The organism is Aeromonas sp. 602396 (genome assembly GCF_049173735.1).
In the GTDB taxonomy this organism is placed as follows: Bacteria; Pseudomonadota; Gammaproteobacteria; order Enterobacterales; family Aeromonadaceae; genus Aeromonas; species Aeromonas veronii_A.
On sequence record NZ_JAAKSD010000005.1, the window covers coordinates 115,344 to 228,787 of the forward strand.

The 113,444-nt window shown below is 59.8% G+C and carries 115 protein-coding genes (2 of these 115 cut by a window edge); 42 read left to right on the top strand and 73 right to left on the bottom strand.

From position 1 onward, the window contains the following. The 3 genes in view from G5229_RS08630 to G5229_RS08640 are tightly spaced (at most 20 nt apart) and all read right to left on the bottom strand, a layout consistent with a single transcriptional unit that may run on beyond the window. Positions 1–206, bottom strand: the start of a protein-coding gene (locus G5229_RS08630; RefSeq protein WP_421208960.1) for a PilX N-terminal domain-containing pilus assembly protein. It extends 901 nt beyond the left edge of the window; only the first 206 of its 1,107 coding nucleotides appear in the window; its start codon is at positions 204–206; its stop codon lies beyond the left edge, outside the window. 4 nt (positions 207–210) lie between these two features. Continuing rightward, complete coding sequence (locus G5229_RS08635) at positions 211–798, bottom strand: PilW family protein (RefSeq protein WP_216954532.1); 588 nt, start codon at positions 796–798, stop codon at positions 211–213. A 20-nt stretch (positions 799–818) separates the two neighbouring features. Beyond that, the gene (locus G5229_RS08640) at positions 819–1,370 is read right to left on the bottom strand and encodes a GspH/FimT family pseudopilin (protein ID WP_421208961.1); all 552 of its coding nucleotides are present in this window, start codon (positions 1,368–1,370) and stop codon (positions 819–821) included. A gap of 95 nt (positions 1,371–1,465) precedes the next feature. Here G5229_RS08640 and G5229_RS08645 point away from each other — a divergent pair, with 95 nt between their 5' ends. Next, complete coding sequence (locus G5229_RS08645) at positions 1,466–1,855, top strand: type IV pilin protein (protein WP_100654566.1); 390 nt, start codon at positions 1,466–1,468, stop codon at positions 1,853–1,855. A gap of 3 nt (positions 1,856–1,858) precedes the next feature. Here the strand turns inward: G5229_RS08645 and tppA are convergent, their stop codons facing one another. From tppA to murJ, 12 genes are all read right to left on the bottom strand, one after another. Continuing rightward, positions 1,859–2,260 carry a type IVa pilus pseudopilin TppA gene (gene tppA, locus G5229_RS08650; protein WP_100654567.1) on the bottom strand — a complete coding sequence of 134 codons (402 nt, stop codon included), beginning with the start codon at positions 2,258–2,260 and terminating at the stop codon, positions 1,859–1,861. An 8-nt stretch (positions 2,261–2,268) separates the two neighbouring features. Beyond that, complete coding sequence (locus G5229_RS08655; protein ID WP_421208962.1) at positions 2,269–5,589, bottom strand: pilus assembly protein; 3,321 nt, start codon at positions 5,587–5,589, stop codon at positions 2,269–2,271. A gap of 10 nt (positions 5,590–5,599) precedes the next feature. Next, positions 5,600–6,076 carry a pilus assembly PilX family protein gene (locus tag G5229_RS08660; RefSeq protein WP_123173790.1) on the bottom strand — a complete coding sequence of 159 codons (477 nt, stop codon included), beginning with the start codon at positions 6,074–6,076 and terminating at the stop codon, positions 5,600–5,602. A gap of 11 nt (positions 6,077–6,087) precedes the next feature. Next, entirely contained in the window at positions 6,088–7,188 is a 1,101-nt protein-coding gene (locus tag G5229_RS08665; protein ID WP_421208963.1) for a PilW family protein, read from the bottom strand. Then, positions 7,185–7,580, bottom strand: a complete 396-nt coding sequence (gene pilV, locus G5229_RS08670; protein ID WP_272950156.1) for a type IV pilus modification protein PilV — start codon at positions 7,578–7,580, stop codon at positions 7,185–7,187. The genes G5229_RS08665 and pilV overlap by 4 nt, the downstream gene beginning before the upstream one ends. Before the next feature lie 14 nt (positions 7,581–7,594). Further along, complete coding sequence (gene tppE, locus G5229_RS08675) at positions 7,595–8,098, bottom strand: type IVa pilus pseudopilin TppE (protein ID WP_100646794.1); 504 nt, start codon at positions 8,096–8,098, stop codon at positions 7,595–7,597. 255 nt (positions 8,099–8,353) lie between these two features. Further along, a complete protein-coding gene (ispH, locus tag G5229_RS08680; RefSeq protein ID WP_227341909.1) occupies positions 8,354–9,289 on the bottom strand; it encodes a 4-hydroxy-3-methylbut-2-enyl diphosphate reductase in 936 nt (311 codons plus the stop codon). Continuing rightward, positions 9,289–9,741, bottom strand: coding sequence for an FKBP-type peptidyl-prolyl cis-trans isomerase (gene fkpB, locus G5229_RS08685; protein ID WP_005340448.1), 453 nt, complete (start codon positions 9,739–9,741; stop codon positions 9,289–9,291). The genes ispH and fkpB overlap by 1 nt, the downstream gene beginning before the upstream one ends. Beyond that, positions 9,738–10,235, bottom strand: a complete 498-nt coding sequence (gene lspA / locus G5229_RS08690) for a signal peptidase II (protein WP_005340447.1) — start codon at positions 10,233–10,235, stop codon at positions 9,738–9,740. Before lspA ends, fkpB begins: the two co-directional genes overlap by 4 nt. Beyond that, a complete protein-coding gene (ileS, locus tag G5229_RS08695; protein ID WP_421208964.1) occupies positions 10,235–13,096 on the bottom strand; it encodes an isoleucine--tRNA ligase in 2,862 nt (953 codons plus the stop codon). Before ileS ends, lspA begins: the two co-directional genes overlap by 1 nt. Continuing rightward, positions 13,096–14,070 carry a bifunctional riboflavin kinase/FAD synthetase gene (gene ribF, locus G5229_RS08700; RefSeq protein WP_111901026.1) on the bottom strand — a complete coding sequence of 325 codons (975 nt, stop codon included), beginning with the start codon at positions 14,068–14,070 and terminating at the stop codon, positions 13,096–13,098. Before ribF ends, ileS begins: the two co-directional genes overlap by 1 nt. A 154-nt stretch (positions 14,071–14,224) precedes the next feature. Beyond that, positions 14,225–15,787 carry a murein biosynthesis integral membrane protein MurJ gene (murJ, locus tag G5229_RS08705; RefSeq protein WP_421208965.1) on the bottom strand — a complete coding sequence of 521 codons (1,563 nt, stop codon included), beginning with the start codon at positions 15,785–15,787 and terminating at the stop codon, positions 14,225–14,227. A gap of 191 nt (positions 15,788–15,978) precedes the next feature. Between murJ and rpsT the strand changes: the two genes are divergently transcribed. After that, a complete protein-coding gene (rpsT, locus tag G5229_RS08710) occupies positions 15,979–16,242 on the top strand; it encodes a 30S ribosomal protein S20 (RefSeq protein WP_005308808.1) in 264 nt (87 codons plus the stop codon). Between the two features lie 49 nt (positions 16,243–16,291). Here rpsT and G5229_RS08715 read toward each other — a convergent pair whose 3' ends face one another. The 8 genes from G5229_RS08715 to rppH all read right to left on the bottom strand — a co-directional run bounded on the left by G5229_RS08715 (position 16,292) and on the right by rppH (position 23,890). Further along, positions 16,292–16,594, bottom strand: a complete 303-nt coding sequence (locus G5229_RS08715) for an ArsR/SmtB family transcription factor (protein ID WP_421208966.1) — start codon at positions 16,592–16,594, stop codon at positions 16,292–16,294. A gap of 51 nt (positions 16,595–16,645) precedes the next feature. Beyond that, positions 16,646–17,578, bottom strand: a complete 933-nt coding sequence (nhaR, locus tag G5229_RS08720; protein ID WP_005340434.1) for a transcriptional activator NhaR — start codon at positions 17,576–17,578, stop codon at positions 16,646–16,648. Further along, the gene (locus G5229_RS08725; RefSeq protein WP_216954529.1) at positions 17,565–17,930 is read right to left on the bottom strand and encodes a hypothetical protein; all 366 of its coding nucleotides are present in this window, start codon (positions 17,928–17,930) and stop codon (positions 17,565–17,567) included. The genes nhaR and G5229_RS08725 overlap by 14 nt, the downstream gene beginning before the upstream one ends. 38 nt (positions 17,931–17,968) lie before the next feature. Beyond that, complete coding sequence (gene nhaA / locus G5229_RS08730) at positions 17,969–19,159, bottom strand: Na+/H+ antiporter NhaA (RefSeq protein ID WP_421208967.1); 1,191 nt, start codon at positions 19,157–19,159, stop codon at positions 17,969–17,971. Between the two features lie 223 nt (positions 19,160–19,382). Further along, positions 19,383–20,177, bottom strand: coding sequence for a thymidylate synthase (gene thyA, locus G5229_RS08735; RefSeq protein ID WP_005340427.1), 795 nt, complete (start codon positions 20,175–20,177; stop codon positions 19,383–19,385). Further along, entirely contained in the window at positions 20,177–21,001 is an 825-nt protein-coding gene (lgt, locus tag G5229_RS08740) for a prolipoprotein diacylglyceryl transferase (RefSeq protein WP_031227775.1), read from the bottom strand. The genes thyA and lgt overlap by 1 nt, the downstream gene beginning before the upstream one ends. A gap of 67 nt (positions 21,002–21,068) precedes the next feature. Beyond that, complete coding sequence (gene ptsP / locus G5229_RS08745) at positions 21,069–23,348, bottom strand: phosphoenolpyruvate--protein phosphotransferase (protein WP_005340422.1); 2,280 nt, start codon at positions 23,346–23,348, stop codon at positions 21,069–21,071. Positions 23,349–23,362: 14 nt separating this feature from the next. After that, positions 23,363–23,890 carry an RNA pyrophosphohydrolase gene (gene rppH / locus G5229_RS08750; protein WP_005340421.1) on the bottom strand — a complete coding sequence of 176 codons (528 nt, stop codon included), beginning with the start codon at positions 23,888–23,890 and terminating at the stop codon, positions 23,363–23,365. A gap of 733 nt (positions 23,891–24,623) precedes the next feature. Between rppH and mutH the strand changes: the two genes are divergently transcribed. Then, entirely contained in the window at positions 24,624–25,298 is a 675-nt protein-coding gene (gene mutH / locus G5229_RS08755) for a DNA mismatch repair endonuclease MutH (protein ID WP_042053335.1), read from the top strand. 80 nt (positions 25,299–25,378) lie between these two features. Further along, a complete protein-coding gene (locus G5229_RS08760; RefSeq protein WP_227341903.1) occupies positions 25,379–25,702 on the top strand; it encodes an isoamylase early set domain-containing protein in 324 nt (107 codons plus the stop codon). A gap of 101 nt (positions 25,703–25,803) precedes the next feature. Here the strand turns inward: G5229_RS08760 and rplS are convergent, their stop codons facing one another. The 5 genes from rplS to ffh all read right to left on the bottom strand — a co-directional run bounded on the left by rplS (position 25,804) and on the right by ffh (position 29,321). Further along, positions 25,804–26,151 carry a 50S ribosomal protein L19 gene (gene rplS / locus G5229_RS08765; protein ID WP_005308701.1) on the bottom strand — a complete coding sequence of 116 codons (348 nt, stop codon included), beginning with the start codon at positions 26,149–26,151 and terminating at the stop codon, positions 25,804–25,806. Positions 26,152–26,183: 32 nt separating this feature from the next. Next, positions 26,184–26,933: a tRNA (guanosine(37)-N1)-methyltransferase TrmD gene (gene trmD, locus G5229_RS08770; RefSeq protein ID WP_005308699.1), complete on the bottom strand. Its 750-nt coding sequence runs from the start codon at positions 26,931–26,933 to the stop codon at positions 26,184–26,186. Between the two features lie 34 nt (positions 26,934–26,967). Beyond that, the gene (rimM, locus tag G5229_RS08775) at positions 26,968–27,489 is read right to left on the bottom strand and encodes a ribosome maturation factor RimM (protein ID WP_005340394.1); all 522 of its coding nucleotides are present in this window, start codon (positions 27,487–27,489) and stop codon (positions 26,968–26,970) included. A gap of 24 nt (positions 27,490–27,513) precedes the next feature. After that, on the bottom strand, positions 27,514–27,762 hold the full coding sequence (gene rpsP, locus G5229_RS08780; RefSeq protein WP_216952849.1) for a 30S ribosomal protein S16: 249 nt from the start codon (positions 27,760–27,762) through the stop codon (positions 27,514–27,516). Between the two features lie 182 nt (positions 27,763–27,944). Then, positions 27,945–29,321, bottom strand: a complete 1,377-nt coding sequence (gene ffh, locus G5229_RS08785) for a signal recognition particle protein (protein ID WP_005341384.1) — start codon at positions 29,319–29,321, stop codon at positions 27,945–27,947. Positions 29,322–29,526: 205 nt separating this feature from the next. Here ffh and G5229_RS08790 point away from each other — a divergent pair, with 205 nt between their 5' ends. After that, positions 29,527–30,318: a cytochrome C assembly family protein gene (locus G5229_RS08790; RefSeq protein WP_227341902.1), complete on the top strand. Its 792-nt coding sequence runs from the start codon at positions 29,527–29,529 to the stop codon at positions 30,316–30,318. 42 nt (positions 30,319–30,360) lie between these two features. Further along, complete coding sequence (locus tag G5229_RS08795) at positions 30,361–31,641, top strand: HlyC/CorC family transporter (RefSeq protein WP_005348906.1); 1,281 nt, start codon at positions 30,361–30,363, stop codon at positions 31,639–31,641. Positions 31,642–31,681: 40 nt separating this feature from the next. Here G5229_RS08795 and G5229_RS08800 read toward each other — a convergent pair whose 3' ends face one another. Continuing rightward, entirely contained in the window at positions 31,682–32,152 is a 471-nt protein-coding gene (locus G5229_RS08800; RefSeq protein WP_005340388.1) for an Rrf2 family transcriptional regulator, read from the bottom strand. Positions 32,153–32,263: 111 nt separating this feature from the next. Here G5229_RS08800 and hmpA point away from each other — a divergent pair, with 111 nt between their 5' ends. Continuing rightward, positions 32,264–33,457 (top strand): NO-inducible flavohemoprotein, encoded by a 1,194-nt coding sequence (hmpA, locus tag G5229_RS08805; protein WP_201990764.1) that lies wholly within the window; start codon positions 32,264–32,266, stop codon positions 33,455–33,457. A gap of 99 nt (positions 33,458–33,556) precedes the next feature. On the opposite strand, the gene G5229_RS08810 is transcribed toward hmpA, so the two are convergent. From G5229_RS08810 to G5229_RS08835, 6 genes are all read right to left on the bottom strand, one after another. After that, positions 33,557–34,141 (bottom strand): tetratricopeptide repeat protein, encoded by a 585-nt coding sequence (locus G5229_RS08810; RefSeq protein WP_103251390.1) that lies wholly within the window; start codon positions 34,139–34,141, stop codon positions 33,557–33,559. Positions 34,142–34,536: 395 nt separating this feature from the next. Then, the gene (mdh, locus tag G5229_RS08815) at positions 34,537–35,472 is read right to left on the bottom strand and encodes a malate dehydrogenase (RefSeq protein ID WP_005340384.1); all 936 of its coding nucleotides are present in this window, start codon (positions 35,470–35,472) and stop codon (positions 34,537–34,539) included. Between the two features lie 221 nt (positions 35,473–35,693). Then, positions 35,694–36,356: an arginine ABC transporter permease ArtM gene (artM, locus tag G5229_RS08820; protein WP_216952846.1), complete on the bottom strand. Its 663-nt coding sequence runs from the start codon at positions 36,354–36,356 to the stop codon at positions 35,694–35,696. A 3-nt stretch (positions 36,357–36,359) separates the two neighbouring features. Further along, a complete protein-coding gene (gene artQ / locus G5229_RS08825) occupies positions 36,360–37,010 on the bottom strand; it encodes an arginine ABC transporter permease ArtQ (RefSeq protein WP_043826111.1) in 651 nt (216 codons plus the stop codon). A 3-nt stretch (positions 37,011–37,013) separates the two neighbouring features. After that, a complete protein-coding gene (locus G5229_RS08830; RefSeq protein ID WP_005340381.1) occupies positions 37,014–37,751 on the bottom strand; it encodes a transporter substrate-binding domain-containing protein in 738 nt (245 codons plus the stop codon). 24 nt (positions 37,752–37,775) lie between these two features. Beyond that, positions 37,776–38,516 carry an ATP-binding cassette domain-containing protein gene (locus tag G5229_RS08835; RefSeq protein WP_005357971.1) on the bottom strand — a complete coding sequence of 247 codons (741 nt, stop codon included), beginning with the start codon at positions 38,514–38,516 and terminating at the stop codon, positions 37,776–37,778. Between the two features lie 201 nt (positions 38,517–38,717). Between G5229_RS08835 and argR the strand changes: the two genes are divergently transcribed. After that, positions 38,718–39,188: a transcriptional regulator ArgR gene (argR, locus tag G5229_RS08840; protein ID WP_005340378.1), complete on the top strand. Its 471-nt coding sequence runs from the start codon at positions 38,718–38,720 to the stop codon at positions 39,186–39,188. Between the two features lie 90 nt (positions 39,189–39,278). Here argR and G5229_RS08845 read toward each other — a convergent pair whose 3' ends face one another. The 5 genes from G5229_RS08845 to glnK all read right to left on the bottom strand — a co-directional run bounded on the left by G5229_RS08845 (position 39,279) and on the right by glnK (position 44,674). After that, complete coding sequence (locus G5229_RS08845) at positions 39,279–40,184, bottom strand: Dyp-type peroxidase (protein ID WP_236376002.1); 906 nt, start codon at positions 40,182–40,184, stop codon at positions 39,279–39,281. Positions 40,185–40,287: 103 nt separating this feature from the next. Then, positions 40,288–41,322 carry an ABC transporter ATP-binding protein gene (locus tag G5229_RS08850; RefSeq protein ID WP_111901082.1) on the bottom strand — a complete coding sequence of 345 codons (1,035 nt, stop codon included), beginning with the start codon at positions 41,320–41,322 and terminating at the stop codon, positions 40,288–40,290. Between the two features lie 82 nt (positions 41,323–41,404). Further along, on the bottom strand, positions 41,405–43,030 hold the full coding sequence (locus G5229_RS08855; protein ID WP_421208968.1) for an ABC transporter permease: 1,626 nt from the start codon (positions 43,028–43,030) through the stop codon (positions 41,405–41,407). A 39-nt stretch (positions 43,031–43,069) separates the two neighbouring features. Then, positions 43,070–44,077 (bottom strand): Fe(3+) ABC transporter substrate-binding protein, encoded by a 1,008-nt coding sequence (locus G5229_RS08860; protein WP_005340374.1) that lies wholly within the window; start codon positions 44,075–44,077, stop codon positions 43,070–43,072. Positions 44,078–44,335: 258 nt separating this feature from the next. Then, positions 44,336–44,674, bottom strand: a complete 339-nt coding sequence (gene glnK, locus G5229_RS08865) for a P-II family nitrogen regulator (RefSeq protein WP_005341406.1) — start codon at positions 44,672–44,674, stop codon at positions 44,336–44,338. A gap of 201 nt (positions 44,675–44,875) precedes the next feature. Here glnK and arfB point away from each other — a divergent pair, with 201 nt between their 5' ends. The 3 genes from arfB to G5229_RS08880 all read left to right on the top strand — a co-directional run bounded on the left by arfB (position 44,876) and on the right by G5229_RS08880 (position 47,340). Next, on the top strand, positions 44,876–45,292 hold the full coding sequence (gene arfB, locus G5229_RS08870; RefSeq protein WP_021230947.1) for an alternative ribosome rescue aminoacyl-tRNA hydrolase ArfB: 417 nt from the start codon (positions 44,876–44,878) through the stop codon (positions 45,290–45,292). A 30-nt stretch (positions 45,293–45,322) separates the two neighbouring features. Then, positions 45,323–45,814 (top strand): methylated-DNA--[protein]-cysteine S-methyltransferase, encoded by a 492-nt coding sequence (locus tag G5229_RS08875; RefSeq protein WP_421208969.1) that lies wholly within the window; start codon positions 45,323–45,325, stop codon positions 45,812–45,814. A 306-nt stretch (positions 45,815–46,120) separates the two neighbouring features. Then, positions 46,121–47,340, top strand: a protein-coding gene (locus G5229_RS08880) for an IS3 family transposase (protein WP_421208970.1) whose coding sequence is annotated in 2 segments (ribosomal slippage) — positions 46,121–46,469 and positions 46,469–47,340 — 1,221 coding nt in all. Because the reading frame shifts where the segments join, the coding sequence is not laid out codon by codon here. Between the two features lie 157 nt (positions 47,341–47,497). Here G5229_RS08880 and G5229_RS08885 read toward each other — a convergent pair. From G5229_RS08885 to tapT, 4 genes are all read right to left on the bottom strand, one after another. Further along, on the bottom strand, positions 47,498–47,923 hold the full coding sequence (locus G5229_RS08885) for a hypothetical protein (protein ID WP_005340360.1): 426 nt from the start codon (positions 47,921–47,923) through the stop codon (positions 47,498–47,500). Between the two features lie 194 nt (positions 47,924–48,117). Then, a complete protein-coding gene (yaaA, locus tag G5229_RS08890) occupies positions 48,118–48,891 on the bottom strand; it encodes a peroxide stress protein YaaA (protein WP_266134742.1) in 774 nt (257 codons plus the stop codon). Positions 48,892–48,938: 47 nt separating this feature from the next. After that, positions 48,939–50,048, bottom strand: coding sequence for a type IVa pilus ATPase TapU (gene tapU / locus G5229_RS08895; protein WP_266134784.1), 1,110 nt, complete (start codon positions 50,046–50,048; stop codon positions 48,939–48,941). 28 nt (positions 50,049–50,076) lie between these two features. Next, complete coding sequence (gene tapT, locus G5229_RS08900; protein WP_005340354.1) at positions 50,077–51,111, bottom strand: type IVa pilus ATPase TapT; 1,035 nt, start codon at positions 51,109–51,111, stop codon at positions 50,077–50,079. Between the two features lie 39 nt (positions 51,112–51,150). On the opposite strand from tapT, the gene G5229_RS08905 reads away from it, so the two are divergent. The 5 genes from G5229_RS08905 to G5229_RS08925 all read left to right on the top strand — a co-directional run bounded on the left by G5229_RS08905 (position 51,151) and on the right by G5229_RS08925 (position 54,147). Next, on the top strand, positions 51,151–51,852 hold the full coding sequence (locus tag G5229_RS08905) for a YggS family pyridoxal phosphate-dependent enzyme (protein WP_421208971.1): 702 nt from the start codon (positions 51,151–51,153) through the stop codon (positions 51,850–51,852). A gap of 142 nt (positions 51,853–51,994) precedes the next feature. Continuing rightward, positions 51,995–52,819 carry a pyrroline-5-carboxylate reductase gene (gene proC, locus G5229_RS08910; protein WP_167558194.1) on the top strand — a complete coding sequence of 275 codons (825 nt, stop codon included), beginning with the start codon at positions 51,995–51,997 and terminating at the stop codon, positions 52,817–52,819. Positions 52,820–52,830: 11 nt separating this feature from the next. Next, positions 52,831–53,382: a YggT family protein gene (locus tag G5229_RS08915; RefSeq protein ID WP_005341416.1), complete on the top strand. Its 552-nt coding sequence runs from the start codon at positions 52,831–52,833 to the stop codon at positions 53,380–53,382. Next, positions 53,382–53,684, top strand: a complete 303-nt coding sequence (yggU, locus tag G5229_RS08920; protein ID WP_323969997.1) for a DUF167 family protein YggU — start codon at positions 53,382–53,384, stop codon at positions 53,682–53,684. Before G5229_RS08915 ends, yggU begins: the two co-directional genes overlap by 1 nt. A 43-nt stretch (positions 53,685–53,727) precedes the next feature. After that, positions 53,728–54,147 (top strand): DUF4426 domain-containing protein, encoded by a 420-nt coding sequence (locus G5229_RS08925; protein ID WP_005340339.1) that lies wholly within the window; start codon positions 53,728–53,730, stop codon positions 54,145–54,147. A 101-nt stretch (positions 54,148–54,248) separates the two neighbouring features. On the opposite strand, the gene G5229_RS08930 is transcribed toward G5229_RS08925, so the two are convergent. From G5229_RS08930 to G5229_RS08960, 7 genes are all read right to left on the bottom strand, one after another. Continuing rightward, positions 54,249–55,445, bottom strand: a complete 1,197-nt coding sequence (locus G5229_RS08930; RefSeq protein WP_005348874.1) for a NupC/NupG family nucleoside CNT transporter — start codon at positions 55,443–55,445, stop codon at positions 54,249–54,251. A 182-nt stretch (positions 55,446–55,627) separates the two neighbouring features. Continuing rightward, complete coding sequence (locus G5229_RS08935) at positions 55,628–56,563, bottom strand: LysR family transcriptional regulator (RefSeq protein ID WP_162511760.1); 936 nt, start codon at positions 56,561–56,563, stop codon at positions 55,628–55,630. A gap of 82 nt (positions 56,564–56,645) precedes the next feature. Beyond that, positions 56,646–57,182, bottom strand: a complete 537-nt coding sequence (locus G5229_RS08940; RefSeq protein WP_005340333.1) for a glutathione peroxidase — start codon at positions 57,180–57,182, stop codon at positions 56,646–56,648. Positions 57,183–57,240: 58 nt separating this feature from the next. Further along, complete coding sequence (locus G5229_RS08945; protein ID WP_421208972.1) at positions 57,241–57,804, bottom strand: NnrU family protein; 564 nt, start codon at positions 57,802–57,804, stop codon at positions 57,241–57,243. Positions 57,805–58,036: 232 nt separating this feature from the next. Further along, positions 58,037–59,170 (bottom strand): glycerate kinase, encoded by a 1,134-nt coding sequence (locus G5229_RS08950; RefSeq protein WP_421208973.1) that lies wholly within the window; start codon positions 59,168–59,170, stop codon positions 58,037–58,039. A gap of 9 nt (positions 59,171–59,179) precedes the next feature. Further along, positions 59,180–60,442, bottom strand: a complete 1,263-nt coding sequence (locus tag G5229_RS08955) for a GntP family permease (RefSeq protein WP_108613298.1) — start codon at positions 60,440–60,442, stop codon at positions 59,180–59,182. Positions 60,443–60,560: 118 nt separating this feature from the next. After that, entirely contained in the window at positions 60,561–61,676 is a 1,116-nt protein-coding gene (locus G5229_RS08960) for a sugar diacid recognition domain-containing protein (RefSeq protein ID WP_139442973.1), read from the bottom strand. Positions 61,677–61,885: 209 nt separating this feature from the next. On the opposite strand from G5229_RS08960, the gene G5229_RS08965 reads away from it, so the two are divergent. Together G5229_RS08965 and G5229_RS08970 are read left to right on the top strand one after the other, a co-directional pair. Next, a complete protein-coding gene (locus G5229_RS08965) occupies positions 61,886–62,260 on the top strand; it encodes a YacL family protein (RefSeq protein ID WP_031227767.1) in 375 nt (124 codons plus the stop codon). Between the two features lie 66 nt (positions 62,261–62,326). Beyond that, complete coding sequence (locus G5229_RS08970; RefSeq protein ID WP_005348860.1) at positions 62,327–62,623, top strand: hypothetical protein; 297 nt, start codon at positions 62,327–62,329, stop codon at positions 62,621–62,623. Between the two features lie 71 nt (positions 62,624–62,694). Here G5229_RS08970 and G5229_RS08975 read toward each other — a convergent pair whose 3' ends face one another. Beyond that, positions 62,695–63,399, bottom strand: coding sequence for a substrate-binding periplasmic protein (locus G5229_RS08975; protein WP_254204244.1), 705 nt, complete (start codon positions 63,397–63,399; stop codon positions 62,695–62,697). Positions 63,400–63,561: 162 nt separating this feature from the next. Here G5229_RS08975 and G5229_RS08980 point away from each other — a divergent pair, with 162 nt between their 5' ends. Further along, complete coding sequence (locus G5229_RS08980; protein WP_227341890.1) at positions 63,562–64,392, top strand: CPBP family intramembrane glutamic endopeptidase; 831 nt, start codon at positions 63,562–63,564, stop codon at positions 64,390–64,392. A 3-nt stretch (positions 64,393–64,395) separates the two neighbouring features. Here G5229_RS08980 and G5229_RS08985 read toward each other — a convergent pair whose 3' ends face one another. Then, a complete protein-coding gene (locus G5229_RS08985) occupies positions 64,396–65,625 on the bottom strand; it encodes a DEAD/DEAH box helicase (protein WP_216952834.1) in 1,230 nt (409 codons plus the stop codon). Between the two features lie 145 nt (positions 65,626–65,770). Here G5229_RS08985 and G5229_RS08990 point away from each other — a divergent pair, with 145 nt between their 5' ends. Continuing rightward, on the top strand, positions 65,771–66,598 hold the full coding sequence (locus G5229_RS08990) for a transporter substrate-binding domain-containing protein (RefSeq protein ID WP_100646827.1): 828 nt from the start codon (positions 65,771–65,773) through the stop codon (positions 66,596–66,598). Positions 66,599–66,656: 58 nt separating this feature from the next. Here G5229_RS08990 and tpx read toward each other — a convergent pair whose 3' ends face one another. Then, entirely contained in the window at positions 66,657–67,157 is a 501-nt protein-coding gene (gene tpx / locus G5229_RS08995; RefSeq protein ID WP_021230929.1) for a thiol peroxidase, read from the bottom strand. Between the two features lie 184 nt (positions 67,158–67,341). On the opposite strand from tpx, the gene G5229_RS09000 reads away from it, so the two are divergent. Continuing rightward, positions 67,342–69,789 (top strand): zinc/cadmium/mercury/lead-transporting ATPase, encoded by a 2,448-nt coding sequence (locus G5229_RS09000; protein ID WP_421208974.1) that lies wholly within the window; start codon positions 67,342–67,344, stop codon positions 69,787–69,789. 210 nt (positions 69,790–69,999) lie between these two features. Here G5229_RS09000 and pulA read toward each other — a convergent pair whose 3' ends face one another. After that, complete coding sequence (gene pulA / locus G5229_RS09005) at positions 70,000–74,064, bottom strand: pullulanase-type alpha-1,6-glucosidase (protein WP_421208975.1); 4,065 nt, start codon at positions 74,062–74,064, stop codon at positions 70,000–70,002. 262 nt (positions 74,065–74,326) lie between these two features. On the opposite strand from pulA, the gene G5229_RS09010 reads away from it, so the two are divergent. Continuing rightward, a complete protein-coding gene (locus tag G5229_RS09010; protein ID WP_216952830.1) occupies positions 74,327–74,740 on the top strand; it encodes a hypothetical protein in 414 nt (137 codons plus the stop codon). Positions 74,741–74,882: 142 nt separating this feature from the next. On the opposite strand, the gene G5229_RS09015 is transcribed toward G5229_RS09010, so the two are convergent. Further along, on the bottom strand, positions 74,883–75,395 hold the full coding sequence (locus G5229_RS09015; protein ID WP_005354921.1) for a mechanosensitive ion channel domain-containing protein: 513 nt from the start codon (positions 75,393–75,395) through the stop codon (positions 74,883–74,885). A gap of 13 nt (positions 75,396–75,408) precedes the next feature. After that, complete coding sequence (gene zntB, locus G5229_RS09020; RefSeq protein WP_162506411.1) at positions 75,409–76,374, bottom strand: zinc transporter ZntB; 966 nt, start codon at positions 76,372–76,374, stop codon at positions 75,409–75,411. Between the two features lie 140 nt (positions 76,375–76,514). Between zntB and G5229_RS09025 the strand changes: the two genes are divergently transcribed. Together G5229_RS09025 and G5229_RS09030 are read left to right on the top strand one after the other, a co-directional pair. Beyond that, a complete protein-coding gene (locus tag G5229_RS09025; protein WP_124928468.1) occupies positions 76,515–76,964 on the top strand; it encodes a YaiI/YqxD family protein in 450 nt (149 codons plus the stop codon). Between the two features lie 125 nt (positions 76,965–77,089). Beyond that, positions 77,090–77,590, top strand: a complete 501-nt coding sequence (locus G5229_RS09030; RefSeq protein WP_041234360.1) for a metal-dependent hydrolase — start codon at positions 77,090–77,092, stop codon at positions 77,588–77,590. Between the two features lie 64 nt (positions 77,591–77,654). On the opposite strand, the gene G5229_RS09035 is transcribed toward G5229_RS09030, so the two are convergent. Next, on the bottom strand, positions 77,655–78,860 hold the full coding sequence (locus G5229_RS09035) for a NupC/NupG family nucleoside CNT transporter (protein WP_005363118.1): 1,206 nt from the start codon (positions 78,858–78,860) through the stop codon (positions 77,655–77,657). 544 nt (positions 78,861–79,404) lie between these two features. On the opposite strand from G5229_RS09035, the gene dbpA reads away from it, so the two are divergent. Both dbpA and G5229_RS09045 read left to right on the top strand, forming a co-directional pair. After that, positions 79,405–80,784, top strand: a complete 1,380-nt coding sequence (gene dbpA / locus G5229_RS09040) for an ATP-dependent RNA helicase DbpA (protein ID WP_005335919.1) — start codon at positions 79,405–79,407, stop codon at positions 80,782–80,784. 89 nt (positions 80,785–80,873) lie between these two features. Beyond that, positions 80,874–81,164 carry a YkgJ family cysteine cluster protein gene (locus tag G5229_RS09045; RefSeq protein ID WP_005341481.1) on the top strand — a complete coding sequence of 97 codons (291 nt, stop codon included), beginning with the start codon at positions 80,874–80,876 and terminating at the stop codon, positions 81,162–81,164. 26 nt (positions 81,165–81,190) lie between these two features. Here G5229_RS09045 and G5229_RS09050 read toward each other — a convergent pair whose 3' ends face one another. After that, a complete protein-coding gene (locus G5229_RS09050; protein ID WP_005335923.1) occupies positions 81,191–81,598 on the bottom strand; it encodes a hypothetical protein in 408 nt (135 codons plus the stop codon). Between the two features lie 268 nt (positions 81,599–81,866). Between G5229_RS09050 and G5229_RS09055 the strand changes: the two genes are divergently transcribed. Continuing rightward, positions 81,867–83,261, top strand: a complete 1,395-nt coding sequence (locus G5229_RS09055; RefSeq protein WP_421208976.1) for a PepSY-associated TM helix domain-containing protein — start codon at positions 81,867–81,869, stop codon at positions 83,259–83,261. 75 nt (positions 83,262–83,336) lie between these two features. Here G5229_RS09055 and G5229_RS09060 read toward each other — a convergent pair whose 3' ends face one another. Continuing rightward, complete coding sequence (locus tag G5229_RS09060; protein ID WP_236358162.1) at positions 83,337–84,242, bottom strand: 1,4-dihydroxy-2-naphthoate polyprenyltransferase; 906 nt, start codon at positions 84,240–84,242, stop codon at positions 83,337–83,339. 208 nt (positions 84,243–84,450) lie between these two features. On the opposite strand from G5229_RS09060, the gene G5229_RS09065 reads away from it, so the two are divergent. The 9 genes from G5229_RS09065 to G5229_RS09105 all read left to right on the top strand — a co-directional run bounded on the left by G5229_RS09065 (position 84,451) and on the right by G5229_RS09105 (position 95,753). Beyond that, on the top strand, positions 84,451–85,773 hold the full coding sequence (locus G5229_RS09065; RefSeq protein WP_421208977.1) for an isochorismate synthase: 1,323 nt from the start codon (positions 84,451–84,453) through the stop codon (positions 85,771–85,773). Between the two features lie 32 nt (positions 85,774–85,805). After that, positions 85,806–87,563, top strand: coding sequence for a 2-succinyl-5-enolpyruvyl-6-hydroxy-3-cyclohexene-1-carboxylic-acid synthase (menD, locus tag G5229_RS09070; RefSeq protein ID WP_421208978.1), 1,758 nt, complete (start codon positions 85,806–85,808; stop codon positions 87,561–87,563). Then, positions 87,523–88,320, top strand: coding sequence for a 2-succinyl-6-hydroxy-2,4-cyclohexadiene-1-carboxylate synthase (gene menH / locus G5229_RS09075; RefSeq protein WP_421208979.1), 798 nt, complete (start codon positions 87,523–87,525; stop codon positions 88,318–88,320). Before menD ends, menH begins: the two co-directional genes overlap by 41 nt. After that, the gene (locus G5229_RS09080; protein ID WP_258224330.1) at positions 88,313–88,438 is read left to right on the top strand and encodes a hypothetical protein; all 126 of its coding nucleotides are present in this window, start codon (positions 88,313–88,315) and stop codon (positions 88,436–88,438) included. Before menH ends, G5229_RS09080 begins: the two co-directional genes overlap by 8 nt. Next, entirely contained in the window at positions 88,431–89,291 is an 861-nt protein-coding gene (menB, locus tag G5229_RS09085) for a 1,4-dihydroxy-2-naphthoyl-CoA synthase (protein WP_164537779.1), read from the top strand. The genes G5229_RS09080 and menB overlap by 8 nt, the downstream gene beginning before the upstream one ends. Next, positions 89,291–90,220: an o-succinylbenzoate synthase gene (gene menC / locus G5229_RS09090; protein WP_335865351.1), complete on the top strand. Its 930-nt coding sequence runs from the start codon at positions 89,291–89,293 to the stop codon at positions 90,218–90,220. The genes menB and menC overlap by 1 nt, the downstream gene beginning before the upstream one ends. Continuing rightward, the gene (gene menE, locus G5229_RS09095; RefSeq protein WP_421208980.1) at positions 90,213–91,640 is read left to right on the top strand and encodes an o-succinylbenzoate--CoA ligase; all 1,428 of its coding nucleotides are present in this window, start codon (positions 90,213–90,215) and stop codon (positions 91,638–91,640) included. Before menC ends, menE begins: the two co-directional genes overlap by 8 nt. Before the next feature lie 218 nt (positions 91,641–91,858). Further along, positions 91,859–94,618: a collagenase gene (locus tag G5229_RS09100; RefSeq protein WP_421208981.1), complete on the top strand. Its 2,760-nt coding sequence runs from the start codon at positions 91,859–91,861 to the stop codon at positions 94,616–94,618. Between the two features lie 187 nt (positions 94,619–94,805). Beyond that, positions 94,806–95,753: a SanA/YdcF family protein gene (locus G5229_RS09105; RefSeq protein WP_263084830.1), complete on the top strand. Its 948-nt coding sequence runs from the start codon at positions 94,806–94,808 to the stop codon at positions 95,751–95,753. An 84-nt stretch (positions 95,754–95,837) separates the two neighbouring features. Here G5229_RS09105 and G5229_RS09110 read toward each other — a convergent pair whose 3' ends face one another. From G5229_RS09110 to G5229_RS09120, 3 genes are all read right to left on the bottom strand, one after another. Then, on the bottom strand, positions 95,838–96,452 hold the full coding sequence (locus G5229_RS09110; protein ID WP_421208982.1) for a superoxide dismutase: 615 nt from the start codon (positions 96,450–96,452) through the stop codon (positions 95,838–95,840). Between the two features lie 17 nt (positions 96,453–96,469). Next, the gene (locus G5229_RS09115) at positions 96,470–96,949 is read right to left on the bottom strand and encodes a hypothetical protein (protein WP_005354955.1); all 480 of its coding nucleotides are present in this window, start codon (positions 96,947–96,949) and stop codon (positions 96,470–96,472) included. A 174-nt stretch (positions 96,950–97,123) separates the two neighbouring features. After that, entirely contained in the window at positions 97,124–98,140 is a 1,017-nt protein-coding gene (locus tag G5229_RS09120) for a chemotaxis protein (protein ID WP_005335957.1), read from the bottom strand. Positions 98,141–98,341: 201 nt separating this feature from the next. On the opposite strand from G5229_RS09120, the gene G5229_RS09125 reads away from it, so the two are divergent. Then, positions 98,342–99,061 (top strand): SDR family NAD(P)-dependent oxidoreductase, encoded by a 720-nt coding sequence (locus tag G5229_RS09125; RefSeq protein WP_421208983.1) that lies wholly within the window; start codon positions 98,342–98,344, stop codon positions 99,059–99,061. On the opposite strand, the gene G5229_RS09130 is transcribed toward G5229_RS09125, so the two are convergent. Beyond that, entirely contained in the window at positions 99,048–101,114 is a 2,067-nt protein-coding gene (locus G5229_RS09130) for a tRNA(Met) cytidine acetyltransferase TmcA (protein ID WP_421208984.1), read from the bottom strand. The two genes, G5229_RS09125 and G5229_RS09130, sit on opposite strands and share 14 nt — an antisense overlap. Beyond that, entirely contained in the window at positions 101,111–101,422 is a 312-nt protein-coding gene (locus tag G5229_RS09135; RefSeq protein WP_100652668.1) for an HlyU family transcriptional regulator, read from the bottom strand. The genes G5229_RS09130 and G5229_RS09135 overlap by 4 nt, the downstream gene beginning before the upstream one ends. Positions 101,423–101,559: 137 nt before the next feature. Here G5229_RS09135 and G5229_RS09140 point away from each other — a divergent pair, with 137 nt between their 5' ends. The 3 genes from G5229_RS09140 (at position 101,560) to G5229_RS09150 (ending at position 103,017) form a co-directional block, all read left to right on the top strand. Continuing rightward, positions 101,560–101,766, top strand: coding sequence for a bacterioferritin-associated ferredoxin (locus G5229_RS09140; RefSeq protein ID WP_111901511.1), 207 nt, complete (start codon positions 101,560–101,562; stop codon positions 101,764–101,766). A gap of 144 nt (positions 101,767–101,910) precedes the next feature. Further along, complete coding sequence (gene bfr / locus G5229_RS09145) at positions 101,911–102,387, top strand: bacterioferritin (protein ID WP_005354959.1); 477 nt, start codon at positions 101,911–101,913, stop codon at positions 102,385–102,387. A gap of 171 nt (positions 102,388–102,558) precedes the next feature. Then, entirely contained in the window at positions 102,559–103,017 is a 459-nt protein-coding gene (locus G5229_RS09150) for a methylglyoxal synthase (RefSeq protein ID WP_005354960.1), read from the top strand. An 89-nt stretch (positions 103,018–103,106) separates the two neighbouring features. Here G5229_RS09150 and G5229_RS09155 read toward each other — a convergent pair whose 3' ends face one another. The 3 genes from G5229_RS09155 to G5229_RS09165 all read right to left on the bottom strand — a co-directional run bounded on the left by G5229_RS09155 (position 103,107) and on the right by G5229_RS09165 (position 105,240). Then, on the bottom strand, positions 103,107–104,258 hold the full coding sequence (locus G5229_RS09155) for an iron-containing alcohol dehydrogenase (RefSeq protein WP_421208985.1): 1,152 nt from the start codon (positions 104,256–104,258) through the stop codon (positions 103,107–103,109). A 143-nt stretch (positions 104,259–104,401) separates the two neighbouring features. Continuing rightward, entirely contained in the window at positions 104,402–104,857 is a 456-nt protein-coding gene (locus G5229_RS09160) for a hypothetical protein (RefSeq protein ID WP_019446593.1), read from the bottom strand. Positions 104,858–105,057: 200 nt separating this feature from the next. Continuing rightward, positions 105,058–105,240 (bottom strand): hypothetical protein, encoded by a 183-nt coding sequence (locus G5229_RS09165; RefSeq protein ID WP_421208986.1) that lies wholly within the window; start codon positions 105,238–105,240, stop codon positions 105,058–105,060. Between the two features lie 90 nt (positions 105,241–105,330). Here G5229_RS09165 and G5229_RS09170 point away from each other — a divergent pair, with 90 nt between their 5' ends. Further along, the gene (locus G5229_RS09170; RefSeq protein ID WP_421208987.1) at positions 105,331–106,803 is read left to right on the top strand and encodes a C69 family dipeptidase; all 1,473 of its coding nucleotides are present in this window, start codon (positions 105,331–105,333) and stop codon (positions 106,801–106,803) included. A 60-nt stretch (positions 106,804–106,863) separates the two neighbouring features. On the opposite strand, the gene G5229_RS09175 is transcribed toward G5229_RS09170, so the two are convergent. The 3 genes from G5229_RS09175 to G5229_RS09185 are packed head-to-tail and all read right to left on the bottom strand — an operon-like array spanning position 106,864 to position 108,466. Next, complete coding sequence (locus G5229_RS09175) at positions 106,864–107,610, bottom strand: SDR family oxidoreductase (protein ID WP_216980039.1); 747 nt, start codon at positions 107,608–107,610, stop codon at positions 106,864–106,866. 57 nt (positions 107,611–107,667) lie between these two features. Continuing rightward, entirely contained in the window at positions 107,668–107,913 is a 246-nt protein-coding gene (locus tag G5229_RS09180; RefSeq protein ID WP_040067114.1) for a DUF3624 family protein, read from the bottom strand. A gap of 31 nt (positions 107,914–107,944) precedes the next feature. Next, entirely contained in the window at positions 107,945–108,466 is a 522-nt protein-coding gene (locus G5229_RS09185; protein ID WP_021231662.1) for a GNAT family N-acetyltransferase, read from the bottom strand. A 186-nt stretch (positions 108,467–108,652) separates the two neighbouring features. Here G5229_RS09185 and G5229_RS09190 point away from each other — a divergent pair, with 186 nt between their 5' ends. After that, complete coding sequence (locus tag G5229_RS09190) at positions 108,653–110,092, top strand: RimK family protein (protein WP_421208988.1); 1,440 nt, start codon at positions 108,653–108,655, stop codon at positions 110,090–110,092. Positions 110,093–110,175: 83 nt separating this feature from the next. Here G5229_RS09190 and G5229_RS09195 read toward each other — a convergent pair whose 3' ends face one another. Further along, positions 110,176–111,804 (bottom strand): alpha-amylase family glycosyl hydrolase, encoded by a 1,629-nt coding sequence (locus G5229_RS09195; protein ID WP_421208989.1) that lies wholly within the window; start codon positions 111,802–111,804, stop codon positions 110,176–110,178. 109 nt (positions 111,805–111,913) lie between these two features. After that, positions 111,914–113,444: the 3' portion of a TonB-dependent copper receptor gene (locus G5229_RS09200; RefSeq protein WP_421208990.1), read on the bottom strand. It continues 437 nt past the right edge of the window; the window shows 1,531 of its 1,968 coding nt (coding positions 438–1,968); its start codon lies off the right edge, out of view — the gene reads right to left on this strand; the stop codon is at positions 111,914–111,916.

Consider the following 113,444-nt stretch of genomic DNA (forward strand, 5'->3'; position numbering starts at 1 on the left):
CGCCAAGCTGCATCCTGCGCAAGCCGTCCGACCCCATCCGAGAGACCCAGCTCGGCCAGTGCCAACGCCTGCCGGTACTGTACTTCATTAAGACTGACACGACGGTCAGCAACCATCAGCTTGCCCACCAGCAAAGAGATGCCAAGCAGGATCACAATAAGCAGCAGCGTAATAGTGAATGTGGTAAAGCCAAGATAACGTTTCATGGCATCAATACCCGTCGTTACGCAGCTTGATATCACGCTGCAAGGTGAGTTTAAGTGCACTATTTGCCTTTAACTGACCCGATATGGCCAAGCGCACCGTTCTCGCGCCAGCCGACGCACTGCTTCCAAGCAGCGAAAAAGTGAGGTCAGTCACCTCAATGGTGTCATCGGTACTGAGTAAATTCCCCGTGCTGCAACTGGTACCGAGCTGCACCCCTTTGTCGGTACTGTCGTAGCTGTAAATAAAGATCTCATTGGCACCGAGGGTTCCATTGTTATCATCATCGTATTTCAGCCGGATACAGCGATAAATCTTGGAACCAGTGATCGTCTCATTCATCAGGTCGCTGCCAGTATCAAAATAGAAGGGGGATCTGGAGCCTGATGCAGCATTGAGAAACACAGTAGCTCCCTGATCGTAACCAGTTCGCTGTACATCACGGGCAATCATGTCCGTGATACTTTGCAGCTCCTGATTTAGACGACTTACCTGCATCGATGTTTGATTGGCCTTGAGAATAGTGGCGAACAAGGATGTTACGGCTGCGACCAAAAACAGACCTGCGACCATGGCCACCATTAACTCGACGATGTTAAAGCCTCGTGCCAGACCTAATCGCATGGAGAGCTCCCCGTGACTGGCTCGGTTCTCACTCGCCCATTTGTGGCAATAATAACCCTGTGCTCAGAGGTCCCGTTCTTCAGACAAATAGAACCATTGCCCAAACCGCCACTGCCGTGAAGATCTTTGAATGAGCCTCTACGGTTATTGATTTCAAGAGCATTTTCAGAACCGGATAATTCATAGTTTGTCGTCAGAGTAATGCCGTTAAACTCGCTGGCATCAACGCCCTTGCGACCTTCAATAACAGAACATGAATCCGAGCAGCTATTACATGCCGAATCAAGAACGATGCGATAGCACCAATTGGCCTGCCCCGCATTGAATATCTTGAAGATTATCGGCTTATTACGTTTGATAGCCTCAGACTTGAGCAGCATGATATCCGTGTAAACGGCTTGGGTAGCCGCCTTGACCATCTGCTCCTGGCGCAATGACTGATAACTGGGGATGGCTACGGTTAGCAGCAGGGCGACCAGAGCCATGGCGATCATCAATTCAATCATGGTAAAACCGGCTGAGCGCCCCTCTGCGAATTCCATTGGCTAAAGACTCCTTTCTTTTCGCACATGCCAGTAGAGTATGATGTCAGTACTATCCTATAGTATCTATCTGTTTAACGAACCCTGCCGCGCCCATGAGAATCAAACAATCCGGAATCACCCTGCTGGAATTGATGGTGGTCGTTGCCATCGTTGCCATCATTGCCGCTGTCGCCTACCCGAGCTTTACTGACGGTCTGCGTAAATCTCGTCGAGCCGATGCCATCAAGGGCTTGCTGACCATGCAGCTCAAACAAGAAGAATTTCGCATCTCCAATGCCAGTTACAGCAGTGCGATAGCCAGTGTGGGCAACCCAACCAGCGATTACTACACCTTTAGCATTTCTGGCGCCAGCGCCACCGCCTACACACTAGTGGCCACCAGCAAGGGGGCCCAGGTCGGCGACAAGGCCGGCAATACGGCCTGTGATACCCTGACTATCAACAAGGCCGACATCAAGACGCCTGCCGAGTGCTGGAACTGAACGCTACCAGCATTCGGTGGCTGTCATGGTGGCTCGTGATACCCCCTGCAGTCCGCTCTGATCGAGAGTCAACAATCCACAGGGATCGCCATTCATCACACCTGTCGGAATGGCGGTCAGGGTATAACGGGCCCCACTGGCATTGAGCGCTACATTGTAATACGCAGCCCCCCCATCCCTCGGCAGGGTCGCCAAGCCGGCAGAGGCTAGGTTACCGGCGTCGTAATTGCCATTGGCAGTAAACTCCCGCTCCAGATATTGCGCCGCTTCCAGCAACACTGCCTTGGCTTCGGCCCGCTTGGCAGCCGCCATGTAGTTGTTGTAACTGGGATACGCGATCGCGGCCAGAATGGCGACCACTGCGACCACTATCATCAACTCAATCAGGGTAAAACCACGTTCCATGCCAACCTCTACTCCAGTTGCAACCAGGACTGGCGGCCACCCAGATCGCCTGCCCCCTCTTCCAGCGTGACCGAGATATTTCCGCTGGAGCCGCTGATATATTTGCGCTCCATCTCGGCATCTTCCACTACGCTTGGCGTCGTGGTGAGCTCATCAAATTGCTTGCCGCTGACCGGCACCTTGATGTCATTACCAGAATCATCCTTGATCGCGACGTAGTCATCATCGTTGACAGCCCCGTCGCCGTTAACGTCGAACACCGAGTAGGTGAGTCTGGCCCCCGAGATGGGATCCAGCTCCATCAACCAAGAGCGGCCACCAAAGTCACAGGCATCCGCCGACGGGATCAAGGTATTGAAGATCAGTCGCTTATGCCGATAGAGCATCTCGGAGACGGCCCGCTCACCGACCCCCTTGCTCAAGCTTGGCGATTTCAATAGCAGATACCAACCCTTTTGGCTGGTGTAATTGACATTCCGGTTGGAGACAACCCTCACGTTGAACTTGATAGTGGTGCCGTTGGCCACAAACTCATGGGTGATGATCTGCTGCAACAGCTGGCTACTGAGCACGGTAGCCCCCGTATCCCAGATACCGTACACCGCTTCCAGCCTCGGCGTGGCGGGAACCAGTTTGTCATCATTGGTAAAATAACTGCCAGTCCCCATCATCACCATAACCCCCCCTTTAGGGTGCCGAATAGCCAAAGGACGCATGGTGATCGGCTGACGCGTACCGGCACTGCAGCTGCCATTACAGGCCTGGAACAGCGGCTTGGGCTTGTTGCCCGTTTTCAAAGCACTTCCCCACTGGGCACTGTTTCTGTCAGTCAGATCGAATTTCCACAGATTGCCGTGCAGGTCACCGGCATAGACATAGTCGACAACCCTGTCCCCGTCTTGATCTACCGGCAAGGGGGAAGATAGACCGTTGGGCTCGCTGGAAGACCCTACCTCGGTATCAATCTCTTTGATGATGGCGCCAGTCGCCAGATCCAGCACAAAAAGCCTCGCAGTCTGACTGGTGCTGTTGTAACCATTCGCAACCAGAGCAACCCATTTGTTGTCGGCTTTGACACGTACCAGAGTGGGTGCCGCCAGTGCAACCCCCATTTCGCTATCGGTGAACTCCCACAGCATCTTGTCGGCGGTGAAGTTATCCGGGGCCGTCACATCGATGGCAAATACCGCCTTGCCACCGGCACCGGTGGATCCCAGCAAGATGCTCTTCCAGCGACTGCCCAGATAGGCATCGCCCACCTTGGGCGTCCCATCCACATAGTAGCGATGGCTGTAATTCGGTCTGGTCAACTGATTCAGCTCGCCCAGCAGGCTGGACGGGATATAGGCCAGTCGCTCGACACCGTCGGCGACTCGAAATCCGTGCAGCATACCGTCATTGGCACCGACATAGAGCATGGGTGGGCGCCGTGTAATCGCCGTCGAGCTTAGAAAAGCTTGGTAACCCTCCCGCTCGGTCTGGGTCAGACCGGCTGCACTGCTGTAACCGTAATCACGCTTGCCCACGTAGACGGGATCAGAATTGATGATGTCGCCGAGCAGATCACTACGATTACGAAACGCACCACCATTGCGCTGCTCACCACTGCGATCACCGCGCAGATAGGCGACACGGCTTTCTCCCTGGTTGTCACCAGCGACATTGAATAGAGCCCGGTTGGTCACATTCAGCGTATCCCAACGAAAGGGGATGCCGACACCATCTTGCCGGGTGAAGATATTGCGTGCCGAAGGCTCGGGGATCAAGGTAGCGGCATCCCAAGCGATCTCCCCAAGGGTGCCATCGCTGTTCAGCGGGATCGAGACCAGTTGCCCCGACCAGTCGCCGCTGTTGTAGCGGGCCTGGTAGATGTGGGTATTGCTGTCCAGCCGGGTTGCGTTGGCGGTCACTGAACTGGCTGAGCTGTTACGGGCGGCAATCTGTGCCAGCGTACTGCTCAGGGCTGCGGCGAAGGTATCCGGATCCGCCGCGCTGAAAAAGCTCCCCTTGCTGTTGACAGCCGCATGCCACAGATCGTCGATCTTGAACTCATCGGAATCATAAGGATTCGGCCAACTGCCCGGGATACCGTTGGCAGGATTGAGCGACCCGTTGACCCCGAGTCCGACGGTAAAGTTGACCAGATGCTGCCAGTTGGCAGGATCCGCCGTGCTGGCCGGCACCTTGTCGGCCAAATCGGCACGCAGGTCGGTTTTCCAGTATTTGAAGGCCACGTCCGCCAAGGTGTTCTTGATGCCATCCAGGTCCTGATCGCCGACCGAGGGCGAATCCCCGTTCCAGTAACCATCAGTCATCAGGATGTTGTAGCTCTGGCGGCAAGTCAGATGAGGAAGCGTGCTGCCGGCACGGGCAGACCAAGGGCCATTATTGTCACTGCGGGAAAAATACTCCCCAACCTCTTTCAGACCGGTACGCAGCGGTGTCCCCTTCGCCAAAATATCGCGGCCATACAGTTCATTGAAAAATGCGCTTCTGTCGGTACCCGAAAAAGGGGTGACACCACGAATAACACTATCCTTGGCATTGATGGTGGCAAAGCCGACCCGAATTCCCTCTCCCTGACTGGCAAAAGCTCGTCCCACGCCTGCCCGAGCAGCCAAAATCCGCGAGCGGTAATAGGTATACCAGTTGGCAAAATTCTGGATCTCTTCGTCATAGCTACAAACGGGAGCGTTTTTGCAGTCACTGCGATTGGAACGGTCACCATATGTTTTGCCAGACTGAATTTCCACTCGGGTATAGCTGTTTGCCAGCTTCACATTACCGCTACCCTTATAGTCGAAATAGACAGCCGGCCAGAAACTCTCGTCACGGTTGAAATAATAAGGAGAAAAATCAGTGTAATAGATGGCCCACCAAGCCCGATTAGTTTCAGTCAGGTTGCGACAACCGGCCGCCGTCTTCATAGGGTTGTGAGGGGCACAGGTCACTTTGGCATTGGCCATCAAGGAGCCATCCGCATTGGCCCAGGGACGATAGGTCAGCTGCGGGTTGTAATAGAGCTTGTTGTTATGGCTGGAGCGCACGTAGGCATTGCGGGCGTTGTCGCTGGCAAAGGTGATCGTATAGTTGTCGTAATCATCACTCCCGTAGACTTGGCTAGCGCGTGGATAGACATAACGCGCATCGTTCTCGATCAAGGACTCGGGCATGATCTCGAAATGCATCGAGCCTGAATCATCCAGGGTAAACATGATATTGGGATCGGCCCGGGTGCCGAGATAGAGGGGAACCTGGGCAATATCGAGCGCCGCCTGTGCCGAAGCACAGCAGAGCATCACTGAAAGGCCAAAACCAAGTTTGCCCATACACCGCCTCCTAGCGACTATAGGTCGATTGCAACAGCACCCGGCTCTCGTCAGAGAGACCAAATCCCCTTGCAGTAATACGATATAGACGACGCTCACTGATGGGCTCATCGACTGCCAGATCCTCGCTCCCCCCCTGGGTATAGGGCAACCGTTCGATAAAGTATTCGGGAGCGCGCCCCGCCAGACCACTGTTGGTATAGGTACGCCAGGCGGTCGAAGGGGAGGCAGGATCCACCGCGGTGTCGATAAATTCATACAGGCCCGCGCTGTTGTCATAGGGACCCGAGTTGCCAGCCTCGATATAGCGCTCGGCAGCGCGCAGGCCCGCTTCTGCCGCCTGCAATGCCTGCAGTGCCTCTTTCTGGTTACCCGCCATCTTCTCTTGCAACTGCGCCCCACGCATGCTGGCCATACCCAGCAGGCTCACCATGACCAGAAAAATCAGGCTGATCACCAGCGCCATCCCCTGCTGTCGATCCATCATGACTGGGCTCCTCAAGGTAGCCGATTGCGCAGCGCAACTGTGGTTTCGGCGACCCAGTACCAGTTGCGATCGGTCGCCCGGAAGGTGGTTCCGGCAAAGCTAAGGGCCTGCGGAGACGACACCACATTGCCTTGGTTACTGCGCATAAGAAGCTGTACTCCAATCCCCAGTACATTGTTCCAGTTTGGATTGCTGGCGGCGCTCACATAGCGATCTGCCGCCCGATCCCGGTTCTGATCCTCGCCGAATGTAAGTTGCATATTGGCCACCCCTTCGATAAGGGGCATACCTGCAGCCACCCCGTTCTTGCGATAAAGCGCATAGGGGCTGCTGGCTGAGGGGCGGGCGATATAGTAGAGACGGGTTTCCACCCTGTTCACGACCGAGCCAAGACCAAACCGCTCCTCGGGTGGGCTGCTGGCCCCCCCCCAGGAACTGCTGGCATTGCCTGGCGTATATTTGTTGTCATTGGAGTGGACGATATTGACCTCACGCCCCCCTGCCACGCCCTGTACTTTGGTGACCTGAAATATTCTGGCCTTCTGACAGTCGGAGACCATGACGATATCTCCCTCGCACAGATCGCTATAACCCTGTGCGCCGGAACCACAATAGTCGGCCTTGCTGGATAGCTGCTGCACAAACAGCTGGGCGGCACTGTTATGATTATCACGACTGAGCGGAACCCCAACCCCAACCGGCCCCTGAACCAACAGGATATCGCTACCCGGCATGGGTCTGGGCTCGGAACCGCTGAACAGAGCAGACAGCTCGGCTGGCAAAGTGGACGTCACATTGTCGTAACCACGCAAAAAGGTGGTGAAGTTGTAGGGCAGTGCCGTACTGTTATTGAGGGTATTGGTGATATTGGCCCCCTGTTTGCTGAGACACCCCTGATAGCCCACCATACGCAGCTCTTTTTGCAGCAGATTGGTGGCAAATCCGCTATCTTCCCGCACCCGGGCAATGGCCTCGCCAGTGAGATAGGTTTTGTGATTGCCGAGAAACACCTGAATCATGACCCCCACCGTTATCAGCGAGAGCACCAGGGCGATCATCACCTCGACCAAGCCGATCCCGTGCTGGTGTAGCGGCAAACCGCTCCTGCTCATAGGTCCGTCCTCAGGATCATGCTGCGCGACGCTGGATCAGTCGACAGCCGACTGCTATCCCACTGAATAGTGATGGTGGCCCTTCCGGCACTGACCGATACGGCGCCATCGCCACCTGGTAGCTCGGCTACGACCCGCTTCCAGTGTTGCAGATCCTGAACCGCCATAGAGCTACCCGAGACAGTTTCGCCCAAGTCGATATTGTATTGCCCGTTCAGAGCCGCACTGCGATTGGCCCGCATCATGTCGTTGATCATGTATGCATACTGGGTCGCCTCGGTACGCGTCAGCGCCGACTGGTTACTCTTGAGAGCCTGCAGTTGCAGAGTCGCCATGCCCAGAATACCGATGGAGAGCACCAGTACCGAGATCATGATTTCAAGCAGTGACAAACCCCGTTCTCGCATCATGGGCAGCTAGCCTCGGTAATGGAAGGGCGACCAGCCACTGTGATGTTGATATCACGGGAGGGCTCATTTCGACACTCATCAGGACGCAGGGAAAATACCCGTGCCAACGGAGTGCGGCCATCAAGAAAACCCTCGCTATTAAAACGCAGCAGGGAGGTATTGCTGCTCAATACCCCGCCCCCCATGTCGGGAAAGCCTCGCAACAACTCACCATTATCCAGTATGCCGTTACCGTTGCCATCGACCCAGATCTGCCAGCCAGCCTCCCAGTGATGCTGGGTCAGGTTATCGGCAGAGGCGGAGAGGGTCACTACCGTGTTGCGGCGAATGGCTTCTGAGCGGGCAAGGTTGATGGCCGCAACAAAGTTGTTAGCCTGAGTATTGAGAGAAATAGTGCGCAGCAAAGCGTTGAAGGAAGGAACCCCCAACGTGAGTAACAAAGAAACGAGCGCTATGGTGACCATAAGCTCGATAAGGCTAAAACCTGAACGCAAAAACATCCTGTTTCGCTCTGATTTGTTCCAGGAGGACAGACACACTCCATGTGTGCTAAGCCAGAGTAAGGGCTTGCTGGCAGTCTATGCCGGGCACTTGGTGTTTCAATCCCGGCAATGCAAAAGTTCGAGCTGCATCATCAATTTTCGCTGCAATCTGGTTGCGAACATGAAAATAGGACTCGTTAGAGCCAAAAAAAACAAAGCCACCTCAACGAGGTGGCTCTGGCAATAAACCGACATCCAGCGAGATGAGAGGGATCAGAGGATCCGCAGCTCTGGCGGCACTTCAAACACCACGTTCTCTTCACGGCCAGGATGCTCGGCGACCACCTTGCCTCCCAGCTCCCGCAAGCGGGCAATCACGGACTGCACCAGCACCTCGGGGGCGGATGCGCCGGCAGTGACGCCTATCGCCTTCACCCCTTCCAGCCAGCTCGCCTCAATCATCGACGCATCGTCGATAAGATAGGCTCTGGCGCCCACCTTTTCGGCCAGCTCGCGCAGACGGTTGGAATTGGAGGAGTTACGAGACCCCACCACCAGCATGGCGTCCACCAGCCCTGCCATCTCCCGCACCGCATCCTGACGGTTCTGGGTGGCGTAGCAGATATCGTCCTTGCGCGGCCCCTGGATCTTGGGGAAGTGCTTGCGCAACGCATCGATGACGTCAGAGGTCTCATCCACGCTCAGGGTGGTCTGGGTGACAAAGCAGAGGTCATCCGGGTTCTTCACCTTGAGCTTGGCCACATCTTCAGGCGTCTCCACCAGATACATGCCGCCTTCGCGATTCTCGTACTGCCCCATGGTCCCGATCACCTCGGGGTGACCGGCGTGGCCGATGAGCACAGCCTCGGAGCCCTTGCGGCTGGCGCGATGAACCTCCATGTGCACCTTGGTCACCAGCGGACAGGTGGCATCGAATACCTTGAGGGCGCGGGATTTGGCCATCTCGCGCACTGTCTTGGCCACGCCATGGGCAGAGAAGATGACGATGCTGTCATCCGGCACCTCGTCCAGCTCCTCGACGAAGACTGCGCCCGCCTCTTTCAGCTTGTTCACCACATACCGGTTATGCACCACTTCGTGGCGGACATAGATGGGGGCCCCGAACTTCTCCAGCGCGCTCTCGACAATGCTGATGGCGCGATCGACACCGGCGCAAAAACCGCGAGGGTTAGCGAGCAGAATATCCATTAATGCACCTTCTCCTCATCATCAACGCCCAGGATCTCCACCTCGAAGGTAACGGTATGACCAGCCAGCGGATGGTTGAAATCGACCGTCACCGACATTCCTGCTACCGCCCGGATGATGCCCGGCAGCTCGCTGCCATTGGGCTGATCGAACAGGATGATGGTGCCGACTTTTGGCTCCACTTCGGCGCCAAACTTGGCACGGTCGAGATGGTAGATATTGTCGGGATTGGAGAGACCAAAGGCCTCTTCCGGCGCCAGAGTAAAACTCTTGCTCTCCCCTTCGCACAGGCCCAGCAGACACTGCTCGAAGGTGGGGGTCAGGCTGCCATCGCCCATCCGCAGGCGGGCAGGTTTGCCGTGCAGCGCCGTGCTGTCGGCAACCGAGCCATCTTCCAGCTTGATGGAGAAGTGGAACAGCACGCTGCTGTTAGCGGTGATCTGCTGGCTCATGCCTGCTCCTTTTTCTCACCACGGAAACCGTCCAGCACGATCATGGCGGCCCCGATAAAGATAAAGCTGTCGGCCAGATTGAATGCCGGCCAGTGCGCACGCTGCCAGTAGAAGTCGAGAAAATCGACCACATGGCCCAGCACCAGTCGATCAAAGACGTTGCCGAGGGCGCCGCCGATGATGAGTGAATAGGCGATACCGCTCCAACGCTGGGTCACCGACTGCTTGCGCAGCCAGTGGATCAGCAATCCACAGATGGCAAAAGCCAGCACCGCGAAGAACCAGCGCTGCCAGCCCCCCTGATCAGCCAGAAAGCTGAATGCGGCGCCCTTGTTGTAGACGTGAACCAGATTGAAGAAGGGGGTGATCTCCACCCCCGGGTAACCAAATGGCAGCAACTTGACCACGGCGAGCTTGCTCGCCTGGTCCAGTACAAAGGCCAGCACTGCCAGCCACAGCCAACGCAGGCCGCTTTTATGTTGAGTCATGTTCATCAGGCAAATTGACGAGTTTCGCCGTCACCCTCAACGTTGGTCACACAGCGACCACAGATCTCTTCGTGACCCGCGATGGCGCCCACATCTTCGACATGGTGCCAGCAGCGGTCGCACTTGGCGGCGGCAGACTGGGCCACGCTCAGCCACAGGTCATCACGCTCGGTCGCCACAGAGCCTTCCGGCGCAGTGTCAGCCACGACCACCTTGGCTTTGGAGGTGAGCAGCACGAAGCGCAGCTCATCGGCCAGGTCATTCAGGCGTGCAGCCAGCTCCGGCTTGGCGAACAGGGTCAGTTCGGCCTGCAGGGAGCCGCCGATACGCTTCTCGCCACGGGCCACTTCCAGCGCCTTGTTCACTTCACCACGCACGGTGAGGATCTCGGCCCAGAAATCGTCGTTGAGGGTTTCACCCGCTTCCAGCCCGAACAGGCCGTCGTACCACTCTTCGGTGAAGACGAACTCGCCGCGCTCACCCGGCAGCAGGGCCCAGATTTCATCAGCGGTGAAGCTCATGATCGGCGCCATCCAGCGCACCATGGCCTCGGCGATGTGATAGAGGGCGGTCTGGCAGGAGCGACGGGCCAGGCTGTCGGCCTTGGCGGTGTACTGGCGATCCTTGATGACATCCAGATAGAAGGAGCCCATCTCGATGGAGCAGAACTGCATCAGCTTCTGGGTTACACCGTGGAAGTTGTACTCGTCGAATGCAGCCATGATCTCGGCCTGTACCGCTTTGGCACGACCCACAGCCCAGCGATCCACCACTACCATGTCGGCAGGTGCCACCATGTCGGTCGCCGGATTGAAGCCGTTCAGGTTGGCCAGCAGGAAGCGGGCAGTGTTGCGAATACGACGATAAGCATCGGCAGAGCGCTTGAGGATCTCGTCGGAGACAGTCATCTCGCCGGTGTAGTCAGTGCTCGCTACCCACAGACGCAGGATGTCGGCACCCAGCTTGTTCATCACGTCCTGCGGGCTGACCACGTTGCCGATGGATTTGGACATCTTGCGACCCTGACCATCCACAGTGAAACCGTGAGTCAGCACCTGGTTGTACGGGGCCTTGTCTTTCATCGCCACACCGATCATCAGGGAGGACATGAACCAGCCACGGTGCTGGTCAGAACCTTCCAGATACATGTCGGCCGGCTTGCCGTTGAACTCGGGACGGGCATCAACCACGGAAGCGTGGGTAGAACCGGAGTCAAACCAGACATCCAGAGTGTCAGGCACCTTGTCGTACATGTCGGCATCGGCACCCAGCAGCTCGGCCTTGTCCAGATCCCACCATGCCTGAATGCCGGACTGCTCGACCCGCTTGGCTACTTCGTGCATCAGGCGCACGGATTCCGGGTGCAATTCCTGGGTCTCTTTGTGGACGAACAGGGAGATGGGCACACCCCAGGTGCGCTGACGGGAGATACACCAGTCAGGACGGTTCTCGACCATCGCCTGAATGCGGTTTTTACCCCAGGCCGGTACCCAGCCGCTCTGGCCTTGCTGGGCAATACCGTCCTTCTCGATGCGCTCGATCTCTTCCAGCGCGCGCTTGCGCAGACCCTTCTGCTCCATGCTGATGAACCACTGCGGGGTGGCACGGAAGATGATCGGGGTCTTGTGACGCCAGCAGTGCGGATAGGAGTGGTTGAACACTTTGTGGTGCAGCAGGGCGCCGCGTTCGGTCAGCACCTCGATCACGGAGGCATTGGCCTTAAACACATGCTGACCGGCAAACAGTTCGGTATCGGGCAGGTAAACACCGTTGCTGCCAACCGGGTTGGCCACTTCCAGACCGTACTTCTGACCGACCACGAAGTCTTCCTGACCGTGGCCAGGGGCGGTGTGTACGGCACCGGTACCGGCATCCAGGGTGACGTGGTCACCCAGTACCACCGGCACGTCGAAGCTGTAGAAGGGGTGGTTGAAGCGCAGCAACTCGAGCGCGGCACCCTTGGCGTAGCCCAGATTGTGGAACTTCTCGATACCGGCGCGATCCATCACATCCTTGACCAGCTCGGCGGCCAGGATCAGACGCTCGGGATGCTCACCTTCAACCTGCACCAGTGCGTAGTCCAGATCGGCGTGCATGGCGATGGCGCGGTTGGCTGGCAGGGTCCACGGAGTAGTGGTCCAGATCACCGCAGAGATCGGGCCCTTGCCGGTGTGGCCTTCGGCGCAATCAAACTTGGCGGCAACGCCCGCCTCATCAACGGCCTTGAAGCGCACATCGATGGAGGGGGAGTTCTTGTCGTAGTACTCCACTTCGGCTTCAGCCAGCGCTGAGCCACAATCAGTACACCAGTGCACCGGCTTGGAGCCTTTGTGCAGGTGGCCGTTTTCAACGATCTTGGCCATGGAGCGGATGATGTTGGCTTCGGTGCCAAAATCCATGGTCAGGTAGGGGTGTTCCCAGTCACCCAGCACACCCAGACGGATGAAGTCGGTCTTCTGCGCTTCGATCTGGGTCTTGGCATATTTGCGGCACTCGGCACGGAATTCGGCAGCGGAAACCTTCTCGCCCGGCTTGCCGACCATGCCTTCTACTTTCAGTTCGATAGGCAGACCGTGGCAATCCCAACCCGGCACATAGGGGGAATCGAAACCGGAGAGGCCCTTGGACTTGATGATGATGTCTTTGAGGATCTTGTTGACCGAGTGACCGATGTGAATGTTGCCGTTCGCATAGGGGGGGCCATCGTGCAGAATGAAAGAAGGCTTGCCCGCTTTGGCGCGGCGAATAGCGCCGTAGAGATCCTGATCGTACCAACGTTTCAGCATGTTGGGTTCGCGCTTGGCCAGATCGCCACGCATCGGAAACTCGGTTTCCGGAAGATTCAGGGTGTGTTTATAGTCGCTCATCAGTCCTGGGTTCCCTTCTTTTCTAAAAGAGTGCTGGGTAAATTGAATTGTGGCAGCCCGAACCAGGCTCGGGCCGCCAGGGCATCTCGTTCGATCTGCTCTTTCAAGGCAGTGAAAGAGGCAAACTTCTGCTCTTCGCGCAGCTTGTGGCGAAGCAGCACCTTGACCTGCTGACCATATAGATCACCAGAAAAATCAAATAGATGTACTTCCAATCTGGCTTGTGTACCGCTCAAGGTCGGCCGTACACCCACATTGGCTACACCGGGGAAGGTCTTGCCGGAACATATCACTTCCACCGCAAACACGCCACCGACCGGGATCACCTGACGCTTGAGGGCCAGATTGGCAGTGGGAAAACCTATGGTGCGCCCTAGCTTGTCGCCGTGGGCCACCCGGCCGCTGATGGTGTAGGGGCGGCCAAGCATCAGCTCCACCTCCGCCATCCGGCCCGCCTTAAGGGCTTCACGCACCAGGGTGCTGCTGACCCGCTGCCGTTCGAGCTGGAAGCTCTGGGTGCTGATCACCTCGAAACCGAAGCGATGGCCCGCCTCCTCCAGCAGGTGGAAATCCCCTTCCCGCCCCTTGCCGAAGCGAAAATCATCGCCGACCACCAGATAGCGCACCCCGAGCTTCTCCACCAGCAACTGCTCGATGAAGGTCGAAGCCGCCTGCTCGGCGAAGCGGTGGCTGAAGCGCACGCAGAGCATGCGATCGATATCCAGCCCCTGCAGCGCTTCGTACTTTTCCCGCAACCGGCTCAGCCGGGCGGGCGCCGCCGTGCCGGCAAACAGCTCCAGCGGCTGCGGTTCAAACAGCATGACGCAGGCGGGCAATCCCAGCTGGGCCGCTTTCTCCTTGAGACGTGCCAATACCGCATGGTGACCCTGATGAACCCCATCAAAGTTGCCAATGGTTAATACACATCCCCGGTGACGGGGCTTGAGATTGTGAATGCCGCGAATAAGCTCCATCAGTGCCTTGTGCGTTGCTGCCATGGAAATCGGCGGATTATATATCAGGCAGCAGGCAGGGTCAGCCCTCATAGCCTGATTTCAACTATCCGGGCCCAATCCCGAGCCTCGTGGTCCCATGAGGCACTATCCCCATGGCGCCGCAGGATCACGACTACTGCTGCCCCGATTTAAGATGACGCGGCCGAATGCCCAGCAGTAGCAACACCACCGCGTAGACCCCGGCCCCCAGCGACAGCAGCATGGTCAGCTGCAAACTGGCCTTGCCCATGCTCCATGTGCCCCACTGGGCCAGATCCGGCGACAGGTAGGCGAGCACGCCTCCCATCAGCACGCTGGCGACCAGCAGCTTGAGGCAGAACACGCCGGTATGGCGGGAGGGGCGATAGACGCTCTGCTGGTACAACCCCTTGAACAGCAAGGCCGCATTCAGAGTGCCCGAGCAAGCGGTCGAGAGCGCCAGGCCAACATAACCGAGCGGATAGATGAAGAGGAGGTTGCAGACCATGTTGGCAATCATCGACATCACCCCAATCCGCACCGGCGTCTTGGTGTCCTGACGGGCGTAGTAACCGGGTGCCAACACCTTGATCAGCATCAGGGAAAGCAGACCGGTGGTGGAGGCCAGCAGGCTGGCGCTCGACATGCTCACTTCATGCAGGCCAAACTCGCCGCGCATAAATAGCACCCGCAGAATCGGCTCGCGCATCACCGCAATGCCTATCATTGCGGGCAGGCCGAGCAGCATCACCATCCGCACCCCCCAATCCATGGTGCGGGAGAAGTCGGCCGGATCGGCATCCACATGCTTTTTCGCCAGCGCAGGCAGGATCACCGTACTGATGGCCACCGCAAACAGACCGAGGGGGAACTCCAGCAGGCGATCCGAGTAGTAGAGGTAACTGATGGCACCGGTCGCCAGGAAGGAGGCGAGCATGGTGTTGACCAGCAGGTTGATCTGACTGACCGATACCCCGAACAGGGCCGGGATCATCAGGGTGCGGATCTTCACCACCCCGGGGTGATGCCATCCCCACTTGGGCCACACCAACATGTTGATTTGGCGCAAAAAGGGGTACTGGAACAGAAACTGCACCAAACCGCCCAAAAAGACACCAATCGCCAGCGAGATCTCAGGTTTGTCCATCAGCGGCGCAATCCACCAGGCCGCCGCAATCATGGTGATGTTGAGAAACACTGGCGTAAACGACGAGACCGCAAAGCGGCCGAAGGTGTTGAGGATGGCCCCCGCCATGGCGGTAAAGGTGATAAACCAGAGGTAAGGGAAGGTGATTTTGAGCATCAGACTGGCGAGCTCGAACTTCTCGGCCGCAGGGCCGCCATGCAGCCAGTCCCAGAACCAGCCCCAGCCAAACAGCGCGGTCAGTACACCCGAACCGAGCACACCGAGCAGGGTGACCACAGTCACTATGCCCCCCAGCGTGCCCGCAACCGCCGCCAGCAATTCACGCACTTCCCTCTCGTCGCCATTTTTCTTGTACTCCGTCATCACGGGAACAAAGGCCTGGTTGAAGGCACCTTCGGCGAACAGGCGACGCAGAAAGTTGGGAATGCGATTGGCAAAAAAGAAGACGTCGGCGGCCACCCCGGCACCGAGCAGATTTGCGATGACCACATCGCGAACCAAGCCCATTACACGGGATGCCAGCGTCATTCCGGACACTATCATGCCGGATTTGATCAATTTCTTACTCAAGACGAGGCCTCTGGAACTGTCAGAATGAAAAGAATGCTGCTAGAATCGGCCGACAGTTTAACCGTCTCCCTACTGACACACCACCGGGAGGCGGTGTTTATTTGCACAAATCATTTGACAATATGTGGTTGGAAGGGCATATTTCCGGGCCTTTTCAATACACTCGCTAAGACAGTTTTAGGAGTTTTACCTTGGCTAACATCAAATCTGCTAAGAAGCGCGCTCTTCAGTCAGAAAAACGCCGTCAGCACAACGCCAGCCGTCGTTCCATGACCCGTACCTACCTGAAGAAAGTCATTGCTGCTATCGCCTCTGGCGACAAAGCTGCTGCGACTGCCGCTTTCGCTGTTGCTCAGCCGATCATGGATCGTATGGCGACCAAAGGCCTGATCCACAAGAACAAAGCTGCTCGTCACAAGAGCCGCCTGTCTGCCCAGATCAAAGCTATGGCTTAATCAGCTTCTGCTGATCAAAGCTGAAAAAACCGGCCTTAGTGCCGGTTTTTTATTTATCTGCGCTGCAATAAAGTCGATGCAGCAAGCTGATCATTTCACGCACTTCATGGCTGCGCAGCGAATAGTAGACCGTCTGGGCCTCTTTGCGCGTCGTCACCAGCTCATCCCGCCGCAGCAGCGCCAGATGCTGTGACAAGGCCGACTGACTCAATCCCAATCGCTCGTTGAGCTCCCCCACCGACAGTTCGCGCTCCAGCAACCGGCACAGAATAAACAGTCGCCGTTCGTTAGCCAGCGCCTTGAGCAAGGCCACTGCTTTACTCGCATTGGCTTCCATCTCTTCAAGTTGCATCACATCTCTCCTCTACCACTGATCGCCGATGATACGTGGTGACGGGCCGTTTTAAAACGACAGGGTGGCCGGCTGGATGGCGGAGAAGTTCTCCTGGCCGGAAAAGAGAAAGGTAAAATCGCTCTCGCAGACCCGCTTCACCGCCGGATGCTGGATCATTCGCTCGGCGAAGATGACGTAATACTCCTCCATCAGATCCTGAGTTTCCCCGATCAGCATCACCCCCTCCCCCTCAAGGATCTCCTCCCGATAGATGGTGGGAGCCATGAAGATGCCCTGATTGAAGAAGCCAAACGCCTTCATCAAGGCGGCATCATCAAACTCGCCAAGAATGCTGGGAGAAACCCCCTGCTGCTCGAACCACTGGGTCAGCTGACGCCCCATGGCAGTACGGCGACCGGGGATCAGTAGCTTGCGCTCTTCCAGACAGGCGGGAAAGGGCTTTTCAGGCAACGGCGCCTTGCAGAAGAAGCTGACGCCACAGCCGCCCAACCGTTTGGAGAGCAGGCCCGCATGCTGGCTGGAGTCCACCGGACAGTCGGAGAGGATCATATCGAGCTTGTGCTCGCTCAGCTGCTCCAGCAGCAGTTCGTGGGTCGATTCGAAACAGCGCAGATGGATGGAACCATCATTGGGGATGACAGAGAGCAGCACGCGGCTGGCAAGGCGCTTGGAGAGGGCATCGGCGATGCCGACGTCGAACAGGATCTGGCTCTCCTTGCGGTAGTTGACGATATCGAGCATCTCGTAGGAGAGGCTGAACATCTTGTCGGCATAGCGAAACACCAGCTGGCCCAGCTCGGTCGCCTCAAGAGAGCGCCCCTTGCGTTTGAGTAGCTTGCCCCCGAGGCGCTGCTCCAGCAGCTTGATCTGACCGGTGACGGTTTGCGGGGTCAAAAAAAGGGCTTCCGCAGCCTGGGTAACGGAGCCCTTCTTCTGAGTCATCCAGAAATAGTAGAGATGGTTGTAATTAAGGTGTGACATCCGATGGGGTTCCCGCTTGACGCGGACTCCGGTAGCAGCTGAGTTCAACCGCCAGAATGTCATACATGTCGCTAACCGAGTCAACCTTGTTCGCGCCAAACTGCTCCATCAGACTGGCCTTGAGGCGTGCTTTGTCCGGCATTCGGTCAGCGCAATAACGCTTGTTGGAACGCTTGACCATCTCCCCTGCCCGACTGCTCAACGCCCGCTCGGAGAAGGTCTCGCCGAAACGAGCCTTAGCCTGCTTGTCCCCCAACATCAGAGCACTCTCCACCACCCCGTTGAGATAGGCCGAACAGCTGGCCGAACCAGCCTCCTGTCGACACTCTTCAAACCCGCCAGCTAATCCCATAGGACTGACCAAGAAGAGCAGTAACCATGCCTGTTTTCTCATAAACCCTCCGCATTCTGGTCCCCATCACTCTTGGGGAGTGACAATCGCAAGGCCAGATAGCCAACCAGCGCTGCAATGCTGGATCCAACGAGGATCCCGAGGCGCGAGTAGCTGCCGTAATCTAGCCCACCATGCTCAAAGGCCAGTGACGCGATAAACATCGACATGGTGAACCCGATGCCACAGAGGATGCTGACCGCAAAAATCTGCTTGAAGTTGACCCCGGGCGGCAACTGGGCGATGCCCAGCTTGACCGACAGCCAGCTGATGGTGAACACCCCGAGCGGCTTGCCGATAAACAGTCCCAGCATGATCCCCATAGGTACCGGACTCAGCAGGGAGGAGAAACCAATCCCCTCCAGCGATACCCCTGCGTTGGCAAAGGCAAACAGCGGCAGGATCAGATAGGCACTCCAGGGGTGCAGCTGATGCTCCAGATACTTGAGCGGCGAGGCGTAACGCTTGCCGTTAAGCGGAACCATAAAGCCCACCACCACACCCGCCAAGGTCGCATGGACACCAGACTTGAGCACCGCAACCCAGAGCACCAGACCGACCAGCATGTAGAGGCTGATCCTGTCCTCACCACGGCGATTCATCCAAAGCAGGGTGAGGGTTGCCAGAATACCGATGGCCAGCGCCTCCAGCGACAGCTGCTGGGTATAGAAAAGCGCGATGATGATGATAACACCCAAGTCATCCATGATGGCCAGCGCCAACAGGAATACCTTGAGGCTCACCGGCACCCGCTTGCCGAGCAGCGCCATCACCCCGAGGGCAAAGGCGATGTCGGTCGCAGCCGGAATCGCCCAGCCAGCGCGCGCCACTTCGTCCGAGTAGTTGAAAAAGGCATAGATCAATGCCGGAGCCAGCATGCCGCCCACCGCCGCAATAGCCGGAAAAGTCGCTTGCACCCGGGAGGAGAGCGCCCCCTCCAGCATTTCACGCTTCACTTCCAGACCAACCAGCAGGAAGAAGATCGCCATAAAGCCATCGTTGATCCAGAGCAGCAGCGGCTTGTTGATGTCGAGGGCCGCGATGCGCACCTGCACCGGCGTGTCGAGAAACGCCTGATACCCGCCAGCCAGCGCGGTATTGGCTAAAATCATTGCCAGCATGGCAGCCATGATCAGAATAATTCCGGAGGCGGCCTCCAGCTTCAGGAACTTTTTGATTACGTCACTCATGGTTAAATTTTCCACCGTATTGCTTTGGTTTGAGTCTATCCCTTGCAACAACCAATGGAAAATCGTTTCTTGCTGCTCAATACAACGAAAAAACCGAAAGCAAAATAGAACATACCTGCTATAAGCAGGTTTTTCCTCGTCTCTGGCTACCGTCTTATTAATCAATAAAATGAATTTTCAATTATTTAACTGCATAAAAAAGGCGCCCTGAGGCGCCTTGCTATCAGATGGCGACGGGCGCCTTGATGCCGGGGTGGGGATCATAACCCTCGATCTCGAAATCCTCGAACTTGTAATCGAAGATGGAGTCGGGTTTGCGCTTGATCACCAGGGTCGGCAGCGGACGCGGCTCGCGGGAGAGCTGCAGAGCTGTCTGCTCCATGTGGTTGGAGTAGAGGTGCACATCACCGCCAGTCCAGACAAAGTCACCCACTTCCAGATTGCACTGCTGGGCCATCATGTGGGTCAGCAGGGCGTAGCTGGCAATATTGAACGGCAGGCCGAGGAACACATCGCAACTGCGCTGGTAGAGCTGGCAGGAGAGCTTGCCGTCCGCCACATAGAACTGGAAGAAGGCGTGGCAGGGAGCCAGCGCCATCTTGTCCAGCTCGCCCACGTTCCAGGCGGAGACGATGATGCGGCGCGAATCCGGGTTGTGCTTGATGTCATCCACCGCCTTCTGGATCTGGTCGATGACAGACCCGTCGGCCGCAGGCCAGGAGCGCCACTGCGCGCCGTAAACCGGCCCCAGATCGCCATTCTCGTCGGCCCACTCATCCCAGATGCTGACGCCATTTTCCTTCAGATAGGCGGTATTGGTATCGCCATTGAGGAACCAGAGCAGCTCGTGAATGATGGAGCGCAGGTGGCACTTCTTGGTGGTCACCAGCGGGAAACCTTCCGCCAGATTGAAGCGCATCTGATGGCCGAACAGGGAGACAGTTCCGGTGCCGGTACGGTCAGACTTGACGGTGCCCTCATCGAGGATTTTCTGCATCAGGTCCAGATAAGCTCGCATTATTTCGCCTCCTTCACGGCATTACCGAACAACTGCGGACGCTTGTAGGCGGCCCAGATCATCAGGGCACCGGCGATAATCATCGGGGTGGAGAGGATCTGGCCCATGCTGATCTCCTGGAAGTAGAGACCAAGCTGGCTGTCCGGCTGGCGCACAAACTCCACCAGGAAGCGGAACAGGCCGTAGAACAACAGGAACATGCCGGAGATGGCACCACGGGGCGGATTCTTGCGCCAGAACAGGTTGAGGATGATGAACAGCACCACCCCTTCCAGTGCGAACTGGTAAAGCTGGGAGGGATGACGCGGCTCGGGGCCGGCCTCCGGGAAGATGATGGCCCAGGGCACATCGGTGACCCGGCCCCACAGCTCGCCGTTGAGGAAGTTGCCGATCCGGCCGACGCCGAGACCAAACGGAATGAGCGGTGCCACAAAGTCGGCCACGGTGAAGAAGTGGCGCTTGGTCTTGTGGGCAAACCAGATCATCGCGGTGATTACCCCGATCAGACCACCGTGGAACGACATACCGCCGGTCCAGATCTTGAACAGGTAGGTGGGATCCGCGAGGAAGAGATCGAAGTTGTAGAACAGCACGTAACCGACACGGCCACCGAGGATCACCCCGAGGAAACCGTAGAACAGCAGATCCGACACCTCGTTGCGGGTCCAGCCGCTGTTCGGCGCATCGGCGCGACGGCCGGCAAGCCACATGGCAAACGCGAAACCGAACAGGTACATGAGACCATACCAGCGTACCGATAGTGGTCCCAAACTGAATGCTACGGGATCAATCTGCGAGAAAACCCAATATCCATCGTGCTGCATATGCGGCCCCAGTCAAAATAAAAGCCGCATTTTCCGATCATTCGTCAGCAGGGACAAGGCATGATTATCAATCACTCTGTTTCGATTTATGACCGGCTCGCAGCAAACCGCCCAAACCATGCTCCTCCAGATAGCGGGCAAACAGGCCGCGCAGTACGTGGGGGTTGTCATGTTTGAGGCCATCGGCCATCAGTTCGGTCAACTCGCTCAGGGTGGATTGACGCAGCACGTACTTGATCCGGGCGATGTTGTGGGTATTCATACTGAAGCGGCGATAACCCATGGCCAGCAGCAGCAATACACCGACCGGATCACCGGCCAGCTCGCCACACACCGACACCGGCTTCTGGTAGCGATGGGAAGCATCAACCAGCTGTTGCAGGGCGCGGATCACCGCAGGATGGAAGGCATCGTAGATGTTGGCAACGCGGGAGTTGTTGCGATCCACCGCCAGCAGGTACTGGGTAAGGTCGTTACTGCCCACAGACCAGAAGTCGATGAGCGGCGCCATCTCCGGCAAAATAAAGAGGGCTGAGGGCACCTCGATCATCACCCCGAGGCTGGGATAGCGGATCACCGCATCGCGACTCGCCGCCTCTTCCGACACCTCTCGCCACGCCTGATCCAGCAGACGACGGGAGGCCTTGATTTCGCTGACGCTGCTGATCATCGGCAGCATGATGGCCAGATTGTCCAGCCCTTCACTGGCCCGCAGCATCGCCTTGAGCTGCACCAGAAACAGTTCGGGGTGATCCAGGGTGATCCGGATCCCCCGCCAGCCAAGGAAGGGGTTTTCCTCGACGATGGGGAAATAGGGTAACGGCTTGTCGCCGCCCACATCCAGCGTCCGCATGCAGACCGGCCGGTTGCGGTAGGTCTCCAGAATGCCGCGATAGCGGGCAGTCTGTTCCCACTCGGAGGGGAAGCTCTCCTGCAGCATGAAGGGGATCTCGGTGCGATAGAGACCCACCCCGTCCGCCAGCTGGTTGAGGGAGATCTCGGTATCGGCACTGAGGCCGGCGTTGAGCAACAGGGAGACCTTGGTGCCATCGGCCGTCTCGGATGGCAGGTTATCGACGCTGCGCACCAGGGTATCGAGCGCCCGCTCTTCGCTCAGCAGCTGACGATACTCGGTCAGGATCACCTGATTGGGCTCGATGAAGAGATCGCCGCTGTAGCCATCGACGACCAGCATGCGACCACCGATGTCACCAAGAGGCAGATCGACCCCCATGATGGCGGCCACCCCCATGGCGCGGGCCAGAATGGCCGCATGGGAGTTGGTTCCCCCCTTGAGCGAGACTACCCCAGTCAGATACTCGCGGGGCACTTCCGCCAAAATGGTGGCGGTCACCTCGTCAGCAACCAGCACTACCGGCTCACCGATGGAGATATGTTCCGGTTCATTCTGCACCAGTCGGCTGATCAACCGCTGGGCAATATCCTTCACGTCGGTGGAGCGCTCCTGCAGGTAGGGATCCTTCATCCCCTTGAATTGCTCGATCAAGCGATCGCTGATCAGCTTGACCGCAGATACCGCAGTCCAGTGCTCCTTGCTCACCTTGTTGCGGATCGGCTTGATATAACCGGGATCGTTCAGCAGATGGAGGTAGATATCGAAGATCGCCACCGAATCCTGGCTGTAGCTCTCGCGAAAACGCAGCGCCAGACTCTCCAAGTCGTGACGCACCTCCTCCACGGCCAGCTCCAGCCGCGCCAGCTGGCTGGCATGGTCTTCATCCTTGCGCGGGGTAATGGACGAGAGCGCCTTGCGGGGCCGCCACACCCAGGCCTTGGCCATGGCGATGCCGCTGGCACCCGCAATACCACGCAGTGGCTTGCTCCAGTCGGTCTTCTGCAACCACCCCTTGGCCTGCGCCTGGGCAATCCGCGCCGCCAGCTGGGCCGCCAGGGTGACCATGAAGGACTCTTCCCCCTCATCGAAGCGGCGACTCTCTTTCTGCTGCACCACCAGAATGCCGACCACCTGACGCTGATGCATGATGGGAGCGCCGAGGAAGGAGCGGAACGCCTCTTCGGCAACATCGGGCAGGAATTTGAAACTGGGGTGCGCGGGGGCATCAGCCAGGTTGATCAGCTCTTCCCGCTGACCCACCAGACCAACGATACCCTGCTCGTAGGGCAGGGTCACCTTGCCGACAGCGGACGGTGCCAAGCCGTCGGTAGCCGCCAGGCGATAGCGGCGCACCTCGGGTTCCGAGACATACACGGAGCAGCAGTCCACTGCCATGGCGTGCCGGGTCTGGCTCACCAATGCCTGCAAGGCCTGCTCGAGGGTATTGGCCTCGGCCATGCTCTCGACGATACGTCTCAGTTCCGTTAACAACTAATCTGTGCTCCTTAACGGGCGCGGTTGCGCCGCCCATCCTTCTTGTTGACCTGCACTGCCGGCACTGGCATCGCCAGCGGGGCAAACTCTTTCATGACCCGGCGGTAAACCTCCCGCTTGAACGAGACGACCTGACGCACCGGATACCAGAAGCTGACCCAACGCCAGTCGTCAAATTCGGGATGGCCATGACAGCCGAACTGGATCCTCGACTCCTTGCCCGAATTCAGCTGTAACAGGAACCATTTTTGTTTTTGGCCAATACAGACCGGTGAACTGTCCCAGCGGACAAGACGTTTGGGTAAACGGTACTTTAGCCAGTTACGACTGGTGGCCATGATGGTCACATCTTCGGGCTTGAGGCCAATCTCCTCATACAGCTCTCGATACATGGCCTGCTCTGGCGTTTCACCATCATCAACCCCCCCCTGCGGAAACTGCCAGGAGTGCTGCCCATAGCGTTTAGCCCACAACACTTGTCCTTCACGGTTACAGATCACGATACCGACATTGGGACGAAATCCGTCGCCATCAATCACGTGATCACCTTATAAAGGCTGAATCTATAAGGAGATTGTTCCACATTCACTCCGTGGCAGCAAACAAGGAGTGAATCCCCTGTTTCATGAATAACTTTCAATTTCAAACATACTTATAAACAAATCCAAGGATCCGCGCCCCCAAGTTGCCCACCCAGGCTGTGCATAAAGCTGTTAGCAAACGGGTATATACAGTACTTTTTAACTGTACGCGAAAAGTAACTCTTCGTATTACCACGCGACATTAAATATAAAAAATCATTATTTTTTATGAACTTGAGATAAAATAACTGGATCTAGATCCATGTTACCCCAAGAGCCTGATCCATGATCCGGATTGTGAACAAGTTCAACTGCTCAAAGATCCACCGCGGCGAAATTATCCACAGGAGTGGCACAATATCTACCCCATTTACCCTGTAAAAATGGGGTGGCATTCACAATTTTTTGTAACATATCAGCGACTCCAACCACTTTCATCCACTTATCCAAGATTTCTGTGGATAACTGTGTGTAACATCATGCACAAACCCTTGGACAACTATTTAGAGGTCAAACCAGACCAGGATCACTACTCGATAAAATAGACAAAATCCTTTAAAATCATGATGATGAGATGATAGCCCCCAAACTCTCTGCATTTGATCTTATCCACTCAGGATCGGTTATAAAAACAGCGATCCTTCTCGGGATCCTCCCCTGTTAGAATATGGCGAGCAAGATGGAGCCAACTATGCCAAGCAATCCCCAATCCGAGCAGGAGTTATTGAGCCGCGCCTATGCCATGGCCGGATTCACCCTGGCGCAGCTGGCCGCCGAGGCTGGTGTCGCGGTGCCCAAAGACCTGCGCCGTGACAAGGGGTGGGTCGGTCAGTTGATCGAGCTGCAACTGGGAGCCAGCGCAGGGAGCAAGCCGGAGCAGGACTTCCCGGAGCTGGGGATCGAACTCAAGACGATCCCCGTGGATCCTCAGGGCAAACCGCTGGAGACCACCTTCGTCTGCGTCGCCCCGCTGATCGGTGTCAGCGGCCAGCGCTGGGAGGAGTCCAACGTGCGCAACAAGCTATCCCGGGTGCTCTGGATCCCGGTGGAAGGCAATCGGGAGATCCCGGTTGGCGAGCGGCGGGTCGGCATGCCGCTGATGTGGAGCCCGAATGAAGAGGAAGATCGGCTACTGCGTCAGGACTGGGAGGAGCTGATGGACATGATAGTGCTGGGAGAAGTGGAGCAGATCAGCGCGCGCCACGGCCAGGTGATGCAACTGCGGCCCAAGGCGGCCAACAACAAGGCGCTGACTCGCGCCATCGGCCGCGATGGTCAACCCATCATGACCCTGCCCCGCGGCTTCTATCTCAAGATCGACTTCACCCACAGTCTACTGCAACGCTATTTTGCCTTGCCGACTTGATCTGCCTTATCAACATCTTTGTCATATGGTGGTATAAAAATAGACAGGAGCCATTTTTAACTCACAGACAAGGAGGCGTCATGCCACTTACCAAGCAGTTTCTCAAGTCCAAACCCGAGGTCAAGGTGACCTTCGCCGTAGAGAAGGAGGCCGCAGCAGGGGCAGAACAGGTGATGCTGATCGGCGAGTTCACCCAGTGGCAACCGGTCGAGCTGAAACGCATGAAGAGCGGTGAGTTCAAGGCCACCCTCAATCTGCCGACCGACGGGCCGGAGAGTTTCGAGTATTGCTACCAGTTCATCACTCCTGAGGGAGAGACCCTCTACGAGAATGACTGGCAAGCCGATGCCTACGTACCCAGCCCCTACGGCCGCGACAACTCGGTGGTACGAGTCAGCCAGTAAGCAGTGACCGAATTCCGGATACAAAAAAGGCTCGCCATTGGCGAGCCTTTTCACTACCTGTCGAGCTTTTAGCCGACATACCGACACCAATTCGAATCGAATTAGTTGAGCTTCTCTTTGATACGAGCAGCTTTACCGGACAGGTTGCGCAGGTAGTACAGTTTGGCACGGCGAACATCACCACGACGCTTCAGTTCTACACTGTGGATCAGCGGAGAGTGAGTCTGGAATACACGCTCAACACCTTCGCCGTTGGAGATCTTGCGAACGGTGAAAGCAGAGTGCAGACCGCGGTTACGCTTGGCAATAACGATGCCTTCGAAAGCCTGCAGACGCTCTTTACCACCTTCTTTAACACGAACTTGAACACGTACGGTGTCGCCCTGGGCAAAAGCCGGGATGTCGGTACGCATTTGCTCTTGTTCAAGCTGCTGAATAATCTTGCTCATTGTCTTTCCTTACCTAGGATAAACTGAAAACTCTACTTAACGCTGTCACGCACTTCGCGGACATACTCGGCAAGAAGTGATTCTTGCTCGTCAGTCAGAGCTAGGTTGTTAATAAGTTCCGGCCTTCTTTGCCAGGTTCGTCCGAGAGATTGCTTGAGACGCCAGCGCCGAATCACTTCGTGATTGCCGCTTGTCAGCGCCTCGGGCACCGCCAATCCATCCAACACCTCCGGCCGAGTGTAGTGGGGATGATCCAGCAAGCCATCCGTAAAGGAGTCCTGCTCAGCACTGGCCTGATCACCCAAGACTCCTGGAACCAGACGCGAAACCGCATCGATCAGGGTCATGGCAGGCAACTCGCCACCACTTAACACGTAATCCCCGATAGACCACTCTTCGTCGACTTCGGTTTGTATCACGCGTTCATCGATACCTTCGTATCGACCGGCTACCAGAATCAGTTTCTGATTCGTCGCCAACTCGGTTACGCCAGCTTGAGTCAGCTTGCGTCCCTGAGGGGAGAGATAGATGACTTTCGCCCCGTCTCCCGCCGCTTGCTTGGCTGCATGAATCGCGTCACGCAGCGGCTGAACCATCATTAACATGCCGGGCCCACCACCATAAGGACGATCATCGACCGTACGGTGTTTGTCGTGGGTAAAGTCCCGGGGGTTCCAGCACTCAATCTGCAGCAGGCCACTCTTGACGGCCCGACCCGTTACCCCGTGCTCGGTAATGGCTCGGAACATTTCAGGGAAGAGGCTAATCACCCCAATCCACATAAGAAACCTCCGGCACCCGTGTTAGCGCGGGAAACTAGAAACCAGGATCCCAATCAACTTCGATTGTTCGAGCAGTCAGATCAATGTTCTTGATCACCTGCTCTTCCAGGAACGGAATCAACCGCTCCTTTGCACCAAAGGCATCTTTTACATTGGCCTCAACCACCAACACATCGTTGGAGCCGGTTTCCATCAATTCGGTCACCTTGCCCAGGTCGTATCCCTTGGTGGTCACCACGGAGCAACCAATCAGGTCACGCCAGTAGAACTCACCTTCAGGCAACGCAGGCAACAGATCGGCGGGTACGCCAATCTCGACATTGGTCAATGCCAGGGCATCTTCGCGCACATCGATACCATCGAGTTTGCAGATCAGACCCTTGTTGTGACGTTTCCAGGATGAAACCCGAATTTCACGCCACGCCCCGTTCTGATTAATCAGCCAGGGGTTGTAATCGAAAATCGCTTCGGCAACATCGGTGAAGGAGTTCACTTTAAGCCAGCCCTTGATGCCGTAAACGGTCCCCAGGGTGCCCAGAACTACAGGTTTTTCCACCTTAACTCCTTACCGTTTGGCTGATTAAGCAGCTTTGGCAGCGTCTTTGATCAGCTTGGCAACGCGCTCAGAAACAGCGGCACCAGTAGCAACCCAATGCTCGATACGAGCCAGGTCCAGGTTCAGCTTTTCAGCCTGACCAGAAGCAACCGGGTTGAAGAAACCAACGCGCTCGATGAAACGACCGTCGCGGGCGTTACGGCTGTCAGCAACTACTACCTGGTAGAACGGACGCTTTTTCGCGCCACCACGTTGTAAACGAATGGTTACCATATCGTCCTCATTAACATCTAATGAACAAGGCCCGCAAACACGCGGACCCTAGCTTAAAATAAGCCGCATAATTCTACTTGGATTCGTAATAATTGCAACCAAGCCAGCCATTTTTTGCGCAGGGCTGCAATGAAAAGGGCCTGCAACTCGCAGACCCTCGCTCAATACCTAACTCCGGATAATCAGAACGGGCCGCGACCGCCACCAAATCCCGGTGGCAGCATGTTCTTCATCTGGCTCATCATTTTGCGCATGCCGCCCTTGCCGGACATCTTCTTCATCATACGCTGCATCTCGGTGAACTGCTTGAGCAGCTTGTTCACGTCCTGCACCTGCATGCCGGAACCTGCAGCGATGCGACGCTTGCGAGAGCCCTTGATGAGGTCGGGATGGGCACGCTCTTTCGGCGTCATGGAGCTGATGATGGCCTCCATCCGCACGGTGAGTTTGTCATCCATCTGATCCTTGATGTTGTCCGGCAGGCCGGACATGCCCGGCAGCTTGTCGAGCATGCCCATCATGCCGCCCATGTTGCGCATCTGGGCCAACTGCTCGCGGAAGTCCTCGAGATCGAAGCCTTTACCGCTCTTGACCTTGCTGGCCAGCTTGGCCGCTTTCTCTTTATCGACGTTACGCTCCACCTCTTCGATCAGAGAGAGCACATCGCCCATGCCGAGGATGCGAGAGGCGAGGCGATCAGGGTGGAACGGCTCCAGCGCATCGGTCTTCTCGCCCATACCGATGAACTTGACCGGTTTACCGGTGATGTGGCGCACCGACAGGGCGGCACCACCGCGGGCATCGCCGTCCGCCTTGGTAAGGATGACACCGGTGAGCGGCAGCGCTTCGTTGAACGCCTTGGCGGTGTTGGCGGCATCCTGACCGGTCATGGCATCCACCACGAACAGGGTCTCGACCGGCTTGATGGTGGCATGCAGATCCTGGATCTCGGCCATCATTTCGCTATCAACATGCAGACGGCCGGCGGTATCGACGATCACCACGTCATAGAATTTCTTGCGCGCCTGATCGATAGCGGCAGTCGCGATGGCAACCGGCTTCTGGCTTGCATCGCTCGGGAAGAAGTCGACGCCGATGTCACCCGCCAGGGTCTCCAGCTGTTTGATCGCCGCAGGGCGATAGACGTCGGCACTGACCACCAACACCTTCTTCTTGTTGCGCTCTTTGAGCAGTTTGGCCAGTTTGCCGACCGTGGTGGTCTTACCGGCCCCCTGCAAACCGGCCATCAGGATAATGGCGGGCGGCTGGGCAGCCAGATTGAGCTGTTCATTGGCCTCCCCCATCACGGTGACCAGCTCGCCGTGCACTATCTTGATGAATGCCTGACCCGGGCTCAGGGATTTGGCCACTTCCTGCCCGACGGCACGCTCCTTGACGCGCGCCACGAAATCACGCACGACCGGCAGGGCGACGTCCGCCTCAAGCAGCGCCATGCGGACTTCGCGCAGGGTCTCTTTGATGTTCTCTTCGGTCAGCCGACCACGGCCACTGACATTGCGCAAGGTGCGCGAGAGTCTTTCAGTCAAATTCTCAAACATGACGCATTCCGGTTCTTGGCGTAATAAATAGGGGGCATTATAACCCAGAGCAGCCGCGAGGACGATTATTCACCGCACCGTCGCTCATCTATGCTTCGTCCCTATATATGGGCGGATCGGCCATTGCACAACTGGCGAGCACATCTTGTGCAAGGTATACTGCTCCTCTTATATCCCTAAATGCTTGTGTAACAACGACCTGGTTATGATCGTGATCTCTGTTCTGGCCCTGGCGTTTTATCTGCTGGCCATCATCGCCTCACTGCACCTGCTGCTCAATGCCAAACAAGTCGGGTACACCCCCCTGTTCGCTTGCGTGGGACTGGCACTGGTAGCCCATGGTGCATCTGTTGCCAGCGAAGTAATGGTGACCCATTCCGGTCAAAACCTGAGCATGCTCAACGTCGCCTCGCTGGTGAGCCTGATCATCAGTTGCTTCATGACCTGCGTCACCCGTCGCTTCAACGGCTGGATCCTGCTGCCGGTAGTCTATAGCTTCTCGGCCCTGTTGCTGGCTGCCAGCGCCTTGATCCCGGGTCGCTACATCACCCATCTGGAGGCCCATCCCCAGCTGTTGCTGCACATCGGCCTAGCCCTGATGGCCTATGCGGTATTGATGATCGCCTGCCTGTTTGCGTTGCAGCTTGCCTGTCTGGACAAGCAGCTTAAATCTCGAAAAATCAGCAACCTGCCAGCCATGCCGCCACTGATGACGGTGGAGAAGCGGCTGTTCCAGCTCATCTCGGCGGGTCTGTTCCTGCTGACACTCTCCATTGCCTCCGGCCTGTTCTTCCTCGAAGACATGTTCGCCCAGGGCAAATCACACAAGGCGGTACTCTCCATTCTGGCCTGGTGTGTCTATGTGCTGCTGTTGTGGGGCCATCACACCTATGGTTGGCGCGGCCGTAAAGTCATCACTCTCAGTCTGATCGGCAGCTTCATCCTGACTCTTGCCTATTTTGGCAGTCGCTTCGTCAAAGAAGTGCTGTTGAGCTGACACCTATACTCTTTTAGCCATACCATCCAACAGGAGCCCTTTTTGGACAGCATCTCAACGAGTACATTACTGATTGTTCTCGTTATCTTGATCCTTCTTTCCGCCTTTTTCTCCAGTGCCGAAACCGGCCTGATGTCCATCAACCGCTACAAACTTCGGCATCTGGCACAGACCAAACACAAAGCCGCACGTCGCGTCGAGCAACTGCTCGCCCGCCCCGATCGCCTGCTGGGACTGATCCTGATCGGCAATAATCTGGTCAATATCCTCGCCTCCGCCATCGCCACCATCGTCTGTATCCGGCTGTTTGGTGATCTCGGGGTCGCCATCGCCACCTTCGGGCTGACCCTGGTGGTACTGGTATTCGGTGAAGTGACCCCCAAGACCCTGGCCGCCATGTTTCCGGAGAAGATCGCCTATCCCGCCTCCTGGATCCTCAAGGGGCTGATGGTGCCGCTCTCACCGCTGGTCTGGCTGATCAACGGCATCACCAGCGGCCTGCTCAAGATGCTGAAGATCAATCCCAACAAGGATGACTCCCTCAACACCGAGGAGCTGCGCACCATAGTCAATGAGGCGGGTAACCTGATCCCCCAGCGTCATCAGGAGATGCTGTTGAGCATTCTGGATCTCGACAAGATGCTGGTCGAGGACATCATGGTGCCACGCAGCGATATCTACGCCATCGACATCAACGATGACTGGAAGAGCATCCAGCGCCAGCTGGCCCACTGCGCTCACACCAAGATCCTGCTCTATCGCGACAATATCGACGACGTTGTCGGCTTTTTGCACGCGCGCGATGCCCTGCGACTGGTAGCCAGGGATCAGTTCAACAAATCGAGCCTGTTGCGGGAAGTGGACGAGATCTACTTCATTCCGGAAGGAACGCCGCTCAACGTGCAACTGGCCAAATTCCAACGCAACAAGGAGCGAATTGGCCTGATCGTCGACGAATACGGCGATATTCAGGGGCTAATCACTCTGGACGACATTCTGGAAGAGATCGTGGGCGACTTTACCACCTCCATGACGCCAGCGCCGAGCGACGAGATCCATCCCCAGTCAGATGGTTCTTATCTGGTCGAAGGCTCAGCCAATATTCGTGAGCTGAACAAGGAGATGAACTGGCATCTGCCCATCGATGGCCCGCGTACCCTCAACGGCCTGATCCTCGAATATCTGGAGGAGATCCCCCAGCCCAACATCGGGATCCGGCTGGCCGGTTATCCTATCGAGATCCTCGATGTGGAGAACAACATGGTCAAGATGGCGCGGATTATGCCGGCATCGTACCGGGCGGAATCGGATTCGCAAGATTGAAAAAGGGCTGCCAGTGGCAGCCCTTTTCTATTGCTCATAGTCATTGCTCATCTTCATCATCCGGCTCCAGCACCAGCGTCGGGATCAACTCGCCGAAGACCCGTTGCAGCTCGTCACGGTTGGCCAGCAGGTCTTGCAGCGTATAGCTGTCCATCACCGCCAGAAACGCATCCATCGCCTCTTTCAGCGCACTCTTGAGCAGACAGACAGAGACGATGTGGCAAGCGGGCGAGCCGCAGTCAATGCCGTCCAGATTGCCTTCCAGCGCCCTTATCACCTGCCCGATATTGATGGTAGCGGGATCGCAAGCCATGCGAATACCGCCATTCTTGCCCCGCTGGGATTGCAGATAGCCCAGCTTCACCAGCTGATTGACCACCTTCACCATGTGGTTGCGGGAAACACCATACAGGGCTGATACCTTGGCAACGCTCGACAACTCCCCTTCCGGCAGGGTGGCAAGATAGAGCAGGGCTCTCAATCCGAAATCTGTATAACTGGTTAGTCTCATAAAACCTGATTAGCGCGATGCGAAAAGTGGAGTATTGATTCAAATCAAATAAACATCTAGGATGCCACTTATTAAATGACATTTTATATGTTCAATTAGAACGAGGCCCCTATGCTAGATCAAACCACCGTTGCCGTCATCAAAAGCACCATTCCGCTGCTCGAATCGGCAGGTCCTGCCCTCACCCAGCACTTCTACCAACGGATGTTCAGCCATAACCCGGAGCTGAAAGATATCTTCAACCTGGCCCACCAACGCAGTGGCGGCCAGCCGCTGGCCCTGTTCAATGCAGTCGCCGCGTATGCAAAGAATATCGACAATCTGGGAGCGCTCGCCGGTGCGGTCGAGCGGATTGCGCACAAACATACCGGATTCCTGATCCAGCCAGAACAATATCACATTGTAGGTAGTCATCTCTTGGCCACGCTCAAAGAATTGGGCGGAAGTGCGGTCACCGACGAGGTGCTGGAGGCATGGGGCAAGGCGTATGGCGTGCTGGCAGACATCTTCATCGGCCGCGAGCGGGAGATCTATCAGGAGAAGGCAAGTCAGGATGGCGGCTGGCAAGGTACCCGCACCTTCATCATCAAGGAGAAGCGAGCCGAGAGCGACCTCATCACCTCCTTCCTGCTGGCACCGGAAGATGGCAAGCCGGTACTGACCTTCAAACCGGGCCAATACCTCAGCATCAAGCTGGTTCACCCCGAGCTGGAATATCAGGAGATCCGCCAGTACTCCCTCTCCGATGCCCCCAACGGGCAGGATTACCGCATCAGCGTCAAGCGTGAGCCGCAGGGTCAGGTCTCCAACCTGCTGCACGATCACCTGCAGGCGGGTGACAAGATCGAGGTGATGCCTCCTACCGGCGATTTCTACCTGAAAGCCGACAGCCAGACCCCGGTGGTACTGCTCTCAGCCGGTGTCGGCGTGACGCCGATGATGAGCATGCTCAACCAGCTGCTGGAAAGTGCTCATCAGGCCGAGATCACCTGGCTGCACGCCTGCGAACAGGGCGCTGTACACGCCTTCCGGGAGGATATTCAGCAAAAATCCCGCCAGCATCCCAACTTGCTGAGCCGGGTCTGGTATCGGGAGCCGGAGGCCAGCGATGTACAGGGTGAAGATTATGACCTGGCCGGCACCATGGATCTGACTGCCGTGAAAGAGCGCATCACGCCGCAGGCCCACTACTACTTCTGTGGCCCTGTCGGCTTCATGCAAGAGATCAAGCGGCAGCTGCTGGCGGCTGGGGTGTCAGCCGGGCAGCTCCATTACGAAGTTTTTGGCCCCCACCAAGATCTCTAAGGCGCAGGCAGCCATATAACAGAGGGAGGTTCCGGCTTGTCATGGCACGGCGGCTGGAACCGGACCCACAGGTGCAGATCTGTGGGTCATTTTTTTGGATCAGTGCATCGCCTTGGCGCGGGCCACCACGTTGGCCGGCATCCGGTTGCCAAGACGGCTGAGCAGACTCGCCGCCTTCTGGTGCAGCGCCTTGTCACCTATGACGGAGCCATGGAGCCAGCGATAGGCGTCCTCATAATCAAGCGGACTGCCCATCCCCTGCAACAGCATCTCGACCCACTCGATGCGAGCCCGCAGAAAACCGAGGCTGGCCGCCTCGCGCATCAGAGTTTCGGCTCGCACCAAATCCTTCTGCACCAAAGTTCCTTTCCAGTAGTAGCGCCCCAGCTGCTCCAGCGCTGGCGCCAACCCCTGATTGGCCGCCTCCCACATATATTGCACCCCGAGTTCGGCATTGGATTTGGTACAGACACCCCACGCCAGCATATCCCCCCAGAGGAATTGATAGGCCGGGATCTTCATCACCGAGGCGCGCGCTTCGATATCCTGAGTCAGCTGACAGCGATCCTGCTTCACCTGAGTGAGGTGACGCCCCTGCTCAATCCAGTTGAGCAACTCGTCCTGACGATAGAGTGGCACCGCCTGCAACTCGCCAGCGGCCAGAGGTGCGGGAGGCGCCACCACAGCAGCAGGTTCCACCGGTTTTGGCAGCGGCGCGGCCCCCTCGCCACTGCTGGCAACGGGGGTGACCGGCTCGGCCGGGAGCAAGACGGGGACAGCCTCAGAGGGCGCTGGCGTAGCAGCAGAGACAGGGGCCGTTGACACCGCAGCACTGCTTGCGGTCGGTGCCGATGCACTTGCTGCAGGCACATCGCTCGATACGGCAGCCGATACCGCCTCGGCACCATAGAGGGGCGCGGTGAATGTACCGACAAGAATGAGAAGGGTAAGGGGTTTCATCATAAGGATCTCCTGCTGCACTCTGTTATCGGCACCAAGCCCCATCCCCTTAGCCTGCCGGGCGGATCTCATCAATACAAAAGGGAGCCGAAGCTCCCTTGTTGGCACGGTTGACCCGCTTACTTGACGAAATCGACACCCAGCTGGATATCGGCTTTCAGGGTAGCCAGCATGCCTTCCATCGCTTCCTGCTCGAACGCGCTCAGCTTGCCGTAATCCAGTACGGTTTCGACGCCATTCTTGCCCAGCAGTACCGGCTGTGCGAAGAAGGTGGCGTGCTCGCCGTTGCCTTCAACGTAGGCGCACTCAACAACGTTGGCTTCGCCCTGCAGACCCTTGATGAGGGAGAGACCGAAACGGCAAGCCGCCTGACCCATGGAGAGGGTCGCAGAACCGCCACCGGCTTTGGCTTCCACCACTTCGGTACCGGCATTCTGGATGCGCTTGGTCATGGCTGCCACTTCTTCAGCGGTGAAGGAAGCGCCTTCAATCTGGGAGAGCAGCGGCAGGATGGTGACGCCACTGTGACCACCGATCACGTTGACGCGTACCTTGTCGATGTTCAACCCTTTGGCAGCGGCCACGAAGGTCTCGGCGCGGATCACGTCCAGGGTGGTGACACCGAACAGGCGACGCTTGTCATAGACACCGGCTTTCTTCAGCACTTCGGCGGCGATAGCCACAGTGGTGTTGACCGGGTTGGTGATGATGCCGATCAGTGCTTTCGGGCAAGTGGCCGCGCACTTCTCGACCAGATTCTTGACGATACCGGCGTTGATATTGAACAGGTCGGAGCGATCCATCCCCGGCTTGCGTGCCACACCGGCGGAGATCAGCACCACATCGGCCCCAACCAGCGCAGGAGTCGGATCTTCACCGCAGAAGCCCTTGATGGCGACGTCGGTAGGAATATGACTGAGGTCAACGGCCACACCCGGGGTAACCGGGGCGATGTCATACAGGCTCAGCTCGGAGCCAGCCGGCAGACGGTTTTTCAACAGCAGAGCGAGGGCTTGACCGATGCCACCAGCGGCACCCAGAACGGCAACTTTCATGATCAACTCCATGTTTAAGCGTAGGTTTAAGGTTGTTTGTTGTTGTGCGCCCAACCTTAATGGATCCCCCCATAAAAAACAATCTGATAACAGTTGCAGTCACGGGTTCTGTGAGCCACGAAACATGCGGGAGCAAAAATTGGAGGGAAATACAAAAAGTTGGAGGAGAAGCACAGTTTTTCTGCACTTCTCCTTACCATAAAGAGGTAGATCTGAGGGTCTCAGGATTGGAATGCCAGCGCCCGTTTTTCACACCAGCGAAAACCAATTGTTAACAATCCGTTCATCGCCAGATAAAGCCCACCAGCCACCCCGAACACAGCCAGGGTATCGTAGGTCTGGGCGTTCAACCCCTGCGCCAGCCCCATGATGTCCATGATGGTGATAGTACTGGCGAGGGAGCTCCCCTTGAGCACCAGGATCACCTCGTTGGAGTAGGCAGGCACCAGATGACGGGCGGCGTGGCGCACCTTCATCCACAAGGTCTGGCGGCCATTAAAACCAAGCGCCCGGCACGCCTCCACCTCACCAGCCGGGATGGCATCGAGCGCCCCCTTGAACAACCGGGTGGAGTAGGCCGCCGTGTTGAGACCCAGCGCCAGCACGGCGCAGAACCAGGGCTGCTTGAGCAGCGGCCAGAGCGGGCCGGCTTTCAGCCACTCGAACTGGCCCGGCCCGTAGTAAATCAGGAAGATCTGAATGAGCAGCGGCGTGCCGGTAAAGAGCAGCACCCACAGCTGCACCAGCTGGGTCGCCACCGGCAGGCGCAGCTCCAACACCCAGGTCATCAGGGCTGCCAACACAATCCCCAGCAGCAGGCTGAACAGGGTCAGCTCCAGCGTGGTGACCAGACCGCCCAGCAACGTAACGAGATACTCTTGCATCAGTTAGCCTCCGTAGCGGCGGGTGTAGCGGGCAGCCAGCCCGAGGCCATATTCACTCACCAGACTGATGGCCAGATAGATGAGGGCGGCGGCGGCATACCAGGTGAAAGGCTCATAGGTACTGGCCGAGGCCATCTGCGCCTGACGCATCATCTCGTTGACCCCGATAAGCGACACCAGCGCGGTATCTTTCAGCAACACCAGCCACTGGTTGCCGAGGCCCGGCAGGGCATGACGCCACGCCTGCGGCAACACGATGCGAAAGAAGATGTGGCTCTTGCTCAACCCCAACGCCAGCGCCGCCAACCGTTGACCTGAAGGCACCGCATTGAGCGCCGCCCGCAGGGTCTGGGTCGCATAGCTGGCAAACAGCAGGGAGAGCGCCAGCACGCCACAGGCGAACGGGCTGAACTCCACATACTCGCCAGTGATGAGGAACAGCACCTGGGTCGAGCCGAAGTAGATGAACAGCACCACCAGCAACTCGGGCAGACCACGGATCAGCGTGGTCAGGGTGGCCACCGGCCACACCAATGCACGCTGCTTGCTGAGCTCGGCGGCACTGAACGCCAGCGCCAATACCATGCCCCCGACCAGTGATGCCAAGGCCAGCCCGAGGGTCATCCAGGCTGCATCCAACAACAGGCTCAACATGGCTTACTGCGCGAAGTATTTGTCGAAGATTTTCTGATAGGTGCCGTTGGCCTTGATCTCGGCCAGCCCCTTGTTCAGCTGGGTCAGCAGCTCCTGATTGCCCTTGGCGACCGCGATGCCAAAGCCGGTACCGAAGTACTTGGCATCCGTCACCGGCGCACCCACCACCGCATACTCCTTGTGCTGCTTCAGCCAGTCGGCAGCAACGGCGGTATCGGCAAAGACACCGTCGGTACGGCCATTCATCATGTCGAGGAAGGCGCTCTGGTAGCTGGCGTACGGCACGGTCAGCAGACCCTTGCTCACCCAGTTATCAACCAGATAGGACTGGTGAGAGGTACCGTTCTGCACGCCGACTGTCTTGTCGACCATCTCTTCCGGCCCCTTGAAGGCCCCTTTCTTGGCGACGAATACGGCCGAGTTCTCGTAGTAGATGTCAGAGAAATCGACCTGAGCGGCCCGCTCAGGGGTCACGTCCATGGCGGCGATGGCGGCATCGTAGCGACGGAATTTGAGGCTGGGGATCAGGCTGTCAAAGGCCTGGTTGTGGAAGCTGCACTCCAGCTTGGCCTGCTCGCAGATGGCGCGCGCCAGATCGATGTCAAAACCCTGAAACTCGTTCTTGTCATCCAGGTATTCGAACGGTGCGTAGGTGGCCTCGGTGGCGAACTTGATCTCTTTGGCCATGACGGAGGTACTCAACAGGCCCATGGCAGCAACCAACAACAGACTCTTTTTCATGACAGCTTCCTTATCGATTCAATATCAATGCATCAAGAATTCGGCAAACCGGCTGGTTTGCGGGGATTGGAAAATGGCGGCGGTGCCGGATTCGATGATCCGCCCCTTCTCCAGATAAATCACCTGGCTGGCCACCTTGCGGGCAAAGTCGACCTCGTGGGTCACCACCACCTGGGTAATGCCGGTCTGGCTCAGGTTGCGGATGATCTCGGCCACCTCTTTGGTGATCTCGGGATCGAGGGCAGCTGTCGGCTCGTCAAACAGCAGCACTTCCGGGTCCATCATCAGGGTACGGGCAATAGCCACCCGCTGCTGCTGACCGCCAGAGAGACGGGCAGGCCAGGCATCGCGCTTGTCGGCCAGTTGCAGCTGGGCCAGCAGGTAGGCCCCCTTCTCGATGGCGGCCTCCTTGCTCATGCCGAGCACCTTGACCGGCGCTTCAATCAGATTCTCCATCACAGTGAGATGTGGCCAGAGATTGTACTGCTGGAACACCATGCCCACCTTGCGGCGCAGCAGTTGGGACTGGCGGTTGAATTCGGCAGCAGAGAGGGAGTTCGGGAAAGAAAATTCACTTTCGCCAATCCGCAGAACACCCGCATCCGGGGTATCCAGCAGATTCATCATCCGTAGCAGGGAACTCTTGCCAGCACCGCTCGGGCCCAGCAACACCAAGGTTTCACCGGGGGATGTCCGAAAGCTGACCTGTTGCAGAACCGGCACCTTGTGCCAAGACTTCTCGATACCTATTAATTCAATACCCATACAGCCCAATTGAATAAGTTTTCAAAATTTCATCCCGATTCTATCCCTAATAAAGGTTGATGCAAGCCATTTTTGAATCAATATGCAGAACAAGCGCCGCTTCCTTGCAAAAAACGGCATATGAATGCAAAATGGCCCCGCTGTTCGTATCTGCCGCCTGTATCGCACAGGCCGCCACACCTCCTCATTCGTGAGACCAAGATGAAACACAACGACAAGCAAGAAAAACTGGCCAAGGCCTTTAAAGCCTTGCTGAAAGAAGAGCGCTTTGGCTCCCAGGCAGAGATCGTCACCGCCCTGCAAGAGCTGGGCTTCGAGAACATCAACCAGTCCAAGGTATCGCGCATGCTGAGCCGCTTCGGCGCCGTTCGCACTCGCAACGCCAAGATGGAGATGGTCTACTGCCTGCCGGTGGAACTGGGCGTGCCCACTACCTCCAGCCCGCTCAAGAATCTGGTACTGGACGTCGATCACAACGGCGCACTGGTGGTGATCCACACCAGCCCGGGCGCAGCCCAGCTGATCGCCCGCCTGCTCGACTCCCTCGGCAAGGCAGAGGGGATCCTCGGCACCATCGCCGGTGATGACACTATCTTCATCACCCCGACCAGCGACACCGATATCGAAGAGCTCTACCTCTCCGCCCTCGAGTTGTTCGAACAGACGCCGTAATGGCAACCACCGCGTCATAGCGGTCACGCCAGAACGAAAAATCCCGGCCAAGGCCGGGATTTTTGTTTTCTGAGTCTTCGTCAGGCGGGCTTATTTGCCCTGCGCCATCAAAAAACCTTCCGATGGTGCGAAGAAAGCCGCGCCGGTCACTGCCCTGGTGAAGCGCAGCAGGTGGTCGAAGTGGCTGCCCTCACCTTTGTACATGCTGGCCAGCATGGCGTTGAAGTGCTGCGGTGTGCGGCAGCAGGAGATGAAGTAGAGCCCCTGCTCGGTCATGGTGCCCCAGGGCATGCTCTGGCGCAGGATCTCCATGGACTCTCCCTTCGGGGTTTTGAGGTTGACCCGCTTGATGTGGGCGGTCAGCGGCTTGGCGGCAGATTCATACTCGATATTGTCGGGCTTGGTGCGACCGATAATGTCTTCCTGCTCTTTCTGCGCCAGCTTCTCCCAGTCGCTCATGGCGTGGACCCAGCGTTGGACGTGAATGTAGGAGCCACCGGCAAACTCGCCATCGGCCAGCAGCGCCACTTCGGCACGGTGCTCATCCTGCGGGTTCTCGGTGCCGTCAACGAAACCGGTCAGGTCACGGCAATCCAGGTTGCGGAAACCGCGCACCTCTTCGGCCAGCTCGACCAGTCCGGCCAGCAGCGCCATCACACGGTGACCGGCGTGGTGCAGCACATCCACCCGATCGGCGCGCAGCTGAATAAAGAGATCAAACGGGGTGTTGGGGGCTTCCTGACCGTTGGCGGATTGCGCCATAAAACTGCGGAACTGGGGCGGACGGGCGGCAGGATAGAGACCATCCCAGGCATCGGCGCCAACGGCAACCAGACCGCTGAACCCGGCATCAGGGAAATCGGCAGCAACCGCCTGCCACAGGGCGGGCAGTTTGGCCAGACGGCCGACCAGTTCGGCGGCGTCGCCGGTGCGATTGAACATCAGATAGAGGGCGTGCAGATTCGGCTCTGCGCAGATCCCGGCTTGGGCTTTCATATATCTCTCCCCTGAGTAGGCGTTAGCGTTACGGGCTATTTGCGTTGCGCGATTATAAACCAGAGTGGATCCAGTTCTTTGATTTCACGACGATATCACGCGTTCAGGGCAAAGGGTCAAACAACACCAGCCCATGGGGTGCGACCTTGATCCGTGCCCGCATCCCATCAAGGGGCTCGCCAATGCTCGCCTCCAGCTGCAGATCGCCACACTCGAACAGCACCCGACAGTGGTGGCCGAGGAACTGCTGCTCCACCACCTTGAGCTCGCCATCTGCGGCGCTCTCCAGCAGCAGTTGCTGGGGTCGAAGCATCAGCTGCAACTGCTCACCCACTGCGCGGCCATGGGGCTCGCTGCCACAAATGACCCCGAGCGCCGTCTGTACGCAGTGGCTGTCCACCACCTCGGCAGCCAGATAGTTGACCCCACCGAGAAACTCCGCCACGAAGCGGTTTTGCGGACGGCGATAGAGCTGCTCAGGCTGGCCCACCTGCTCGATATGACCGGCGCGAAACAGCGCCAGCCGATCGGCGAAGGCGAACGCCTCCTCCTTGCTGTGGCTGACGAAGATGGCGCCGATCCCCTGCTGCTTGAGCAGGGCGCGGATCTCAAGGATCAACTTCATCCGCACCTGGGTATCGATGTTGGAGAAGGGCTCATCCAGCAGCATCAGCCGCGGCTTGCACACCAGCGCCCGGGCGATGGCTACCCGCTGCTGCTGACCACCGGAGAGCTGATGCGGATAGCGATCCCCCAGCCCCTGCAGATTGACCAGCGCCAGCGCCTCGTCCACCTGCTGCTGGCGGGCACTGCGGTCGAGTTTGGTCAGGCCAAAGCCAACATTGTCGGCCACCGTCAGGTGGGGGAAGAGGGCGTAATCCTGAAAGATCATGCCGATGTTGCGCGCCTCGGGCGGCACGCTGGCTCCCGGCCCGTCGAGCAGGGTATCGCCGAGGCAAATCGTGCCCTCTGCCAGCGGCAGCAGCCCGGCGATGGCCTTGAGCAGCGTGGTTTTGCCGCAGCCACTGGCCCCCAGCAGGCAGACGATCTCGTTGTCTGCCACCGTCAGGGAGAGCTGCTCCAGCACATTGCGGCCGTTGTAACGGCAGCTGACATTTTCAACCTGCAAACAGGACAAGGCTGACTTCCTCTCGTTTCTGGCGGCGCGCGGCCTTTTGGTTCAGCGCACCGCATGCAATTTCATTGGCCGACGCGGCGACTCAGTGGCCCGGACTGTCCAGACTGCGGTTGACCCATATCAGCGGCAACAGCCCCACCAGCACGATGACGATGGCCCCGAGCGCGCCGCGCTCCAGCATCTCGTCCGAGACAAACTGATAGACGTGAGTCGCCAGGGTATCGAAGTTGAACGGCCGCAGCAGCAGAGCGGCGGGCAGCTCCTTCATGGATTCGATGAATACCAGCATGGCACCGGCAAACAGACCACGGCGCACCAGCGGCAGATGGACCCGGCGCAGCATGCCGCCATCCCCCTGCCCCAGGGAGAGGGCAGCCATGTCGAGGCTGGGGGAGATCTTGCCCATGCTGCTCTCCACCGAGCCGATAGCGATGGCCACGAAGCGCACCAGATAGCCGAACACGATGGCGGTAATGGTGCCGGTCAGCAGCAAGCCCGGCCCCTGACGCCCGAGCCACTCGGCCAGATCGTTGATGGCAAAGTCGAGGGCGGTGAGCGGCACCAGCACCCCGATGGCGAGCACGGTACCCGGCATGGCGTAACCCATGGCGGCGATGCGCAGGGGCAACAGACTCTTTATCCCGCCATCGAGGCGGCGGAAGAAACCGAGCAGCAGGGCGATGCCCATCGCCAGCAGAGCGGTCAGCGCCGAGATAAGCAAACTGTTGCCAGCGAAGCGAACAAACTCCGGCGTCCACGACAACTCGAAGTAACGCACGCCGTAATCGAGCAGGATGACAAACGGCAGGCCGAAACCGGCCAGCACCAGCCCCCAGCACCAGAGACCGGCTAACCAGCGACTCATCCCCTTGAGCGGATAGCGCAGCGGCTGCTCATGGCCCATGGACTTCTGGAACACCTGCTGCCTGCTGCGCGAGCGGCGCTCCAGCGCGATCAGCAGCACCACCGCCAGCAGCATCAGGCAGGAGAGCTTGGCCGCGGTGGCCAGACTGCCATAGCCGAGCCAGGTGTCGTAGACCGCCGTGGTCAGGGTGTTGATGGCAAAGAAGTGGACGGTGGCGAAATCGGCCAGCGTCTCCATGGCCACCAGCGATACCGCCACCATGATGGCGGGGCGTGCCAGCGGCAGACTGAGGCGGCGAAAACTCTGCCACGGGGTACAGCCGAGCAGGCGGCTGGAGTGGATCAGGCTGACTGACTGCTCGAGAAAAGAGGCGCGGGTCAGCAAATAGACATAGGGGAACAGCACCAGCGCCAGCACCCAGGAGGCGCCGCCAAGGGAGCGAATGGCCGGAAACCAGTAATCGGCTGGACTGTTCCAGCTAAAGAGCGCTCGCAACTCGGCTTGTAGCGGGCCCGAGTAATCGAGCAGGTCGGTATAGACGTAGGCGACGATATAGGAGGGCATGGCCATTGGCAGCATCAAGGCCCACTGCAGGGCTCGGCGCCCCGGCACCTGACACATGGCCACCAGCCAGGCGGTGGGCACGCCAAATAGCAGGCTTAGCAATACTACGCCGACCACCAGCCCCAGGGTATTGCCCAGATAATCGAGCAGCACGGTATTGGCGAGGTGGCGAAACAGCTCTCCCTCAGCCGAGAAGGCAGAGAAAAGCAGGGCTATAACCGGTAAACCCAGCAGCAGGGCGATGGCCCAGCTGCCGGTAATCCATCCAAAATTTTTCATGAGACCACAGATGTTGATGGGGCCGTTGGCCCCATCTGATTACAAGTCGAACTTCACTTCATCCAGCAACTGCAAGGCGTCCTTGCGGTGCTTGGCGTAATCGCTGACCGGTAGTGCGTCAGACTTGAAACTGCCCCAGGACTTGACCATGGCGGAAGGCTCGACTCCGGCCTTGACCGGATATTCGGCGTTCACGTCCGCATACATGTGCTGGGCGGTGTCGCCAGCCAGAAACTCCATCAGCTTCTGGGCCTCGGCCTTGTTCTTGGCATACTTGGTCATGGCCACGCCACTCACGTTGACGTGTGCACCGCGGTCAGCCTGGTTCGGGAAGTTGATATAGACCGCATCCGCCCAGGACTTCTGCGCAGGATCTTTCAACATGGCGCCCAGATAGTAGCTGTTGCCGAGTGACACGTCACAGATACCATCCTTGATCGCCTTGACCTGATCCCGGTCGTTGCCCTGCGGCTTGCGCGCCAAGTTGGCCTTGACCCCTTCCAGCCAGGTTTTGGTCTCAGCCATGCCGTGATGGGCAATCATGGAGGAGACCAGCGCCACATTGTACTCATGCTTGCCGCTGCGGGTGCAGATTTTCCCTTTGAATTCCGGTTTGGCCAGATCTTCGTAGCTGATGGTATCGAGCTTGCCGAGGCGATCCTTGCTGGAGTAGATGGCGCGAACCCGGGTGGTCAGGGCGAACCAGCGATTCTCCGGATCACGATAGATGGCGGGGATGTTCTCCTGCAGGATCTTGCTGTCCACCGGCTGCACCAACCCCTTGTCCACCAGATCGGTCAGACGGCTGATATCGACGGTCAGCATCAGGTCGGCCGGAGAGAGCTTGCCTTCCCGCTCCAGACGCTCGTTCAACCCCTCTTTGGCGAACACCACGTTCACCTTGATGCCAGATTCCTTCTCGAACTGCTGGATGATGGGCTTGATCAGCTCATCCTGCCGGTTGGAGTAGACATTCACTTCCCCGGCCGCCAATGCCGACTGAGCTGCCAACGCAGAGAAAGCCAGTGCCAACATCTTCATTTTCATCATCCATTCCTTGATTAGCCATACAGAGTGATAACGATTGCCGTTTGCATTCTGCATACATCTTATAAGCGGATCAAGAAAGCTCGCCGTCGCCACATCACATATTTAATCGCCCATAAATGAAAAGGGCCGGATGGAATCCCATTCGGCCTCTTCTGAGCAAAACGTTATGTTGATCAGGCTTCAATAAGCGCTCACGCCATCGGGATTCCCCGAGGTCGGGAGGTCAACAGATCTGTACGTCACGGATGCGGTTCATCACAGCGCCTCGTCGTCACTCTCGCCGGTGCGGATGCGCACCGCTTGCAGCAAGTCGTAGACAAAAATCTTGCCGTCGCCGATCTTGCCGGTATAGGCAGCCTTGCAGATCGCCTCGATCACCCCTTCCACGTTATCATCGGCGGTAGCAATCTCCAGCTTCACCTTGGGCAGGAAGTCGACCTGATACTCGGCTCCCCGGTATAATTCGGTGTGTCCCTTCTGGCGGCCAAATCCCTTGACCTCGGACACGGTCAGCCCTTCCACCCCCAGGTTGGCAATAGCCTCGCGGACATCGTCCAACTTGAACGGTTTGATAATCGCACTAATCAGCTTCATCTGGTTGCTCCCAATCCATGGTGTGTCATGAATCGGGTTTCAATTCTTATGCCAAGTATTTTTATTGTTTTATTTCATATAGATAGAGTTTAATACCGGCGCCATTCGCCAGGCACATCCCCATAACCGGCCAGCACGCCCCATAATGAGGCACCATGCTGCAGCGGTCAGCGGGTATGCACCAAACAAGAGCAAAACAGCATGTTAGTTATCTCCAACAGCGTCACGATTCCCTGGCATGAGCTGCAATTTCAGACCATGCGGGCACAGGGCAACGGTGGACAGCACGTCAACAAGACCGACTCCGCCGTCTGGTTGCGCTTCGATTACCGCAACTCTCCCAGCCTGACGCCCCTCTACAAGGAGGGTCTCGACAAGCTGAGCGATAGCCGGGTACACGATGGCTTTATCCTGATCCGGGTCGAGAGCCATCGCAGCCAGGACATGAACCGCAAGGAGGCGATGAGTCGTCTGGTGGAGTTGCTGAAGAAAGCAGCCTGGCGCCCCAAGGCTCGCCATGCCACCAAGCCGACCCGCAGCTCCCAGCGCAAACGGGTCGATGCCAAGAAACGCAAGGGGGATATCAAGTCCGCCCGCGGCAAACCGGTTCTGGACTGAGCCCCCCCAGCCCCCAAAGGATGTCAGCCGATGAGATACAGTTTTTGCGACAGCGCCCGCGGCCCCCTGCTGGTCGCCATCGATCAGGATGGCCTGCGCCACGTGGAGTTCATGCACGGGGAGCGCCCCGTCATGCCACAGGCTGACTGGCAACGGGATGACAAGGCACTGGCCCCCTATCTTGCCCAGTTCAACGCCTATTTCGCCGGAAAATTGCAGCAGTTCGATCTGCCCATGGCAGCGATGGGCACCCCGTTCCAGCAAACGGTGTGGAATGCTTTGTGCGATATCCCCTATGGCGAGACCGTGAGCTATCTCGAGATTGCCCAGGCGATAGGCAATCCCAAGGCAGTGCGGGCGGTGGGCGCTGCCAATGGCCGCAATCCGCTGAGCATCATAGTACCCTGCCATCGAGTGATCGGACGCAGCGGCGAGCTGACCGGCTATGCTGGCGGCATTCCCATCAAGCGCTGGTTGCTGGCACTGGAACAGGTAGGCACAGCATTCGAGCTGGCCCCATGAGACGATGACCGCCCCGGAGAGGGACGGGGCAATATCGCAACCAGAATGAAAAGGCTTTCAGCCAGTGCCACGCTTTGCTGACAAGATGAACAGAAAATGAAGAATCGCCTCAGAACTACTTCAGATTGAGCTTGGCATGATAGCTCCATACTTGAATGGCACGGCTCATTCGCTGATTCAAGTAGCACCCATGTGACGCTTCCAATCTGTCTTTTTCCCCGCGCCTCCTCTGAGGCGCTTTTTTTGTGGCAACTGTCCCGTCCTGAATATGGTTTACACCTTTCCCCCCAATAAATGGAGAACCAGATGGGACAAGGTGTGAAACGGACACAGCGCGATTACTCGCTGACTTTTAAACTGGCACTGGTCGAGCAGATTGAAAAAGGCGAGCTCAGTTGCCAGCAAGCACAAGCCCGATATGGCATTCAGGGCCGCTCCACCGTTCTGGTATGGTTGCGTAAACATGGTCGGCAAGATTGGAGCCAGGGGGCTTCTGTGCGCGCCGGCAGGAGCATCACCATGCCTGACCCCGACAACCAGACGCCAGAACAGCGCATCAAGGAACTTGAGCAACAGCTGGCGCTGATGAGCCAGAAGGCCCAGTTCTTTGAGGCCGTCGTCGATGTACTGAAGAATGACTACGGCGTCTCCATCGTAAAAAAGCGACCCGGCAAGTCCTCTCGCAGCGGCAAGTCGAGAAGCTGACCATCGTCAGGGCTTGCCTGTTTCTGGGGATAAGCCGGCAGGCTTACTACAAGCGCAATCGGGTCGCCGACGAGCGCCATGCTCAAGGGCTGCAGGTGGTGCGCTTTGTGCGTCAGGTTCGACTGCGACAACCTCGGGTGGGTACTCGCAAGCTGCATTATCTGCTCCAGGGTCAGGATGATGGCGGGCTCAAGGTCGGGCGGGACAGGCTGTTTCGGATATTGGCCGAGCACAGCCTGCTAGTGCAGCCTAAGCGGGCGTATCACAAGACCACCCACAGTTTTCACCGTTTCTACCGTCATCCCAACTTGCTCAAGGCGGGGCCAGAGCAGGTCACACCGGTGGCCCCGGAGCAGGTCTGGGTCGCTGATATCACCTATCTGCCAGCCAGGAGCGGACCGCTGTACCTGAGCCTGGTGACGGATGCCTACTCACGCAAGATAGTGGGCAATCACGTACACGAAGGAATGCATGCCGAATCGGTGGCGATGGCGTTCAGGAAAGCACTGAAGCAACGGCGTGGCGACGGTGAACTCATCCATCACTCAGACCGCGGCGTGCAGTATTGCTCGGGACTGTATCAGTCATTACATGAACGGTACGGGGTGAAATGCTCGATGACGGATGGGTATGACTGCTACCAGAATGCGTTGGCGGAGCGGGTGAACGGGATTTTGAAAGGAGAGTTATTGTTGCAAAGCCCGCAGGATTTGACGCAAGCGCGGGAAATGGTGCGTGAAGCAGTGGATATTTACAACGCGGAGCGGCCGCATCATGCGTTGAAATACAGAACCCCCGATGCGGTACATAGAGGGTTCTGAGTAGAAAAATGCTAGTTGAAAATGTGTAAACCTATTTCAGGACTAGACAAACACAACAGGCCACCACCCAGGCTGAATGGCCTGAATGCCACAAAATCAGCCCCGTCCAAAAACCAAGAGGCGAAGGATCACCCTTCGCCTCTGACGTAACAGCTGGCTACTCGCTCTGGGGCAGGAACTGCAGCTCCGGCGCCGAGGAGGTCAGCACATCGGCGCAATAATCCCAGGTCGAGATGCGATAGTGCTGCAGATCTTCATCCAGATGCAGGCCGTCCGACTCCTGATGGAACCAGCTGGCAAAACGGGATGGAGTGATGAGCTGGATCTGCTCTTCGATGGCGTGGCTATCCTTCCCCTCGGCCAGATCGCAATCCTCGATGACCCGCAGGGCATAAATATGGCGAAAATAGACCCGGCAGAGGATTTGCGGGGGTAGATCGATGCTGCGCGCCCGCCCCAGCATGATGGTCAGGGAGTCGCTCCAGAGATCCTGATGCAACTCGGCCACAACCAGACCGGGCGGTAGCTGGCGGGACGGAGCCCAAGGGACGGCAACCTGCCGAATGGCATTTTTCTGTTCCATATTCACCTCACGACAACTCGCTCCCTGTCTTGAGTCTATCTGAACCACATAGTCCCGGCGAAGGCAATCGATGGACAATAAAAACGGCAATAAAAAAGCCGACGTATCAAACGTCGGCGAATAAAAAGTGCTTACAACAGAGGATTCACATATTCAGACCCTCGGGTCGAAAGATTGGTTCCCTCTTTTTGTAATTAATTTTCGGCGCGTTTAAACATCAGGGTATTGGCGTCCGACTCTTCCGGCACGAAGTAGTAGCCCTCGGCGTTGAAGCCGGTCAGCTGCTCCACCTCGGTCAGACGGTGCTTGATGATGTGGCGGGCCATCATGCCGCGAGCCTTCTTGGCGTAGAAGCTGATGATCTTGAACTGACCGTTCTTCTCATCCTTGAACACCGGCGTGACGATCCGCCCTTTCAGGCTCTTGGGTCGTACCGACTTGAAATACTCGTCGGAGGCCAGATTGATCAGCACCTCATCCCCCTGGGCTGCCAGCGCGTCGTTGAGGTGATGAGTGATCACCTCCCCCCAGAACTGGTAGAGATCCTTGCCGCGACTATTGTCGAGTTTGGTCCCCATCTCCAGTCGATAGGGCATCATCAGGTCGAGGGGGCGAAGCACGCCGTAGAGGCCGGAGAGCATCCGCAGGTGTGCCTGAGCGAAGTCAAAATCGGCCTCGCTGAAATCCTCCACCGCCAAACCGGTGTAGACATCCCCCTTGAAAGCCAGCAGCGCCTGACGGGCATTGGCGGGGGTGAAATCTGGCTGCCACTCGGCAAAACGGGCGGCATTGAGACCGGCCAGCTTGTCGCTGATCTTCATCAGAGTGGCGATCTGGTCAGGGCTCAGTTGGCGGGCCCGGCGAATCAGTTCGGCGGAGTGATCCAGCAGCTCGGGTTGGGTGAAACGGGGGGTCACCAGCGGTGACTCGTAATCCAGCGTCTTGGCCGGGGAAACCACAATCAGCATAACGTTCCTTTCTGGCGAGGGGCCGAACAGCGGATCGGCCCCATGTTTCATTCATCCAGCGTCACATTTTCCAGTGTGCCGGACCCCAGCTGCTCGCGACCGGAGAGCTTGATCAGCAGCCGCAGGTCGTTGGCCGAGTCGGCATGGGCGAGGGCCTCACTGTAGCCAATCTGGCCGGCGCAGAACAGGCTGAAAAGCGCCTGATCGAAGGTCTGCATGCCCAGTTCGGCAGATTTGGTCATCACCTCCTTGAGACGGTGCATCTCTCCCTTGCGGATGATGTCGGTGATGAGCGGGGTATTGAGCAGGATCTCGAATGCCGCACTGCGCCGCAAACCATCGACACTCGGCACCAGTTGCTGGGCGACAATGGCTCTGAGGTTGAAGGAGAGATCGAACAGAAACTGGCGATGTTTCTCCTGCGGCACCAGATGGAGGATGCGATCCAGCGCCTGGTTGGCGTTGTTGGCATGCAAAGTGGCGAGACAGAGATGGCCAGTCTCGGCGAACTGAAGGGCAAACTCCATGGTCTCCTGACTTCGGATCTCGCCGATCAGGATCACGTCCGGTGCCTGACGCAGCGAGCTTTTCAGTGCTACATCGAACGACTCGGTGTCGATCCCCACCTCCCGCTGGGTCACCAGGCTACGGCCATGCTGATGGACGAACTCCACCGGGTCTTCCACCGTCAGGATATGACCATCGGCATGCTGGTTGCGATAGCCGATCATCGCCGCCTGAGTGGTCGATTTACCCGCCCCGGTGGCACCGACAAACAGCACCAGCCCGCGCTTGGCCATCGCCACCTCCTGCAGGATCCTGGGGAGCTGCAGATCTTCAAAGGTGGGAATGCGGGTCTCGATACGACGAATCACCATACCGGGCAGCTCCTGCTGCCAGAAGGCGCTGACCCGAAAGCGACCCAGCGCCTCGCGGTAAATCGCGTAGTTGGCCTCCTTGGTGCGGACATAGCGCTCGAAGTGATCGCTGCTGAGGGTATCCCTGACCAGCGTCAGCGCCCCTTTCTTGTCGAGCGCGTCTCCCCCCAGCGACACCAGATGGCCATTTACCTTGAGAATGGGCGGCGATCCCACCGTCACAAACAGATCCGATCCCTTTCGCTCGACCAGCTCGCTCAGCAGATCATCCAGATTCATCATTTATCCCTCCCTGGGTACAAGTCGCTTAAATGCTGTTGGGATCAACGGCCTTGGCCTTGGCATCGAGGGATGCCACCACGCCACGACTCACCAGCTGCTTGAGGCTCTGATCCATGGTCTGCATGCCGTGGGTCATCCCGGTCTGGATCACCGAGTAAAGCTGGGCAATCTTGTCCTCCCGAATGAGGTTACGCACCGCCGGAATGCCCATCATGATCTCGTGCGCTGCCACCCGACCGCCACCAATGCGCTTGAGCAGGGTCTGGGAGATGACCGCCCGCAGGGATTCGGAGAGCATGGAGCGTACCATGTCCTTCTCCGCGCCTGGGAAGACGTCGATGATACGGTCGATGGTCTTGGCCGCCGACGAGGTGTGCAGGGTGCCAAACACCAAGTGGCCGGTTTCGGCGGCAGTCATGGCCAGACGAATGGTCTCAAGGTCGCGCATCTCGCCCACCAGAATGATGTCCGGGTCTTCCCGCAGGGCCGAGCGCAGGGCGTTGCTGAAGCTCTTGGTATCACGGTGTACTTCCCGCTGGTTCACCAGGCAGCGCTTGTTCTCGTGGACGAATTCGATGGGGTCCTCGATGGTGAGGATGTGGTGATGGAAGTTCTCGTTGATGTAGTTGACCATGGCCGCCAGGGTGGTCGACTTACCGGAACCGGTCGGGCCGGTCACCAACACCAGACCCCGCGGGAACTCGGCAATCTTGCGGAAGATCTCCGGCGCATCGAGATCTTCGAGGCTCAGCACAGTGCTGGGGATGGTACGAAATACCGCGCCCGAACCGCGCGCCTGCTGGAAGGCGTTGACCCGGAAACGGGCCAGATTGGGCACCTCGAACGAGAAATCGACCTCGAAGTTCTCCTCCAGCTCCTTGCGCTGATGGTCGTTCATGATGTCGTAAATGAGGGCATGCACTTCCCGGTGTTCCAGGGCGGGCAAATTGATCTTGCGAACCTCACCATCAACCCTGATCATCGGGGGAACCCCGGCCGAGAGGTGTAGATCCGAGGCTTTATGCTTTACACTGAAAGCCAATAACTCTGTGATATCCATAGACTTGTCATTCTCCCATCACAAGATCACTAACGAAATATGAACCAGATTGCCCAGCACCTGTTTCAGGTAAAGGAACGTATTGCCCAGGCCGCCGAACGGGCTAGCCGCAACCTGCAGCAGATCCGCCTGCTGGCCGTGAGCAAGACCAAGCCGGTCGAGGCCATCATGGCCGCCCATGCCGCAGGTCAGCGCTGCTTTGGCGAATCCTACGCTCAGGAAGCAGCGGCCAAGATCGATACCTTGCGCCAGCAGCCGGAATATAGCGACATAGAGTGGCACTTTATCGGCCCTTTGCAATCGAACAAATCCAAACTGGTCGCCGAACGGTTTGACTGGGTGCTGAGCGTGGATCGGGACAAGCTGATCGACCGCCTCAACAACCAGCGTCCCGCCAGCATGGCACCGCTAAATGTTTGTCTGCAAATCAATATTAGCGGAGAGAGCAGCAAATCCGGAACGTCGGAACAAGAGATTTTCCGCCTTGCCGAGCTGGTCTCCCACAGTGAGCGACTGGTGCTGCGGGGACTGATGGCCATTCCCGAGCACACCAGTGACGAGCGCGTGCTGGCCGCCCAAATGACCCGTATGCAGACTCTGTTCACCGAGCTTGCGCGACAATACCCCACTGTGGATACCCTCTCGATGGGCATGACCGAGGATCTTGAACTGGCGATAGCCCACGGCAGCACCATGGTGCGGGTCGGCACCGCCATCTTCGGCGCCCGTGACTACTCATAGGCAAGGCCAGCGGATAACCCATACGTCCGCCTCTTGCCGCGACTTCATCAACAGGAGCGTTTGATGGAACACCGAATTCTGGCGTCAGGTGGTGCAGGCAGCGCCAACCCCGCCGCGACCCCATGTGCAACAGGAGCATCTGATGCAGCATAGAACGCTGGCCTTTATCGGCGCGGGCAACATGAGCCGCAGCATCATCGCCGGACTGGTCAAGGCGGGTTATCCCGCCGGGCAGATCACGGCCGCCAACCCCAGTCTGCCCAAGCTGGAGACGCTGGCGAGCGAACATGGCATTCGCATCACCCAGAGTAATGCCGAGGCGGCCCGAGACGCCGAAGTGATCGTGCTGGCAGTCAAGCCGCAGCTGATGGCAGGCATGCTGGCCGCTCTGGTTGCCGAGCTGGGCTCCCTAGAGGGCAAGCTGCTCATCTCCATCGCGGCTGGCATCAAGGTGGCGCGCCTTGGCGAGATGGCCGGTGGCCATGACCGCATCATCCGCACCATGCCCAATACCCCTGCCCTGCTGGGTTTGGGCATGACCGGTCTCTATGCACCCGAACATATTGCCGCCGTGGATCGTGACTTTGCCGAGCAGATGATGCAGGCGGTCGGCAAGACCCTCTGGGTAGAGCAGGAGTCTGGCATCAACGGCGTCATCGCCGCGGCGGGCAGTGCTCCGGCCTACTTCTTCCTCTTTATGCAGGCGATCGCCGAAGAGGCGGAGGCGATGGGTTTCTCGCCCGATCAGGCACGCCTGCTGGTGCAGCAGACCGCGCTGGGCGCAGCCGCCATGGTGGAGCAGAACCCTGAGCTGGCGCTGCAAACCCTGCGTGAGCAGGTCACCAGCAAGGGCGGCACCACAGCCGAAGCCATCAAGACATTCCAGCAGCAGGGGCTGATGCCGCTGACTGCGCAAGCCATGCAGGCGGCCGTTGCTCGCGCCACCGAAATGGAAACCCTCTTCTAACAGGAGCCCAGATGAACACTGCTTACTTTCTGATTAACACCGTTTTCGATCTCTACCTGATGGTGATCCTGCTGCGCGTCTGGCTGCAGTGGGCCCGCGCCGACTTCTACAACCCGATGAGCCAGATGGTGGTCAAGCTGACCAATCCGCTGGTGATCCCGCTGCGCCGTGTGATCCCGGGCTTTGGCGGCATCGATCTTGCTTCCGTGGTGCTGGCGCTGGCCATCGCCTTCGCCAAGCTGGCCCTGCTCAAGAGCATGAACGTACTGCTGGCGGACTGGCTCAGCATCAGCCTTTTCGCGGCACTGACTGTGCTGAAAAAAGCGGGCTCGATGATCTTCTGGGTACTGCTGATCCGCGCCATCCTGAGCTGGGTCAGCCAGGGCCGCAACCCCATCGAATACGTGATGCATCAGCTGACCGAGCCCTTCCTCGCCCCTATCCGCCGCGTACTGCCGGCACTGGGCGGGCTGGATCTCTCGGTGCTGGTCGCCTTTATCGGCCTGCAAGCCATCAACTACCTGCTGGGTGACCTGTTCGGCCAGCTGTGGTGGATGATTTGATGCCAGCCGTCCTGCAACAAGGGGATGAACTGGTACTGCATCTGGTGATCCAGCCCAAGGCGAGTCGGGATCAGATCATCGGATTGCATGGCGAAGAGCTGAAAGTGGCCATCACGGCGCCGCCGGTTGATGGCCAGGCCAACAGCCATCTGATCAAGTTTCTGGCCAAGCAGTTCAAGGTGGCCAAGGGACAGATCACCATAGTGCGGGGCGAGCTGGGGCGATACAAAACCGTCGCCATCGACAGCCCCAAACAGTTGCCGCAAGAAGTGAGTGCACTGCTGAATGACACGCAAGGCTGAATGAATCGGCCTGCGCCAACCGTAGATATGAGAGGGATGACAGATGAAAACAGCCTGGATGAGTGGCCTGCTGGCACTGCTGATGACCCTGCCGCTCAAGGCAGAACAGATGAAGGAGCTGGGGCCCTGGCTGGTGCACTACAACGCCTTCAACTCCAGCTTCCTCACCCCCGAGGTCGCCAAGGCGTATGGACTGGAGCGCAGCCGCTACAACGCCATCATCAATATCGCGGTACAGGACAAGCAGAAAGTGGCGCAAGCCGTGGGGATCACCGGTGAGGCCAAGAACCTGACCGGCACCATCCGCACCCTGAACTTTCAGGAGGTAAAAGAGGGCGATGCCATCTACTATCTGGCGACCCTCCCCTACCGCAACGAAGATACCTACCAGTTCACCCTGAAGATCATGGGCGGTGGGCAGCAACAGAACCTCAGCTTCCAGCAGACCTTCTACGTCGACTAAGTACCAACAAGAAGCCCCGACCAAGGTCGGGGCTTCATTTTATCCATATGACAAGGGCGCCATCGCAGCGCCCTTGTTACATCTATTCCGTACCGCAGCGATTAAAGGGCGAGGAACAGACCGGCCAGACAGGCGCTCATCAGGTTCGCCAGCACGCCGGAGAGAATGGCGCGCATGCCGTAACGGGCGATGAAGGATTTGCGCTCCGGCACCATGGAACCCAGACCGCCGATCAGGATCGCCATGGAGGAGATGTTGGCAAAGCCGCACAGGGCGAAGGTCACGATGGCCTTGCTCGACTCGCTCAGGGTCTGATCCTGCACCAGGCCGATAAAGGCGACGAACTCGTTGACCACGATCTTGGTACCGATCAGGGCGCCAGCGGCTTGTGCCTGATCCCAGGGCACACCGATCAGCCAGGAGACGGGGGCAAACAGCCAGCCCAGAATGATCTGGAAGCTCAGATCCAGCCCCACCAGACCACCAGCCCAGCCGAGCAGGCCATTGAGCATGGCGATCACGCCAACGAAAGCCAGCAGGGTGGCACCGACCGCCACCGCGATATTGAGGCCGGACATGGCGCCATCGGCAGCCGCTTCGATCACGTTGGTGGCGCGGGGGATCTCGACATCCTGATGGTGATCGACCTCTTCAGCTCCCGGCGGCACCAGGATTTTGGCCATCGCCAGACCGGCAGGGGCCGACATGAAGGCGGCAGCGATCAGGTATTTCAGTTCAACCCCGAGGCTGGCATAACCCACCAGGGTGCCACCGGCGACGGAGGCGAGGCCGCAGCTCATCACGGCGAAGAACTGGGAGTCGGACATCTTGGAAAGGTAGGGTTTGACCACCAGCGGCGCTTCCACCATGCCAACGAAGATGTTGGCTGTCGCGGAGAGGCTCTCGGCACGACCGGTGCCCAGCAGCTTCTGCAAGCCACCACCCAGCAGGGCGATCACCCGAGGCATGATGCCGATGTGGTAGAGGATGGCGATCACCGCGGAGAAGAAGATTATGACCGGCAATACGTTGAAGGCAAAGATGAAGCCCAGCTTGAACTTGGCCAGATCACCGAACAGGAAGGCGATCCCCTCCTGACCATAACCGATCACGCTACTTACGCTCTCGCTGACCCCGTTCAGCACATGCTGACCGGCAGGCAGCCAGAGCACCAGACCGGCAAACATGATTTGCAGGCAGAGGGCAAGGCCAACTGTTCGCAGCGGGATACGACGACGATTATCAGAGCAGATGACGGCAAGCGCCAGGATACTCAAGATGCCGAGCAGGGCAATCATAGGGACTCCATCAGGTGGGGCAAAAGATGGGCGCGGATTCTGCGCCTCTCACCCCGTCACTGCAAGTCCGCTTGGTTACAGCTCTGTTAGAAAAAACGTTTGCACGATATCGGTTGCGCCAACTGGCTGATTTGGTTCGATTTTAGTATCAAAAGAAATCAAGAGTTCTTGTATGGAAACAATCATTCCTCACCGCCGGACAATTTACCCCCGAGCCAGGGGACCAGTCGCTGCTCCCAATAGGGTTCGGGGCCAAAGCGGGCCTTGAGGAAATCGATGAAGAGACGGATCTTGGGATCCAGATGTTCACGCCGGGCATAAACGGCGTGTACCGCCATCTGCTGGTTCGGTCGCCACCCGGGCAACACAGGGATCAGCTTGCCGCTCTGTAACTCCTTGTCCAGCAAGTAGTTGGCGATATAGGCGATGCCGAGCCCGGCCAGTGCAGCATCCCGCACCGCCTCCGCCATATCCACCCGATAGTTGCCCGCTACCTGCACCGTCTGGCGCTCCTTGCCCTGGCGAAACGACCACTGGTGATAGCGCCGCTCCCGACTCTGGTAAGTGATGCAGTTGTGCTGGGCCAGATCCTTGGGATGGAGCGGCGTACCGTGGCTCAGCAGGTAATCCGGCGAAGCCGCAACTACGAAGCCGATGTCGGCCAGCCGCTGTCCCACCAGCCCTTCCGGCTTGTCCTCATAGGTGGTGAGCCAGAGATCCAGCCCCTCATCCACCAGATTGGTTCTGTGGTCGAACAGCGAGACTTCCAGCTCCAGCTCGGGATAGCGATCCTGAAACGCCTTGAGATGAGGAATGACGTGCAAGCGGCCAAAAGATTGGCCCACCCCAAGATGGAGCACGCCGCTCACCTTGCCACGCCGCTCGGCGATCATGGAGTCCGCCTCCTGCGCCACCGCCACCAGCGCATGACAGTGACGGGCATACTCCTGACCCAGCTCGGTCAGGACGAAGCGGCGAGTGGTGCGCTGTACCAGCTGGGCGCCAAGGGTGGTCTCCAGCAGCGCCAGCTGCTTGCTGATATGGGATTTGGAGACCCCGAGACGACGGGCGGCGGCAGAGATCCCCTGCTCGCGCACCAGCGCATCGAAGATCACCATTTGAGGAAGACGTTGCAGCACAGGAGAACCGGATTGAGTGGCGGGAGCCCATTATTCCAGAGCCGCCCGCCAAGGGGTAGAGTCAGAGCCCCAGCGCTCGGGTGATCTGCAGTTTGAGGGGATCGTCAGCCGGATTCTGGTTAGCGCCGTAGCTGGCGATCAGCTTGCCATCGCGCCCCACCAGATACTTGTGGAAGTTCCAGTTCGGCTCATCCCCATCAGCGGCCGCCGCCAGCCCCTTGAACAGTGGCACAGCATCGGAGCCCCGCACCGCTACCCGATTGAACATCGGGAAGGTGACGCCATAGTCGCGGCGACACACCTCGGCAGTCTTGGTCTCGTTGCCCGCCTCCTGCCAGAAATCGTTGGAGGGAAAACCCAGAATAATCAGTCCCTTATCCTTGTAGCTCTGGTAGAGCTTCTCCAGATCGCGGAACTGGCCGCTGTAGCCGCAGTAGGAGGCGGTATTGACCACCAGCACCACCTTGCCCTCGGTCAGCTGACAGAGGTTGTGGCGCTGAGAGTTGTTTAGCTCCCGCATCTCCACATTGAAATAATCGGGGCACGCCGCAGAGGCCGCGCCAGCCCCCAATAACAGCAACAGAGTGAACCATTTCATCGCCAAGACTCCTTTTGTTTTGTCCATCATACGCGGTTACCAGAGCCGCAGTTCACTCTCAATGCAATGGAATGCCGGTCAGCCAGCCGTGGCCCCAGAACACCAGCAGCGCGGTGGCAGCCAGGCCCGCCCCGACGCTGATTCCGGTGCCCGTCCAGTTAGCCGCCGGGCGGGGATATCGCTGCCAGTCCCGCACCGAAATCCAGAACATGCTCACCAGCGCCCACAGCCCGATGCCGCCAAACAACACCAGAGATCGCGCCTCGCTGTTGACCAACAGATGGGCCACCGCCCAGAGCAGGGTTCCGAGCAGTTGGGGATGCACCAGCCAGCGGCGCAGATGGTTGGGCCCCTGGCCGGAGAAGAACAGGATCAGCGCAAAGGGCATCATCACCGTCATAGTCATCGGCCCCCACTCCGGCAGGAAGTAGAGCGGCAGCGAGCTGGCCGACCGCCAACCGGCGATGATGCAGGCGATGGCGACAAACACCAGCAGGGAGAAGAGCCCCTTGTAGCGATTCTCACCCAGCCGCTCGCGCAGTCGCGCCCGATGGGCCACCGCAAAACAGGGGTAGAGATGGATCAGGGTAAACAGCGCAACCCCCAGGGTCAGCAGGAACATGAGTCTCTCCTTGTACTTGGTACGACCACTATGCCGTAAAGGGAGATTTGCGCCTATCAAAACCGCGCTTACCCATGGAGTCAAAAGTGTGGCAAGACAAAGGAGCAGAAAGAAAAGAGCCGATCACGATGGATCGGCAAATAAGTGCCAGGGCAGTCAGACATCTCGCGAGATAGGAGATGCCCCAAACGGGGATATTGAGTGGCCGATGGGGCGCATCGGCCGAACAGGATCAGCCCTTGAGCTGATAGAGCGCCGCTACGTTGCGCGCAGTGAGTTGAATATTGGTGCTGGCGCTCTCCAGCGCCTCCGGCAGAGACATGGCGCGGTTGACCACGGCGAATACCGCGTCCAGCCCGTGATCATGTACCACACCGCAATCGTCGGTCAGGCAACCGGAGATACCGATCACCGGCTTGCCGAACTGCTTGGCGCAACGTGCGACACCGATTGGCGTCTTGCCATGGATGGTCTGGCTGTCGATGCGCCCTTCGCCGGTGATAACCAGATCCGCATCGGCCACTTCCTCGGCCAGTTTCAGCGCTTCGATGACGATCTGGATGCCGGGCTTGAGCTCGGCACCAAGCAGGCCGACCAGCGCGGCACCCATGCCACCGGCAGCCCCCGCCCCCGGAATATCCTTCACCCGGCAGCCAAGGGCCTGCTCGATGCAGTCAGCATAACGGGAAAGGTTGGCATCGAGCTGCGCCACCATCTCGGGGGTCGCTCCCTTCTGCGGGCCAAACACCGCAGAGGCGCCTTTCGGGCCGCAGAGCGGGTTGTTCACATCGCACGCTACCTCGATAACCAGCTCACCCAGACGCGGATCCAGATCGCCAAGATCGATGGTCGCGAGTTCGGCAAGACCGGCGCCACCCAGCTCGATGGCAGAGCCATCCGCTTTGAGCAGCTTGCCGCCGAGCGCCTGGATCATGCCGGCACCGCCGTCATTGGTGGCGCTGCCGCCGATACCGAGAATAAGGTGCTTCACCCCCATCTCCAGCGCGGCCAGGATCAGCTCGCCGGTGCCGAAGCTGGAGGTGAGCAGCGGATTGCGCTGCTCGGGCGCCACCAGATGGATGCCGGAGGCGGCAGCCATCTCGATGACGGCGCGCTCGCCATCTCCCAGCAGGCCGACGAAGCCCTGCACCTTGTTGCCAAGGGGCGCGGTCACTTCGACCGGCAGGATCCGGCCACCGGTGGCATCGACCAGCGATTGCACCGTGCCCTCGCCGCCATCGGCCATCGGCAATTTGACGTAGGTGGCGTTCGGCAGCACCTGCTTGAAACCGGCCTCGATGGCATCAGCCACCGCCATGGCGCTCAGACTCTCCTTGAATGAATCGGGGGCAATAACAATTTTCATATCAATTCCTTAGGCGAGACCAAACACGCCAAACATCAGGGTGGAGACAGTGGCAATGGTCAGACCGACTGCAGTTTCGTAGGGGATAAGCTTGAGTCGCTCGCCCACGCCCATGTGGACGCTGCCACCGGTGGCATGGAAGAAGGAGCCGTGGGGCATGTGGTCAAACACGGTGGCACCAGCATGGATCATCGCCGCCCCGGCCAGACTGCTGATCCCCAGTTCAATCAGGGTGGAGCTGAAGACGTTGGAGGCCACCACGGTACCTGCGGTAGTCGAGGCAGTCGCCAGCGACATCAGGGCACCGGAGATAGGCGCCAGCAGGTAAGAAGGCAGACCGGAGGCGGTCAGGCCGCTGATCAGCACATCTTTCAGGCCGGAGTTGGCGATAATGCCCGCCAGGGTTCCGGTGCCCAGCAGCATGATGGCGACCGGCGCCATGCGGGCGAGGCCGGAGACCGCAAACTGGTTCACCTTGCGGAATTTACCCATCATCAGGGCGCCGACCAGACCACCGAGGGGCAGTGCAATCAGCGGATCCACCACGATACCGGCAACCGGGCGCAGAGCCAGCAGCAGGATGGCGACCAGCGGTGCACTAATGGCGGCGGCAAAGCCCGGCAACTTGGCACCGGCAAAGCTCACCACCTCATCAGCGGCAACCTTGCTGCCCTTGTTGTTCAGCCGCTTGGCCAACCAGTAGGCCATCACCAGACCGAACAGACCCGGGATGATACCCGCCGCCATCACAGAGGTGAGGGGAAGATGGAAGGCATCAGCCGCGGCAATGGCGTTGGGGTTGGGGGACATGACGTTGCCCGCCTTGCCGCCGCCGATCATCGCCAGCAGGATGGCCGCCTTGGAGAGATCGGCACGGCGGGCGATAGCCAGCGCGATGGGGGCAACCGTGATAACGGCCACATCCACGAATACGCCGACCGCAGTCAGGATCAAGGTTGCCAACGCCAGTGCCAGCAGGGCGCGGGTTTCACCCAGCTTCTTGACGATAGTCTCGGCGATAGTGGTGGCCGCACCCGATTCGATCAACACGCCGGCCAGTACACCGGCCGCCAGGATCCGCATCACCGCAGTGGTGATCCCCTGGGCACCGCCGATCATCAGGGCGACGGTCTGGGTCAGATCGGCACCGCCAATCAGACCACCGGCCAGGGCACCCACGATCATGCCGTAAGCGGGCGGCACCTTCTTCAAAATGAGGATGATGGCGATGGAGAGCGCCGCGATGGCGCCAAGGGCAGTAACCGGGATCATGACGGACACCTTCAATGGGAGTGAATGGCCGCCATTATGGAGATCTGCAATCAGAATGCTTTGGCTGAATAGCCAAAAAATGTGTCATGTAAAAGTAGTTTTTTGTCTAATTTTACAATCACAAGTCGAGATTAAGGCCGAGATAGAGCAAAAATTTGTCGTCTAACTTGTTGAAATTCAACCCGGTTATCTGCTCTATCCTCCCCAGCCGATAGCGCAGGGTATTGGGGTGAATGAACAGGGCTTCGGCACAGCGATGCAGATCACAATCCTGCAAGAAATAGTGGCGCAGGGTCTTCTGCAGCGCCCCTTTACCATCTTCCCGGGCCAGTTTCTGCAGCGGTGTGCGCAGCTGATCCGCTTGCCAGGAGTCCGCCAGACTCCCCAGCAGCACCGGCAAACGGTAGTCCTCAAAGAAGTAGACCTGTTTGCGCGGCGCCTGCCGCATGCCACGGCGCAGGGTATCCCGCGCCGTCTGGTAAGAGCGCGCCAGCCCGTCGATCCCGGCGAAGTAATCGCCCACCGCGATATGCACCTTGAAGTGGGGAATGCGGGCCAGCAACTGCTTGATCCGGCTGCGCTCCTGCGCCGATTGCCAGACGCCCTCACTCAACTGCGCCGGTTTGAGCACCACTATCTCGTCGAGCCCGTTGATGGCGACCAGATTGTCCCGCTCCGGATTTTCCAGCTGATGGACCAGCTCTCGCAGACGAGCCGGATCCGCCTCCTCCAGCGCCAGCACGGCCACCACCCGAGGCTGGGCCAACTCCAGTCCGAGAAAACGGGCCGCCTGCTGCAATTGATCGACTCGCCCCTCACCACGAATGAGCTGCAACACCAGCTCCTCCTTGTGGCGCTTGTCCCACTGCAGCTGCTCGGTGAGCGCCGCCTGCTCCAGGATCAGCTCGGCGGTCATTCGCACCAGCTCAGCGTAAGCACGCACTTCCTCCGGATCGCCGGAGATGCCGATCACCCCGATCAGCTCCCCCTGATAGGAGATGGGCAAATTGATGCCTGGTCGCACCCCTTTGAGCTGCAAGGCTGTCGCTTCGCTGATCTCCACCACCCGGTTTTCTGTCAATGCCAGCACGGCCCCTTCGTGACGCTGATGGATCCGCTCCGGATTGCCGGACGCAATGATGAGACCGTGTTCGTCCATCACGTTGACCGAAAAGGAGAGAATCTTCATCGCCCGCGCGACGATCTGGCGGGCAAGGTTATCGTTTAGCTGCATAACATCTCCGGACAAGGGGCTGATCTGGCTACGTCACCACGAGGCGATTCAGGGCACATGGGCGCAAAGATGCCACATCATCAAGACAAGCGAGAGGGGGATCGCTAGAATAGGCCACTTTACCCGATGTGTGCCCCGCCATGGAGCAGGAATTGCGTGCTTGCACCCGCCTGCCCGTGCTGGCCCATCCCTCCGATCTGGACTGTGCTATGGATTATGAATTTCGCCGCGACCCGTTTGGTGGCTATCGCGCCCGGTTCTCCATGGGCCATGAAGCCATCGGTCAGTGGCTGATCGACGAGGTTGGCAAGGATGAGGAGAAGCTCGACGAGCTCTTCTCCATCATTGATCAGCTCTCCAACCGCACCCGAGTCGAATACCGGCTCAACGGCGGTGACTACTCCCTGCTGCTGACCCATGAAGAGGCGGAGGTGAAAGCCAACGCCCTCAATATCGAGCTGGGTGAGGATCTTGACGATCTCGCCTACTACGATGATGAACAGCTGGCCATGTGCGGGCTGGAAGATTTTGCCCAGGTGCTCGGCTCCTGGCGCGCCTTTATCCGTAACGAGGATATGGGCTGATTGACCCAATGTCGGATTACTATGTCGGGCAAACGTGCCCTTTTGCCTAACTCAACAGGATTGACTATGTCTATTTACGATTTTGATGACGAACTGCCGGAAGACGAAGAACAGGAATCCACCAAGAAAGCGGCTGCACCTGCCAAGAAGAAAGGCAAGCAGGTGATGAACACTCAGGTCAACCTGAGCCCGCGCGATGCCAGCCGTCTGAACGGCATGCACGTTGAAGCGATCGCCACGCTGGACGACGTCAGCCTGCCGAAGAACGTCATCTTCAAGGCTGGCCTGATCGCCCTGGGCGAACTGGAAGCCGGCAAGCGCGCCGATATCATCGCACGCGTGATCGCAGAATCAGGCCGCTAATCGCCCCTGAAGGCATAAAGAAAGCCGGAGCCACTGCTCCGGCTTTTTAATTGGTGCCAATCTGCTCTGACTCAGGGTTGCTCACAGCGCAGCAGACGTGGCTGTCCCCAGGGAACCAGTTGGTCGTAATGGCCACTGGCACGTGCCGCAGCCAAGGCTTCGTTGAAGCGTTCTATCAGTTCGCGTCCATTTTGCATCTTGCGCGACACCAGCAAATAGAAGGTATCCCGCTGGCGAAAATAGGGGAGCGGTTGCAGATAGTTCGGGTCGCCGAACACCTGCATGCTGGCGTCCGCCGTCACCGCATCATTCATCGGCATCAGATCAACCCGTTTCCGCTCAAGCAGTTGCAGACATTGCACCAAACTCTTGGGGCGAGTGAGCCGCAATGAAAAACGGGCAATCACCTCATCTGCGTGACTGGTGCTCCAGCTGGCGGGAATACAGACTCTCAACCCCTGCCACTTGCCATCGAGTACCGCATCACTGCCACGATAGGTGAACCAGGAGAGGTGATCGATATGAATGGGGGCGCTGTAATAGAACAGCTTGGCTCGCTCACGCGTCCAGGCATAAGGGAAGGTGGCGGATGCCAGGCCGTTGCGAACCAGCTCGTAGCCCCGGTTCCATGGCAGGTAATCCACCTTCAGCTCGTCATAGCCAGCCTCGCGCAGCAGGGTCGTCACCAGCCGGGTGCTCTGCCCACCATCAGGCAGCCCGGCCCCGGAATAGGGCGAAAAATCTCCGGTTACCAGCGACAGGGGGGCGCATGACAACCATCCACACCAACAACAGAACAACCAGCCATAGTGCTTCATCGCCATCCCTCTCTTTACTCTCCAGTTCAGTATAGGAGGCTGACCCAAATAACCCGGTCTGGTTGCCTTTGCGCCAACGCCCCTGCTAAGGTGCAGCGCTTTTATTACAGAGGAGTTCCGATGTTACCCCTACCTGACATACTGATCTGGGCAGCACTGGCACTGGCCACCCTGCTCTGTATGGCACGCCAACGCCTGCCAGGTTTCCTGCTGCTTGCTGTGGCTCTGCTGCTGGCGCTCTGGCTGGATCGCATCACCACGACCGCACTGCTGGTGACGCTGGCAGCCCTGCTGCTGGCCTGGCGTCTGCCCACCTTCTCCGGCCATAGCCGCCCCCTCGCATGGTCAGCCCTGCTGGCATGGGCGGTGGCACTGACCCTGCACCTGATCCCCGGTTTCAGCAATCTCAAGGTGCTGGATCAGGTACTGGCAGGCCCCGCCAGTGTGCCATTCAACATGTATCTGAACCTCGACAAGCCACTGCTCTTCTTTGGGCTGCTGCTGGCCTGTCCGACGCTGCTTGGTAAGGGAGGCGCTATCCGCTGGCGTCCGCTGGCTCTGTTACTGCTGCCGCTGGGTGCCCTGCTGGTCATCGCCTGGCAGTTGGGGGCACTGAAACCGGAAGTGGGTCTGCCCCACTGGTGGTGGCTGTTTGCACTCAACAACCTGCTGTTCACCTGCGTGGCGGAAGAGGCGCTGTTTCGAGGCGCTATTCAGCAGGGGCTGACCGAGCGTTACCGCCCCTGGATTGGCATCATCGTGGCCGCGCTACTGTTCGGAGCCATCCACCTGCCCGGTGGCCCACTGCTGGCGCTGTTTGCGACCCTGGCAGGCTGCTGCTACGGCTTGGTATTCCAGCTCAGCGGGCGACTCTCCGTGGCCATCCTGATCCACTTCGCCTTCAACTTCGCCCATCTGGTGCTCTTCACCTACCCGCTGGCCAGAGCCTGACGGTCAACTGCGCGGCGTCTTGCCCTTGAACTGCTTGACGCTGCGTTTGGCCTGAGTACGGCGATTGGCCTGCTTGTCACGAGGGGGGCGTTTGCCCTCCCCGCTGGCAGGCTGGTCGGTGACCGGGAATCCCGCCAGATCTCCCAGCGGCAGCTCGCGGCCGGTCAGGGTGCGGATGGCTTGCAGCATGTCACTCTCGCCATGACAAACCAGCGAGATGGCCAACCCCTCGCGGCCAGCCCTGGCGGTACGCCCGATGCGGTGAACGTAGACAGGGGCACTGGCGGGCAAGTCCAGATTGATCACCAGCGGCAGCGCCTCCACATGGATGCCGCGCGCCATCAGGTCGGTGGCCACCAGCACCCGCACCCGACCCTCCTTGAAATCATTGAGCGCCTGCTCGCGCACCGCCTGCTCCTTCTCGCCATGGAGAGCAGCCACCGCAATGCCCGCCTTGGCCAGCTTTCTGGCGACCCCGTCGGCATCATCCCGCGCACTGATAAAGACCAGCACCTGCGGCCACGCCTGCTCCTTGAGCAGGCTGATGAGCGCCGGCACCTTGCTGCTCTTGTTGACCAGATAGAGTCGCTCTTCGATCTCGTTCACCACGCTGTTGAGGGGTGTGGCCTCGATACGGGTTGGCTCACGCAGCAGGCCGTTGGCCAGCGCCTCCAGCTCGGCAGGCAAGGTGGCGGAGAAGAACAGGGTCTGGCGATCCGCCGGAATAAAGCCGAGCAGCGCCTTGATGTCGGGAGCAAAGCCCATCTCCAGCAGGCGATCCGCCTCATCCAGCACCAGCAGCTGCAGACCATCCAGCCCCAGCAACTGTTGGGTCAGCAGATCCCGCAACCGCCCGGGTGTAGCCACCAGCAGCTGTGGCCCCTGCGCCAGTTCGGCCTGTTGCCGCTCCTGCGCAACGCCCCCACACAACGTCACGATGCACAATCCCAGCGCCTCGGCCCCCTCTTTAAGCGCGGCAGATACCTGAATCGCCAGCTCGCGGGTTGGCACCAGCACCAGACCCTGCACCTGGCTGGAGGCAGGATCCAGCCGTTGCAGCAGCGGCAAACCAAACGCCAGCGTCTTGCCGCTGCCGGTCTGGGCCAGTGCCAGCAGATCCTGCCCCGCCAACGCCGCCGGAATCGCCAGCTGCTGGATGCGGGTCGGCGTCTGCAAGGTGGCGGGCAAAGAGGCCAGCAGAGCGGGATGGAGGGCAAGTTCGCGAAAGGTCATGGCGCTACGTTAACAAAGAGAAGTGGGAGGCGAAGTCTAGTGAGCGGGGGCCGAGAAGTAAAACCCTATCAATGATGGCCAGGCCAAGGGGGGGATTGCAACGGGCTGACTACACTTGAGCTGACCCATCACAGAGAAAACTGTCATGACCAGACACATCCCCATCCTGCTGCTGACCAGTGCGCTGCTTGGCAGCATCTCGCTCGGCCTGTCCGGCAGCACGGCGAGCGACAGTGCGGCCGAACAGGCCAAACCGGTGCGTACTCTTAACGCGCATCTCGGTGAGCTGCCGGGACTGATCAATGCCGACAAGACAGGACCTTTCGTTGATTTAGTGCGCGCCATCGACGATCTTCATCCCGATGTGACCATCAGGATCACCATCTATCCCATCGCCCGGGCCATGGCCGGAGTGATCGCTGGCAAGGCAGATCTCGGTCTGCCCGCCATCCGCAATCTCAGGGAGGTCGATATGCTCCCCTACCGTTTCAGTACCCGCAGCTTTGGCAAGGTGGCCCATGTGATTTACAGCAATACTGCCCATCCGGTCACCACAGATATGGCCTATGGCATAGTGCCCACCAAACGGGATCTGCTGATTGAAGCCGTTCCCGACTATATGCCCTTCTCGGTACAGCGCTCGATGAGTATCGAGCAGTCACTGCGCAAACTGTCTCGGGGTCGCATAGACGCCTTTGTCTGGGCACAAGAAGAGGCGGACCTGATGCTGAAAAATCTGAAGCTGACCAATATTCGCCGTGAATTCTTTGGTGATTTCGAGGATGTCTTCATCATCCAGAAAGGGGGGAGCGGGGATGAAATAGACGAATTTTTAAGTCGTTCCATTGAGCAACTCGCCGCCACCGGCAAACTGGCCGAGATCTACGAGAAGATCCACCGCCCCTATGTGGAGTGGCAACCCTCCCCACCCGCCAAGGCTGAACCGGCGACCACCCCGCCCGCAACACCCTGAACAGACAATTCCCGCATAAAAAATCCCGCCGAAGCGGGATTTTTTATGGCTTGCAGCCTTACAGCACGGCCAGCGCAGCGGCGTAGTTCGGCTCGTCGGCCACTTCTGCGACCAGCTCACTGTGCAGCACCTTGTTGTCACCATCCAGTACCACGATGGCGCGAGCGGTCAGACCTACCAGCGGGCCGGAAGAGAAGGCAACGCCGTAATCTTCCATAAAGGCCGCACCGCGCAGGGTGGAGAGGGTCACTACCTTGTCCAGACCTTCGGCGCCGCAGAAGCGGGACTGGGCGAACGGCAGATCGGCGGAGATGCACAGCACGACAGTGTTATCCAGCGCGCTGGCCTGCTCGTTGAACTTGCGCACAGAGGTCGCGCAGGTGGGAGTATCGACGCTCGGGAAAATATTCAGGATTTTGCGCTGACCGGCAAAGCTTGCCAGGGTCACGTCGGAAAGATCCTTGGCCACCAGGGAGAAGGGCTTGGCTTGCTCACCGGCGACCGGGAAGTGACCAGCGACGGAAACCGGGTTGCCTTGTAGAGTGACTGAGTTGCTCATGTGTTATGTCCTTTATTGGTGTAGTAAAAATCCGAGTGATCAGTATAGGGGCGGCGGGACCAGACAAACACCCGCGAAGACAAGGGATATAAAGGGGTTGACCTTGGACTTAACACCAAGGTTTAGACTCCTCCTCGGTAATCAGGGATCTCGCAGGGGCGGGATCCATCAAGAGGGACTCATCATGAGCAAATCCTGCTGCAATCATCAGCACGCCGCCCCCATCAAAGCCGTCAGCAAGGCGGCCCCCGGCCAGAGTGAGCATCACCACGATAGCAACTGCTGCGACAACACCACGCCCGTCAGTTGCTGTTCAACCCCGAAGCCTCATGAGCACGCATCCCGTGACGGCAATGAATCACCCGGGGATGAAGAGCCTCCCCGAGGAAGTTGCCACGATAAAGCGTGCTGCAGTGCACCCTTATCGCCGGCTCACGATCATGAACATGATCACGAGCACGATATGCCACCTGCCGACCCGCTGATTGCGCCTGTGCAAGGCAACAGTCGCCACAGCTGGCAGGTGTTGGGGATGGATTGCCCCAGCTGCGCCCGCAAGATCGAGACCGCCGTCAGCCGGGTGAGCGGCGTGCAGCAGGCACGCGTGTTGTTTGCCACCGAGAAGCTGGTGGTGGATCTGGCCCCAGGCCTCTCCCCCGATCCCGTCACCGCCGCTGTGCTGGCCGCCGGTTTCCAGCTCAAGGGGGAAAGTGCTGACAAGCAGGCAGCTGGCCGTAAGCAAGCTTCACAACAGCCCCTGCAAGGCAATCTATTCGGTAACTTTTTGGGCAAATATTGGCAGCCCCTGTCACTGGCCAGTCTGATGCTGGTCGCCGCCCTGCTGCCGAAAGAGTTCGGTCAGCCGCTCTTTACCCTGGCGACCCTCTGGGGGCTGTGGCCCATCTCCCGCAAGGCGTGGGCGCTGACCAAAAGCGGCTCCCCCTTCGCCATCGAGACCCTGATGACGGTCGCCGCCCTGGGCGCCCTGTTTCTCGGCGAAACCGCCGAAGCGGCCATGGTGCTGCTGCTGTTCATGTTGGGCGAGCATCTGGAGGCCTACGCCGCCGGACGCGCCCGGGCCGGAGTGACCGCCCTGATGGCGCTGGTGCCCGACAAGGCGCTGCGCATCCGTACCACTGCCGAGGGCGAGGTGCGGGAAGAGGTCGCCGCCGATGAGCTGCGTCCCGGCGATATCATCGAAATCGCCCCGGGTGCCCGTCTACCTGCCGACGCCCGCCTGCTCGATGAACTCGGTGCGTTTGACGAGAGCGCCCTGACCGGTGAGTCTATTCCGGTGGAACGCCGTCAGGGTGACAAGGTGCCGGCCGGCAGTCTGGCGGCCGATCGGGTACTGCGCCTTGAAGTCGTCTCCGAGCCCGGCAACAACGCCATCGACCGCATTCTGCACCTCATCGAGGAGGCCGAAAGCCAGCGCGCGCCCATCGAGCGCTTTATCGACCGCTTCAGCCGCTGGTACACCCCGGCCATGATGCTGGTCGCCCTGCTGGTGGTGCTGATGCCGCCCCTTGCCTTCGGCCAGAGCTGGGACGAGTGGATCTATCGCGGGCTGGCGCTGCTGCTCATTGGCTGCCCCTGCGCGCTGGTCATCTCCACCCCGGCAGCGGTCACCTCGGCGCTGGCCGCCGCAACCCGTCAGGGGGCGCTGATCAAGGGGGGGGCCGCACTGGAGCGACTGGCCCATATCGACACCGTCGCCTTTGACAAGACTGGCACCCTGACCCTGGGCAAGCCGCAACTGACCGAGCTGGTGAGCCTCAATGGCCAACCGGAGACCGAGTTGCTGGCACTGGCGGCTGCCATCGAGCAGGGCTCCCACCACCCGCTGGCCCGCGCAGTGGTCGCCAACGCGACCGAACAGGGGCTGACGCTGGCGGAGGCTCGCGACCTGCGCGCACTGCCGGGCATGGGGGTTGAGGGACGCATCAACGGTCAACTGTGGCAACTGCTGGCACCGAGCCGAGTGGCGACCCTGAATGTGGAACAGCAAACCCGGATTGCTTCGCTGGAGCGGCAGGGCAAGACCGTCGTGGTGCTCTGCCAGAGCAGCGGCGACCAAGCGCTGCCGGTCGCCCTGCTGGCGCTGCGGGATCAGATCCGGCCGGAGGCGGCAGCCGCGCTGCAAGAGCTCAACCGACTCGGGCTCAACAGCATCATGTTAACCGGGGATAACCCCCGTGCCGCCGAGGCGATCGCCACCGAGCTGGGCATGGGCTGGCGCGCCGGTCTGCTGCCGGAGGGCAAGGTCAATGAAATTGCCAAGCTCGCCAGCTCGCAGAAAGTCGCGATGATCGGCGATGGCATCAACGATGCCCCCGCCATGAAGCGGGCCAGTATCGGCATAGCCATGGGGGGCGGCACCGATGTGGCGCTGGAGACGGCAGATGCGGCGCTGACCCACAACCAGCTCGGCGGTATTGCCGCGATGATCCGGCTGTCGCGGGCGGCACTGGCCAATATTCACCAGAATATCGCGCTGGCGCTGGGGCTGAAGGCCATCTTCCTGGTCACCAGCCTGCTCGGCATCACCGGTCTGTGGATTGCGGTGCTGGCCGATACCGGCGCCACAGCGCTGGTGACCGCCAACGCCTTGCGGCTGCTGCGCAAGCGTTAAGCCAGCCGATAGCATCCCAGCCAAAAGCCGTCCCCCAACCGGGACGGCTTTTCTTTTTCCTCTCATTTCTCTCACGGCACCCCGTAAAAGAAAAAGCGCGCCTGCCGGTCGGCAGTCGCGCTTTGCTTACTCTCTCGGAGTTATCCCACCCTTGGCAAGGTGGAATTCAACCCGGGGGCGCCGAGCCATCCCCCGGACTCAATGGCTTGCTTACTTGACGCTGCACTCCTGAATGACGGCTGTGCCCGCCTTGACGCCAGCCGGGTCAACCTTCACCAGCACACTCCACAGCCCCTGCGGCAGGGTGATGCTGTTATTGGCACTGCCCCCCTTGGAGAAGGCGAACGAATAGCCGGTTTCAGCGTTCACCGCGCCGCCACCGTTGAGCAGGTACTCCTTGCTCCAGTCCTCGTTGGCGACCTTGAACTCGGTGCTGCCAGCGTAGTTGAACGCCGCCTGATAGATGGCGAGATCGCCGTCCATCCCCTTGTAGCTCAGCTGGTACTGAGGTTGGGCTCCCCAGCCGGAGAGCTCACCCTTGACGAAGAGGTTGTAGCCAAGCGGATTGCCCGCCACCGTATCCAGCACCTTGCAGCTCTGCACAGGCTCGGTGAAGCTGACGCTCAGGGTCGGTTTGTCCTTGTTCATGGCGGTAAAGACAAACTTGTAGCTGCCTGCCTTGGCCAGATCGACACCGATATTGCCGGTTTCTCCCCCCTTGCAAAGGGTCAGCGGAGTGCCAACCACCAGCTTGTCACCGGCGTTACAGCTGCCGTAGTTGACCGGCCCCCAGCTGGCGTCAGCGATCTTGACGTTGGTGGTACCCAGCTTGTCGGTGCTCACCTCGGTAGTGAACTCGTACATAAAGTTGCCGCTGAAGGTCATCTGGTTGGTGTTGCCCCACTCATCGAGGAACCCCTTCAGATAAACATCGGTGTTGCCAAACGGTGGCAGGGTGCTCAGGTCGGTCTTCTTGCTGACCGGCAGGCCCGCACCCTGTGCACCAGACTGCGGCTTGACGAACACAGCGGCAGACCAGGCCCCCAGCGTCAGCTGGCCGTTATCATAGGCGGCGCCGCTGGCGATGCTGTCGACTGCGCGATGCTTGCTGCTTAGCACCATACCGCTCAGATCGATCGGCTGATCGTTACCGTCACGGAAGTCGCCGATGCTCTGGCTCTGGTTGCTGGCGTTGATCATCACCACCAGACCGTCGATGGCCGGATCCAGATCCGCTCCGGCACTGACGCCATCATCCACAGTCATGACGATAAGGCCCGGCACCTGATCCGGGCCGGTATTGCGGAAGTCGACCCGCTTGATCACCTCGGCGCCACTGCCCAGACGCAGCAGGCGGGATGAGTTGCGCAGCTCCGCCAGCTCCTGATAGAAGCTCACCATCTGCGCCATCTCGGCCGAGCCCGGCTTGGCATGCTTGCCGAGCACCTGCTCGATCAGTGGATAGTTGTCGCCATCCTTGTCCTTGCGCGGCAATCCCTTGTCGAAGTTGTTGTCGCCCAGGGTGTAGTCGACCTTGTTGTACCAGTCGCCCGAGTCATAGCTGTCCCGCTCCATGGATTTGGAACGCAGCAGCTCGACACCGGCGTGGGTGAAGGGAATGCCCTGACCCAGCATGGCAGTCGCCAGCGAGACCCCCTGCATCCGCACCAGATCGGCTCCGGCAGGCGCCTTGTAGATCAGGTTGTCGAACAGGGTCTGGTTGTCGTGCTTGTCGACATAGTTCTGCACTTCCACCGGATCCTGGGCATAACCGGCAGGCTGACCGTTGTAGTCGATCTCGGCGCCTTTCTTCGGCATGCCATCCTTGTCGGTCAGCACGAACTCCTTGAGGTTGCCCGCCATGCCGAGCCGCACCAGATCGGACTGGTGCAAGGCCGTCGCCAGATCCACCTTGCTCATTTCGTTAGGATCGACGAAGGCACCGTTGCCAAAGCCCTGGGTCTTGCGAATGGTATCGCCACCGTCGAACGGACTGCCGCCGCGCACCGCATCGCGCAAGCGATCGGAGAAGGAGCCGATACCGGTACCGCCCAGATGCTTCTGGGTAGCCTGCACGAAGCGCTTGTCATCCTGCACTTCGCCGAAGTTCCACCCCTCGCCGTAGAAGTACATCTCGGGATTGACCTTCTTCACCGCGGCCAGCGCCTGCACCATCTGATCTTTCGGATGGTGGCCCATCAGGTCGAAGCGGAAGGCGTCGATCTTGTAGTCGCGCGCCCAGGTGACCAGGGAGTCATCCATCAGCTTGGCAAACATGGCGTGTTCCGGCGCCGTGTTGGAGCAGCAAGTGGAGTTCTCCACCGAGCCGGTCTCCGGATTGAGGCGCTGATAGTACCAAGGCACTATCTTGTCGAGCACCGACTTGGGGCCGAGCCCGGATTCGTTGGTATGGTTGTAGACCACATCCATCACCACGTTCATGCCGATGTTCTGCTTGATGGCCTTGACCATCTCGCGGAACTCCAGAATACGTTTGGTGCCCTCGGCGTTGGTGGCGTAGGAGCCTTCCGGCGTGGTGTAGTGGTAGGGATCATAACCCCAGTTGAAGGAGTCGACGCCGCGCAGGTAACCGGATAGCTCCTGCACCTGCGGATTATCCTTGCTGTCGCCCCCTTGCAGGTCGGCCAGCACATCTCCCACGGTCTGGCCGCCACCGCAATAGCCACCAAATTTGGATGTTTTCACATCCGGATTGACCTGACAGAGCTTGCTGAAGTCATCGCCGAGATTGGCCACCTTGGCCGGATCCTCGTTGACGGTGGCGATATCGAACACCGGCAGCAGGTGCAAGTGGCTGACGCCGCTCTTTGCCAGCGCTTTCAGATGGTTGACCGGTACAGAGTCGGGCTGGGTCAGGCCGACAAACTTGCCGCGCTTCTCTTCATCGGTGGAGGCATCGTTACCGGTCAGGTCACGAACATGGGCCTCATAGATGGTGATATCGGCGGGGTTCTGCTGGCTGTGGGGCGCCTTGAGGCTGTCCCACCCTTCCGGTTTCAGGGCCGGATCGTCGAGATCCACTACCTGACTGAACTCGGAGTTCATCGCCAGACTCAGGGAGTAGGGATCGGTCACCTCGTAGTGCTCAACCTTGCGGCTCAGCGGATGGTAGACCTCCATATCGTAGCGATAGAACTGGCCGATCAGCTCACTGCCCCCTTCGTAACTCCAGCTGCCGCTGGCGCTGTCGAAAGTCATGGCCACCTCACCACTCTTCTGGTGGCTGGCGTTGTAGAGGGCCAACTTGACCGACTTGGCGGTCGGCGCCCAGAGGCGGAAGGTCACCCGGTTACCCTCTACCACTGCGCCATAGCTCAGCTTGGTCGCCTCTGGGGCATAGAGCGCATCGAGAGCGCCGGCGCTCTGCACCAGGGTCGCCCCCTGCAGGATACCGTCGGCATCAGTGCCGATAGCCACCAGTTCCCCCTTGAGCAGGGGCTTGAGATCTTTACCGGCAGGCAGGGCGAAGGCGGCCGCATCCTTGAGGTGCGGATATTTGGCCTGCTGCTCGGCAGTCAGGCTGGTCGCGGTCAGGCTGATATAGGGGAAATCGAACACCCCATCGGCATTGGCCTTGATGGTGCCCGAGTCGGTGTAATAGAGGCGAACGTGGGGCTTGTCTTTGCCCCCTTGCCAAATCAGGGTATTGCCATCGATCAGATGAGCGCTGGCCCCCGCCACGCCAAAGGCGGCGGTAAAGGCTTCGGCACGGCTGCCAAACAGATCTTTCTTGCCTGCAACGATGGCCACGGTGCGATCCGGGTGCTCACTGAAGATCACCTTCATATCGCTGCCGGTCAGGTTGGCCAGATCGCCGTTGCGGGCGATAAAGTTGATGCACCCTTCCACCTTATTGAGCGGTACGAGCCAGGCCGGACCAAAGCTGTCGGCGGTGGCCGGTGTCTTGCTCTTGTCATCCCACCCGGTATTCAGACCGCTATCTGCCGTTGCCTTGCAGGCGTCGTTGTTCCAAAGGTGCAGGCTGTAGCTGTCAAACGGTGCCTTGGCCCCTTTGGCTGCCGACTGGGTATCCACCAGTGCAATGACCACCTGATTATCGCCGGCGACCAGCAACTCTTTCGGGGGATCCATCTTGGGCAGACGAGCGACAGGCCCATCGGTGACTTCAGGTGTAGGCGGTGTAGGGGGGACGGGGTTCACACCGGAGGCATCAGAGCTGTTGTCATTACAGCCAGACAAAAGCGCGAGCAGTGAGGCTGTTACCAGCGCCACTTTGGTCTTTTTCATATCCATATTTTTATAATTCCCGCTGTAGTTAGTCTCGATAGTCGAGCACCCGGTCATTGCCAGGCGGTGCCATATTAATCAGCGGCAATCGATTCAAATGTGAGCGAGAGGGCAAAAAAACCATCCAGTTTCAACAAGATAACGTTTTCAGACTGAAACTTCGATCCGGCTCACAGACCTCGCGGCCATTTGGCCTCATATCTGGAAAACGGCAGTCACGGGGTCAGAAAAGCAATGTCTGATCAAGTGGATAGACAAGGAGTAAGCAATGAAACGGATTGAAGAGCAGGCAAGACGACTCGATCAGGAGTATCAGGCGATCGGGCAGCTGTTCGACCAGTTCTGCCAGCAGGCTGGCGCCCTGGCCGAACAGTATCACTTCTTCAACTGGCCCGATTATGAAGACTCACCCCCGCTGAGCCGCGCCTTCACTCTGCTGGGGGAACCCCGCGAACTGCGGCTGCGCTGTCAGCCCGGTGAACGCTCAGCCCTCAATGGCCTGATCCAGGTGGTCTCGGAGGATGGCACCATAGATGCCAGCCTCGGATTTCGCGCCGATGGCCAGTTGCTGCTGGAGTCCGGCAAACTGCTGGACAACCCGCCCGGACTGCTGCTCAAGTTGCTGCTCGGCGCAATCTGGCAACACAAGCCGCAGGCCGATCTCTCACAACAGGAGATCTAGCTGCGGAGCCAACTGTTGAGTCGTTCTGGCTATTGTGGCCGCAGCACGCATCCACAATAGCCTGTGTCGAATGAAGGCGTGGTGGATTTACACCAGAGCATCACTCCTCGCTACGCCCAGCCCCCCGGCAGCAAATGTCCTGCTACTCCGGTTGCAGCGGTTCCGCCACCTTGCCCTCCAGCTTTCTGACCGGCTTTTGCAGGATCAGGTTGGCCGGATAGGTGACCAGATCGCCGTTGTCATCACGCACCCGCACGTAGAAGAGGCCAATCTCGGTGATGACGCCGGTGACCGAATCATCCTTGTCGAGGATGCGGATCCGGTCGCCAATCTTGTAGGGGAAGGCAAAGAAGATGGTGATGCTGGCGGTGATGTTGGAGAGGATCGACCACTGGGCGACCATGGCGACCCCCAATACCGCAAAGAAGGAGGACGCGAGCACCACCAGTCGGGAGAAGTCGAGCCCCCACACCCCGGCCAGCACCAGCAAGGTGGCGCAGCCGAGCAGGAAGTGGAACACATGGGCCACGTAGAGCACCCGGTTCTCGCTCACCTGCCTGCTCTGACCGAGCGCCAGCAGGCTCTTGTGAATCAGCCGCCGGATCAGGGTATGCCCCAGCAACAGCAGTAGGGTCAGGCCAATTGATTGCCACATGGGTTATGCCTCCTTACCACCAGCGCCGATGTTTGAGCCAGATAGCCAGCCCGCTTGCCAGCGCCACCAAGGATCCGCAGAAGACCCAGAAGGCGGTCGGATTCTCGGCCCCGGGAATGCCCCCCAGGTTGATGCCAAACAGACCGGTCAGGAAACTGGCCGGCAAAAAGAGCAGTGCCATCACCGACATCTGGTAGGCGCGGCGGTTGGTCGCCTCTGCCATCAGATTGTTGATCTCGTCTGCCAGCACGGCGGTGCGCGCCACTCCGGCATCGAGGTCATCGAGCCAGCGCCGCAGCCGGTCGGCGATATCGAGCAGACGGCGGCGATCATCCTCATCCAGCCAGCTGATCTTCTCGTTGGCCAGCCGCGCCACCAGATCCCGCTGCGGCGAGAGGTAGCGGCGGATCATGATGAGCTGCTTGCGGATCAGCGCCAAGCGGCCATTGGCGGGCATGTCGCGCATCAGCACCATCTCCTCCAGATCGAGGATCTTGTCGTGCAGCTCCTCGACAAACTCCCCCGCCCGATCGGTCAGGGCATCGCAGATCTCCACCAGCCAGTCGGCCGGGGTATCGGCGCCGCCCCCCAGCTTGAGCTGGTTGAAGACATCCTGTTCGGAGAGCAGCGGACGACGACGGCTGCTGATGATGAGATCCGGGGTGATGAAGATGCGCAGCGCCACCATCTCTTCGGGCCTGTGATCCTTGTTATGGTTGATGCCGCGCAGGATCAGCAGCACCGTCTCCCCCATCCGCACCAGCTTGGGACGATTGCTCTGGCCGAGCAGCGACTCCCTAGCCGCCTCGCTGAGCAAGGGGGTCTGCAACAGCCAGCGCGCCGAATCGGGATTGCCGTAATCCAGATGCAGCCAGCCGGGATGTCCCGCCGGGACTTCGCTTCCCGCCGTCAGCGGCGCCATGCCCCCCTTGCCATCCAGGGTCAGGGCATAAATCACTTCACCGGGCACCCGATCCATCTCGTCTCCTTCTCGTTTCATGTGCTGGCCCCAGCTTACACCAAAGGCGGGGCCGACTCAGCCCCGCGCCTGGAAGGGGAGGCCTGTGTTAACATGGCCGCTCTCGTTTTCCATCCGCTTTCACTACAGGAAACCATGCCATGCCCATCTGGGTTGATGCCGATGCCTGCCCCATTCCGGTCAAGGAGATCCTCTACCGCGCCGCCCACCGCGCCCAGGTCGTCACCACCCTGGTGGCCAATCAGGGATTGCGGGTGCCCCCCTCGCCCTTCATCAAAACCCAGCAGGTGGAGAAGGGATTCGATGTGGCTGATCATGTCATCGCCCAGCAGGTTCAACCCGGCGATCTGGTGATCACCGGCGACATCCCCCTCGCCTCCTGGGTGATCGATGCCGGTGGCGAGGCGCTCAATCCCCGTGGCGAGATCTACACCCGCGAGACCATAAAGGCGCGGCTCGGCATGCGCAACTTTATGGAAGAGCTGCGCTCGGCCGGGGTGCAGACCGGCGGCCCGGCCCCCCTCAATGCCGCCGACAAGCAGCGTTTTGCCAATGCCCTCGACAAGTGGCTGGTCAAAGGCAAGTTATAAATAGGCTATAAAGGCGCCCAATTTGGGCGCTTTTTCGCCGTAACATCCTGATTTTTAAAATAAGAGCTGACCACAACCGTCAGGCTGGTAAGATGCGCCGCCATCTTGTCCACGCCGTAATCATCATGACCGCCCAAGGGCACCTGCTCTTCTCCGTTACCTGCACCCTGATCGCCCACAAACTGCAGCTCACTCCGGCGCTGGCCGATGCCAGCCTGTGGCAGACCATCCCTGCCGCGCTGGCCAGCGCCCTGTTGCCCGACCTCGACCACCCCAAATCGGTGCTGGGGCAGCGCCTGCCGTGGATCTCGAAACCTCTGTCGCGGCTGTTCGGCCATCGCGGCTTCACCCACAGTCTGCTGGCGGTCGCCGCCGCTGTCTGGGGGCTGAACCAGAGCCTGCCGCCGGACACCCTGCCCATGGGGGTCAAGGATGCGCTGATCGTCGGCTACCTCAGCCATCTGCTGGGGGACTGGCTCACCCCGGCGGGCATTCCGCTCTTCTGGCCCATCAAGCGCCGTTACCGCCTGCCGGGCTGGCCGCTGCGCAGCGGCGGTGCCATCGAAACCGGCTTTTGCACTCTCACCTTGCTGGTCGCCGGCTGGTGGTGCGGCTGGCGGCTGTGAGCCAGAAACAAAAAAGCCCCTGACGAGGTCAGGGGCCCAAGCAGTGGTGCGAACCACTAGAGGATCAGATCATGATGCCTGCGATAACGGCAGAGAGCAGGCTGACCAGGGTAGAACCGTAGACCAGCTTCAGGCCGAAGCGGGAAACCATGTTGCCCTTCTCTTCGTTCAGCGCTTTTACCGCACCGGCGATGATGCCGATGGAGCTGAAGTTGGCGAAGGAGACCATGAAGATGGAGAGGATACCGACGGTGCGCGGAGAGAGCTCGGCAGCCACCTTGCCCAGATCCATCATGGCCACAAACTCGTTGGTCACCAGCTTGGTCGCCATGATGGAGCCAGCTTGCAGCGCTTCACCACTCGGGATGCCCAGGATCCAGGCGATCGGGTAGAAGAGGTAGCCCATGACGAACTGGAAGTTCACGCCAAATGCCATCTCGAACAGGTAGTTGATGAGGGCGATCAGAGCGATGAAGCCCACCAGCATGGCACCCACGATCACGGCAACGGTGAAACCGGCCATGATGTACTCGCCCAGCATCTCGAAGAAGTTCTCTTTCTTCGGCGTGTGGTGCTCGTCACCTTCGGCAATGGCCTTGATGTCGGTCACGGAGTTATCCGGCTCGTAGGGGTTGATCAGAGAGAGCACCACAAAGGTACTGAACATGTTGAGCACCAGCGCGGCGACCACGTAGCGTGGCTCGATCAGCTGCATGTAGGCACCGACGATGGACATGGAGACGGTAGACATGGCCGTCGCCGCCAGGGTGTACATCTGCTTCTCGTTCAGGTGCGGCAGGATGTTCTTGAGGGCGATGAAGTTCTCGGACTGACCGACGATCATCGAGCTGATGGCGTTGAAAGACTCCAGCTTGCCCATGCCGTTGATCTTGGCCAGCACGGTACCGATACCGCGGATCACCAGCGGCAGCAGGCGGATGTACTGCAGAATACCGATCAGCACGGAGATGAAGACGATGGGCATCAGCACCATCAGGAAGAAGGAGAAGGCCCCTTCGTTGACCAGACCACCGAACACGAAGTCGGTACCCTGTTTGGCAAACTCCATCAACTTGGTGAAGCCGGCGGCAAAGCCCCCCACCACCGCCAGACCCACTTCCGAGTTCAGCATGAACCAGGCCAGCGCCAGTTCGACCACCAGCAGTTGGCCGATATAACGCAGCTTGATCTGTTTCCAGTTGTGGCGGTTAGCCAGCAGAGAGAGAGCGAGGACCATCACCAGTCCGAGCACAAAGTGAACGTATTCCATACCTGTAGCACCTGAGTAAATTGTAATTTTTGACCGGCGCCATCATAGACATTTGCACATTTAAAAATCAGATAGCCATCACAATCCCGCGCAATATTATGGAGGCAGGATAATACAAACGTTTTTAAATTAATTGTGCAATGAACTGATATTAATCGCGCAACATGGAAAATATAAATTCCTTTAAAAACATCATATTGAGTAAGGCTGGCGCCGTTTTTATGTTCTTTGAAAATATTTCATCAGCATTTTCGCAACATTCCCTATGGCGCAATAACTACTCGTGGAATATTTTCCAGTCATTATATTAAAACACTGAAAATAGAAAACGTTTATCCGCGATAAATAATTAGATGTGTGTTTGAAAAATAGTCCTTATTACATTGTCAGTGCTCGCCCGCGATCGGTTTGGCAACAAATGAACCTTTCATGGCCCCCTCGTGACCAGCCGTTCAAAAATCCGCCACATCCGGTGCCACATTCTGGTATGATGCGCGGCCTTAGCGCTCGCGCATCCCCGTTTTCTCCGAAATAGAGTCCTTTTGTGAACAACAGCGAATTTAGCAGCCTCAATCTCTCCCCCGCCCTGCAAGAGAACCTCACCAGCCTGGGTTACCTGCAGATGACCCCGATCCAGGCCCAGAGCCTGCCCCTGGTGCTCGATGGCAAAGACCTGATCGCCAAGGCAAAAACCGGCAGCGGCAAGACCGCCGCCTTCGGCCTCGGCCTGCTGGCCAAGCTCAACGTCAACCGCCTCGAAGTGCAGGCGCTGGTGCTCTGCCCGACCCGCGAACTGGCGGATCAGGTGGCTCAGGAGATCCGTCGTCTGGCGCGCGCCCTGCCCAACGTCAAGCTGGTCACCCTGTGCGGCGGCACCCCGACCGCACCGCAGTCCGCCACCCTGAGCTTTGGTGCCCACATCGCTGTTGGCACCCCGGGTCGTATTCTCAAGCATCTGGAGCAAGGCACGCTGGAGCTATCCGGCCTCAAGACGCTGGTGCTGGATGAAGCGGATCGCATGCTGGACATGGGCTTTGGCGAAGATATCAACCGGGTCATCAGCTATGCCCCCCAACAGCGTCAGACCCTGCTCTTCTCCGCCACCTATCCGGAAGGGATCGCCCAGATGAGCCGCGGCGTGCAGCGCAATCCGGTCGAGGTGAGCGTGGAGTCCCTGCACGAGGGGAGCGCCATCGAACAGAAGCTTTACGAAGTGCCTGCCGGTCAGCGCCTCGACGCCCTCACCTGGCTGCTGAGTCACTACCAGCCCAGCTCCTGCGTGGTGTTCTGCAACACCAAGCGCGCCTGTAACGACGTGGCCGACCATTTGGCCGCCAAGGGCTTCTCGGCGCTGGCGCTGAACGGCGATCTGGAACAGCGCGAGCGGGATCAGGTGCTGGTGCGTTTTGCCAACGGCAGCGCCACCATTCTGGTGGCCACCGACGTGGCGGCCCGCGGCCTCGACATCAAGGAGCTGGGCGCCGTCATCAACTACGAGCTGACCTATGATCCGGAAGTGCACGTGCACCGCATCGGCCGTACCGGTCGTGCCGGCCAGCAGGGTCTGGCCCTGAGTCTCTATCAGCCGAACGAGGCCCAGCGCGTCAACTTTATCGAAGAGTACCAGCAGGCCCCGATGCCGCTGGGTGATCTCGACAGCATCGGCCGCGACATCAAGCCGATCGCCCCGCAGATGGTGACCCTCTCCATCGATGCAGGCCGCAAGACCAAGGTGCGGGCCGGTGACATTCTCGGCGCCCTGACCGGTGAAGGCGGCATTGCCGGCGCCGACGTGGGCAAGATCCAGATCTCCGAGCAGTACTCCTACGTCGCCGTGAAGCGCAGCGTGGCGAGCGCCGCCCTCAAGCGGTTGCAGGAAGGCAAGATCAAGGGTCGCAGCTACCGCGCCCGCAAACTGGGCTAAGGTTCTTTGCAAGCCGTTAGCCAGACCACAGGCGCCTGACAGGCGCCTGTTTCATATCTCCGATGCCGCCATGCGGCAAGACAGGCACCATGACCCAAGCAATCCAAACCGATGTGAGCTGCCAGAACTGCGAAGCCTGCTGCTGCCGCCTCGAAGTGATGCTCTTTACCGATACCGGCGTGCCGGACCGTTATGTACTGGAACGGGATGGCGAGATACCGGTTATGCGCCGGCTGGACGATGGCTGGTGCGCCGCCCTCGATCGCAACACCATGATGTGCCGTATCTACGAGGTGCGGCCGCTGATCTGCCGCGAATTCGAAATGGGTGAACCCGACTGTGTTGACGAGCGGGACAAGTGGTTTATCAAGCTGGATTGAGCCAAGGCCAGTCAGGATAAGGGTGGTCAAGCGCTCGCAGGTTCACAGGGAGCGGTGTTGAGCTGCTCCCCCAGCCACTGGATGGCCGCAGCCTCCTGCTCGAAGTAACGTACCGCCCGAAAGGGTAATCCCTTGAAGATGTTATCCGCCAGATAGCGCTTGAAGCCCCCTACGAAAACCACCGCCAGAAACTGACAGCCACTCTCGGCACACCAACCAAACTGGCGACGAAAACGGGCCAGCACCTCGGGCCCGGCCGCTTCAAACTCGGTCGCGACCTCGACAATCCCCCAGGGGCCATCCATCAGACCGGCCAGTTCGTGACGAAATCGCGCCTCATAGGCCATGGCACCTGCCAGATTGAAGGGGCCACTCGGGCGGCAGATCAGCATCTGACCCCTGCGCTCCATGTCAAATTGCCCATGTGGCTGCATGACTGCTCCCATTCCGTTACCACCACCATCGCCTGCAAATTGTTACCACAAGGTAATAATTTATAAGGAAAAGTCCAGCAGCAAACAGGCTTTTCCCAAAGCGTGCTAATCCTATCCGGCAAACCGTTGGCACCTCATGTTACCGACATCCCGCACCGAACCGATCTCAAGATGTGTGATTGCAGTTAATGAAACGTTACTGCTATTATCCGCGCCGCTACAAACATTCCACCAGCCGAAAGGTTTGGCACCCCAACAAGGATGTGTAATGAAAAACAGGGACTCGAGTCATTACCAACGGATCTGGCGCTGGCATTTCTACGCCGGTCTCTTTGTCGCCCCTTTCCTGATCCTGCTGTCACTGACCGGGATCGTCTATCTGTTGAAACCCCAGCTCGACAACCTGATGTACCCCGAGTTGATGAAGGTCGCCCCCGCCAGCCAGACCCTGAGTGCCGACCAGCTGCTGGCCAAGGCGATGATGACCATGCCCGATGCCAGCCTGCGTAAATATCTGCCGCCTGCCGCTCCCGACCAGAGCGCCCAGTTCATCGTCAATCAGGGGGATCGCGAGCTGACCCTGTTTATGGAGCCCGCCAGCGGCGCCCTGCTCGGCACCATGGACAACAAGTGGAATCTGCAAGCGGTAGCTCGCTCCCTGCACGCCGACCTGCTGCTCGGCACCACTGGGGATCGGCTGATCGAGCTGGCTGCAGGCTGGGGGCTGGTACTGCTGCTGAGCGGCCTCTACCTCTGGTGGCCACGCAAGGGGCCCGGGGTGGGCGGCATCCTCTGGCCCAGAGTGAGCCAGCGTGGACGCCTCTGGTGGCGCGATCTGCACGCCGTGGTCGGCTTCTGGGGCGCCGGTTTCCTGCTGCTGTTGCTGTTGAGCGGCATGACCTGGACCGGTTTCTGGGGCGATCAGTTTGCCGCAGTCTGGAACCGCTTCCCGGCCGCCATGTGGAACGAGGTGCCCAAATCGGCACCGCTGGCCCGCAGCCTGAATCAGGCCCATGAGCAGACCGTCCCCTGGGCGGTCGAGAACACCCCTATGCCCAGCTCGCAGCCGGTCGATGAGGGGCACGATCACGGCGCCATGAACCACGGCGAGGGTGAGGGTGTGGTGATGGCAAGCCAGCGCATTGCGCTGCAACAGGTCGTCGAGATCGCTAATGAACGGGGAGTCCAACCGGGTTACAGCATCACCCCGCCGGTCGGCGACACCGGCGTCTACACCATCGCCCTGTTTGCCGACGATCCGCGCAACGACGCCACCCTGCATATCGATCAATACAGCGGCAAGGTGCTGGCCGATGTGCGCTGGCAGGATTACGGCACGGTAGCCAAAACGGTGGAGAGCGGCGTCATGCTGCACATGGGCAAGCTCTACGGCTGGCCCCATCAGCTCGCCATGCTGCTCATCTGCCTGATGGTGCTGGCCAGCGCCGTGAGTGGTCTGTGGATCTGGTGGTGCCGTCGTCCGCAGGGCCGTCTCGCCGCGCCGCCACTGCCCGCCAAATTGCCGCCGATGCGCGGTGCCATCGCCCTGCTGATCCTGCTGGGAATCGCCTTCCCGCTGGTGGGCGCCTCCATGATCGCCATCTGGCTGCTGGATACCCTGATTTTCTCCCGCCGCCCTCTCAGGGTGGCACGCGCCAGCTAAACCGGCCAAAACCAAAAAGGGCTCCCATCTCGGGAGCCCTTTTCATTATTCGCCTTGGCGCGCTGCGACCAGCGGTCAGGAGAGCGCCAAACCGATGGAGAGCAGCAGGCTGAACAGAAAGGCGCTGATGGCGGTCTTCTTGAGGGAACCGGTCAGCACCTCGCCATCGTAGCTTTCGCGAAGAGTCTTGGCCGCATCGCTGAGAGGCTTCATGGCGGGCAGGAAGATCCACGGCCAGAAGCTGGCGGGCTGGATCAGGATAAAGGCGATGGTCGCCAGCAGTGCAGCCCCCAGCAACACCCAGTGATAAGCGATGGCACGGTTGCGGCCAAGGCGCACCGCCAGAGTGATCTTGCCGCTGGCGGCGTCGGTCTCGATGTCGCGCACATTGTTGATATTGAGCACGGCGGTTGCCAGCAGGCCACAGGCGGTGGCGGGCAGCAGCAGATCCCACTCCAGCGTCTTGGTGAAGAGGTAGTAGGAGCCGAGCACCCCGAGCAGCCCGAAGAAGAGGAACACCGAGATATCGCCAAACCCGCGATAGCCGTAAGGGGTCTTGCCGACGGTGTAGGTCACCGCCGCGACAATGGCCGCGCCACCCAGCACTACAAATGCCAAAATCTGCAGCCACTGGCCGCCAAAGGCACAGCCCAGCAGCAGCAGGCCACTGGCCACCGCCGCCAGCGCGGTCAGCCCCATCGCCACGCACATCTGCTTGCGGGTGATCAGGCCGGAGACCACCGCCCGCTGCGGGCCGATCCGCTCGCCGTTGTCGGCGCCGGAAACCGCATCGCCGTAATCGTTGGCCAGATTGGAGAGGATCTGCAGCAGGATGGCGGTCAGCAGGGAGAGCGCCATGATGGTGCCATCGAAGGCGCCACGACTGGCAGCCAGCCCCGAGCCCAGCAGGATGGAAGAGCAGGCGAGCGGCAGTGTTCGCAAACGCGCCGCCAGCAACCAAACAGAGAAGGTATTTGTCATTTTGTGATGGCCAAACAATCGGATATTGATCGTGTTAAGGGTTATCGAACCGGATTTGGGTATACTTGGCCCCGGAGAGTGAAGCTCCCGCGGGCGATTTACATGGACGAATGGGCAGATAATATATAGGAAATCATCGCCCTTTGGCATAAACCTACGGCATCCAGCTACCGGATCGCTCGTTACTACCCGGCTCAGAAAAGAATCCATGTTGGCTCAGACCCATATCAAGCAACAACTGGACGCCCTGCGTCACAGCAACGTCAGCGGCTTCGTACGGTTGCGAGTGGCGATCGAAATCCGCTCCTTTCTGGGCTGGCTCGCGGCGCAAACCCTCTATCCCCGCATCTACTGGCAGGCCCGTGGAGAAGCTCGTCCCGAGTATGTCGCGCTGGGCGCCATCCATGAACTGACCGAACCGCACGCCATCAAGCAGGTGTGCACTAACACAGCCAACCAGCATCATGACGACAGCCCTCGCTACTATGGCGGACTGGCGTTCGATCCGGCCCAATCCGGCTGGCAAGGGTTTGGCCCCTGCCGTTTCGTGCTGCCCCGCATCGAGCTGGTGCGCCGTGGCGAGTGCGTCAGCCTCTGCCTCAACCTCTGGCTGGATGAAAACAATCTCGAGGCCGAACTGCAGGCGGCCGAAGCCGCCCTCGATGCCCTGCGCCCGGAAGCCCCGCTGCCCGCCCTGCAAAAGCAGCCCTGGCAGCGACAGGATTGCCCCGGCCCCGCCCAGTGGCAGACCTTGGTAGAGCACGTCACCGCCCCCGATTTTCAGGCGCACACTCCCAAGGTGGTGCTGTCGCGGGAGAGCGTGCTGACCAGTCCGAACCATGATGCGGATATCAATCCCTGGGCAATGCTCGACCAGTGGGCCCGCCACGCCCAAGACTGCTTCCACTTCGGTTTTCAATTCTCCCCCGAGCAGGCCTTTATCGCCTGCTCCCCCGAGCGGCTCTATCGCCGGGAAGATCGCCACCTCTTTACCGAGGCGCTGGCGGGCACCATTCGCCGCTCCGGCGATGAAGAGGTGGATGCCCAACTGGCTGCCGAGCTGCTGGCCGACAGCAAGAACCGGCTGGAGAACCGGCTGGTACACGCCGACATCCTCAGCCGTCTGGCACCACTGACCCACGATGCCACCCTGACCGAGCCGCGCATTCTCAAACTGCGGCTGCTGCAGCATCTCAAGTGCGATATCGAAGCCGAGCTCAAGCCCGGCGTCTGCGACTGGCAGTTGCTCGATGCCCTCCACCCGACGCCGGCGGTGGGCGGTGCCCCGCGCGAGGCAGCGCTCGCCTTTATCCGCGAGTTCGAACCCTACGATCGGGGCTGGTACGCCGGTGCCTGCGGCATGCTGAGTCGAGAGACGTCCGAGTTCTCGGTCGCCATTCGCAGCGCACGCATTCAGCCGGGCAGCGTCACTCTGTTTGCCGGTGCCGGCATTGTCGCCGGTTCCGAGCCTGTCGCCGAGTGGGCCGAACTCGACAACAAGATCGCCAATGTGCTCTCCCTGCTGGGATAGTCATTCACCCTTTTCACGCTACGAGAGCCCCTATGCCCACCCGTAAAGAGCCTGCCAGCGAAGAGTTTGCCTGCCCCCCGTTTTCGAATCAGCACGCCACCTTCAACCACGTCTGGTCCTCCCTCTTGCTGGAGGAGCTCTTTCGCCTCGGGGTGCGCGACATCGCGCTGGCCCCCGGCTCCCGCTCTGCGCCGCTGACCATGGCGGCCGCGGCCCATCAAGGCTTTCGTCGTCACCTGCACTTTGACGAGCGCGGCCTCGGCTTTATGGCGCTCGGGCTGGCCAAGGGGAGCAACCGGCCGGTGGCGGTGATCATGACCTCGGGCACCGCGGTAGCCAACCTCTGGCCCGCCGTGGCAGAGGCCCAGCTCACCTGCGTGCCGCTGATTATTCTCTCCGCCGATCGCCCCCACGAGCTTATCGACAACGGCGCCAATCAGGCGATCGACCAGCAGGGGATCTTCGGCCACTACCCCGTCTATCAACAGAACCTGCCGAGCCCCACCCCGACCATTCCGGCGGCGTTTGTGCTGAGCTCGGTGGACCAAGCCTTGGCCAAACAGGTGCTCACCCCCGGGGTGGTGCACTTCAACTGCATGTACCCCGAGCCCCTCTACCCGGGCGAGCACTATCAGGATTTCTCCGACTATCTGGCGCCTCTCGGTGACTGGCTCTGCTCGCGCAAGCCCTGGAGCCCGTGGCAGCAAAACGAGCCGAGCTGCCCACCTCAGGCGGAGTGGGAAACCTTTCGCCAACAGCGCGGTATCGTTGTGGCTGGTCGCATTACCGACCCGAAGCAGGCACAGACCGCCGCCGCGCTGGCGGAGCAACTTGGCTGGCCGCTGCTGGCGGATCTGCAGAGCCAGATCCGCTTCGATAGTCGCAACCTCATCCACATAGATCTGGCGCTCAACGACCCTGAATTCGTCGCCGAGCTCGGCCGCGCCGAGGTGCTGCTGCAATTTGGCGCGCGGCTTGTCTCCAAGCGGCTTGGCCAGTTCATCAAACACCATTCATGGCAGGATTACTGGCTGGTGGATCCGCAACCGGCGCGGCTCGATCCCGACTACCGGCTGCGCAACCGGCTGCTGTGCAGCGCCAGCGCCTTTGCTGCGGCCCATCCGGTCACCACCCGGGCCCCTTGGCACACATTGGCCGAGCTGCAACACAACGCCAGCCAGCAGATCGCCGCCGCCTGCGAGTACTTCTCCGAGCTTGGGGTCTGCCATCGCCTCAACCGCCTGATCGAAGGCCAACTGTTTGTCGGCAACAGCATGCCGGCACGACTGATGGATATGCTCGGCGAAACGGGCAAGGGGCCGAGCCGGGTGATGACCAACCGCGGCGCCTCCGGCATCGATGGTCTGATCGCCACCGCCTACGGGTTTGCCCAATCAATCGAGCAGGACAGTGATGAGCCCACCACCCTGCTGCTTGGGGATCTCAGCGCCCTGCACGATCTCAATAGCCTCGCCCTGCTCAGCAAGGCGAGTCGACCGCTGGTGGTGATCCTGCTCAACAACGATGGCGGCAGCATCTTTCGTATGTTGCCGGTGCCCACCGAAGGGGAGCTGCTGGAGAGCTACTACCGGCTGCCCCACGGCCTCAGTTTTGAACATGCCGCCGCCATGTTTGGTCTCGCCTATCGGGCACCGACCACCCTGCTCGAGTTCGAACAGGATTACCGCGCAGCCCTCCAACATGGCGTTACCTTGATCGAGATCCGGGTACCGAGCGAGCAGGTGGCCGATGATCTCAAGGCGCTGGGGGCCGCCATCCGTGGCAAATAAAGATGCCAATGTGCCGCTGGTGTTGCTGCACGGCCTGCTGGGGGATGGCGGCGACTGGCAACCGGTGATCGACCGGCTGCCTGCCATCCGCTGCATCGCCCTCGATCTGCCGGGTCACGGCCAGTATCGCGATCTCAACGTCAGCGACTTTGAGCAGAGCCACCAGTGGCTGGTCGCCGAGCTGGCCAGCCGCAACATTGAACGCTATCTGCTGGCGGGTTACTCGCTGGGTGGGCGACTGGCCCTCTATCACGCCAGCCGCGAGCCCGCCGGGCTGCGGGGACTGCTGCTGGAGAACTGCCACCCGGGTCTACCGGCCAGTGAGCGGGCCGCCCGCATCCAGCATGATGAACAGTGGGCGCAGCGCTTCGAGCGTGAGCCCCTGGCTGACGTGCTGGCAGACTGGTACCGGCAAGGGGTGTTTGCCGATCTTGACGATGCGGCCCGGGCCCGCCAGATCGCCCGCCGCCTTGGCAACGACGGTCAGGGCATCGCCACCATGCTGCGCGCCACTTCGCTAGGCAAGCAGCCGGATCTCGCCCCCTGGCTCATGGCGAGCCAGCTGCCGGTTACTTATGTGAGTGGCAAGCGGGATCACAAATTCCATCAGCTGGCTTGCCAGCTGGCGAACCAAAATCGCAGAATCAACCACTTGGTGCTGGATGGCGGCCATAATCTGCACGCCCATCAGCCTGATAACTTTGCCCGACTCCTCGCGGAGTGGGTCAACCAACAAGAAGAGACGAGTCATGATTGAAGCAATGACGGAAGCTGAACTGTATGCACCTGTTCAACATGCCGGGATTGCTCAACTCAGTGTTCAACTCGGTGCTCAACTGCACTCTCCCAGATCAGAAGGAAAAAACCATGATTGAAGCAATGACGGAAGCGGAACTGTACGCTCCGGTTGAGTGGCAGGATTGCTCCGCCGGTTACGAGGACATCCTCTATCACAAGTCCAACGATGGCATTGCCAAGATCACCATCAACCGTCCCCAGGTACGCAACGCCTTCCGCCCCCGCACCGTCAAAGAGATGCTGCAGGCGCTGGCCGATGCCCGTTATGACGATCAGATCGGCACCATCATCCTGACCGGTTTTGGCGAGAAAGCCTTCTGCGCCGGCGGCGACCAGAAGATCCGTGGCGACTACGGTGGATACCGCGATGACGAGGGGACTCACCACCTCAACGTGCTCGACTTCCAGCGCGACATCCGCACCTGCCCGAAACCTGTGGTTGCCATGGTGGCCGGTTACGCGGTCGGTGGCGGCCACGTGCTGCACATGATGTGTGACCTGACCATCGCCGCCGACAACGCCCAGTTTGGCCAGACCGGCCCGAAAGTAGGCTCCTTCGATGGTGGTTGGGGTGCTTCCTACATGGCTCGCATCGTCGGCCAGAAAAAGGCCCGCGAAATCTGGTTCCTCTGCCGCATGTACGATGCCCGGCAAGCCCTCGACATGGGTCTGGTCAACACCGTTGTGCCGCTGGCGGATCTGGAGCGTGAAACCGTGCGCTGGTGCCGCGAAATGCTGCAAAACAGCCCGATGGCGCTGCGCTGCCTGAAAGCCGCCCTCAACGCTGACTGTGATGGTCAGGCGGGCTTGCAGGAGCTGGCGGGCAATGCCACCATGCTGTTCTACATGACCGAAGAGGGTCAGGAAGGCCGCAACGCCTTCAACGAAAAGCGTCGCCCCGACTTCTCCAAATACAAGCGGAACCCCTGATGACACTCGCCCTGTATCGCTATCAACTGCCTTTTACCCAGCCACTGACCTTTCACGGCAAGGTGGAGGTGGCGCGAGAGGGGCTGTTGGTGCGCATCAACGACGGCTGGGGGGAAATCGCCCCCCTGCCCGGCTTCTCGAAAGAGAGCCTGCAACAGGCAGAGGCAGAAGCCCTTGCCACGCTGGCGGTCTTGGCCGCCGGCGATACCCCGAACCCCGTGCTGCCGTCGGTGCAATTTGGCCTCGACTGCGCGCGCCGGACATGGCCCGAACAGAGCAACCCACTGCCGGAGCCCTATCCCCTCATTCAAGGCTCCCCCCAGGAGCTACTGCGCAACTGGAAAGAGTGGCTGCACCGCACACCCGGCAAGGCCAAGCTGAAAGTGGCACGCTACCCGATGCGTGACGAGCTGGCGCTGATCCGCTTGCTGTGCGACCGCCTCCCCTCCCTCAAGCTGGTACTGGATGCCAACCAGGGCTGGACTCGCGAGGAGGCGTGGACCTTCTGCGGCCACCTCGACCCGAATCGCATCGAGTATCTGGAAGACCCTTGCGCCAACTTTGCCGACATCGCCTTTGTCGCCAACCGCACCGGCATGCCGGTGGCGCTGGACGAACTGCTGGCACAAGGCAAGCCGTGGGAGCCGATCCCGCAACTGCGCGCGCTGGTGCTCAAGCCTACCCTGCTCGGTTCACTCGCCAACTGCGAAGCGCTGATCGCCCGCGCCCGCGAACTGCGGCTCAAGGTGATCATCTCCTCCTGCTTCGAATCGGATCTGGGCCTGAACCAGCTCTTTCATCTGGCAGGCGAATGGGCGCCGGAACAGGCGCCGGGTCTGGATACCCGCCGCTGGATGGCTGGCAATCTGCTGGGGGAAGATGGCAAACCGGATCTGAGCCGACTGGAGCAACTGTATTACCGTGATTGACCCCTCCCGTTCACCCGAACAGACGCCTTGCCCGGTACGCCACCGGGCAATCACAGCCCCGAACCACATTGCCATCCACACCGCCTCGCCTCTCAGTTATCGCCAGCTCGATGCTCGCCTCAACAGCCTGTGCCAACAGCTGGAACAAGCCGGAGTGCGTCGTGGCGATCATCTGGTAGCGGTGGTGCGCGGTGCGCTGGAAGATGTGCTGCTGGCGTGGGCCTGCGTGCGCAGCGGTGTGGTGTTCTGCCCGCTCAACCCCGCCTTTCCTCTCGAAAAGCAGCGCGAACTGGCGGTACAACTCGATGCCGATGCCTTCTGGTCGGCAGGGGAGATCCCGGCAGGCAACTGGCAGCCCTTGCAGCTCGACTTCACGCACGAACTGCCGGCAAGCGAGGAAACATGGCCGCTGGAATCGACCCAGCTCAACAACATGATCCTCACCTCGGGCTCCAGCGGTACGCCGAAAGCGGTGGTGCACCGGCTCTGCAACCACCTTGCCTCGGCGCGCGGCTCTGCCAGCCTCATTCCCCTCGATGAGAAGTCCGGCTGGCTGCTCTCCCTGCCACTGTTCCATGTCGGCGGCTACGCCATCCTGTTTCGGGTCTTTCTGGCGGGCGCAACTCTGGTACTGGATCAACGTGAACGCTCCCTCAAGGAGCGGCTGGAGTGCCAGCCCATCACTCACCTCTCGCTGGTGCCGACCCAGCTCTGGCGCCTGCTGGCAGAGGGCTTTGACCCCGCCCGTACCCGCCTTCGTGAGCTGCTGCTCGGTGGCGCCGCCATCCCGCAGCCGCTGGTGAGCCGCCTCTGCGCCATGGGGCTCGAACCCAAGGTGAGTTATGGTCTCTCCGAGATGGGCAGTCAGGTCTGCACCGCTATCCCCGGCGATGCAGGCGTAGTTGGCAAACCGCTACCGGGACGGGAGGTGTGCATCCGGGAGCTGGAGATCTGCGTGCGCGGCGCCACCCTGTTTGCCGGTTACTACCAAGATGGCGAGCTGGAACTGCCCCTCGATGGCGAGGGCTGGTTTCATACCCGTGACAAGGGGCGGTTCACTGTGGCAGGGGAACTGCTGGTAGAGGGACGTCTCGATAACCTCTTTATCTCGGGTGGCGAAAACATCCAGCCCGAAACCATCGAGCAGCGACTGGTAGATCATCCCGCTGTCGCCCAGGCGCTGGTGGTGCCGGTGCCGAGCGACGAGTGGGGGCAACGCCCCGCCGCCTTTATCGACTGGCACGGCGAGCCGGTTCCCGACTCCGAACTGGCAGCCTGGATCCGCAGCGCCTTGCCCGGCTTTATGGTGCCCGACCACTGGCTCCCCTGGCCCGATCTTGGCGGCAATCTCAAGCCCTCTCGCCAACGGCTGGGCAAGGTAGCCCGACAACAGACCACTCGGGCACGACAAGCTGAATGAGATCGGACTCACAATTTACCGATCTTCTTTGAAAACAAAAAAGAAACATGTGAGTCCTTACTGCGGCGCCAACCCACGATAATTCGATCAGACTCAAAAAGTCACCATCTTATTGATTTATCTGATTTTTAATTGGCAATTGATATCCCTTTGGAACTGTTTAAATTGCCTTGCGATTACTCGCAAGACAATACACAAAAAAGAACAAAGGGATAAAAATGAACCGTTCAGGTACCGGGTGGCTGCTGCTGGCAGGCCCCCTGCTTTTGGCTACATCCTCGGCGCAAGCCAACTACTCCCCCAATGACTGGCGACAGTATCAGCTGACTGGCGAATCGAGCCGGCAGCTGGCCGCTCGCATCACCGAGATCACCTACGAGCTCAAGGCGCGCAGCAGCAATGCACCCTATCAGCAGCTTAGGGTCTACCGCCGCTTCGACTGGCAGAACAGCGATCTCGCCGCACTGGCCGAGCAACAGTGTGGCGACCCGCAGCTCAAGGTAGATGCGGGCTGGCAGATCCGCTTCATGCGCTGTGAAGACCGGATTCCAGCGGGCAAGCTCATTCCCGCCAGCAGTTATGACTTCGGTTATGGCCTCAAGCAGGGTCGCTGGGAGCAGCTGGCGGGCACGCCGACCGCCCAGCGGCAGGATCGTCTGCCGCTGCCGCAAGCCATCATCCTGGGTCAGAGTGAAAGGGAGCTGGATCGCTGCGAACTCAACCCGCAGGGCCGCTGCGCCGAGTCGGAGTGGCACTATCAGCCGCAGGATTGGCAGCAGTTGCAGGTACTTGAAGAGACCCCGAGTGAGCGGGATGGCCGGTTGGAGCAGATCTTTTTCCGTCTGCAACCGGTGGCAGGCAGTCAGGCTGCCGCTCAGGTCAGCGAGATCCACGTCTGGCGTCGCTATCAGTGGCAGCTGGATCAGCTCACGCCTCAGCAGGAGTGTGATGAGCCGCAGGAGCGCAAGGAGGGGAGCAACACCATCCGCTATCGCATCTGCCGTCAGGTGATCCCCGCTGGCAGCGAGGTTCAGGTAACGCTGCAAGATAGCGGCTACCAATACCCGGTCGCTGGCGGCGAGTGGCAACCCCTGCCAGAGAGCAAAGAGTGGCAGGAGAGCCGGGTGCTCAATCGCCCCATCGTGCTGGCCAGCAAGGAGGAGCAACTGGAGTGCCGTCGCGCCAACGGTCGTCTCTGCTCCGAGCCCGAGCAGCCCGATGTGGATCTGCTCGACAGCGATGCCGCCAAACTGGTGGCTGACGTGAGCGGCCAGAACAGTCCTGCCTGGCAGGCGGATTACGGCCACGATGACGCCAAGCTGATGGCGGTGGTGCGCGGGATGCGTGCCCTTCTGGCGGCCAACCAGCCGACCCATCCGGCAATGGACAAGCTGCTCTACTATGTGCGCGCCCACAACTACCACGGCGGCGTTGGCAAGGAGAGTGATCAGGCCGCCCGGGCACTGGCCGGGGTGATGATTGACCTGCTCAACCACCCATTGCTGCTGGGAGCTGAACCACAGGATCAGGCTGGCACAGTGCTGGAAGCCTGGAGTGTAGCGGCGCAGGGACAACTTGGCCAAGCCGCCTTCCGCCAGAGTGCCGCTCCCATGCTGGCCCAGCTCAACCAGGCGCTCGGCTATGCGGTGCAACATGCGGCGCAGATCAATGGCCACAAACCCTGGGCCGACGGCCTGTTCGAGCTGCTCAATCTGGTCGATCAGAGCGCCTCTTACGGTCAGCAGGCTGACTTCAGCGCAGCTGTGCTGCAGCAGGAGGCGGCATTGCGCCAGAGCCTGCTGCAACTGGGCCTGAGCGAACTGGCCCTCTGGAAACAGCGCGATGGCTCACGGGATCTGTTTATCTTCAACAACATCCTCGATGCCCACAGCCGCCTCTACCAGATGATGCGCTACCTCCATCACACCAGCCCGGATAAGGCGATCGCCTATCGCCAACAGCTTGATCGCGATGTCATCGCCATCATGCGCCAGCAGGGACTGGTCCCGGGCGGCCAGCATCCGGCTGCCATGCTGGAAGAGGTCTCCCTGACCCTCTCCAGCTACTACCTCACCTACACGGATCGCACCAGCGAAGCCTGTGTCAGCGGCGAGTTTGTCGGGCTTTGTACCCCGATCCGCATGGAAGATATTCTGCCGTTCGAGCACACCTGCTCGCCCACCCTGCGTCTGCGCGCCCAGGATCTGACCTTGGCTCAGGCCGAAGGGATCTGCCGCGAGCTGGGTGATGAAGAGCAGCGCTTCCACCAGCAGATGGAGACAGGCTGGCAACCGGTGGCCGATGATCACAACGAGGCGCTGGAGCTGGTGATCTTCAACTCCTCCGCCGACTGGGGCCGCTACGGCAGCGCGCTGTTTGGCGTCTCTACCGACAATGGCGGCATCTATATCGAGGGGGATCCGGCTCGCCCCGGCAATCAGGCCCGCTTCTTCGCCTATGAGGCAGAGTGGAAACGCCCCGCCTTCCAGGTGTGGAACCTGCGCCACGAGTACGTTCACTATCTGGATGGCCGCTTCAACCAGTACGGCAGCTTCGGCCACTATCCGCTCAACCGCACCACCTGGTGGGCCGAGGGGATTGCAGAGTACATCGCCCACGGCCAGTGCTTTGCCCGGGGTCTGGATAACGTGGCAAACCGCCCCGCCAACCAGCGCCCGACACTGGCGGCGATCCTCCACCTTGACTACGACCAGGGTGGCGAGATGGTCTACTCCTGGTCCTATACCGTGCACCGCTTCCTTAACGACACCGGTCGCGGCGCCAGCTGGCTGGCGCTGGCACAGGCGCTGCGCAATCCGGATCGGCAGCAGGCGATGAGCGACTTCGAAGGGGAGCTGGACCGGCTGATCGCCAACGACAGCGACGCCTATCAGGCGTGGCTCGCCCGGGATCTGCTGCCCTGGTGGCAAGCCAACAAGGAGTCAGACGCCTGCAAGGGTAACGACTCCGCCCACTGATAAACCTTCACCGACTAGAGGGGCTGCCACCGCAGCCCCTATCTTCATCCTCCCGCTCTCCCGGCCTCTGCTGCGACAACCTCTGCCCGAATGAGGTGCCCGCCCGTTATCAAGCCTGACGCCAGCGGCCGAGTTGTAATAGAATGCCGATAGCCACTCCCAACTTCAGACCCTGACCGCACCGCGCATGAAGAAGTTTGCCAAGATCCTCCTCGCCTGCCTCGTTTTGCTGCTGGCCCTGATTGCCATGCTGCTGGGCTACAGCGAGTGGATCGTCTCGGATGCCCGTCACTACACCTACGATCAGGTAGACAAAGTGCCCTACAACCGGGTTGCGGTGGTGCTGGGTACCTCCAAATATCTCTCCGGTGGCGGCCCCAACCACTACTTCAAATACCGTATCAAGGCGGCGGCCGAGCTCTACAACAATGCCAAGGTGGACTTCATCATCGTCTCCGGTGACAACGCCACCGTGCAGTACAACGAGCCACGCCAGATGCGCCGCGCCCTGATCAAGGCGGGCATCCCCGCCTCCGCCATATATATGGATTTCGCCGGATTTCGCACCCTCGACTCAGTGGTTCGCGCCAAGGAGGTATTCGGCCAGGAGCGCTTTACCGTGGTCTCCCAGGGCTTTCATAACGAGCGGGCCATTTTCATCGCCCGCCATTTCGGTATCGATGCGGTCGGCTTCAATGCCGAGGATCCCAGCGCCTATCAAGGGATCCGCACCCGGGTGCGGGAAGTCTTTGCCCGCCTGATGGGGCTGCTCGACCTCTATGTACTGGACAAGGGACCCAAGTTCCTCGGCGCTCCTGTGCCCATCGGTCTGCCTGTGCCTTGCCAGTCACTGAGCACCATCGGCAGCCTGCAACCCTGCCTAAAACAACCCAAATCGGCGGTGGATGAGGCCAAGCCAGCGGCAGTTTCTGCCGCGGTTGCCACCGAGTCGGCTACTCCATCTGCCTCGGCCGTGACTGAACAAGTCACGCTAGCTTTATCCGCTGCGGCAACGACTGAGCCGGTCACTCCCGCCAAATCCGCGGCAGAAACCACCGCCAAGACGCCCAGCGCGGCCTTGCCCACATTGCCGGTGGCCCCTTCAGCCGCCAGCGCCAGCACAGCCGCACCATAAACAGATGACCCGCCAACTGGCGGGTCTTGGTATTACAGCACGGGTTGTGGCGGCGATCCTGCACACCCATTCCCAGCGACCAGGTCAGCCTCTCGCCGCTTGATAACGGCGGGCCACTTCGGGCCAATCCACCACCTGATAGAAGGCAGCGATATAGTCAGGACGCTTGTTCTGGTACTTGAGATAGTAGGCGTGCTCCCACACATCCAGCCCCAGGATCGGGGTATGGCCATGCATCAGGGGACTATCCTGATTGGCACTGCTCTCCACCTGCAATCTGCCCGCCTTGTCCACCACCAGCCAGGCCCAGCCGCTACCAAAGCGGCTCAGGGCCGCCTGAGTGAAGGCCTGCTTGAAGGCATTGAATCCCCCCAATTCCCGCTCGATGGCCAGAGCCAGCTCACCACCCGGCTCACCGCCCCCCTGCGGGCTCATCACCAGCCAGAACAGGGAGTGGTTGGCATGGCCGCCACCATGGTTGCGGACCGCCCCCTGCAGGGCGGTTGGCAGAGTATCGAAGCGGCGCAGCAGCTCTTCAACCGGCATTGCGGCCAGCTCTGGTGACCCTTCCAGCACGGCGTTGAGGTTGTTGATATAGGTCTGGTGATGACGGCTGTGGTGGATCTCCATGGTCAAGGCATCGATATGGGGTTCCAGTGCGTCGTAGGCATAGTTCAGGGCTGGCAGGGTATGGCTCATGATGACCTCTGTTCGGATTAATGGAGCCGGGATGAGGGCTCGCTCTGACACAGGCAGTGACCGAGCGAACGCATGATCCCGGCGTGGCTGCCGTGGCGCTGTACGAACGTCAGCAACTCGGCACGGGTTGTGCGGGTATGGCGCAACGCGGCTTCTCGCAGGCGAGAGGAGCAAGCGGGGGAGTGACAGGTCGCCAGCAGGCAGTCGTGCACATAGCAGAGCAGGTCGGCGGCGCGATCGGGCAGAGTCATGGCCACCAGCAGATCCGCCAGATTGTGGTGAGCCACAACCAGCGCCGCCACCGCCTCATCGGCGTCATGCCACTGCACCAACTGCTGACGAGCCAGCCAGAGCGCCTGCTGATAATGAGCCAGCGCCTGATGATACTCGCCGCAATCAAACAGCCGATTACCCTCTCGGGTCTGCTGTTTCCAGTGACTCATGCTGCTGCCACCTTCGGTCGACTCGACCCACCCCTTCACCCAGGTTGCTGTCATATGCTTCACACCAACAAATGATAATAATTATCATTGCATGAATCATATCCGGGAGACAAGGGGCGTCGGGATCGCAGCAAACAGCCAAAACAGCGCGGCCACGCCTTGGCAAGGAGTGGCCGCTTGAGGCACCGGTCAGTGAATTCGACCGGCTAATTGCAAGTTAACGGCAGGTCAGATGTTGTTGGCTGGCGAAGGCGGGGCGATCCCCAGCAGCATATGGTCCATCATGCCTACCATGCGCCCTATCTCGGGCTTGGTGATGGTATCGTTGGCCCCCAGTTGCAGCGCTTTCTGGCGGTTGTCATCGCTCATCAGGGAGGAGAACATCACGATGGGCATCTCCTTGTAGGAGGGGGTATCCCGCAGCCGCTTGAGCAGGTGCATACCATCCATGCGCGGCATCTCCACATCGGTGATCACCGCATTGACGAAGCCGGTCACCGGCATCCTCTCCTCCTGGGCCAGACGATCGAAATCCGTCATCATCTCCAACCCCTCGCCGCCGTCCTTGGCCGTAATCACGTTGTAGCCAGCGGTGCGCAGGGTGGTTTCGATCATCTTGCGGATAAAGGCCGAGTCGTCCACCACCAGAATGGTCTTGCCCTGACGCAGCGCCATCATGCGATCGTCGATGAGCACCTTGCGATCCTGGGTGACGTCGTACTTCTCCATGCTGAGCTCGGGGTTGATATCGGCGATGATCTTCTCGAAATCGAGGATCATGATGAGGTTGCCATCGCGCCTGACCACGGCCACCACGCAGTCGTTCTCCCCCGCTTCCAGAAACTGGCTGGGGGACTCCACATCCTCCCAGGAGACCCGGTGGATCCTGCTGACGCTATCGATCAGAAAACCGTTGGCCATCTTGTTGAAGTCGGTGACGATCACCACCTTGTGGCTGGGGTCAGGGTTGGTCTTGATGCCGAGCCAGCCCGCCAGATCCACCAGCGGGATGAGCCGATCCCGCAGGGAGAAGACCCCCACCATATGGCGCTGGGCGTTGGGGTAATCTGTGGTCTCAGGCACCCGGATCACCTCGCGCACCTTGGCGACGTTTATCCCGTAATAAGCGGTTTTTTCACGGCCGTCCGGTAGCTGCTTCTTGAGGTGAAACTCGATGATCTCAAGCTCGTTGGTGCCACTTTCGGTCAGGATAGATTTACGCTCTTCCCCATCTTTGGACATCATGGTGACTCTCATTCTGGTTGCGCGGGCAGCAGACCGCTGCGGTTTTCCCTCAGTATAGGAATGGAATTCACCCAACGGCTCGGATCTCGGCAAGATTGCATCGTTAACCGCTTGATCCCGCAGGCTGGCGGGAGCGTATCTGCCAATCAGGACAACATTGGCGGATGGTGAAATCCATCATGCACTCACAAGGAGCCTGAGATGAGTGAAGGTATCGTCGTGATTGGCGCTTCTGGCGGTATCGGGGCGGCTCTGGTGACACACTGGTTGGCGGCGGGTGTCGGGCCAGTGATTGCCATCAGCCGTCAGCCCGCACCTGCTGGCCTCTCATCGCCGGGTCTGCACTGGCTATGTTGCGATTACAGCGATGAGCAAATGACAGAAGTGGTGGCCCACATCGCTGAGTTGGCACCGAGACCCTATCGGGTGGTGATCTGCAACGGCATCCTGCATCAGGGGGAAATTCAGCCGGAGAAGCGGCTCGAAGCAGTCAATCTCGATGCCATGAGCCGCCTCTACCAGACCAATGCCTTGCTGCCGCTGCGCTGGATCAACCAGTTGTTACCGCTGTTTGGCCGCGAGCCTTGCATTCTGGCCGTTCTCAGCGCCCGGGTCGGCAGCATTGGCGACAACCGAACGGGCGGCTGGTATGGCTATCGTGCATCCAAGGCCGCCCTCAACATGCTGCTCAAGTGTGCCGCCATCGAGCTGGCCCGGCGGGCCCCCGGCGTCAAATTGCTGGCCTTCCATCCCGGCACCGTGGATACCCAACTCTCCCGCCCGTTTCACGCCAATGTACCGGCGGGAAATGTGCAGAGTCCCGAGCTGGTAGCCGACCATCTGATTAACCTGATGAACCGGCTGCAACCGGATGGCGAGCTGAGCTTTCTCGACTGGCAGGGCAAACCTATCGAGTGGTAGAGGAACTCAAGAGACGCGCCAGCAGCGCCCGCAAACTCTTGATCACGGCGGGCTTGCCCGCCAGTTGCAACCTCGCGGCCAGCATTCCCCAGTCAGCATATAGCCAGATGGCTGCGATCAGCAGATAACGCTCGTCAGGGGTCAGCGAAGCCAGAACATCCAGATGGCGCGCCAACCACAGCTGCAAGCTGGATTGGCTCAGTTCGAACGGCTTGTGATGCAGGGCAAAGCACTCAACCTCATCACGCTCGAACTCGCCAAGCTCCGCTGCGGTAGCAGTGCTGCCTTGCAGACATTGCCATACCAGCTCGGGATCCAATCCTTTCAACTCACCCGCCAGCAGGGTCGGCAGCTGGCGTACAAAACGCTGCTGCCACTGCTCCAGCTCGGGCTCATGTTCGGGTTTCAGCGCTTTGAGCAGCAGGGCTGCGTGGCAGCCGCTGGCGGCATCCCGCTGCAGGCCGATGCGCAGTACCGTCAATCCAGCCTTGCGCCAGAAAGGGAGCAGGTCGGCGCTGGCCGAAAAGGCAGAACCGAGGTAATCGATCCCCGCCTGACGATAATGTTCTTCAAGCCTGCCAAGCAGCAGCGAACCCAGCCCGTGGCGGTGTAGCTCGGGATGGATGGCGATACGCATCACCCGGGCGTAGCTGCGCGCCCCCGCGGTTTTGAAACCGGCATGGGCCAGCAGCGACTGGGGCAGCAGATGGCCGCGCGGACGGCGGCGCCCGGCCCAGATCGCCTCGGCCAGTTCAGGGTCAATTCCCCCTTCCCGCGCCACCAGCGCCACTCCCAGCAAGCTCTCATCCTGCTCCAGCAGATGGATGTCGAGATCCGGGCTCTCCAGCAGGGATCTGAGATCGCTCGGCGTAGTCTGGTAGTGAGCCAGCACCAGCAGGCCGAACAGCTGGTTGAGCAACTCCTCGTCGCTCGCCAGCGCCTCTTGACTGAGCAGACGCCAGCTCGGGCTGGTCGGCGGCAAGGGCGTTGCTACTTCGGCATTGAGGCCGAGCAGGCGGAAGATTAGCGGCTCCAGCGGATCGCGCTCACTCCAGCGAATGGGCTCAGAGAGGTGGATCTCCTGCCACTCCGGGGTCTGGCTATCGAGCACCCGCTTGAAGCGCAGGTGAAAACCGCGCCCCGTCCCCTCGTAACCGTGCTCGGTGGTGGCAAACACGATGCGGCTATGGCGGGCCAGCATGGCTTCGAGCAGCGGGGTCGGAATGGCGGCCGCTTCATCCACCAGCAGCAGATCGGGATTCATCGCCTCGTGCACCAGCCGATCCGGCGAGCAGTAGCTCAGTCCGGTCAGCTGTTCCGGCGTAGTATCTAGCCCGCGAGCGGCGTGGGCAAACAGGGTCGCTACCGTTGCCTGCGAGGGGGCCGTCACCACTATGTTCAGCGAGGGTTGCTGGCGCAGCAGCTCGGCGGCAGCCAAGCCCAGCAGCGTACTCTTGCCACGGCCACGGTCGGCGCTCAGCACCAGCGGCCGACGGCGATGACCGTGCAACACCTTGTGGATGGCGGGCAGCGCCCGTGCCTGATCGCAGCTCAGCCTGCGCTCTGGCCCAAGCGGTTGCCACGGCTGTGAGCAAACCGGCGGCTCCAGAGAGAGGGCCGGATTCCCCGCCAGCAACCGCACCAGCCGGGCGATAAAGCCGTGACCGGCCCGACCCGCCTCCTCCGGCTGCGCCACCAGCCGGATCCGGTCAGGATCCGGCCATGCAGGCCACTCTACTCTGGGCGGGGTCAGCAGCAACAGCAAGCCACCGGCGCATAGAGTACCTGCCAGCGCCCCGAAGGCATCGGGATGAAAGCCGCTGAAAGCGTTGAACACCAGCGTGTCGCACTCCTGACCGAGCCGCTGCTGCGCCTTGGCAGCGGGTTGCGGGGCATAACACTCGGGCCCGGCACCCAGCCAGAAGACGGTCTCACCGAGCAGGAATTGGGCGCGGGCAATGCAGTCGGCCTCCTCCCCCTCCAGCCAGATCAGGCGCCGTTCACCGGCGCGGGCCAGCGCCTCGCGCAGCAGGGTGACCTCTTGCAGAGTCATGAAGCCTGGCTGTCAGCCGGTTTGCGGGGCTCGAACATGCGATCTCCCATCTGATCGATAAAGGTGTGGGCCTTCTGCACCATGAAACGCTCGGCATCGGCCGGATTGGCAAACAGATCGGAGCGGATGAAACGATGGGTGTGCAGCACGCCGTCCAGCTCCTTGGTGATGCGCCCTGCCAGTCGGTACTGGCCACCTTCTGCCATGGGTTCCGGATAGATGAGATAGCCGGCATATTCGGTGGGGGTGACTTCCGGTGCCTTGGTCGGCTCGCCCCCGAACAGGGCGCTGAACAGTTTCTTGAACATGGTGCTCTCCTCTGGTTGCCAGCATTGTCCCCAAGGGGTTGCACAGTGGCAAGCAGGGGATCTTATTACCAATGGTTATTTGCACTACGAACCATTCTCATTTAGATTTCATTTAATTTCAGCGCGAGGTAACCACCATGTACGTCTGTTTGTGCCGCGGCATCACAGATACCCAGATCCGCAAAGCGGTGCAGTCAGGTAAAAGCGAATTCCGCCAGCTCAAGCAGTCGCTCGAGGTGGGCGCCCAGTGCGGCAAATGCGTGCGCATGACCATGGAGATTATCGCCGCCGAACTCGACAAGCTGGAGCAGGAGCAACCCGTGCTCTACTACGAAGTGGCCTGATCCTGACACCTCTTTTCTGATGCGACCCGCCAACAGGGTCACCCCTTTTCTCAGGCGAGCTGGCTCGCCAGACCTCTTGTTGTCACTTTTCTGGACTAAGCTCTAACGATCGGAGCCTCAGGCACGAACCAAGGAGCACTGTCGATGAAAGGAGATCCCAAGATCATTGCCCACCTCAACAAGGTGCTGGCCAATGAGCTGATTGCCATCAACCAATACTTCCTGCACGCCCGCATCTACGATGACTGGGGCCTCAAGGCGCTCGGGCACAAGGAGTATCACGAGTCTATCGATGAGATGAAACACGCCGACGAGCTGGTCAAGCGCGTGCTGTTTCTGGAAGGGCTGCCCAATTTGCAGGATCTGGGCAAGCTGCGTATCGGTGAAACGGTGGAAGAGATGCTGCGCTGCGACCTGTCGCTGGAGATGGATGCCATCCCCGACCTCAAGGTAGCCATCGCCTATGCCGAGTCGGTGCAGGACTACATCAGCCGCGACCTGTTCCAGGAGATCCTGGAGGATGAGGAGGAGCACGTGGACTGGCTGGAGACCCAGCTCGATCTTATCGATCGCATCGGGCTGGAAAACTACCAGCAGTCGCAACTGCATCACGGCTCCTGAGCCAGCAGGCCAGCAAGCAAAGAGACCCGCCAGCGCGGGTCTCTTCATTTGAGCAGCCATGACCCGAAAACTTTTCGACAGGATCACAGTTAATACGCCCGACACAGCATCTGTCATGGCTTTCGATTAGGATACGGCTCTCTGCCAATAACAATGCTACGGACGATTTCCATGGAACAGATTGCACGCGAGATGGCGCCCCACAAACGGGTGGCACTGGTGGCTCACGACAACATGAAGACCCCTCTGCTGAACTGGGTGATGCGCCGCAAGGAGGAACTCAAGCTCCACCACCTCTATGCAACCGGCACCACCGGCACCATGCTCGGCAAGCAGGCACAACTGCCCATCACCTGCCTCTTCTCCGGCCCCATGGGGGGCGACCAGCAGCTCGGCGCCCTGATCGCCGAAGGGAAGATCGATGTGCTGATCTTCTTCTGGGATCCCCTCAATGCGGTGCCCCACGATCCGGACGTGAAGGCGCTGCTGCGCCTCGCGGCAGTCTGGAACATCCCGGTAGCCACCAACGAAGCGACCGCCGACTTCATCATGGACAGCCCCCATATGCGCCAGGCGTTCAGCGTGCAGATCCCGGATTACGCCGGTTATCTGAAGGCTCGCACCGAGTGATCGGCTAACCCGTGATGCAAGAGGGCCGCAACAAGCGGCCCTCTTTAATTGGGAAAATGCATCAGCCAGGGAAACAAACCGGCGCCGGCTTATAGCGCGCGGGCGAGAATGCGTGCCACCCGATCCGGGTCGATATCCTGCTGCTCACCGAGCGCGGTGCGCCCCACCCGCTTGAGATTGGAGCAGACCGCCGGAATGCAACTTTCGCTGAGGCCATAATCGGCCAGCCGGGTACCCAGTCCCATCTTCTGGAAGAACTGCTCGGTGCGGATAATCGCCTCTTCGATGCGCAGGGCCTTGTCCTCGCGGGTCGAATGCCACACCCGCTCGGCAAACTGGGCCAGCTTGTCCTGCTTCTGGCTCGCCCGCTCACGGAGCAGCGAAGGGAGCACCACGGCCAGACTCTGGCCGTGATCCAGCCCGTAGAGCGCCGTCAGCTGATGGCCGATGGCGTGAGAGGCCCAATCCTGCGGCACCCCACAGCCGATAAGGCCGTTGAGCGCCAGACTGGCGGCCCACATCAGATTGGCCCGTACCTGATAGTTGGTAGGCTCCGCCAGCGCCCTGGGGCCGTTCTCCACCAGCACCTGCAGCAAACCTTCCGCCAGCCGATCCTGTACCTCGCCTCCCACCGGAAAGGTGAGGTACTGCTCGGCAATATGGACGAAGGCATCCACCACTCCGTTACCGGTCTGGCACGGCGGCAGGCTGTAGGTGGTGGTCGGGTCGAGCACCGCAAACTGCGGCTGCACCAGCGAGCTTCTGAAGGAGATCTTCACATCCCCCCGGCTCACCACCGAGGTGGGATTGCTCTCGGAGCCGGTGGCTGGCAGGGTCAGCACACAGCCCATCGGCAGCGCCTTGTGCACACTCGCCTGTTTACCGCAGATATCCCAGGGATCATCCCCCTCGTAGCAGGCGGCGGCCGCAACAAACTTGGTGCCATCCACTACCGAGCCGCCGCCGACGGCTAGCAAGAAGTCGATGCGATCGCATTTAACCTGCGCCACCGCCTCCATCAACAGCTCGAATCTGGGGTTGGCACCGATGCCGGAAAACTCCTGCCACGTCACCCCCTCCAGCGCCCGGGTCAACTGCTCATACACCCCGTTCTGCTTGATGCTGCCACCGCCGTAGAGCACCAGCAGCCGGCTGCCGGGCGGGATCAGTTCGGGCAGGCTGGCGATCTGCCCCTCGCCGAAACAGATACGGGTCGGATTGGCATATTGGAAGTTGTACACGGCGGACTCCTCGACTGGCTCAATGCGCGAACATTGTGCGCCTGTGGGGAGGTGAGGTCAAAAGAGGTGGCAGAAGCTTGCCCATCGGCGGTCGACACTGGCCCATCTGTGCCGACCGGGTAGATCTCAGAACAGCGGCAGGATCAGGCAGTTTTGGCCTCATCTTTGGATGAGCTCTTCTTGCCGGTCAGGCGATCCATCGCCTCCTTGAGCATCGCCTCTCGCTGTTCGTTGAGCGGCTTGCTCTGCTCCGCCCGCTCTTCCGGCGTCAGCTTCTTGTTATCGGCGATGGTCTTGAGCTTCTCTTCGATCTCGTTGAACTTCTTGCGATCGAAACCAAGCGCCTTGTCCACCAGCTGCTGCACCACGCCCCCCTTGTCGGAGCTCATATCGAGCGCCGGTGGCAACTTGTTGTTCTTGGCCAGATGTTCGTAGGTCAGCACCTGCTGGGCCTGGCCGGTCATGCGCTGGGTAGAGAGGCTGACCATCTCCTCCCAGCCACCGCCCTGACCGCCGCTACTGGCACTGTTGAGGGTAGCGAGGGCGCGGTTGTTGGAGGCGCTCTGGGCAAGCTGCTGGCTGTAGGGTTTGATATCCATGGGGGCTCCAATTCAGTGCGCATCTGCGGCAATGGGCACAGGCTGATCCGGTCACATGGGGCGTCATGCCCCACCATTATTAATTAAACCAGCAAGTTACAGGCCAACTTGTCAGATAGTTCGAGATCCAGAGATATGGCGGATCTCGCCACGCCCCCACGCAAGGCTGACGTCAGAATCATGACTCATCTGCTGCCTGCTCACGCTGTTTTGGCACATTTTGCCGTCCACGCGCCACGATGCCAGAGAAAAGTCAGGAACCGCAGCTCAATCACAAAACAAACAACCAGCGAGGCATACAATTTTGGCGCACATAACAACCAGCCAGCCGTGTCATGGATGATCTGTTCGAAAAACCAATAACAGGCAGACCAATCTGCCATGCTCACTCCGCGGCCAGTTCGCAGTTGCAGCCTCCCCACACCTCATCCCCTCGTCTGACTCTCACTCACCGCAACCCTTCGGGTACACCTATGAAAAAACACACCTTGAGTCTTCTCTCCGCCACCCTGCTCACCCTGCTTGGCACCAGTGCCGACGCCTGTACCGGCCTTATCGTCGGCAAGGGCGCCAGTGCCGATGGCAGCGTGATGATCGCCAGAAACGAGGATTTTGGCGTCAACAACTGGAACAAGTACCTCGCCTTCCGGCCCGCGCAGCAGAACGAGGGCAAGATCTGGAAGCTGGGTAACGGGCTGGAAGTGCCGATGCCAAAGGCGTTTTTCGCCTACTCCGCCATTCGTGACTGGGATGCCACAGCCAGCGACCCCGACGGCAAGTATTACGAGGAGCGCGGCATCAACGAGTTCAACGTCGCCATTTCGGCCACCACCAGTGCCGAGGTCAACGACAAGGCCCAAAAAGCCGATCCGCTGATCGAGAAAGGAGTGATTGAAGCCATCATCCCGACCCTGATCCTGCCGCAGGCCAAGACGGCCAAAGAGGGGGTCGAGCTGCTCGGCCGCTATGTGGAGCAATATGGCGCCGGTGAGGGCAACAGCCTCTATCTGGCGGATGTGAACGAGGCCTGGCTGATGGAGATCGGCTCCGGCCACCACTGGATCGCGGTGCGGGTGCCGGACGACAGCTACGCCATGGTGGCCAACGGCCTGCGCATCCACGGCGTCAATCTCGACAGCGCCGATGTGCTGCACTCGCCCAAACTGCTGGAGTTCGTGCGCGAACACAAACTGCTGGATAACGCCGACACGAAAGAGTTCAACTTCGCCAAGGCGTTCGGGGTGATTGCCGATCCCTACAACGTGGATCGGGAGTGGCTCGGCCAGAAAATGCTGACCGCCTCCCACAAACAAGCGACCCGGCAGGCACAATATCCGCTGTTTATGAAACCGGATGCCCCCATCGCCGTGCCGGACGTGGCCAGGGTGCTGAGCGCCACCTATGACGGTACGCCGCTCGCGGGCAAGGCGGAGCGGCCGATCCGCGTCGATCGCCAGCTGGAATCCCACGTCATCCAGCTGCGCAAGGAGATGCCCAAAGAGCTGCAGGGGCTCATCTGGCAGAGCTACGGCGTGCTGGCTGAATCGGTCATGGTGCCGCTCTACAACACCCTGGAGTCCTACCCCCTGCCCTATCGCACCGGCAGCGACAACTACTCCGATGATTCTGCCTACTGGCAGTTCCGCAGCCTGACCGCGCTGGCCAGTGCCGATCCGGACAAATACCTGCCGCTGCTGCGCGGCGTCTGGAGCAAAGAGAGCACCAAGCTCTACAAGGAGGTGGCCCTGCTCGACCAGAGCCTGAAGCAGGCCTATGCCAGCGACAAGGCTACAGCCATCGGGCTGGCCGCCGACTACTCCTACGGCCAGTTGGAGCAGACCTATCAGATGGCCAAAACGCTGCGCTACAAGCTGATGACGGATCTGACCAAGCGCACCGAGAAGAAGTATTCGCCGGAGGAGTTCAAGAAGATCATGAGCCTGTAATCGGCTCGCCAACGCAAAGAGGCTCCCACGGGAGCCTCTTTGTTTCAACCAATGCAGCGATCAGCGACGGCTGATATTGAGCGGGCCGAAGGTCTGCGCCACCGGCATGATCTCGATGCTGTTGATGTTGACGTGGGCCGGTTGCTGGCTCACCCAGAGCACGGTATTGGCGATATCTTCCGGCTGGATCGCCTCCACCCCCTGATAGACGGAGGCCGCCTTGGCATCGTCACCGTGGAAGCGCACGTTGGAGAACTCGGTGCCGCCGCACAGGCCAGGCTCCACGTTGGTGACGCGGATGGCGGTGCCCGCCAGATCGGCGCGCAGGTTGAGGCTGAACTGCTTCACGAACGCCTTGGTGGCGCCGTAGACGTTGCCGCCCGGATAGGGGTAGGTGCCCGCGATGGAGCCGATGTTGATGACGTGACCGCGATTGCGCGCCACCATGCCCGGCAGCAGCAGGCGGGTGAGCAGGGTCAGACCGCTGATGTTGGTGGCGATCATCTGCTCCCAATCTTCCAGATCCGCCTTGTGGGCCGGCTCCAGCCCCAGCGCCAGACCGGCGTTGTTGACAAGCAGATCCACCTCGCTCCAGGCGGCTGGCAGAGCGGCGATGGCGGCGCGGGTAGCCGCCTTGTCCTGCACATCGAACGCCAGCGGCAGGAACTGCTCGCCCAGCTCGTCAGCCAGCGCAGCCAGCCGCTCGGCACGGCGACCGGTACCGATCACCTTGTACCCCGCCTGCACCAGCTGGCGGCTGATGGCTTCACCAAAACCGGACGAGGCGCCCGTTACCATTGCAATCATCTGAACCTCCATTAACTCAACCGATATTGTTATTTATGTTGTTGAAACCAATCTGATTTATTCATCGCTCAATTCACGTCCGGTCGCCTTGCGCCAGACAAATACCACCAGATGGAGCAGCAACAGGCCCGAGCCACCCAGCGCAAACAACAGGCCGGTGAGGGCGTTGACCGAGGTATCGGCGCCGCACCACCACCAGACCAGCCAGCCACTCAGACCGATGACAAAGGTCTGGATGGCACAGACCGGGCAGCGCCCCAGCTTGGCCCTGATGGCGGTGGCAAGACAGTTATCGCAGCTCATCCTGCTCCTCGATGTTGCTTGTTCAATACGGTCAGTTGGCCTGTGAAGATGGCTTGCGCGCCTGAGTACGAGCCACTCTGCGCCGCTCACGCTCCTCGTCGCTCACCAGCGGCAGCACCAGCCGGTGGGCGTGCTGGTCGCGGCCATAGTAGTCCGCCAGCCGCTGCTGGGGACGAAATCCCAATCCCTGATAGAGCGCCAGCGCCTCTTCGTTGGCGTCCCCCACTTCGAGGCGAATCGCCCCCCAGCCAGCGGCCTTGCCCTCGCGGATCACCTGCTCCAGCAGACGCCGCGCCCAGCCCAGACGACGCACCGTCCAGCGGATAGCCAGCGCCTGAATGACCAGCCGATCCCAGCCTCTGTGCTCCAGCAGGCAGAGATAGCCCATCAGCTGATGTTTCTCGTCCAGCAGCAACAGGGTGCGCCCCTTGGCGTGGGCCAGCAGATAGTGCCAGCGGCTGCGGCCAAAGGCGACTTCGGGGGGAAAACAGTAGCGTTCCAGATTAACGATGGCGCCCAGATCATCGGTTCGGGCCGCACGTACGGTCAACACGGGGAGTCCTTGTTCGGTTATTTATCCTCAGCACCAAAAATGCGACTTGTATCACAAGTTACCAAGGCGTCATATTAGGCACTGTAACCTCTTGTTTCCCCTCGCGCCATTGTCGTGCTTGTCGGTGCATCGAAGCCCACTGGGGATCCTGCCTGTTCAGGCAGTCTGATCTGTGGAGCCGAAAATATGAGTACCTATGTCATCGTCGAAGAACTGGGCGACTGGCCTTGCCATGCCGATTATCTGCTGACCGCCCGCACCTATCTGCAACATGGCGTGCCGACCACCGGCGGGAGGCCCCGCATCATCAACCTCTGCCGCAATCTGGAGCACCTGAGCGCAGGCTACTACTGCTCGCTGCTGGCCCAGGCCCGCGGCCACCACTGCCTGCCGGGTCTGCAAGCCATCAGCCGACTGCAACCCCAGCAGCCACCGGCCAAGCTGTGGCGCAAGGCGCAGGGATGGCTGGCCCAGCAGAGCGAGGATCGGATTAGAGTGCGCGCCATCTTCGGCCAATGTGAACAGAGCGAGCTGGCGGGGCTGGCCCGCTACTACTATGGCCTCAGCCAGTTGCCGCTGCAGGAGCTGACCCTCAAGCGCGGCCGCCACGGCTGGTCGGTGCGCCAGCAGCAGAGCCTGTCACCGCTGGAGCTGAGCCCAAGCGAGAAAGAGCTGATGCTGCACCACGCTCAGGCACTGGTGGGCACCGGTGACGAGGAGCAGGCGGCGCCGCTCTATCAGCTCGCCATTCTGGTCGACCCCAACGACGGCCGTGCCAGCAGTGATGGGCTGGCGCTGGAGCGCTTTATCCGGGCTGCCGCCGCCCAGGGCATCCGGGCCGAGATCCTGCCACCGTCAGCCATCGAACGGCTGCCGGAGTTCGACACCCTCTGGCTGCGTGCCGAAACCGCGGTCGGCCACTACACCTTCGAATTTGCCCATCGCGCCGAACAGCTCAAGATGCCGGTAATCGACAGATCCCGCGCCATCCTCGCCTGCAGCAACAAACTCTATCTCTACGAGCTGATGGTGCGCAGCGGCGTGCCCATGCCGCCCACCACGGTGGTGACCCGCCGCGGCCGCCACCATGTGGACGAGCTGGTGCAACGGCTCGGCCTGCCGCTGATGGTGAAGGTGCCCGACGGTGCGCAGGGGCGCGATCTCGCCATGGCCAGCGACGAGCAGCAGCTGGCCCGCCTGCTGGACGAGGGGCTGGGTAGATCCGCCCTGCTGCTGGTGCAGAGCCGGATCCCCGCCGAGTTCGACTGGCGCATCGGCTTTCTCGACGGCTCGCCGCTGTTCGCCTGCCGCCGCTACCGGCCCGAACCGGGCAACCGCATTCGCCGCCGCAAGCACCCCCTCGACATGAGCCGCATCGAGGCGCTGCCGCTTAACGAGGTGCCGGAGCGGGTACTGCAGACCGCTCGCCGCGCAGTGCATCAGCTCGGCAATGGCCTCTACGGGCTCGATTTGCGCCAGCAAGGGCGTGACTGCGTGCTGCTGGAGATCGTCGACAACCCCTGGATCCGAGGCGATATCGAAGACAAGGAGGCGCAGGATCTCTACGAGCGACTGGCCCGCGCCTTCCGCCAGCGGCTGGAAAACCGGGGCCAGACCACCGCATAACCCGCCATGACTTTGTCGCCCACAATGACAGAGAGGGCCCCGCGATGGCGCCCTCTCTCATATCAACGCGTGCTGTGGCTGACTTATTGCAGACGCAGGAAACGCCCGCTCAAGGGCGGTATCTCCACCGTCACACTGCTGCCGCCGATGGCCAGACTCTCGCCGCTTTGCAGATCCACCAGCGCACTGCCACTGCGCAGCTTGCCTGTAGGCAGGTTGTAGCTGAGCGCCGTGGTGGAGAGGTTAAGCAGGTAAACTATCTGCTCCCCCGCCGTCTGCTTGATGTCACCATAGAGGCTGCCCTCGGCCACCAGTTTGACTCGCTCTCCCTGATAGAGAGCGGGGTGCGCGGCACGCATCGCCAGCAGCTGGGCGAGCCACTGCTTGAGCTCGGCCTGTTCGCTACCCGGCACAAAACCGGTGACAGCGGGCACCTTGCCGTCGCTGCGGGCCACATGATCGTCGCACAAGCCCTGCGCCGCACAGTCACCGCTGACCTTGGCAGCAAAGCCCGGCACCTCGTCGCCAAACTCCTCGCCATAGTAGAAGGTAATCGGGCCGGAGCGAGCCGCAATAAAGCTGAAGGCCGCCTTGTGGCGCTGCCAGTACTCGGTCGACTTGAAGTTGCCACGCTCCAGCAGATCACCGAAACGCACCAGATCGTGGTTGCCCAGCATCAGATTCGGCATTGCGTGATTCGGGTAGTTCTCCACCTTGTTCCAGCTGGCGTCAAGCACGCTGGCCCCCTGCCCGCCCTTGCCGGACTCCTCGACCGCCAGCGCCTGCACGATGCCGTAGCGCAACGGGAAGTCAAAGGCTGAAGAGAGCGCCGGATTGTCGCTGCTGCCGTAAGCCTGGGCGCGAATATCGTCAGCCCCCTTCCACACCTCGCCCACCATATAGCCAAGGGTGCCCCACTGCTGACCGGCTGCCTTGCGCGCTGCGCTGGCCTGCTCCACCTCGCTGCGAATGGCGCGCCAATCATCCAGCCCAAGCTGATAGGCTTGATCGAGGCGCCATCCGTCGATGCCGTACTGCTCGACCCAGTAGCGGGCTACCTCCTTGAAGTAAGCGAGGCTCTCCGGCTTGCTGTAATCCACCAGCTGGCCGGGATAACCCGCACCGCCGCTGGTGAGGGCTGGCTGACGCCCCTCTGGCGAGGGCTTGCTCACCCCCACCTTGTTGACATGGCCAAACACCCCGTCGAGGAAGACATAGAGGCCGCGCTGGTGCGCCCCGTCCACCAGCTGTTTGAGCTTGGCATTGCTGCCAAAGTTGGGATCCACGGTAAAAAAGTCGCAGGCGAAGTAGCCGGTGGCATCAAGCTTGTTATCGCCGCCTTGCCCCGCGCAGGAGTCGAACACCGGGGTGAGCCAGATGGCGTTGACGTTGAGACTCTTGATGTGGTCGAGACTGTCGATGATCCCCTGCAGATCGCCGTTGTGCTGGGAGGGGCCATAGCCGACGCCGTAGTTGGCACTGCCGTCACCATCGGCAAACGACTCCACCATTACCTGATAGATGCGCAGGTTGCAGGCGAGTTGATCGTCGCCATAGCAGGCACGACTGGCCGTGGAGACCGGAGGGTGAGTGACCGGCGGATTGACGACGGGGGGAGCGCTCTCCCCACCTGAACTACCGCTGCCGCCGCAAGCCGCAAGTAACAGGGCGGCCCCGAGCAGGCCGCCATAGCGTAACGTTCCCTGTTTCATTGTTATGTTCCCGCTGTGAGAGCAGGCGTCTGATACGCCTGTTTTTCACCATGATAGCGATGCTCACACAGCGGTGTCTGTGACTGAAAACGTTATCTGACTCAACTGGTTAGAGCACCCCTGCCGAGACAAAACGGTAGTTGAGCGAGAGCCAGTAGGCGCGGCCCGGCTCGGGGATGCGGCCGCTCTGCTCATAGCCCAACCCCGCCTGACTGGCGTGCACCGACTTGGAGAGGTGCTCGTAGTAGAAGGTGTCGAACAGGTTGTCCACCCCGGCCGAAAGCTGCCACCCTTTGGCAAACTGCCAGGCGCCGCTCAGGTTCATGGTGAAGAAGCCCGGAGTCTCCCCCTGATCCTGACCCGCGACCGTGCCGGAACCGACGTCCACCCGATCCTGCGCCGCCACCGCGCGCCCCAGCAAGGTAAAGCTCAGCGCCTCGTCCGGCTGCCAGCCCAACGCCAGCTTGCCATCAAGCGGCGGCATCTGGGCCAGCGGCTTGTTGTCGCTCTGGTTTTCGCCATAGACCACCGCCAGACCACCATCGAGACGCCACTGCTCGGCAAACTGCCAGCGCCCCTCCAGCTCGCCACCCCGGGTCTGGGCATCGATATTGCGCGCCTTGTTCGACTTGCTGTTGTAGAGCAGGTAGTCCTTGATGTCGGCGCTAAAGAGGGAGAGGGTCAGGTCCAGCTCGCGACTGCGCAGGGCCAACCCAGCATCCCACTGGCGACTGCGCTCCGGGTTGAGGGTAAACGGGGTACTGTCCTTGCTGCGCTCCCAGTAGTCCGGCGCACGCTCTGCCTGCCCCCAGGCCAGATAACTGGACCAGCGGGGCGACCACTGGTACTCATAGCGACCGAAACCGCTGTCGAGGTGTTCGGTCTCACTGTAGAGAGTCTGATCCCCCGCACCATAGCGAGTTGTCTCGACCCTATCCTGCCGGTAACCCCCCTTGTAGCTGTGAGCCCCCTGCTGACGACCCAGTTCGGCGAAGCCGCCCTGCTGCTCGAAACGCAGGGTGCGCTGACGATCTTTGGTGGCATAGTCGACCCCACTCCGACTGCGATGCTGATCCCGGTTGCTGTCTAGCCCTGCGGTCAGCAGCCAGTCGGCAGGCAGGGCGATATCGTTGGCCCAGCGCCCGCCGGTATTGCGGCGATCCGGGTTGGAGAGCATCTTCATGCCGCTGTTTGGCCGCAGGCTAAAGTTGTCCATGATGTGGTCTATGTAGTTGTCCCACAGGGTCAGCTCGCTGCGCTGCCAGTGAGTGGTGACCTGCTCCTGCTTGAGCTTCAGCCCGAAGGATTCGCGATCAAACATGGGGCCATCCATGGTGCGGTCCGCATAGGCGGCGCGGGCGTTGCTGCGCTCGGCGGTCAGTTCCAGCCAGGTGTGCTCCCCCGGCGTCCAGCCCAGCTGGGCGGTGCCGTTCTCGCGGCGATAGAAAGATCGCACCTTGTTACCGTGACCATCGCGGTAATCGTCGCTATCGGAGTGGGTGAACTGACCGCGCAGATAGCCGTCGGTCGAGCCCGCCGTCATATCCACCATCTGATCATCACGGCCAAAGCTGCCATAGAGGGCCGAGGCATCGGCCTTGAGGCCCGGTGCGGTGAACTCGGGCCTGTCCCGCTCGAAC

Coding starts and splice junctions, on each gene's coding strand:
- G5229_RS08640 (WP_421208961.1), bottom strand. CDS start 1,370: ATGGAATTCGCAGAGGGGCGCTCAGCCGGTTTTACCATGATTGAATTG.
- G5229_RS08645 (WP_100654566.1), top strand. CDS start 1,466: ATGAGAATCAAACAATCCGGAATCACCCTGCTGGAATTGATGGTGGTC.
- tppA (WP_100654567.1), bottom strand. CDS start 2,260: ATGGAACGTGGTTTTACCCTGATTGAGTTGATGATAGTGGTCGCAGTG.
- G5229_RS08655 (WP_421208962.1), bottom strand. CDS start 5,589: ATGGGCAAACTTGGTTTTGGCCTTTCAGTGATGCTCTGCTGTGCTTCG.
- G5229_RS08660 (WP_123173790.1), bottom strand. CDS start 6,076: ATGATGGATCGACAGCAGGGGATGGCGCTGGTGATCAGCCTGATTTTT.
- G5229_RS08665 (WP_421208963.1), bottom strand. CDS start 7,188: ATGAGCAGGAGCGGTTTGCCGCTACACCAGCACGGGATCGGCTTGGTC.
- tppE (WP_100646794.1), bottom strand. CDS start 8,098: ATGTTTTTGCGTTCAGGTTTTAGCCTTATCGAGCTTATGGTCACCATA.
- ispH (WP_227341909.1), bottom strand. CDS start 9,289: ATGGATATTCTGCTCGCTAACCCTCGCGGTTTTTGCGCCGGTGTCGAT.
- fkpB (WP_005340448.1), bottom strand. CDS start 9,741: ATGAGCCAGCAGATCACCGCTAACAGCAGCGTGCTGTTCCACTTCTCC.
- lspA (WP_005340447.1), bottom strand. CDS start 10,235: ATGAACATGACTCAACATAAAAGCGGCCTGCGTTGGCTGTGGCTGGCA.
- ileS (WP_421208964.1), bottom strand. CDS start 13,096: ATGAGCGACTATAAACACACCCTGAATCTTCCGGAAACCGAGTTTCCG.
- ribF (WP_111901026.1), bottom strand. CDS start 14,070: ATGGAGCTTATTCGCGGCATTCACAATCTCAAGCCCCGTCACCGGGGA.
- G5229_RS08715 (WP_421208966.1), bottom strand. CDS start 16,594: ATGCAACTTGAAGAGATGGAAGCCAATGCGAGTAAAGCAGTGGCCTTG.
- nhaR (WP_005340434.1), bottom strand. CDS start 17,578: ATGTCACACCTTAATTACAACCATCTCTACTATTTCTGGATGACTCAG.
- G5229_RS08725 (WP_216954529.1), bottom strand. CDS start 17,930: ATGGGATTAGCTGGCGGGTTTGAAGAGTGTCGACAGGAGGCTGGTTCG.
- nhaA (WP_421208967.1), bottom strand. CDS start 19,159: ATGAGTGACGTAATCAAAAAGTTCCTGAAGCTGGAGGCCGCCTCCGGA.
- thyA (WP_005340427.1), bottom strand. CDS start 20,177: ATGCGAGCTTATCTGGACCTGATGCAGAAAATCCTCGATGAGGGCACC.
- lgt (WP_031227775.1), bottom strand. CDS start 21,001: ATGCAGCACGATGGATATTGGGTTTTCTCGCAGATTGATCCCGTAGCA.
- mutH (WP_042053335.1), top strand. CDS start 24,624: ATGCCAAGCAATCCCCAATCCGAGCAGGAGTTATTGAGCCGCGCCTAT.
- G5229_RS08760 (WP_227341903.1), top strand. CDS start 25,379: ATGCCACTTACCAAGCAGTTTCTCAAGTCCAAACCCGAGGTCAAGGTG.
- rplS (WP_005308701.1), bottom strand. CDS start 26,151: ATGAGCAAGATTATTCAGCAGCTTGAACAAGAGCAAATGCGTACCGAC.
- trmD (WP_005308699.1), bottom strand. CDS start 26,933: ATGTGGATTGGGGTGATTAGCCTCTTCCCTGAAATGTTCCGAGCCATT.
- rpsP (WP_216952849.1), bottom strand. CDS start 27,762: ATGGTAACCATTCGTTTACAACGTGGTGGCGCGAAAAAGCGTCCGTTC.
- ffh (WP_005341384.1), bottom strand. CDS start 29,321: ATGTTTGAGAATTTGACTGAAAGACTCTCGCGCACCTTGCGCAATGTC.
- G5229_RS08790 (WP_227341902.1), top strand. CDS start 29,527: ATGATCGTGATCTCTGTTCTGGCCCTGGCGTTTTATCTGCTGGCCATC.
- G5229_RS08800 (WP_005340388.1), bottom strand. CDS start 32,152: ATGAGACTAACCAGTTATACAGATTTCGGATTGAGAGCCCTGCTCTAT.
- hmpA (WP_201990764.1), top strand. CDS start 32,264: ATGCTAGATCAAACCACCGTTGCCGTCATCAAAAGCACCATTCCGCTG.
- mdh (WP_005340384.1), bottom strand. CDS start 35,472: ATGAAAGTTGCCGTTCTGGGTGCCGCTGGTGGCATCGGTCAAGCCCTC.
- artM (WP_216952846.1), bottom strand. CDS start 36,356: ATGCAAGAGTATCTCGTTACGTTGCTGGGCGGTCTGGTCACCACGCTG.
- artQ (WP_043826111.1), bottom strand. CDS start 37,010: ATGTTGAGCCTGTTGTTGGATGCAGCCTGGATGACCCTCGGGCTGGCC.
- G5229_RS08830 (WP_005340381.1), bottom strand. CDS start 37,751: ATGAAAAAGAGTCTGTTGTTGGTTGCTGCCATGGGCCTGTTGAGTACC.
- G5229_RS08835 (WP_005357971.1), bottom strand. CDS start 38,516: ATGGGTATTGAATTAATAGGTATCGAGAAGTCTTGGCACAAGGTGCCG.
- argR (WP_005340378.1), top strand. CDS start 38,718: ATGAAACACAACGACAAGCAAGAAAAACTGGCCAAGGCCTTTAAAGCC.
- G5229_RS08845 (WP_236376002.1), bottom strand. CDS start 40,184: ATGAAAGCCCAAGCCGGGATCTGCGCAGAGCCGAATCTGCACGCCCTC.
- G5229_RS08855 (WP_421208968.1), bottom strand. CDS start 43,030: ATGAAAAATTTTGGATGGATTACCGGCAGCTGGGCCATCGCCCTGCTG.
- G5229_RS08860 (WP_005340374.1), bottom strand. CDS start 44,077: ATGAAAATGAAGATGTTGGCACTGGCTTTCTCTGCGTTGGCAGCTCAG.
- glnK (WP_005341406.1), bottom strand. CDS start 44,674: ATGAAGCTGATTAGTGCGATTATCAAACCGTTCAAGTTGGACGATGTC.
- arfB (WP_021230947.1), top strand. CDS start 44,876: ATGTTAGTTATCTCCAACAGCGTCACGATTCCCTGGCATGAGCTGCAA.
- G5229_RS08875 (WP_421208969.1), top strand. CDS start 45,323: ATGAGATACAGTTTTTGCGACAGCGCCCGCGGCCCCCTGCTGGTCGCC.
- G5229_RS08885 (WP_005340360.1), bottom strand. CDS start 47,923: ATGGAACAGAAAAATGCCATTCGGCAGGTTGCCGTCCCTTGGGCTCCG.
- yaaA (WP_266134742.1), bottom strand. CDS start 48,891: ATGCTGATTGTGGTTTCCCCGGCCAAGACGCTGGATTACGAGTCACCG.
- tapU (WP_266134784.1), bottom strand. CDS start 50,048: ATGAATCTGGATGATCTGCTGAGCGAGCTGGTCGAGCGAAAGGGATCG.
- tapT (WP_005340354.1), bottom strand. CDS start 51,111: ATGGATATCACAGAGTTATTGGCTTTCAGTGTAAAGCATAAAGCCTCG.
- G5229_RS08905 (WP_421208971.1), top strand. CDS start 51,151: ATGAACCAGATTGCCCAGCACCTGTTTCAGGTAAAGGAACGTATTGCC.
- proC (WP_167558194.1), top strand. CDS start 51,995: ATGCAGCATAGAACGCTGGCCTTTATCGGCGCGGGCAACATGAGCCGC.
- G5229_RS08915 (WP_005341416.1), top strand. CDS start 52,831: ATGAACACTGCTTACTTTCTGATTAACACCGTTTTCGATCTCTACCTG.
- yggU (WP_323969997.1), top strand. CDS start 53,382: ATGCCAGCCGTCCTGCAACAAGGGGATGAACTGGTACTGCATCTGGTG.
- G5229_RS08925 (WP_005340339.1), top strand. CDS start 53,728: ATGAAAACAGCCTGGATGAGTGGCCTGCTGGCACTGCTGATGACCCTG.
- G5229_RS08930 (WP_005348874.1), bottom strand. CDS start 55,445: ATGATTGCCCTGCTCGGCATCTTGAGTATCCTGGCGCTTGCCGTCATC.
- G5229_RS08935 (WP_162511760.1), bottom strand. CDS start 56,563: ATGGTGATCTTCGATGCGCTGGTGCGCGAGCAGGGGATCTCTGCCGCC.
- G5229_RS08940 (WP_005340333.1), bottom strand. CDS start 57,182: ATGAAATGGTTCACTCTGTTGCTGTTATTGGGGGCTGGCGCGGCCTCT.
- G5229_RS08945 (WP_421208972.1), bottom strand. CDS start 57,804: ATGTTCCTGCTGACCCTGGGGGTTGCGCTGTTTACCCTGATCCATCTC.
- G5229_RS08950 (WP_421208973.1), bottom strand. CDS start 59,170: ATGAAAATTGTTATTGCCCCCGATTCATTCAAGGAGAGTCTGAGCGCC.
- G5229_RS08955 (WP_108613298.1), bottom strand. CDS start 60,442: ATGATCCCGGTTACTGCCCTTGGCGCCATCGCGGCGCTCTCCATCGCC.
- G5229_RS08960 (WP_139442973.1), bottom strand. CDS start 61,676: ATGCAGCTAAACGATAACCTTGCCCGCCAGATCGTCGCGCGGGCGATG.
- G5229_RS08965 (WP_031227767.1), top strand. CDS start 61,886: ATGGATTATGAATTTCGCCGCGACCCGTTTGGTGGCTATCGCGCCCGG.
- G5229_RS08970 (WP_005348860.1), top strand. CDS start 62,327: ATGTCTATTTACGATTTTGATGACGAACTGCCGGAAGACGAAGAACAG.
- G5229_RS08980 (WP_227341890.1), top strand. CDS start 63,562: ATGTTACCCCTACCTGACATACTGATCTGGGCAGCACTGGCACTGGCC.
- G5229_RS08985 (WP_216952834.1), bottom strand. CDS start 65,625: ATGACCTTTCGCGAACTTGCCCTCCATCCCGCTCTGCTGGCCTCTTTG.
- G5229_RS08990 (WP_100646827.1), top strand. CDS start 65,771: ATGACCAGACACATCCCCATCCTGCTGCTGACCAGTGCGCTGCTTGGC.
- tpx (WP_021230929.1), bottom strand. CDS start 67,157: ATGAGCAACTCAGTCACTCTACAAGGCAACCCGGTTTCCGTCGCTGGT.
- G5229_RS09000 (WP_421208974.1), top strand. CDS start 67,342: ATGAGCAAATCCTGCTGCAATCATCAGCACGCCGCCCCCATCAAAGCC.
- pulA (WP_421208975.1), bottom strand. CDS start 74,064: ATGGATATGAAAAAGACCAAAGTGGCGCTGGTAACAGCCTCACTGCTC.
- G5229_RS09010 (WP_216952830.1), top strand. CDS start 74,327: ATGAAACGGATTGAAGAGCAGGCAAGACGACTCGATCAGGAGTATCAG.
- G5229_RS09015 (WP_005354921.1), bottom strand. CDS start 75,395: ATGTGGCAATCAATTGGCCTGACCCTACTGCTGTTGCTGGGGCATACC.
- zntB (WP_162506411.1), bottom strand. CDS start 76,374: ATGGATCGGGTGCCCGGTGAAGTGATTTATGCCCTGACCCTGGATGGC.
- G5229_RS09025 (WP_124928468.1), top strand. CDS start 76,515: ATGCCCATCTGGGTTGATGCCGATGCCTGCCCCATTCCGGTCAAGGAG.
- G5229_RS09030 (WP_041234360.1), top strand. CDS start 77,090: ATGACCGCCCAAGGGCACCTGCTCTTCTCCGTTACCTGCACCCTGATC.
- G5229_RS09035 (WP_005363118.1), bottom strand. CDS start 78,860: ATGGAATACGTTCACTTTGTGCTCGGACTGGTGATGGTCCTCGCTCTC.
- G5229_RS09045 (WP_005341481.1), top strand. CDS start 80,874: ATGACCCAAGCAATCCAAACCGATGTGAGCTGCCAGAACTGCGAAGCC.
- G5229_RS09050 (WP_005335923.1), bottom strand. CDS start 81,598: ATGCAGCCACATGGGCAATTTGACATGGAGCGCAGGGGTCAGATGCTG.
- G5229_RS09055 (WP_421208976.1), top strand. CDS start 81,867: ATGAAAAACAGGGACTCGAGTCATTACCAACGGATCTGGCGCTGGCAT.
- G5229_RS09060 (WP_236358162.1), bottom strand. CDS start 84,242: ATGACAAATACCTTCTCTGTTTGGTTGCTGGCGGCGCGTTTGCGAACA.
- G5229_RS09065 (WP_421208977.1), top strand. CDS start 84,451: ATGTTGGCTCAGACCCATATCAAGCAACAACTGGACGCCCTGCGTCAC.
- menD (WP_421208978.1), top strand. CDS start 85,806: ATGCCCACCCGTAAAGAGCCTGCCAGCGAAGAGTTTGCCTGCCCCCCG.
- menH (WP_421208979.1), top strand. CDS start 87,523: ATGATCTCAAGGCGCTGGGGGCCGCCATCCGTGGCAAATAAAGATGCC.
- G5229_RS09080 (WP_258224330.1), top strand. CDS start 88,313: ATGATTGAAGCAATGACGGAAGCTGAACTGTATGCACCTGTTCAACAT.
- menB (WP_164537779.1), top strand. CDS start 88,431: ATGATTGAAGCAATGACGGAAGCGGAACTGTACGCTCCGGTTGAGTGG.
- menC (WP_335865351.1), top strand. CDS start 89,291: ATGACACTCGCCCTGTATCGCTATCAACTGCCTTTTACCCAGCCACTG.
- G5229_RS09100 (WP_421208981.1), top strand. CDS start 91,859: ATGAACCGTTCAGGTACCGGGTGGCTGCTGCTGGCAGGCCCCCTGCTT.
- G5229_RS09105 (WP_263084830.1), top strand. CDS start 94,806: ATGAAGAAGTTTGCCAAGATCCTCCTCGCCTGCCTCGTTTTGCTGCTG.
- G5229_RS09110 (WP_421208982.1), bottom strand. CDS start 96,452: ATGAGCCATACCCTGCCAGCCCTGAACTATGCCTACGACGCACTGGAA.
- G5229_RS09115 (WP_005354955.1), bottom strand. CDS start 96,949: ATGACAGCAACCTGGGTGAAGGGGTGGGTCGAGTCGACCGAAGGTGGC.
- G5229_RS09120 (WP_005335957.1), bottom strand. CDS start 98,140: ATGATGTCCAAAGATGGGGAAGAGCGTAAATCTATCCTGACCGAAAGT.
- G5229_RS09125 (WP_421208983.1), top strand. CDS start 98,342: ATGAGTGAAGGTATCGTCGTGATTGGCGCTTCTGGCGGTATCGGGGCG.
- G5229_RS09130 (WP_421208984.1), bottom strand. CDS start 101,114: ATGACTCTGCAAGAGGTCACCCTGCTGCGCGAGGCGCTGGCCCGCGCC.
- G5229_RS09135 (WP_100652668.1), bottom strand. CDS start 101,422: ATGTTCAAGAAACTGTTCAGCGCCCTGTTCGGGGGCGAGCCGACCAAG.
- G5229_RS09140 (WP_111901511.1), top strand. CDS start 101,560: ATGTACGTCTGTTTGTGCCGCGGCATCACAGATACCCAGATCCGCAAA.
- bfr (WP_005354959.1), top strand. CDS start 101,911: ATGAAAGGAGATCCCAAGATCATTGCCCACCTCAACAAGGTGCTGGCC.
- G5229_RS09150 (WP_005354960.1), top strand. CDS start 102,559: ATGGAACAGATTGCACGCGAGATGGCGCCCCACAAACGGGTGGCACTG.
- G5229_RS09160 (WP_019446593.1), bottom strand. CDS start 104,857: ATGGATATCAAACCCTACAGCCAGCAGCTTGCCCAGAGCGCCTCCAAC.
- G5229_RS09165 (WP_421208986.1), bottom strand. CDS start 105,240: ATGGCAGATTGGTCTGCCTGTTATTGGTTTTTCGAACAGATCATCCAT.
- G5229_RS09170 (WP_421208987.1), top strand. CDS start 105,331: ATGAAAAAACACACCTTGAGTCTTCTCTCCGCCACCCTGCTCACCCTG.
- G5229_RS09175 (WP_216980039.1), bottom strand. CDS start 107,610: ATGATTGCAATGGTAACGGGCGCCTCGTCCGGTTTTGGTGAAGCCATC.
- G5229_RS09180 (WP_040067114.1), bottom strand. CDS start 107,913: ATGAGCTGCGATAACTGTCTTGCCACCGCCATCAGGGCCAAGCTGGGG.
- G5229_RS09190 (WP_421208988.1), top strand. CDS start 108,653: ATGAGTACCTATGTCATCGTCGAAGAACTGGGCGACTGGCCTTGCCAT.
- G5229_RS09195 (WP_421208989.1), bottom strand. CDS start 111,804: ATGAAACAGGGAACGTTACGCTATGGCGGCCTGCTCGGGGCCGCCCTG.